This is a genomic window from Bacillus cereus group sp. MYBK14-1, from assembly GCF_051916885.1.
Lineage (GTDB): Bacteria > Bacillota > Bacilli > Bacillales > Bacillaceae_G > Bacillus_A > Bacillus_A cereus.
In genome coordinates, this window is the sequence record NZ_JBQAHM010000001.1 from 632,654 (window position 1) to 747,996 (window position 115,343).

Consider the following 115,343-nt stretch of genomic DNA (forward strand, 5'->3'; position numbering starts at 1 on the left):
CAAAAAAAATAGACCTTAAAAGAAAGAGAGCTATTCCAGGCCTGAATGACTCCCATATACACGTGATTCGTGGTGGTCTGCATTATAATATGGAATTACGTTGGGAAGGCGTGCCATCACTTTTTATTGCTCTAGAAATGCTCAAAGAACAGGCAAGGCGTACACCTGCTCCTCAGTGGGTAAGAGTAGTTGGAGGTTGGTCTGAATTTCAATTTAAAGAGAGACGGATGCCAACATTAGAAGAGATTAATGCTGTTTCTGAAGACACGCCTGTCTTTGTGCTACATCTTTACGATAGAGCACTTGTAAATCGTGCAGGGCTACGTGCACTGGGATACACGAAAGATACCCCAGACCCTCCAGGCTGTTTAATTCAGCGGGATAAAAGAGGTAATCCAACGGGCCTTTTAATTGCTAACCCTAACGCTTCTATTCTTTATTCAAGTTTGGGTAAAGCTCCAGTACTTAATCTTGACGACCAGATTAACTCAACTCGCCATTTTATGCGTGAATTAAATAGATTAGGTATTACAAGTGCCATCGACGCAGGTGGTGGTTTCCAAAATTACCCTGATGACTACAAAGTTGTTGAACATTTAGCCGAGAAGGAACAATTAACTTTGCGTATTGCTTATAATCTATTTACGCAAAATCCTAATCATGAATATGAAGACTTTGCTTCATGGGCAAAAATTGTTTCTCCCGGTCAAGGAAATGATAAGTATAAAATGAATGGTGCCGGAGAAATGTTAGTATTCTCGGCAGCCGATTTTGAAAAATTTCAAATGCCACGGCCCGAACTAGCTACAGTAATGGAAGCCGACTTAAAGAAAGTAATTTCTCTATTGGTGGAAAACCGTTGGCCATTCCGTTTACATGCAACTTATGACGAGTCAATCACACGTTTCTTAAATGTATTTGAGGAAGTTAACAGAGAAATTCCTTTTAATGGGCTACGCTGGTGGTTTGATCATGCAGAAACAATCTCAGATCGTAGTATGGAACGTGTTAAGGCTTTAAATGGCGGTATTGCCATCCAAGACCGCATGGCTTTTCAAGGTGAATACTTTGTTGACTTATACGGAAAGGAAGCTGCAAAGCATACTCCTCCGATTTATCGTATGTTAGACCTTGGTATACCTGTTGGCGCCGGTAGTGATGCAACCAGGGTTTCCAGCTATAACCCTTGGGTTGCTCTTTACTGGATGGTTGCTGGAAAAACCATTGGTGGGCTTTCCATATACGATGAAAAAAATAAACTTGATAGAAAAGTAGCCCTGGAATTATATTCAAAAGGAAGTGCGTGGTTCTCTGGCGATGAAGGTAAAAAAGGAACCCTGGCAGTAGGTCAGTTTGCTGATATTGCTGTATTGTCTGCTGACTACTTTACTGTGCCGGAAGAAGAAATCAAAGACCTTGAATCATTGCTCACCATTATGGGTGGGCAGGTTGTTTATGGAAATAATGAATTTAAAAACTTATCACCTGAATTGCCGCCAGCATCACCTGATTGGTCACCGACGGGCGTTTATGGTTATGGTGGTGCTAACCTAGCCAACACTATACTTTCTCACGATTCCCGTGATAACAAGTTACATAGTTGTAGTAACCCTCTCCATCAACACACTCATACCGTAATAGGAAAAGATGGAACTAAATGGGGTATTGGTTGTACTTGCTTTGCTTTCTAAATCAAAACCACCGGTATAATGCCGGTGGTTTTCTTTCTACAATAAGGATATATAAATTCAAAATAGCAGTGTATATCCCTACATGGAATCTGTTACTATGCGATAAGACCGAAGAATTGATTGATTAACTTAACTTGTTTTTGATAGCCTTCTCTCCTTGCAAAGTCTGTCCTTTTTTCCTTAATTAAAAGTCAATGGTATCCCCTTTTTGATCGACTACACCACACATATAAATCCACTGTCCTTCGACTTTAATATAGATTTTAATTTTTTCAATTGTTACACTAGAATCATTATTATTTCTATTACACTGATACTTTTTGAGAATCATTTAACTTCTGCATAAAGATGCGTGCTGCAAAACTTAAAAATTTATCACCAAAGTGAATAAGATTAATATCTTGACTTGGTGTTGGATCAGTAATACGAACTATGCTCAAAGTATCATTATTAACAAAGTTAACCAGTGAAAGAGGTATTATGGCAACACCATGTCCATTGTATACAAGGCTCAATAGAGAAATAGAAGATTTTGTTTCTATATTTGCTTCAGATAAAGATAACCCTAAACTCTCACAATATATCTTAATAGATTCACGACAACTACATGAAACCATTACTCTACTGAGCCCTACTAATTCTCGAAAAGAAACAAATGATTTTTCATTCAAAGGATGATTTTTGGGAATTACAAGGACGAGCTCTTCACTATACAAAAGGGTGTTTGTTAATGTGTCTGGAATTTGAGCACTACGTGTAATCCCGAAATCAATATTTTTGTCAACGATTTGATTTACAGCAACTTCGGATTCTATAATCTTTACTACAATGTTGGGATAATGTTGTTGAAACTTCATAATATAAGGTGTTAAATAAGTAAGATCCTCTAATAAACCTCCTATAGTAATCACACCTCTTTTTACACCCTTTAATTCAAAAATTTCATTATAAACGTCATCAAATTGTTGCATGATAAATTTTCCTTTATCAAATAGCAGCTTACCCGCTTCTGTCATTTTGATACCTCTTCCAACTCGATGAAACAAGGGTGTATCAAGTTCACCTTCTAAAACTCGTATTTGTTGACTTAAAGTCGGCTGTGAAATACCTAGAACTTCCGCAGCTTTAGTGAAACTATTATTATTACAAACTTGAATAAAATACTCTAAATGACGTAATTCCATTCTTGATACCCACTCTCCGCTTTATGAAAGATTTATAATTTAAAGGACGATATGTATACATTAACATAACAACTTTATTTCATATTATACCGATTGAAATTACACGCTTTATTCATTTTGTATTATAATAAATTTACTACCATTTATTAATTTTTCCTCCTGTTTATTTAAATTATATTTAATTAAGACATTACTAATTCGAGATATATTTCTAAAGATTTATAGTTCTAGTGCATAATACCCTAATTTTTTCAACTTTTCGATTATCATTTTTTTCTCAGTATAGTCCAAACCACCAAATATTTGCTGAATCGCCTCTTTATGCTGAGGAAAAATAATATCCATTAGTTCAATACCTTCTGAAGTAATTGACGCATACGTGACACGGCGGTCTTTAGGACATGGTTTTCGTATTAAGAACCTCTTCTTTTCCAACTTATCCACTACATACGTGATACTACTACTTGCAAGTAATATTTTGTCTCCAATTTTTTGTATAGGCTGATCGCCTTTACTATACAGTAGCTCAAGCACTGCAAATTCAGTTGGATTAAGTCCATAACTTTTTATATCCTCTTCAATACGCTTAGTAATTGACTGTACTGCCCTTGATAATATAACAAATAACTTTAAAGATAAGCTCTCATCGTTAATCACGCTCATAATTACCAATCCTTTACAAGTTATCTTGGATTCGAGATTCATTATATTATCGTCAAAATATTATGTCAATCATTCATTTTAGCTTTATCAATCCATTTATAATTTATTTCTCAACATATGACATATGGAATTAGAAGAAAACAATTGTTACTATATAAGTATCTCAATTACGTTATTTCTTTTAAAGAGAGCTTGTTTTTAATCGCAAGTTCTCTTTTGCCATATTCTAAATTGAATCCGGACAAATTTCAGAGTATATGATATAGTTTTTAAACAAAGATTAGAGCTCTCCTACAGGAAGGAGAGCTCTAATCTTTCATATAAATATTCACCATTTTTATCATTGCGAGGACATCAAAACTTTAACTTGATGGGGATATGGTGCTATCTCAATTAATAAATATTACAAACCATATATCTATCATATTTTTTATAAACAGGATTAATTAGATTTAAAAAAAGATTTCTTTTTCTTTACTCGTAATAAGTCACCTGTCCATCCTTTGAATCGCATATACATATACATACCCGCTGTTGTGAAAATAATAAATAAGAGAGCGATTAAATAGCTATATTTCCATTCTAGTTCAGGCATGTATTTAAAATTCATACCCCATAATGCTCCTAAGGCTGTCAAAGGCGTACTCACAGCAGTTAATACAGTAAGAGCTTTCATAATTTCATTCCCACGATGAGAAGAAACAACTTCTTGTAAATGAATCATCGTGTCTAATTCTTCTTGGTACTCTTTAACAAGTTGTAATCCACGCTCTAATTTTACGTATGTTTGTTTATAACAAAGGGTGTTTGTTAGTTTTTCTAACCAAGCTTCTTTTAGGCCTTGTAACACTTCTTGTATTAAGCGAAACACATGTGTGTTCATAAATAATTCATGACGAATATGATAAATCCTTTCTAAAACTGCTATGTTATTATGATGATAAAAATCCCATAATACATTTCTGAAATTGTTTTCAAAGTAGTCAACCTTTCGCAAATAATGAGATATAAACATTGATAAGATAGCACATAATCCTTCAGCGGAACTATTACAATTTTTTGTACCCATAGGGAAATTATGTATTAATTTTTGGAAATCCTCTTCCTCTTTTTCCTGAACTGTTATCAGTATTCCATGAGCTACGAAATAATGAAGAAATTTTTGAATTTTGGCGTCCTTTTTATCTTGATCATATAAAAACGAACCATATACACAAGTTTGACTTGGTGATAACGTATAAACATATAATCCATTTTCACAAGGAGAACTTATTTTCTTTACAAATTGAGCGAAATAAGATGTTACATCACGAGGGATTATAGAAGAAAGTTTTTCAAGCTCACTAGTTTTCACATGATACCAACTCCATTTCGTCATTTTTATGCATTCCATATTATTCTTCCTTTCTAAATAGTTTTATGTTTGATCGAATCATATCCGTAATACGAAATTTGTATGTAGGTATTCATGTCTTGGAGGAAGAGTTTTTAGATCATCTAAATTACAAAATAAATAACATAGGAGGTCTTATTCTTTTAAAAGGAAGACCCCCTATATATTAGTTATTTTTATTTTCAATTTTAAACATTTCCTCTATACAAGCACTTTTTATCTTTTCTTATAAAGAATTTATTATATGTGGAAAAGAAGCTACATAATTTGGCACGTCTATTCAACGAACTCCATTTCATTCGTTATTATAATTTGGATTCATATGCAGATTGATTGGTGATGTCCTCAAATACTTGACTCCCAATAATGTAGTATCCATGGAGTGCAGCCTCTTTCGAAGCGTCTACCATACGGAAAGAAGAAATTTCACTTTTCATTTTTTCAATTCGTTTTTTGTGGAGATCTACTATTCCTCCTGTCCAAATAATAGTGTTATACTGTTCTAACTTAAATTGTTCTTGTAATACACGCATGACGTCTTGGAAGTGTGCATCCAACTCTTTTTGAATCAAAGTATGAACCTGACTTGCCTCATGATTTTCTTCTCGACATTCATATCCTTTTTCTAATATGTTTGGCATGTCGTTAATATGCAATTGATTACTTTCACCCTCATGATTCTGCACGATATTCTTAATATTTTTCAAAGGCTTGCTACATCCTAGTTCCGCCTCATAATGATTTAAAATGACATTCTGTTTCATATCTGTCATTTCTACTGTACGAAATCCGCCATCAATAATTAAGATGCGATCTCGCTCCTGAATGATTCCCTCTTTTAAGAAATAGGCATGTAAAGCGACCGGTTGCTGAAGAATCAAAGCATTTTCCACCGTAATATGAATAAATTTCCCATCAATTTGTACGGAAGTTTCTTTTTTTAGTGCACGTTGTAATTGCTCATGCTGACTACCAAAACAAGTAACGGGGAGCCCGGTAACAACTAGAGGTAACACGACATTTTCTTTATAATCCTTTGCAATGCAACCAAATATTTGTTGTTTAAATCGTTCGCTTTCATAATAATTTTCTATTTCTTCGTCAAATGGAGGAAGAAACGAAGCGTCAGATTGATGTGCTTCATTTCCCATGTAGTATGCAAAATCTAAGTCTATAAAACTTACCTTTGTTAAATCTTCACTTTCAGCATGATTAGGTACAGGGGCTAGTGTGGAAGCTTCACTCTTGATTGTCATCTCAGAATCTACATCCTGTCGATATGCCCTTTTGGTAAAGCCAATTCCTACATCAATTGCATACAGAGATTTCATACTTTTTTCCTCACTTTCTATTTTTAGAATTAAATCTAGGCACTCTCTTCTTTCCCTTCTTTCACATATTTCTTTTCATTTTTCGTTTTTTCCCCGTCTAAGTTCTTACTATTTTCATTTATTTCGTAATCCTTTTCATCTGTTTTCTTTTTGTTATTTTCGTTTTCTGTTAAGTCTTTAATGGTAGAAATCACAACTGGTGTGGCTGTAAGCAGTTGTGGTAATGTTTGTTTTGCAACATTAGCTGCAGTTACAGAAAATTGTTTACTCGTCTCAGTTACCTTCTCCAATGTTTCCTTTATGTTTCCTTCTTGTAGTTTTTCTTTTACGCTTTTTCCTTTTGTTTGTATAGCTTTCCGATTTTCTTTTTTTAATAGGGAGACTAAGACTCCGGTCGTAATTCCAATCACAGCATATTTAAATATTGTATGTTTCATTTTTCTCATCCTTTTCTATTTTTATTTTCCTCCATGCTACAACCTAAAATAATTACCTTACCTATTTATCAGATGTTGCAATCTATTACAGAGAATGATAGTTTTGCGGCTGCCTAGCATTCGCCATTGGTACTTCAGCTGTTACTAGGAGTAAAATCTTCCCTTGATCTAGTTTTTCTTCATATAAGTTAGCTTCCTCCTTCGACAACCCCATTTCTTCCATTTGATTTCGAAGTTCGTCCCCTTTTTTGGAGAAAAAGTTGATAATACTTGTTCCCAATCCTTGTTCTTTTACTCCAATCGTATTTGTGTTTGTATCATCCGCAATCCTTTTTGTTATATGTTTTTCATGTGCTAAAACATAAATGTCATCGTGGCGAACCCCTTGCAATTCTAGCTCTTTTACTTTCATAACTACTTCCTGTTCATTTTGATATTCATAAACTACCGTTTTTCTTTCATTCGTATGCATCGTATCTTTCCTCCTTTAGATTTTTTATTTTTTTATTTAGTTGTTATGTAATATGTAATACACCTATTTTAAAGATGTTAAACCTAAATTTTCAAAAAATTTCACGCAATAGGTTATTCATGTTTTTAATATCAAAGAAATGTCACAAACACTTTGCTTTGATAAAAGCGCTCCAAATAACGATTTGTTTGGAAGGTAAGCCCATTGTTTTATAGAAATCATAGCAAAATAAAAAAGCACTCCTTTTCAAAGAGTGCTTAAAAAAAACATACAACCTAATCAAAATATTTCTATTTTGATTACGGAAAGAAAGTCCTTATTAAAACATATGGTTGCTAATTTAATTGCGATCTGCCTTGCACCCAAGCAGCAATATCATTTATAACATACTCAGGGATATTAGCAGGACTATAATATTCATCTGGCTTACTTATTTCCCCATCACCCTCTGTAAAGAAATGATTTAACTTTGGATATAGTCGATAATCTACGTTATCTCGTTCTTTTAATTGTTCTTTCCAAAGAGGAATTTCAATTTTTGATTGAACTTGATAGTCTCTTTCTCCTTGAATAATAAGAAGCGGTGTCTTTTGTTCTTTTGACATTTCTGCCGCTTTAATTTTCCGTATAGAATCCCAAAATACTGCTGACCCTAAGTAAAAATCTTTTGGGGGATTCTGACCAGAGAAATTGGGATCATTTAATAATTCAAATTGCGATTTGTAGAATTTATATTGATCCAGGTTCATTGCTCCAATAGAGAAAAGGTACTCAAATTGATCTAAAACAACGTCTTGGATCGTACGAGCTGGCCCTCCCATTACAATTGCTCCAGCAATATTTTTATTTTGGTCTTTTTCAATCATTTTCGGAAGCATCATTCCACCTTGACTATGACCAAGAATATATATTTGATTCTTATTTATTAGAGGCTCATTTTTAAGAAATTGAGTTACAAGAAGAGCATCATCTGTTGTCTCTTTATCAACTGTATAAAAGGGACTGAATTGTGTTTTCAACCCATGTTCATACGTTCTTTTATTATAGCGAAGGACAGCAATTCCCTTCGATGCAAGACCTTCAGCTAAATCGCGAAATGGTTTTAAAGCAAACGCTGTTTCATCCTGATCAGTTGCTCCTGATCCTTGAACAAGAATAACCGCTGGAAAAGGCCCCTTTCCTTTTGGAACCGACAATGTTCCTGGTAATGGAAATGCACCACTTCCAACTACTACTTCTTTATCAACAAATGACTCAGGCTTACTATATGATGGACGCTCTGCAACAGGACTAAACGACATGCTTAGTTGAAAATCGTCTATTTTTCCAGATGGATCTAGTTTAATTAGTAAAGGTACAGTCATTTTTTCAAAAACTAATTGAATCTCCACATTTGTATGAACAGGATTTGTCTCTTTTTGTGTAACCTCTCCAATTTCTATAAAAGAACCTGCTTGTAATTGCACTGGGAGTCCCTCCCAATAGCTTTTCAGCCATTCTTCGGATATTATTTTCTGTAATGACCTTGAGGTTAAATCAAATGCAGATTTATAATCTTCACTATTCATATGGCGAATAAATGAAAGAGTAGTAGATATAATAGGATTTTCATCATCACTATTGTCTACTTTTTTTATAGTTGTGTTTGCTTCCTTTAATTTCGAACTAAATTGGTAGTTAAACGGATAGTTATATGTATCAGGATATAAGCTTGTTTTCAATACTTCCGTATTCCGTCCCTCATACAAACTTGAAGAACTCGTAAAATTTTTAGGTGAAATTACTTCCTCCGCATATGAGACTGAAGGAATTGCTATTGTAAAAATTGCACTGACAAGTAATAGCTTATTACTTATTCTTCTTTTCTTACCCATAATTATTGATTCTCCTTCCAAAATTTAAAATTTCTAATAGAACATGCCAACTATAAGGAAAATAAAAATTATTAAAGAGATTAATAATCTATTTTACGATCCCCCTTAACTAGTTAAAAATCTATCATTAACAAACTTCAATAAAAAATGCCTTCCCCCTCTTTTTTTATCATTGAATTTTTCAGTGACATAGAAGCGCAGCGCTGCATTACATGTAACTGACCCATGGGGTTCTCTATTCTAAAAGAAAGCAGCACCCCACAAGATACTTTCTTTAATTGTTCTCACTCTAATTTATTTAGATAATTCTCTTATTACTGTAAGATACATTTATTCTAAATCCTAAAACTCACTTATTTCTTGATAGGTTCTTAAGAAATATCAAAAAATAAAGAAAAAAGTTATTTGGTTATTCATTCCGCAAGCTTAATGCTCAAGTTAGTTTTTTTCACACGGTTAAACTTTATTAAGAAAACCTTAAGAAATTTCCCTCTATATTTATAAGAATTTTTTTCTATACTGAATCCTGTAAATGAACAAGAGGAGAAATGACCATGAAGAAGTTTGTAATTTGCATATTAGGAATAGGCCTTCCTATATACTTACTACCTTTCATATTACGCGGGGATTTAGACAGATTTAATCCGATTGCTGAAGAAAAAAATGTATATGCCGTTGCGAAAGGATATGGTGTTCCGGATTATCATCAAAAAGGAAAAGCTATGTACTCACTAAAAGCTGTTGATGAATTAAGCAATGAAAAAGAATATAATGTTGGAACGAACACACCTAATGATTTTATAAGAAAAACTTACTTAAAAATTCATGTGAAAGGAAAGTATGTGTATTCTTACGATATTATTTCTAAAGAGGATATTCCGGAGAAAATAAGGGGACAATTGGAGATAGCAAATAAATAAAAGAGCCAATTCATACGATTTGGCTCTTTATTCTCTCTCCCATCTACCGTTTGGATAATTCTTTCGGTAGATTTATTAAATTCGTTATCATTGTTTCAATAACCATTCTTCAATTACTTTCACTGTTTCATCTCGTTGTGCTTTTGCCGTAATTAAACTCGCATTATCACCTTTTTGCTCACCATACATGCCAAAATGAGCATGATTGCCCCCTTTTATCATGTGCATAGTTGTATTCTTTGACATGAACTTTTTATTGTTCTCTATTTTTTCTACAGTTGCTAAAGCATCTACTTCCCCGTAAATTGATAACATCGGAATCGACTTAGTAGAGAAGTCATCTGCAGGATACGAACCTAAGAAAATAATCCCGTCTACCTTGTCTTCATGTTGGAAGGCATACTTAGAAATCATAGCTCCTCCCATTGAATGCCCTGCAACATACCATTTTTGAACTTCCGGATACTGTTCAATTACACTGTCTACCTCATTTATTCCAAATATCGCTAAATTTAATGGCAACTTAGGCATTACTACAAAATGCCCATCTTTTGCAAGAGCTTCTCCTAAGTAACTATAAGCCTCGGCTTCTACTTTAGCTCCTTGATAAAAAATAACTCCTATATTTGCATCTTTCTCTCCAAAAACTATATAATCTTCATCTTTTTTATCATCTACTAAAGACAAAGCCTCTTTCGTTGGTTTATAAGTAAACTGAGACCAAGTTAAAAAAGTAATACTTCCGATCATTAAAATACCTAATACAGAGTACAGAACAATTTTTATCCATTTCTTCACACATATGACCTCCCTAAGATGTGTATATTCTATACTTTAGATTATCATTAATAAACATAAAAACTCGAGCATTTTCATTGTGCTCAAGTTTTCATTTACGTCTTTAATTTATACTATAAATTGTCCAAGATAAATATGTAGCAAATGCAGACCATAAAAAATATGGGATTAGCAACCATGCCGATACTTTAGATAAATTGGAAGAAAACATAATGAGAAGTAACGTAGTAATAGCGACTAGTAAACAATCTACTGTTGCTAAAAACAAATTCTTTTGGCTAAATTGAAAATAGCTGAACGCTTGATTACATATATAATTTAAAAGGAATAAAAACCAAAATGTTTTTGGCTTGAATCCATAGTTGTTGTAAATAATTGCAACTGATAATGCAATAAGTCCAAATAATACAGCCCATATCATTCCGATTGTCATACCAGATGGTGTCCAAGACGGCTTTTCTAACGCATCATACCAAGTACGATCAATAGGGAATAAAACACTAGAAACATAAAACAAACCATATGTTAGTAAAAATACTATAATACTAGATTTTTTCATAAACATTCTCCTTTTTACTAGAAGATTATAGAAACTTTATATGATTAGTATGTCCTTGTAATGGATAAAATTCTAATATTAAAATTCAAAATACATATTGTTTAACCTATTTCATACAAATTCTTTCATACTTTTATATGCACAAAGGGCTCTCTCCCGTGCTGCCTTATGATCAACAATCGGAAAAGGATATGTATCCCCAAGTTTTATATTGGATTTTTGTAAAATATGCTCAGGTGCTTCCCAAGGCTTATGTATATATTTGTTTGGGATATCTCTTAATTCTGGTACCCATCTTCTTATATACTCTCCATTTTTATCAAACTTTTCTCCTTGTGTGATTGGGTTAAAAATACGAAAGTACGGTGATGCATCTGCTCCACTTCCAGCAACCCATTGCCATCCCATTGTATTATTTGCAATATCAGCATCTAGTAGTGTATCCATAAACCATTTTGCTCCTTCTTGCCACGGAATTAACAAATGCTTTACAAGAAAAGAGGCTACAGCCATTCTTGCCCGGTTATGCATAAAACCTGTTTGCCATAGTTCTCGCATTCCCGCATCAATAAACGGATAACCAGTTTCACCCTTCTGCCATACTCTTAATAACTCCTCTTCCTTATCCCACGGGAAATTTTCAAAGCTCTTATTAAGAGGTTTATATACTGTAAATGGATAATGGTATAGTAAATAATAAGAAAACTCTCGCCAAATTAATTGACGTATAAAGCTATTAACTTGTTTTTCAAAAAGACTACATTGTCTTTCGGTACTTTTATTTATTAAGTAATGAAACATTAGCTTTACTGATATTTGACCAAATGAAAGATACGGTGCCAACATCGAATGGACATTTTGACCTGGAAAATCTCTTCCTTCACTATAAGAGACTAATTTACTAGAGAAAAATTTCTTGAATGTTTTATATGCCCCTTCTTCTGTCGGATCCCATATTACTTCCATATGAGATGTCCACGGTATAGTCGGCAACAATTGTAATTCTGAAACAGATAAGCTTGCTGGTAAAGAGTTTCCCCACTTTATACTCTGCACTCTGCTAAAAGGTTTAGGTATTACCTGCTTTTGAAATGCATTGTAAAAAGGCGTAAACACCTTATATTCAGTGTTATCTTTCTTTTTAATAATCCACGGTTCTAATAATAAATGCGAATTAAATTCTTTACAGATAATACCTTTATCCTCTAACATCATTTTCATTTTTTGATTAGATTGTAATCTGTCCGGATCATAACAAATATTCCAATATACAGCCGTTATATCTAATTGCTCTATGAGAGAAAGTATTTCTTCCTCCGTACGTCCTTTACGAATTATTAAAGTAGAGCCCAATGCCTCAAGTTGCTTCTTTACATCTATTACAGCATGGTGCAACCACCACTTTGACGCACTTCCTATTGAAAAAGTTTCCTCTTGTATATATACAGGAAGAACCTCACCAGACTGAACAGCCTCAAATAGAGCTGGGTTATCATATAAACGAAAATCTTTTTGAAACATAACAATAATTTTATTTTGCATGGCTATCCTTTCTTACTCTTAAAACATAATAGATTCTTTATGTGAATACTCATCTCTTTTACTTTTGCATTATTATATTAATATTTTTTTGTAATCATAAACAAACGTTTCCATAGTTATTGGACTTCTATCTAGTAAATTCGATAAATCTGATGTGACTTTTTTAGCTAATCCTAATTTTGCAGTTGTATATATTCCAATCATAACCCAAATAAAGTCACTGTTAAGTCCCTTTTGAATCATTCTTTTTCTAAATTTAAATATACTTGGATTTGTATAAGTAATATCTTTATTTATTATTTTTGAAATAATAGCAGCAACTTCATAGTATGTTAATGCCTCATTTCCCGTTAAAGAATAAGCTTTAAATTCATGTCCCTCTTCGGTTAATATCTTAGCTGCAACTTCTCCAATATCCCGTACATCTATAAAACTTGTTTCCCCTTTACCAGCAGGTACTTCAATTATTTTTTCATTTCTTAATTCATCACCATGTTGTGATAATAAATTTTGCATAAAAAAGCTCGGTCTTAGGAATGTGTAAGGGATCCCAGAAGCCTTTATCATAGCTTCAATTTTAGCATGAGGTACTATCGGATTTTTTTCTACACCTAATAAAGATAAAAATACAATGTGTTTTATACCTATTTCTTTTGCGGCATCTACAACAGGCTGGAAATACTTTTTTGCATCAGCTAGATGTGGCGGTCTTATTAGAAAGACTTTAGTAACACCTTTTAAAGCCGCCTTTACAGATAAGGGGTTTTCAAAATCAAAATACACTCCTTCAGTTTCTCTACTGCGCGTTGTGACTTTGAAAGTAGCATTTCTTTTTATTAGGCATTTTACAACCTCTTTTCCTACATTCCCTGTAGCACCTGTTACTAAAATCATTATAATCACCCTTTATTTTTTTGTAAATTTTGAATCATACCTTGCAAAACTCGAACTGTATTTTCTACTTCCTCTTTAGGAATACTAGCTGTAGCATTTTTTATAACTTCATCGCTTACATTTTCTATCTCCTGTATTAATGCCTTAGTTTCATCTGTTAAAAATATTAAATGTGACCGTTTATCTTTAGGATTATGTTTTATAAGAATCCATTCTTTTTGCAATAATCTTTGTATAATTCCGGTTACTGTTGGACGGTCTGCTAAGAGCCTTTCAGCAATCATAGCCGGAGTGGTTCCATTTGGATAAAGAGATATATCCTTTAACACAGACCATTGCTGAGCTGTTATTTTATATTCTTTTAATTGATTTGATAATTCTGTTTTTGTCATTATACTTACCTTGTGTAATAAATAGCCTAAATTATTCATATGACCTCCAAAATAGTTAGCACACTAATTATATAGTTAGTATACTAACTATAATGTATAATTACAAACTTCAATTAATAGTTTTTATATAAAAGATATATCAAATTCTTATTTTGTACTATTTCATATTATATTTAAAATCTTCTTTAATCCTGTTTTGCATGTATTGTACACTCTATATACAAAGATTATTTCTTGTTGTTACTTTAAATAAGCATTTACAATTGTATCTAGCATAGGTCTTTTTTATTGTCCGATTAGTCATATTTATTCTTAATTCTGCAAAATAAAAAGAAACTGGAGAGAAATATGGGAAAACAATTTGATAAACAGTCAAACTTAAATACATTTATTGATTCAACAATCCTATGGACTTTTCAAAACCAAAATGCCATAAATACACTTTTGAATGAAGGTAAGCTTATAGCCGATCCTATTTTTGTTAGTAAAGAAGATTGCACAGCATATAAATACATTGTAAGACACATGAAACAGAAAGGTATTGACTTTATTATAGATTTACCCATTTGGGCATGGCATTCATGCAATAGTTACCAAAAGAAGCCTACTTTTGAGACTGCAAGGGAATTACTATCAGATATTCAATTAGAGAAAGAAATATACCTCATCGAATTCACATGTCCTAATTTTTTATTCATGTTAACAAACTATAGCGGATGGTGCGACATTTATTTTAAACTTACTGGCAATCCTAAAGCAAGTGTAACAAATGATGAAGAAAAATACTTATTTAATCTTTACCCTACCATTGAGGAAGAATGGGAATATCATCATATCCAAGCAACTCTACCCTACCTAAAAAAAGAATGGATTATACAAATAACAGAACTTAGTAAGATAAATGGATTTAACAAATAATATTGTTTATGAATGCTTTATTTAAGCATTCATAAACATAACAAATAATCACATTTAACTAATACATTTAAAATAGCGTTTTTTATAATGGAACCGTAAATAAACTCTTACTACTATGATTTTGAATTTTATTATTTACACAACGCAATTTCCCCACTAATTTTCAAACATTTTTTAAAAGCTGTAACTCTACATGTATCGTAAGACTATTCCCATGACTTTCAGCCCATACTTTACCCTTATGCAATTCAATTGTGCGCTTTACAATTGCTAAACCAATTCCGGATCCATGTATTTGACTCGACCGTGATTTATCAACACGATAAAACTTCTCAAACATCTTGCTTAATTCTTTTGCTTCAAGATGATCTGTTTTGTTTGTAATACAAATAAATGCCTTATCTTCTTCTTTTTTTAGTTCCACTATTACTGTTGAATTTGAAAAACTATATTTTTCAGTATTAGATAGTAAATTATCAAATACACGTACCAGTTTTTCTATATCTGCCCATACCCAAATATCCTTATTAATGATATTTAGTTCAACAATTAATTGTTGTTTTTCAAAAATCGGGATATACTCTCCTACTAGCTGGCTTAACAAATTTCCCAATTCTACTTTTTCTTTTCTCAACTTAACATCAGGTAAAGATAGTTTTGTGTATTCAAACAATTCATTAATGAGAGTTTTTAATTTTAATGTTAAATTATACGTATTTTGAATATACATTTCTAATTCTTTTTTATTTCGATATTGTTTTTCATTTATTAATGCTAAATATCCAATAATAGATGTTAAAGGGGTGCGCAAATCATGAGAAATATTGGTAATAAATTCACTTTTTCCTTTCTCAATTGCTCTCTCTTTCTCAAAACGCTCCCTTAATTGACTAGCCATCCAATTAATATTATAAGCTAAAGAAGATAATTCATCTTTTCCTTTAACACGTATGGAATGTTTCCAATCTTTTTTTACAATCTTTTGAATACCTCGTTCAATTTCTTTAATATACCTTGTAATAGGAATCATAAATAGCAGAAATAAAAGGATGAAGATCAATATGCTGCTCACCAAAGCAAGTAATAGGTTTTGATTATATTGAGCTGGCGATATTGTTTTATGTACATTTTTAGATTGTACCATTAAATATCCAATTCCATCTTGAAATGAAACTGGTGAAACAAACACTATAAATTTTTTAAACAAAGGATTTTGGTCGTTTAATGTAACATTTAGTTTCTCCTGTAATAAGTCTTTTGGATTATTATTCTGTAATTGAAAATTATGTGACTGATAAATGATTTGCCCTTTATAATCTAATACTAAAAAGTTTATATTACGGTTGTCTTGCTGAATAGATTCAATCTTTGGGATGATTTGTTCTATATTTCCCGAATTCAAATTATCCTTCTGTATATCGTTAGTAATCCTTATTGCTATATTCCTTATCTCAGCTTCCTTTTCAATCTGTTGATTATAAGAAAGTAGATTTGCACTTTTCATTGCTATGAGAAAAAAAGTAACAACTGCAACGATAAAACAGAGCAAAAAAATTAAAATAAGCTTTATATTCAAGCGTGTAGAAAAAAATATATTATCCCTTAATTTCGTACGATTGATCATACCCTATAACCAACTCCCCATACTGTTTTTAAATAAACAGGCTGGCGAGAGTTTTCCTCAATTTTTTCCCGTATTTTAGTAATATGAACCATAACTGTATTATCTGATTTATAAAATAAATCTTCCCAGACCATCTCGTATATTTTTTCTACACTAAAAACCTTTCCTTTATTTCTCACCAATAAAGAAAGTATGTCAAATTCCTTTGGGGTTAACCTTACTTCTTCATTTCTAATGAAAACTTGTCTTGTCTCCTCGTCTACCTTAAGATGGCCTATTTCATGAATAAATTGTTTTACTTCTTCTGTTTGATAAATACGGTATCTTCGTAATTGAGATTTAATTCTTGCCATTAATTCAAGTGGATTAAACGGTTTGGTAATGTAGTCTTCTGCTCCACTCATTAATCCCTGGATCTTATCTATATCCTCATCTTTAGCTGACAGAAAAATTATAGGCATTTGATATTGTTCTCTTATTTTTAAACAAGCCTCTATGCCATCCATTTTCGGTAACATAATATCTAAAATGATTAAATCAATTGTTGTATTTCTTAAAATGTCTAAAGCTTCAATAGCATCCGGTGCATCTATAATTTCATACCCTTCATTTCTTAAATAAATGGATATGATTTTTCTTATCTCTATATCATCATCTACAATCAAAATTTTTTCTTTCTGTATCATATTTTCTTCCTCTCTGACATCCCATTTTATGCTGTAATATTATACATTTAGTTTTACCTTACACGTATAAACGTAAGCTGGAGGTATATTCCAATATACCTTTCCTATTTCAATATTAGAGAAAACAGAACTAAGGAGTTGTTTTTTTAACTTTGTATATTGAAATGTAATAAATGTACCCTCTTCCTCAAGAATATTTTTAGTCTCATATAAAATATTTTTCGACACCCTAAAAGGAAGACTAGTAAAGGGTAATCCCGATACAATATAATCGACTTTCTCAATTTGATATTTTTCTACATAATGAGTGACGTTCTCAGCAGAATCATGAATAATATAAACATTCTCTTTATACCTATATTTTTCACTTAATTTCTTATAAAATGCTTCATTTTGTTCAATTAATAATAAAATAGTCTCTGGGTACTTACGTTGAATTAATTCCTCTGTAAAAATGCCAGTACCTGGACCAAATTCAATAATGCATTTTGCTTTTTTAAAACAAATTGAAGAAACCATCTGTTTTGCAAGTTTCTTTGAGCTTGGTAAAATAGCCCCTACCATCCGAGGCTGCTTCACATACTCTTGCATAAAACGAATAACATTCATAAATTCCCCTCCAATGTTAATGTAGAACATACAATCAATCTACTGAAAAAATCTTAATTTTCATCCTAAAAAAATATTAAGATTTCTTAACATTGAATGGAGAATTTACATATTAAAAATGGACAGTTCCCTAGTATTATTAGACCTGTCCAAATTAATCATTTTAATTTACAAATTAAAATATTATACTTTTCTTTATTTAATAATATTCACCACTATAAACATTGATTTTCTATCTCTCTAAGTACATCATTTCCTATATTATCTATCTTTTCATTTTTTATGTTATTATATAAACTCTGTAAAACCTTTAACTCTGTTCTTAAATGTAAAATAACACTAGATAATATATATAACTTAGCTAAACTCTCTTTGCCACACTTCTCTTCATATACTTTTTGAAGAGTAGTAAGATATAACGTCAGTTGAGAAATTTTAGTTTTTAGCTGTTCCAGAATTAATTGTCCCTCCCCATATTGCGCAAAAAGTAACGCTTCATATATAGGACGATGCATATCCTCTTTCTTTATCATTTGCTCTAATAATAAATGCTCAAATTCTTGTTTACCACTCTTAGTAATACCGTAAATAGTCCGTTCAGGGCGTTGTTCATTACGAATAATATCAACAACTTCTATAAAGCCCTTCTTTTCAAGTTGCTCAAATGTATAATATAAAGAGCCTTTAGTAATTTTTATATAATATTTCATTTCACTATTTTTTAAAAGTTGCTGGACTTCATACGGATGCCTATTTTTCTCCATAAGAAGACCCAGCATAAAAAGCTTTGTATTCATAACTCTCCACTCCTTAATAACCTATACCAATAGTATAAGCTAAAAATAAGCAAAGAATCTTTTTGTTTTATAAAATTTATGACTTCAAATTCACTTTATTATCCTTTGTACCAGCTTTGACATTTCCCATAAATAATATTGCCATAAACGAAACGATAATTGGAATTAAAGCTAATAGAAATACAGTAGTAATTGAAGATGACATAGCAGCTATAATTTTTTCAAGAATAAAAGTAGGTATACTGGACCTTACATCTGAGCGAAATATTGCACTTGGATCACCTAGCTTATTTAACATGTTGGAACTGTGTTCTATTCCCTTAAAAGCATCCTTTAAGTTAGCTGTAAAGGTACTATTTTGAATGAATCCAAAAATCGTTACTCCAATTGTCATACCTAGTGAACGAAAGAATGAATTTGTCGAAGTAGCTGAACCACGGAATCTCGGTTCCATATTATGAATAGAAACTGTGGGAAGCAAAGAGAACGAAAATCCAACCCCAAATCCCGTTATAATCATGTATATTGTTAAAAGTGCACGGCTTGTTTGCAGATCCATCGTTCCTAACAAATACATCCCTACCCCAAAGGATATTACAGATAATAACATCAAGTTGCGGTAACTAATTTTCGTTTGAAATATTCCACCAATTGCACTACCTACTACAGAACCTAACATCATTGGTGTTAAAATTAATCCAGCATTAGTTGCTGTTCCACCATATACAGCCTGAACAAAAATAGGAATAAATACTGTTAAAATAACAAATGTTGCTCCATAGAAAAATGTAATAATTTGAGATATTGCAAACTCCTTACGCTTAAACATCCAAAATGATATTATCGGATCTTTCACTTTTCTTTCTACCAATAGGAAGCCAATAAAAAATACAATAAACGATGCAAATAACCCAATGATTTGTAGCGAATCCCACTTAAATTCTTTTCCTCCTAATTCTAAGGCGAACATTAAGCTAATTACTGCTATTACTAGTGTTATCGCCCCCCACCAATCAATATTTTGCTTAGTAGGTGGATTATTTTCTTTATAAGCTTTTAAAATAAAAATTAATGATATTAAACCAATTGGAATATTGACGTAAAAAATCCAATGCCAACTAATATTTTCTGTTATATACGCGCCTAATAAAGGTCCTAATACACTTGAAGAACCAAATACGGCCCCTAATAATCCAGTCATTTTCCCTCTTTTTTCAATAGGAAAAATATCAAATACAATGGTAAAGGCGATTGGCATAAGTGCACCCCCACCTATACCTTGAATTGCACGATAAATACTTAGCTGAACAATACTTTGCGCAGTGCCACATAATGCAGAACCAATTAAGAAGATTAATAAACCAAAAATATAGAACCTCTTCCTACCATACATATCAGATAATTTCCCAAAAATAGGCATACCAGCCATAACTGCAACCATATAAGCAGAAGTAACCCAGACGAATTTATCCAATCCACCCAAATCTGAAACAATTGTACCAATTGAAGTGGCAACAATTGTATTATCCATTGCAGCCATTAAAATGCCTAGCATTAACCCAGCTATCACTAAGCGTAAGTTGCTCTCTTTTGCAACCATACCTCTTTCCTCCTTTTTCACACTCAAAAAAACAAATAGTCTAATTAAACTATATACTCATTATAGTCTAATTAGACTATTTTTCAATAAATCAATAAAAAATAAATCCCCCCAAAATATATTGGAGAGATTACAATTGTAAAATTGCTTCCTATATAAAATAATTAAAACCGTTAAAACGATCACTTCTTTATACTACCTTGATTTTACATACATGCAGCTTACTGATTTGGTTTTGGTCTAGTTTGTAAATATAAATGCAAATCCGGACTTGAACCGTTAATAATTATATCTCGAACAATTTTAGAAAGTACCATACTATATACTAATCCATTATCTCCATACGCATAGATAAAGTGACAATTTGGAAACTCTTCATACATTCCAATTATAGGTAAACCATCATGAGTACCACCATAAAAAGCACTTAAATAAAATTCAGGTTCAACTGTTATATTGGGAAAGAGCTTATTAAATTCATTCACTAATTTCTCTTTTTTATGGATTAATTTTGAATCTCTTTCTTGAGCAATGTTTGTATCTTCATCTAACCCACCTATAATAATCCTATTATCTGCAGTAGTTCTCATATAAATATATGGTCTCGCAGTTTCCCAAATGAGAGTGCGTTTATACCAAGAAGATAAATCTTCCACAGGATTAGTAACAATTGCATATGAGCTAATCAGTGTAGCGTTCTTTTCCTTTTTAAATTCCAATCCTTCATATCCTGCAGCCACAATTACTTTATTGGCAGTAATAGAATTGCCCTCCTTTGTATAAAAGGTAGCACATTCTTTCTCTAACTTTTTGCCAACAATCTCTGTATCTTCATAAATGTGAACTCCTTTATTAGAGGCTTGTTCTAATAAACTATGTGTAAATTTATAAGGATTTATTTCACCATCATTATACGTATAAATAGCTGCACGTTTTTTAAATGGATATCTCTGTCCAATTTGTTTTTCTGATAACCAAGCCGCTTTAAAATCATGCTTATGTAAATAATACAGTTCCTTTTCTAATTTCTTTATATCCTCTTCATAACTTGCATAATATAAGCTGTCACGTCGTTTAAAGTCAGAGCAATAAGGCAAGTTTTGATCAGCATATTCAATATCATTAATAGCTTGTTCACATAATTTCATATGCTTAACTGCATACTCTTCCCCAAATGTATTTACAAGTTCAAAAAACATCTTATCACCTAAATATTGAATAAGTGCTGTATTTGTAAGGTTACTTCCATGTCCTACCTTTCTTTTATCAACGATAACGATGTTTAAATTTGATTTACTCAAATAGTATGCTGATTGAGCACCCGAACTCCCTGCTCCTATTATTAGTACGTCACATTTTATATCTTCGTCCAAACGAGGATAAGAAGGTGTATTAGAAAAAGTCGTGTTCCAATATAATTTCCCTTTCTGTAAATCCATTTTAATTGCACCGTCCTAAATAAAATAGTTATATCCCCATCGGTATCTCCAAATCATTCTTACTATATACTTCTTATTAAAATTATCTTGCTATCATGAATAAAGGTTTTCATAAACCTAAAAGCCTTGTCTTAAAAATTTTTTCGAAAAAACGTCAAATAATTTTTTATTTTTATTATAAAAAGAGCAAAAGATCTCCATTTATAGAAGATTTCTTTTACTCTTTTTAAAGGAAATAACTCCAAATATTTAACATATTATAGTATCTACCAAATAAAAGTTGCTTATCTATCGATAACTTACACATAAGAATGCATTTGTTTCACTACTTTATTAACAGAAACTTTAACAACCGTTTCTTTTTCCCCTGTTCTATCAATCTTGAAACCATGAACTTTAACATCAGACGGTACTAGTGGATGATGACAAATCATATCTATACTCTTCTCAATATTTTCACTAACATTTTCTTTTCCACTTAGCCATTCATCAAGGCTACCACTTGAAAATTCAGGCATGCAATTTTCAAAGAGATAGTCTAGTTCCCTGTTATTTTTTATGGAATCACGTTGAATTTGTAGATTAACTACCTCAGTTTCTTTATCCTCTATTCCTACAACAAAAATTCCTTCAACATTTTCTTGATAAATAGCAATAATAATAGATCTCATTATATCTCCATAAGGATGTACAATTACAGAATCGTAGCTGTGTATAGTCAACATGTTTTCTTGTTGAATGTTAGTTACTTGTTGGATAATAGGCTCTATTTCATGTTTAATGTCTGTTAACAATAAAACTTTTTTATTCTTTGAATTCATATGGGGCACTCCTTCTTCATTATTGTATTTATGAAACTTTTAAGCTAGTAACAATAGTTGATAATTCATTACATGATTGTTACCAGTTTTTCCAGCGTCCCTTTGGATCAACACTTGCAAGTCTAACCCATCCATTTTGAACTTTTTCTCGAAATGTGAAATCATTATTTAGCAAACGTTCTATATATTGACTAGGCGCTTGAATTACAATTAGTAAACGAAGTGGTGAATGATACGTCTCACTATCTGACTGCATAACGGATTGCCAAGGTAAGCCTGGCAACAAATCACTTGCATTTCCCTGCATAACACCTAGACCCGCGGTTACAGTTTGGGTTGTTTTGTTTCCACTACCATAATAATGAGGAGCTACAGTTGAAGCGTAATATTGTAGATTTATCCACTGAGCTACTGTTCCTGGTCCTGCAATAATGTTAGCTAATATATCGCCACTTTCATCCTGTTTCCAATCATAATTATGAAGGAAAGCCCTACCTTCTAAGTCACAATCCTGAGTTAATTCTCGTTGCCCGATAATAAAAGATGCATTACGAGCTAATCCCCATTCTGGACGTATTTCACTCCAATCTTCTGCAAATCGATGTGCCTCTTTACTCGCATTTTTTATTTTCGTTTTAAAATTTGGTAATTGCGTTAAACGCTCTCTATTTGCATGTTGGCTCACATTTGGCATAATCGATTCGATACAATCAAATGCTTCTTGCGCAGTTTCCGAAAGTTCTGGGACGTAAATCCATTCCAATTCGTCCACTGTTGTTTTATGTTCAGCTGCTGCAAAAATGGTATCCTCAGGAATTTTAATACCTTCCGCAAACAACGCCTCTCTCACTTCTGGGAGATTACATAAAGTAGCAAAAACTCTTGCATTGAATCCTCCCGCTGCTCCGCCACAAGCACCACACTCAAGTGCTGCAGCATAAGGATTGTTCGTACTTTGACTACTATGTCCGCACATTACAACTAAAGGAGCAAATTTTTCTGTCAGTCCCACCATTTTTAAAGCTTGACGCACATAGTTCACTTTTTCTTCTTTCGTAAAACCGATAGGTATCTCGCCCTTTGTGTCATGAACATGATTAAGCGAGAATGTTGTATCAGGTTTTTGTAACATAGTTTTACGAAGGTTACGAATGAAACCACCAACTCCTCTTGGGACAAAGCTTCTTGTCACCATCTGTAGACCAAGTAAAGGACCACTTAACTCAGGTAGCGCCATACTTGTCAGTACGTTCTGTTTCATCGTTTTAAAAGTATAACGTACCGAACTGCCTACCCTCTTACGTTGCTCATAAGATTTAAGTTCATTTTCATTTGTGAGCTCTTTTATTTGATGTTTCGGTTTGAGTATAACTGGCAAAGAAGGATGGTTGTTATTACTACCTAGTTCACTAGTTGCAATTGGTAACCCAAAGAAACCAGCTATTCCAAATGTTTCAAACGGACCTAATTTTTCAAGATGGCGACGAAACGGTTCTGAACGTACATCAATACAGAATGCTAATTGAGCTAATACACGCTTTTTATCATTGGTTGCACGTTGTGTAGAAGCAATCTTCTCCCTTAATTGCTCTGCATGCGTTTGTTCCCAAGCTTCCAGCCAAAGTTTCTTGCGAATATTTTCATCAAAACGATAAGCGAATACTAATAATTCACTTTGTTCAGTAGCAGGCATTTGTAACCATTCCCGTGTTGAAATATTCCCCCAATAGATCCAAGAAGCTATAAGTGGGACGATCGAAACTTTTTTCTCAACCTTTTGATTTTTTAAAGGTAAATAAGGTTTTACAATAGCCAGCTCCATAGAAATTCGAACTGCTAAATATTCTATGAGAAGTTCCTGTTCCTGAATTGATTGTTGTGAGCGCCATCGTATCATTCCTGCCCACCCAGGCAAAGAAAGTAAGTGCCCTTCAAGGTAAGATTGTATGTTAGATTCAGAAATTCCTAGTTCAGATAATGCTCTCGCTAAAGCTACTTCGGCATCTTGTGGCCAATTTTTTAAAACTTTACGCTCATTTTTACTGAGCGCTGGATCAAATTTAATAAGGTGTTGCCATGCACGATAAAAACCTTTCTCTCGATTTGGCATCGTCCAATTTGATCCGGATTCATCAAGATATAATTTACACCATTTAATGATATGATAATTAAGAACATCAGATAGGTTTTCACTATTTTGACTCTCTATAAGCGAACTTATTGGCTGCATAACAGAGGCTTGCATACTTGCTGTATTTATATAATTCATTTCTTCTGCCAATTTATTTACTTCTGGCGATGATAATAGACTAGAAGGTAATTTTTCTAACTTTAAAGCTGCTTGGCAAAATCGCTCTGCTTTCTCTCGCGGAATATGAAAAGATTGTGAATCCAGCCAACGAGACAAACTCATTTGTAAAAATGATTCCTCAATCTCACCTTTCGCTTTTGCCGAATGAATCATGGAGGCACTAGGATAAATATCCACATTACGAGCTTCTTTTAACCAATTTGCGACTTGTTCAAATGATTGCTTTTCAAGTCCCATCCAAGGGTGGTGAGCTGCAAACGTAGAGATAGGCCAAAGTGGCGCAATAACTCGGCTAGCAGATGCAACTAAATCATTTATATTATTTTCTTGCATATCAATGTTTGTATCTTTCTTTAATATTGACGGTATGCTCATCACGAATTACCTCCCTTTGATACATAATGTTTCAGATAGCTTGGGTGACTTTCTACTGACTTTCGTCTCGCCTCACCTACTCGAACTAACCAAAGATAAAGTACAGCGAATAAAGTAGAAGATTGATGACGAGTAACGAAAGTACTAATAACACTACTAAATAGTAAAATACATATAACAAAGATAACGGCTGGAGCTGAAGGTTGAACACTTTGATAAATATCAGTATGCAACCATTTATAAAGAGAATTATGAACGGTAAAGTAAATGAGAGAAAATCCAATCAAAACAATTACGCCAGCAATTCGTCCCATTCTTCCCTCTCCAAAAACAACAAGCTGTTTCCATGAAAAGTATAGTGACCAGCCTAAGATTAACGCACTAACTAGTTGATACCCCTCTCCAGAAGTCATAAACCAGAAAGTAATTGCTATAAATAATCCTAAAACACGCCCAACTATAATCCATAAATTGGACATCTTTTCATTAGACTGATTCACTACCCCAAAACGTTGCACGGAAGAACCAGCTTGTAAAAATAGTGTAGCTTTAAACAAACCATGTAAAATTAAATGAATAATAGCCGCTAAATAGGCGCCTAATGCACATTGAATAAGCATAAATCCCATTTGTGCAATAGTTGAACCTACTAGCTGACGTTTATAATCAACTTGGACTAAACTAATTCCTGTACCTATTAAGATAGAAATACTAGAGAAAATTAGTAAAATTATTTGTGCAATATCATCATGAAAAAGAGGTGAAAATCTAGTTAACATGATACCGCCAGCATTTACTAAACCCGCATGCATAATAGCAGAAACAGGAGTTGGAGCAACAGCAGACTCAATTAACCATCTTTGAAAAGGCCATTGTGCTGCTGGAATCATCACCGCTAATATAATTAATAAGTTAATTCCTGTTCTCTCCAATGTTCCATGTAGCACTACATTTTCATTCGTTAAAACTGATGTTAATTGCCACTGTCCTGTTACTTGAAAAAGCCAAATGATAGCTGATAGTAAGGCAATCCAACTTATTGTAAATAGGTAGCCAGAGATTTTAGTTGCTTCACTAACTACTTTCCACCCTTTATTTAGCCCTATAAGTAGAACCAATCCTATAAGCGTTGCTCCCCAACAAATGAGCATTAAGCGAAGATCATCACTTAACCATGCAACCGAAGATACACCTGTAGTAAATGTAAAAAGTGCAAAGTATTTTCGATATGAGCGATCTCCCATTAAATAACGTACAGAGAAACGCTGAATGATTAAACCAATTGTAAGAACAAAGAAAGCCATTAACCAAGCTAAAGTATCTAGATGCCAAGGCCCCACAACTCTATCTCCATTGTTATTAACAAGTGCGAGTAAAGAAACCAATGAAGGTAAAGCAGCGATACCAATATGGATATGAACAAAACGTAAAGGTATCCTTGCATTTAAAAATAATAATCCACTTAGCCAAGAAGCACTAAGCGCCATAAAAAATAAAGTTAACAGTGTTGATGAACTCAGCGAAATTAACATGTTAAATACTCCCTTCTAAGCGAAAATAACCTATAAAAATTCCTTTTCATTACGATAGTTTTTTTAATTTCAATTTTCATTCACTCTTTTTAGTACATCGTTTTTTCCATAAAAAAAACCGACAACTTCCATAATTCAATGATTTTATATCATCATTGAATTATGGAGATTGTCGGTTTCACTTCAACTAACTTCAATAAAGTTTTTTGAAGAGCTCCCATTTTATAGAGGATAGTAATGTATGTATTACTCCTATTAAAAATAACAGTATATCTCTGATCTCCTGATTATGCAATCAATATATCAATTTATGTTATGCGCTATCTTTCAATTAAGAAACTTTTTCATTTAGTCAATATTATATATTAAAAAAATGCTAAAGCCTTAATTATAGTAAACATTTAAAATAAGCATCTATTAATTTTTTAAAACAATTATAAGATAAAATATATTAAGCAATTTGTCAATTTATTTATCAGTTTTTTGAGCGTTATTCCAATTAAAATTCAGTACACGTAAATAATTTCAAGTTTTTAATTATTATCATGTTAATAAATATAAATAAAGTGCAAAACTTTTAGGTTTCTTAATTATCTCCCACTAACCCTACGATGGTTTTAATTTTTAAAATTTTTCCTCAAGATTATGAAACAATTTAAAAATCATTACTCGTTCACCAGTACGGGAGCTTATATCCGTATGAAAGCTTTTCACTTTTTCTCCAGTTAATTCTAGTATAATCTCTTTCAAATCTTCAATTCCAGATTCAACTAGCTCCGAACGATTTTTCTTTATCGTTAGCATACCGTCTTTTGTTTCGCAAACCGTATATTCAGCCGGCGTTAAAATACCTTGTAAATTTACGATAATCATATCCCGTAATATATCTGTCTTAACGGATATAGACCCGCGTCCTAGGTAGTCCTTTTCCCAGTGAGTAATTGCTTTGCTTATCTCTGATTCAATAGAGCCTTTTGAGTTTTTCATCTTTGTATCCTCCTTCAATAAAATGTAATTACATTTATAATTACAATAACAATATAATAATCTGGATTGATTTTATTTTCAATTATTGAGAAGAATTTATAGGGATTGTAGTCAGGAATTCTTTAATATTATAGTGCAATTTTAATATAGAATTTTTCAATTATCCTCAACACGTTACTCCTACTAAAAAGGCTCTGTTGCACAGATTTCTAAAAAAACATTCTGGAAAAAATAAGAAAGCTCTTGTAACGTAATACATAAACGAAAGAGCCGATTTCTTTATAAAATAGGAAATCGACTTTTGGTTTAGTTATTGATTTAGTAATAAAAACACTTTTTAAAAGAAATAGGCTTATACTATAGACGTTGATCTTTCTGGAAGTTTAGTTGAAAATGATCCGCTTCATTGTATACCCCGAATTCATATCCTTTTTCCTTATAAAATTTAATAATTTCCGGAAGCGCTTGTAATGTCTGTAGTTTTTCATGCATTAGAACTACTTCCACATCTTCTGTTGTTGTACGCTTTACATTTTCTATAATTTGCTGTGGGTTACCTTTTAATTTCCAATCATTTGAATCTATCGTCCAATCCCAAACTTTTATTCCTGCTTCTACAATTTTGTTACGAATGTCCTGCCCCTTTAATCCTGGTGCAGATCCGTATGGGGGACGGACTAGTTTAGGAGTTGTACCTGTAATATTATGAATAAGAGCTAACGTTTCTTTCATCTCCGTTACAAATTGTCCTTTTTTGTATAGCTTATCACTATTATGTGTCATACTATGTGCACCAATATAATGTCCTTCTTTTACTGCTCGTTTTACATTTTCCTGAAAACCGGTATTCTGTAAAGTGCTACCTTGCATAAAAAATGTCGAAGCAACATGTTGCTCTTTTAGTACATCTAAAAATTTGCCAGTTAATTCGCTAGGACCGTCATCAAATGTTAAATAAACAACCTTTCCTACTGGTTTTCCATCAGCTCTTTTCTGTTTTGCCAGCGATGTGTCCTCTTTCTTTCCTTGTTGTTGCGTATTAGCTAGCCTAATATTTTCATTAGCTACCCCTTTCGCTGGGATAGAGTTCCATTTTCCTATTAAAAAGAACGTAAAAAAGGTCGTTGCTAAAACAACTCCTAAAGATAGTATTACCTTATTTACTACACTTGTTTTTTTCTTATTTTGTGATTCTTTCATTATGTTTCGATCCTTTCCCTACTCATTTTCATATTCATTATTTATGTAGCTAAGCATTAACTTCAGCTGTTATTTACAATAAATAGATTAATAGAGGAAGGTGAAGATAAAATGCAGATAATGTCGAAATTAGTTAAAGAATAGCCTATTGCATCCACTCTTTAAAAAAATATTTGTTTCTCTACTACAGTTAAATTTGAAAACTGGATATACATCCAAAATAAAAAATACTACTCTTTCTAAACAATATTTTACATCAAGATAACAGCATGTCGGTATAAAGATAAAATACAGAGATGGCCGTACAATTGAAATTCTATTATAATTTTGTAATTGGAATTCATTTGAACCAAATGAAGAACTAGAAGAAATATTATTATGTGGAGGTGCCCCAATGAACCTTGTAATTAGAGAATTAGAAACAAATGATTTAGATAATCTTCCGGAGATTGATGACAGTTTTATAGTGAATGCTCGGTTAATTCTTTCTCTTTCCAAAGTAAATAGACGCATAGAATATACAGTAGAAGACGTTCCAAGTTATGAAAAAAGTTATTTACAAAATCAAGATGATAATGAAGAACTGGCTTACAATGAATATATAAATAAACCTAATCAAGTCATTTACATAGCTCTGTTACATAACCAAATCATTGGATTAATGGTATTGAAAAAGAATTGGAACCACTATGCTTACATAGAAGATATAACGGTAGATAAAAAATATCGTACACTCGGAGTTGGTAAAAGATTAGTTGATCAAGCAAAGCAGTGGGCAAAAAAAGGCAATATGCCAGGTATCATGCTTGAAACGCAAAATAATAATGTCGCAGCATGTAAGTTCTATGAAAAATGCGGATTTGTAATTGGTGGGTTTGATTTTCTTGTTTATAAAGGTTTGGATAAGACAAGTGATGAAGTTGCAATTTATTGGTATATACATTTCAAATGATAATAGTTTATAACGTAAAAAACTCAAAATAAAACCCCAATTTCTCTATATTAAAATCGAGAAATTGGGGTTAAGTTATTTAAAACAAATAACTAATTAATAATCCTGCTGACAACAAGAAGCCGAAAATCGTATTTGTCATCGCTGTTGATTTCATTGCGATGCGCATATACCCAGGATCCTTTGCCCCTTTTTGGAAACTTTGAATCGCAGAAATTGGCTTTCTCAAACCTAGGAACATAACTAGTGCCCAAGGGCTTATATAACCCATTAATACAATTACGGCAATCCAGAAATACGCAATGAAAAAGGCTACCGCTAGTGTTACCACAGCTTTCTCTCTTCCAAGGAGGATTACTAATGTCTTTCTTCCACCTTTAATATCTTCTTCGATATCTCGGATGTTATTCGACATATTGATTGCACCTACTAAAATTCCAATTGGAATGGAAATCAATACACTTTCAATCGTTACAGTATTCGTTTGAATAAAGAAAGCAATGAGTACAAAACATGTCCCCATTAACAATCCAGAAACTAATTCTCCAAACGGGGTGTACGCAATTGGTAATGGACCGCCTGTATATAAATAGCCAACTGCCATCCCAATTAAACCAATAACCACTAACCACCAACTACTATTCATACAAATATAAATGCCAATAAAAGCTGCTACGACATATAATAAAAGCGCAACTGTTAACACATTTTTTGGCTTCAATCCATGACGGACAATTCCGCCACCGATACCAACAGATTCAGCAGTGTCTAATCCACGTTTGAAATCATAGTACTCATTAAATAAGTTCGTTGCTATTTGCAGCGCTAAACATGCAAGCATCATCGCAATAAATAAAAGCCAATCAATTTTGGCAACATAAAGTGATGCCACTGTCCCTAAAATTACAGGAGAAAACGTCGCCGTTAATGTATGCGGGCGCGTCATCTTCCATATCAATTTAGCGGAACTAATTTCTTTTTCATTCCCCATAACTCTGTTCAATCTCCCTACATTTTAAGTATAAATTACTAGCAGTATCTTTCTATCTATTTCCTGCCACGCATCCATTCATTATATCAATAAATGATTGTCCTTTCTAACAAATCAACTTTTAATAAGATGAAAAATTATAAAATGAAACTTTCATCAGTAGGAGTTTTGTCATCCCCACTGATTATTAGTACATATCCATTGTTTTTTACGGGCAGCCCTCCCTCCCATTCGCTGAATTTTGTGGTGGGAGTCTTACTGTCCGTTAATGCGGGATAAAAAAGAAGTCAAATTACTTCCAAACAACACCTCGCCTCTCATATTCCATTCTGTATTCAACAGCAGCCGCAATTTTAGGACTTGCGAATCTTTCCGTGATCCAAAGTCCCAAATCAACTCCTGAAGTGACTCCTCTTGCAGTGATAACATCGTCTTGATCTACAATTCGGTAATGAAGGAGCTCTGCCCCGTATTCACTCATTTCATCCTGTGCCAAATAGTGCATCGTTGCCTTTCGACCGTTCAATATACCAGAGGCTGCTAACAGCATACCCCCTGTACACACGCCAGCAACGATTGTTCCTGCATTGTACATCTCGCTAATCATTTTAGTCAAAGTTCCAAGCTCTGCTTGCTTTCGTGCCCCATGCTCTGCTTTATGATTCCAGCCACCACCAGGTACAATTAACAAATCTGGACGATTCTCCATTCGTAAAAAATCATGTAGTTTAACTGTAACTCCAAACGAGGTAGTAACTTCCTGCTTTTGTTCACTCGAAACGAATTCAACTATAAATTGAGCCCCTTCTTCTATCGCTCTTTTCAGTACCTCAAACGGTGCGAAAGAGACAAGTTCTCCGAAACCATCAAACAATACTATTTGTATTTTCATTTTCGCACACCTCATATGCTTTCTTTTTTAAATTGTAGATATATATAATGATTGGACAATCTCAAAGTGTAAATTGTAAAGTATACCTAGATTATTCAAATAAAAAATAATATCCCACATAGTTAAATACATTTGTAAACCCTACATTTTCTACAACTGCAACAGAAGGCTTGTTCAATTCCATACAGTCCCAATATGGAATAATATCACTCTCCAAACAATCTTTCACAAAACTATGCGCTATCTTTTGAGCTAATTTTCTCCCTTGGTGACCTTCTATCGTTTCAATATCTATACAGTGTATATTTTCAAAGACAAACCCTGAAAAACAAACACTCACAATTAAATCATCATAAACAATGCAATAGCCAATCCCCTCATTGAAAAAAGAATCCGGTGAAGACCAAAACTCTAAAATTTTTGATTGTAAAAAATCAATGTTCTTAAATGTATTATTATTATTTTCATAGAGAGCTTTACTCATTTTCAGTACAGTATATCTCTGTTCAAATTTAGGCTCATGATGATTTTCATAATCCTCTTTTCCTAGCATATACACTCTTTGATTCCAACTCTTTAATTTACGATGCTGAAATATTCTTTCGATTGTTTTATTCCACTTCGAATGATTCCCGATTCCTTCAAAGCAATCTAGTCCTACTTTCCTCGCCTCAGGTACTATTACATGATTAATAAAACGATTCACTTCTTTATTAAACTCTTCATTTTCAGCATCTCCAATAAAGAAGAAGCCATCATTATTACCTAACCAAATGAGTCCCGAATTAGGAGAAGTCACGTTATCTACAAATATACGACCAGGATTCACTCCTGCAATTACAGCACGTACCTCTAATTGACCTTGTTCATTCACTAAACGATTACACCTATAAAAATCATCCTTGCTTAGTTCACAGATCATACGTTACACCCCCTTTTTTAAACTGTTCTATTCTAACTTTACCATTTTTACATAATATTCTGTATTTTTACTAAGAGTAGTTTTAAAGCGATGCGATAAGTAAATGAAATACATAATAAAAAAGAGCCAATCTCCAACACAATAGAAGATTGACTCTTTCCTTTATTTATTCCCCTGTTTCAGAAAATCGCTTTATACGTTCACCAATTTCATCGCGAACACGTTGAAATTCAGACCATTCTTTTCCTGCCGGGTCATCAAATCCCCAGTGAACACGATTTACGTGCGAAGGTGTCGAAGGACAAACAGAATCCGCATGACTACAAAGTGTAACGACTAAATCAGCATTATTTAAAATGTTTGTATCAATCATATCTGATGTTTGATTTGTTATATCGATATTCACTTCATTCATTGCTTTAATCGCATTGGGATTCACTCCATGTGCTTCGATTCCTGCAGAATATACATTCCACTTACCTCCTAAATATTGTTTACCCCACGCTTCTGCCATTTGGCTTCGGCATGAATTTCCTGTACATAAGAAATAGATTGTTTTTTTGTTTTCCATGTTGTTTTCCACCTTTATTTTTAAATTTAGACTGATTGATCATTAAAATATTTACGTTTAAACCAAAAAGCAACGTTTACAAGTGCAATCATGACAGGTACTTCAACTAAAGGACCGATAACAGCAGCGAATGCTGCGCCCGAATGAATACCAAACACACCAACTGCTACAGCAATTGCTAACTCAAAGTTATTACTACCTGCTGTAAATGCTAATGTTGTTGTTACCGGATAGTTTGCACCAATTTTTCTTCCCATAAAGAAAGAAACAAAAAACATTACAATAAAATAAATGAGTAATGGAATTGCTATTCTTACTACATCTAGTGGTACGCTAACAATCATCTCCCCTTTTAAAGAGAACATAACGATGATCGTAAATAGCAATGCAAGTAATGTAAGTGGACTAATTTTAGGTATAAACACCTTTTCATACCACTGTCTTCCTTTTAACTTAACTAGTACAAAGCGTGTCAACATACCTGCTATAAAAGGAATTCCCAAATAGATAAATACTGATTTTGCTACTTCTATCATTGTAATATCGACAATAGCACCTTCAATCCCTAACCATTCTGGAATTACAGTTACAAATACGTATGCATAAACTGAGAAAAAGAGCATTTGAAATACCGAATTAAAAGCAACTAAACCTGCCGCATACTCTTTATCCCCATCAGCAAGGTCATTCCAAACAATGACCATTGCAATACAACGTGCTAACCCAATCATAATGAGACCAACCATGTATTCTGGTTTATCAGGAAGAAAAATAATTGCTAACACAAACATAAGTACCGGACCAATAATCCAATTTTGTACTAAAGATAGAACTAACACTTTTACATCTTTAAATACTCGGCCCATTTCCTCATAGCGAACTTTCGCTAATGGTGGATACATCATTACAATTAAACCAACAGCAAGTGGAATAGACGTCGTTCCAACCTGTAATGTATTTAGTCCGTCTACTACACTAGGAAACACAAACCCTAAACCAATCCCAACAGCCATCGCTAGAAAAATCCATAGTGTTAAATAGCGGTCTAGAAAAGATAAACGTTTCATTTTATTTTCCATCTCCTATTAACAGCAAGAATTTTTAGCTACCTCATTTGAAGTCGCGCAACAAGATGACTCTTCAATTTTGTGAACATTACTATCTGCTTTTGTATAAAAGAACTCCCACTCATTACCATCGGGATCCGTTAACCAAAACTTATCTTGTACTGCATAGCAACAAGTCGTATCCATCTCATCACGCGCGAAGAAACCTTCTTTTTCTAATCGTTCTTTATGCAATGTAATTTCTTCAGCTGTATCCACTTGGAAACCAAAATGATTTACCTGATTTCCCTTCACCTCATCTCGTACGTTCAGCGTAAAATTAAGTCCTGGCGTCTCTAATAAAAATTTTGCATAATCCGTTTTCACTTTAACTGGTGAAACACCAAATACCTTTTCATAAAATTCAATAGACTTCTCTAAATTCGTAACGTTTATACCGACGTGAACATATCTCATACCTTATTCCTCCTCTTTATATATCATTAATCAATTTTTTTTGATTAATAAATTAAAATTTTAACAGCAGCTACCTTTGCCTGTTTTTCTAAAGATACAGCACAATTCTTCTGATAATAAATTATTCACTTCCGCATCATTTAAATCATAATAACTCCACGTACCTTTTGTTTCTTTTACAATTAAACCTGCATCTAATAAAATCTTTAAATGATATGACAACTTAGATTGCGTCATTTCAAAAACTTCAGTTAAATCACATACACACGTCTGACCTCGCTGGCAAAGTTCATACATGATTTCTAAGCGTTTCTGATCCGCCAACGCTTTAAACTTTTTCTCATAGAGCTGAAAATTTTGTGCCACTGTAGTTCACTTCCCTTCATCAACTTTTTTTGATATTTATAGTATATACGTAGATGAGTTCTATATGCAACTTATTAATCAAGTTTTTTTGATTTATCTAAAAAACTTCCTCGCATCATATCTTTGTTACAATTAAAAAAGACCATAACCTTTTCAAAAATGAAAAACTATGGTTCTTTTTACAACTTAATAGTTACAATATTTCTGAGGAATGGAGTCTCTATAACTGTTTTAAATTTTAATTTGATCATTATAGAGTAGTGCCCCATCACCCTCAATCTAAGAAAAACAAATACCCCAAAATGAGAAAAATCGATATAGCTCTTCGGCAAATAAAGATAACTCTTGTTTTTGGTGCATATTCATAAAAAGCACGTCATCCTTTCTCATTAACATAAGAGAATAGTAACGTGCTTTTAATTTCAAAAATAGTCTAAATCCTTAAGTTGATGGTTGTGGGGCGGGACCCCAATAAGAACGGTATCTAAGGTTGTATGAGAGGTGTTAATTCCATTCCAATGGCCTCAGCCGGCGATTAACTCAAATACCGATTTCGGATGACCCCCATGTGATGAAGTTCGTGTCCCGCGATGCCGTACGCGAGGGCGCGCGCCGTAATGCTTAGGTTGTTGGCTGTCCCCTTGCGGATCCACGCCTCCGCCGGTAGCCCGCGCAGCAATGTGATCGTTGATTGCCGTACGGCCCGGTAGTCTTCGGCCAATTGCGCCGTTGTCCAGCTTCCGAAAGGAGGCAGGAACAATTCCTGATCGAAACCGGTCAGAGGCGTCTGGTCTCCTCTTGCGAACCGGAGCAGGCGGTAGGTCATGACTCGTTCCGCGTCTGCAATGTGGCCCACGACTTCTTTCAGCATCCATTTTCCTTCCGCATACCGATATGTGGCCTGGCTTTCGGTCAACGATGCCAGGAGCTCGGTCATTTGCTTTTCCTGGGCGAGCAGAATGTCGATGATGTTACCGTCCGGCACCAAACGGATATATTCGCCGGAGCTCCCGGCGTATTCTTCTTCTGACGGTCTTTGATTCATGCGTAGTCACCTCTTTATGTAGATATAGAAAATTATAGCGCTCGTCTATGTCTAACAAATTCGCGAAATGATAGAACTTCCCTTCTAATAATTGAGGATAAGCAACTATTTAGTCGGTCGCCACACTATCCGGATTCGTTAGCACAATAAGCAATGCTAATCAATGATGCATAAAAATTATCTGTTATACAATATTTCGAAGTTATTAATATATATTGAGTTATTCCGAAACATATATAAATACATTTTGTCGAAACTATTAAAAAAAGAGAATTTCTCTAACTGAAGAATTAATAATTGTGTTACCAATATGTAAAAATCTCAATTTAAAACTAAAGGAGAATAAAATGGGACAAATAATTGTATCGATGTACCTCTCACTAGATGGTGTCATGGAGGAACCAGCTTGGACTGCTCCATATTTCAATGAAGAAGTAGCAAAGTTTCAATCCGATTTACTGTTTGAAAGTGAAGCTCTTCTACTAGGGCGAGTAACCTATCAAGGTTTTGCAGCTGCCTGGCCTTCTATGACTGATGAAGAAGGTTTTGCTGATAAGATGAACAGCATGCCTAAATTTGTTGCCTCAACAACTTTGGAAAAAACCGAATGGAATGCAAATCTTATCAAGGGTAATATTGTAGAAGAAATATCGAAACTGAAGGAACAGCCCGGTCAGAACCTTTTAATTTATGGTAGTGGTGAGCTTATACAAACATTGATGCAACACAACCTCATTGATGAATATCATTTTATGGTCAATCCTGTTATCGTGGGAAACGGAAAGCATCTCTTTAAAACTGGAAACGATACAAAGGCTTTAAAACTGATTGAAACAAGAACGACCAGTTCAGGTGTCGTTATTCTTTCCTATCAGCCGGAGAAAAAAGAATAATTATTGATAAATTATATAAACAAAAAAACTCATCAGAATAAATCCTGCTGAGTTTTTTTATAAGATAATACATATATTAATTTATAAAAATTAGGGTATTATATTAACCAAAATCAAACAATATATCAATCCTTTTAAAGGGTAAAATAGGGAAAAAGGAGATTCTAAATAATGCCTTTAGAAAACTCTATTTATTACATGGGAGTTGCTATTATTTTAGTAATCATCGGTGCAGTGTTCGGGGGAATTATACGTATAATTCGGCATACTAACAATCGCAAAAAGCAAGATTCAGTTGAACAAAAATTAGATACGGTTATTCAACTATTAGAAGAACAAAACAAAGATTGACTCTTTCGGATCAGGAAAAGTTAAAAATAACTTCCAATAACGAGAATAATGTAAATAAGCTGTCCATGTGGACAGCTTATTGTTTTTTTGCTTAGCGTGCAAAATTCGCTTCTTGCATGTCCATCAACTTAAGAACTTTCTTTAACCCCAAGTTTAAAAATACGCCATCCTTTTCTATGATTCTACAGAAAGAATAGCGTATTTTTTATTTTAGGGACTATTTTGTTTTATTAGCTTAATAACATTGGCTTGCCCCCATAATTCCAAAATCTCCAAAAATTTTTTAGAATAAGTTTTTCGAACCAGAAATATATATTTCTAACTATAAAAACTATGGAAAGATTTATCTGTTTTTCCTTTTTACCTACTTGCTAAATTCAGCAAGTAAAATATTTTTAAAAGGATCAGAAGGACTATAACTAGTTTTATGGCCATTCAAATTGATGGCCAATGTATGCTTGCCTCCAAGTGTGCCTCCAGCAAAAGTAGAAAACCCTGGAGAGGCACCTGCGTGTCCCCATATCGAGACACCGTTTGGAAGTTTAGTTTCATAGATTCCAAGACCATATCTGCCGATTTCAGCAATTCCTGTAGGAACTGTAGTAAGCATTTGTTTTAGTTGCTGTTCCTTCAGTAATTTGCCACTGAGTAAGTAAGAGAAGAATTTGTTTAAATCGTCAGCAGTAGAAATCATATCTCCATCCGAGCTACCTGGGTAAGAATAAGTAACGTCTTTTAGCTCACTTTCTCCGTCATATCTTTCATATCCACGGGCATGTTTGGTACCTGGAATAACAGTTGAATTACCAGGTAGGAATGTATTCGACAATTCGAGCGGTTCAACAATCCGATTTTCAACCTCTTCCGCATAGCTGTTTCCAGTTACTTTTTCAATAAGGATACCCAGTATTACGTATCCTGTGTTTGAATAAGACCAGCCCTTACCTGGAGCAAAGTCTGGTGGAAGAGAAATTCCCATCTTTACTAATTCTTCAGCCGTATATAATTTTTTTGTATCCATAATATCATAGTCTTTTGACTTTAAGTATTCAGCAATCCCACTTGTATGATTCAATATCTGCCGAATCGTAATCTGGTTAGCATCATATCCGTTTCCTTGAATGACGCCAGGCAACCATTTTTCGATGGAGTCATCTAGATTCAAGCGGTTCTCTCCAGCCAATTGAAGTAGAACTGTTGCAATGAATGTCTTCGTCGTACTGCCAATGCGAAAGCGAAAATCTGTTTTCATCGGCTTCTTGGTTCTCAGATCCGCTATCCCGGCGGCATAGCTCCAATTTTTACCACCCTTAGAAATTTGAGCGAGTATTCCAGGGTATCCAAGTTGGAGTGAATCCCGTATTGCTTTCTTAACGGAAGTACGATCGCTTTGATTACTTGTTTGTAACGAACTAGATACATTTTGCGTGGGTTCTGCTTTTACAATTGAGGCTGGTGTTATGTATAACAGGGAACTTCCAGCTATTAAAAGTGATAGACTTGCACATGTAATTTTACTGCATGTTTTCATAAAGCATCCTCTCCTTTATTTAAATTGTAAAGTTAGTTGCTTGCTGTTTCGTATTAATCACACAGCTATCATCTCCAACAATGACAAAAAAGTCAGAATTAAATTCGTAATCATATTCATAATTATTATTTTTACAAAGGCTATTCTGTCTTAACAAACGGTAAATCCCTTTTCTTCCACATGTATGTTAACCCCAGAAATTACTTCTTTTCTTTGAAACACTCTTATTACTAGTTTGTTTTTTCATATATAAGTCATATCTGTTCCGCCTTTCACACCGCCTTATATTTTTATCCTACACAATGAAAATCTCTTTTTTCTTACCTATTCCTTACAAATTACTTACGTTCAAAATAGCTTCTATAATAGGATAGAAGGAGCATCTGTACCCGAAAGTTCAAAGTATTTTCCAATAAATATATTTATCAAAAAGAAAAACAGGTTTTTTTCGCTTCTATGTTTCTTTTTTTCGTTTTGGGGAACAATTAATTCTTAAGTTGATAGCGATGGGGCGGGACCCCAAACAGTACGATTTTATTTCAAAGACACAACGATCTTACTACACACTTTTTATTTATCCCACACTCTCATCTGCTAGTATTACTATTTTTTATTACTAATGTTGCCGTTTCACTCGGATGGCTAAGAGGAAAATGATGGCCATATGGAACAAAATCAACCTTACCAAGATGCGATGGAGCAGAATAGGCTCTGTCATAATCCCCCCAAATAATGTGAAGATTATACTTTGTTACTTCATTGAAATCACCTTGATCGTTTTTCAGGAGTAAACTGTTAAGCTGAACCGTAGTATTTAAAATTCTAGGAGAAGTAAAACTGTTACTTATTTTTTCAATATAATGCTCAGGGATGCTCTCCGTACTTTCAAACAAACCATTACTTAATAAATAACGCTCTATCAAATTAGTAGTTGCCAATTTTAATGTCCATTTGTTCATAAATTGAGGAACATTTAGCGATTTAGCATTTTTTTTAGCAACAGGTGGCTGAAGTAAAGTGATTGAATACTTCTTATCTATGTACTCTTGTACCAATGCTTCCAGAAGAATAAACGCACCGAATGAATGTCCAATTAGATGCGCACCATTCGTAGCTTTCTCCAATAACTTTTTCACTACATTCAAATAGATATCTAGAAGATTTTTCTCTTGTTTAAAAGGAGACCGTCCCAAACCTGGAAGATCCAAGATCCATACAGGTTGACCAGTTTTTTCATGAAGCTCTTGTGCTAAAGGAAATAAATCCTCTCCATCACTCAATAAACCATGTAATAAAATAAACGGTTTACCCGTTCCTTGTAATTGGTAAAGGGTAGTGTTATCGCATAATGTTCGTTTAAATAAATGATTATGCCGGCCATTTTGATACATCATTCGATAATCCAGATCAGCTACTACGGCAGGGAAAAATTTCATTACACTCGTCTTCTTAAACCAATCTCCTCCCATAATTTTTTTCGCTGAAACATTTGAAAATTTTTGTTTTGTAATAAAATTCAGTCCATCAGAAGGAATTTTTGTTATTTTACTTCCTCCACTATTCATAATTGCTTTCATAAATGGCATTGGAACAGAGATTTTTGGTGCCCTCATATTCATACTTTCCGACATAATACTTAATAATTCAGCAATGTTTTGATCGTGCTGTTTGTCTTCAACAAGTGTATATGTTTGAATAGTCGGTTGCTCCAATCTGAAAACCTGCACAATAAACTTCGCAAGCTCATCGTTTGAAATAAGTGGTAACCTATATCCCTTACCTCCAGGAATCACTGGCATGAGCCCTCTTCGCATACTCATCACAAGCAAACCTAATCCTGCTATCTGCTCTGTACTCCCTGTTTTACTACTACCGACTACAGTTGGCGGATTAATTACAGAAAGCGGATAACCTACTGCTGATGCCTGCTGACGGATATAAAGATCTGCTAAAAATTTTGTTCTCTCATATGGATTTTTTATTTTCAAATAATTGTTTCCTTCTTTAAACACATCAATTGCAATCTTGCTATTTTTATCATCAAAAGGACTCATATAACCTACAACATGAATAAATTGTTGCAAACCCTTCAATTGATGAATACTTTTAGCTAATTCACTAATATGTTTGGCGCCATTTAAAAATACGGAAGCTGCCTCTTTACTTGTCGCTTGAATATCCATGGGGCCTCCTGCATGAATAATCACATCCGTTTTCAATACCCTCTCCTTATCTTCAGCACTTAGACCTAAATCTATTTTCGTCAAATCACCTTCAATAAAGTGCATAACTTCCTTTTTTAAGATGCCTCTTTCTTGAAAAAGACGTGTTGCTTTATTTTTCGACCTCACTAAAAGAAGAATTTTAACATCCTCTTTGGCTAATTCTTTTACTAATTGTTTTCCAATAAAGCCTGTTCCACCAGTTAAAAATACTGTTCTCATATAAAATCCCCCTTTTAGTACTGATTAGTACTAATTTGATGTAAAAAAAATGCTTCTTTTATCGAAGCAATTTTAAAAAATGATCTGCTGTTTTCGTGATTACAGTTGCATCCTTCAATGTTTCTGAAATAAATAACGCTCCTTCAAGATTTGTAATAAAAAGTGATGCAACCTCATCAATATTAATCGTATTTCTAAATTCTCCATTCTCTACCCCTTGTTTAAGTAATAGAGAAACTTTCTTTTGTAATCCTGTAAAAAAAAGACCTATTTTTTCTTTTATTTGCGTGGCCTGTGTAGGACTTTGAATATAAAGAGTAATAAATGGACAGCTTCCCTTATACTCTCTCGATTGAACTCCTTGTGATAATTGCTTTAAAAACAGTTGGATACGATCTTCAACTAAAAATTGGTTCTGAGAAAGTACGTCATCAATTGCAGATTGATACATTTCAATCCAATAATCAACGACCCCTTCTAATAATACTTCCTTATTAGAAAAGTGATAATACACATTAGACTTTGAAACTTTGCTTACACGTACTAATTCATCCATACTTGTATAAGCAAACCCTTTTTCTAAAAATAATGTTGCAGCTACTTCAATCACACGTTTTTGATTCATTAATTTTATCTTTGTCATAACTAGAACTATATAGTACTAATTTAAATATTGCAAGTATTTATGTTAATTTTTAAAAAAGTTTGATTAAAAAAGTTCCACTAACATTGATTTTGCTGCAAAAAAATCTTATTTTGAATAAAGTTGAACTGAACCCCGAAATTGTTAATTCACTATCGTCTAATAGAGATCACCATACTACCCATCAACTTAAGAAAAAGAAATGCCCCCAAAACGAAAAAATGAGCGGCTTCTCAGAATAGCTATCTGTAGAAAAAGAATTTTTTAATTTAGGGATATATGAAAGTATTAGCTTGATGGTGATGTGGCGGTACCTCATATAAAGAAATTTTAAACATCTTAATCTGCCTTTCCTTTATGTAAATATGGGAATAACGAAATTACCCCAAGGATAGCTAAACAAGCTCCAATCCATAGAGGAGATACAAAACCATATCCTTTACTGATCCCAAGACCACCTAGTGACGAACCAATAACAATACCTAGCGTAATAAAAGAACTATGAACGGTATTTATCATTATTCCATTACTAGCTGTTTTCATCACCCTCGCAACCATAGCTGGATTCAATGCTACACCAGTTAAACCAATAAAAATCGTAGAAATCACTGCAATGTATTTATTCTCTGCACTTAAAGCAAATAAAGACAACGCTATGATTAATATAATTAATCCACCCATAAGTATTTTCATTGTAAATTTATCAGCGAACTTGCCAATTATTATATTCCCAATTACCGTCGCACTACCATAGAGAGCAAGTAAATATGGAATACTTGCACTTGAAAATCCTGTAACATTTGTAAAGATAGGAGTGAAATAGCTAAATGCTGCAAACGTGCCACCAATAATGAACATACTTGTTACGTACGCTGCCCAAAGATGAATATTCTTAAATCGCAGAAGTTCATCTTTCCAATTTAATTGCTCTTTATTTGAAGATGATGGTAACAACCGTTGAATCATAATCCCTGATACTAGCACAAGAACAGAAACAGCCCCAAAACTAATACGCCAGCCAAAATATTGCGAAATAACGGTCGTTATAGGTAAACCTAATACAGTTGCGAACATTAAACCTGCAAGTACAATTGATGCAGCTTTTCCCCTTGAATCAGAGTGAACCAATGTCGCAGAAAAGGAAATCGCAACTCCAAAAGCTGAAGCTGAAGCAATACCAGTTATAATACGTGAAATCATCATAATATCATAGTTCCAAGCAATAGCTCCGAGCGATTGACCAATTAAAAATATGAACATTAAAAACAATAATGCTTGTTTGCTGCGCATTCGTAAGAGGATTGCAGTTAAAATGGGGCCTCCTATTACCATTGCTCCTGCATAAGCTGAAATTAAATACCCAATAGATGATACAGGAACCTGGAATGCAAGAGCAAGTTCATTCATCATACCTGCAACCATAAATTCTGATGTAGTCATACAAAAGATTGCTAAAGCTAATAAATAAATAATCGATGACATAAAAACACTCCTTATTCATTATTGTAATGATCGGTACAAAAATAGTGCGAAAAAAGAGCGCACTAAGCGCCACAAATAGACTCTACTGTTCCTTTGATAACTTGTTCAGACAACATCCGATTTTGCATCGATACATTAAGAACACGGAATCCGTAATAACTGCTTAAAAGCAGACTAGCTAATTCCTCAGCTGATTGCTTCTTTGAAATTTCACCTGTTTGCAATCCTTCCTCCATCACTGTTTCAATAGCTTGTTTAAGAAGTTCAACATGCTTCGAGAAAATTTCTTGTACCATTAAATCGTTTTTAGCACGTTCTATACTGGCATTAATCAATAAACATCCTTTTTGATCCATATTCTCAAAGTCTTCTTTCAATGCCCATTCAAAAAAATTACTTAATCGTTCTTTAACTGGAATTGGAGTATGTAACAATTTCCTTTGTTCCCTAATCCCAATTTCATGGTAGCGTTCTAATACTTGTTTATACAGTTCATGTTTACTACCGAAAGTATTGTATAAACTTCCTTTTCCAAGTCCTGTATCACTGCATAAATCTTGTGTAGAACACCCTTCATATCCTCTTAACCAAAATGTTTTCATTGCAACATCTACAATTGAGGAATAATCAAACTCTCGAGGTCTGCCGCGTTTATTCAATCGTATCCTCCTCTCATTTTAAAGATAACATGAATAGAATACCCTTTTTTGTACCATGCGGTCAATAATTTTGTTTTATTGTACTGTAAAATAAAATTTGATTATTTTAGATTACGAATAATGAAAAATAGCCCCTTTATTCAAATTTCCTAGCGAAAAAATCACGTTTTAATAGACTTCTTTACCATCCCTACCTTTCTATAGATTACTAGTTATGAAACAAGGATCGTTTCATAACTAGTAATTTACTTGATTAGCTTGATGAGTATGGAGTAGTGCCCCTATAAGCAAAACCCTCCAGAAACATCTAAAATCTGCCCAGTTACCCAGCGGCTATCAGAAGAAGCAAGGAATGCTACTGCATCTGCAATATCTTCAACTTGCCCTATTCGCCCGAACACAGATGAATTCGTAGCAAAACTTCGTATTTCCGGATCATCTAGCAATTTTGCATTAATATCTGTCTTCGTATATCCAGGCATAATTGTATTCACTGTTATACCTCTTTCTCCGAGATGTTTAGCTAGAGGAAGTGTCATCGTATTTAATGCACCTTTACTTAAGCCGTATGCAATTGAGCCTGTAAAACCAAGTCGTACTTCAGCTGATGAAATGTTAATAATACGCCCCTCTGCTCGTAGTAACGGCAATGTTTGCTGAATTAAGAAGAACGGTGCCTTAATATTTACAGACATAATTTCATCAAAAACTTCTTCTGTCGTATTTTCAATCGTTCCTTGTGTACCTATCCCTGCATTGTTTACTAAAATATCAATCTCTGATGTACCAACTTTTATTTGTAATTCATTCTTTAACTGTTTTACTAGCTTTTTGACACCATCAATTGAATTGAGTTCAGCTTCAATTAAGAACGCTTTTCCTCCATTAGATTCAATCTCACTAATCGTTTCATCTGCAGCTGTTTTATTTCGGCCGTAGTGAATCGCAACTAATGCTCCATCTTTCGCCAATCTCATCGCAATCGCACGGCCAATTCCGCGACTCGCTCCTGTTACTAACGCTACTTTCCCATCAAGATTCTTCATTTTTTCCATCCCTCCTAAATTTCCGTTTGATAAAAACCTATACTTATATTTTCATGTAAACACCAATCATTTTAAATATAGATTTATAGGTAATTTAGTCCATTCGCTTATGATATTATAGTTATAATTCGTAATTTACTTTATAAAACAAAAATAAGGAGGCTACACAATGCAAAACGCCGTAAAACTGGATGAAATCGATCATAAAATTATGAACTTGTTGTATGAAAATGCGAGAATTTCTGTTTCAGAAATAGGACGAATTATATCCATGACGCAGCCTGCTGTAAAAGAACGTATTAACAAGCTTGAAGATCAAGGAGTTATAGCGGCTTATCGAACGAAATTTGAGCCTGCAAAAATTAATAAAAACATTCAAGCATTCATCATGTTTAAAACGAGCCAATGTACTGATTTTATTCAATATTGTAATGCCGCTCCTGAAGTAACGGATTTATACCGAATTAGTGGGGAATTTAATTATATGATGAAGGTCATGAGCGATTCGATGGATTCTCTCGCTACATTTTTAGACTCTTTAATGCAATTTGGCTTGTCATCTCCTTTAATTGTTTTAAAGAGTGAGTTTGAGGAGAAATTGTCATTCTAATAAAGGATACGTATTATCCTCCGCTAACAGTAAAAGCTTTTCCTTTATGAGAAAATCCAACAAAATTAATGATTAGTAACAAAAAAGAACATTGATTTTCAATGTTCTTTTTTATATCTCTACTTATTATTTAGATTGCTATTCGAAAAAAGTACCTTAATCCCCTTACCCTTGATTCCTCTGCGCCTCTCTAAACTCCTCCTTCACCTTCTCTAACAACCCTTCTTCCGTAATTAATCGATACGCCGTATTTGCTAATGCTTTTGCCGATGTAATTAATGCTTTATCTCCAAGTTCTGAACGTGCTGCTTCTCTAAATTCATTCGTATGTGCAATTAAATCATCTGGTCCGATTTTAATGTACGGATGAATTGTCGGTACGACTTGACTTACGTTTCCTGCGTCGGTTGAACCGATTCCTACTCTTTCTTTACGATTTACATCTTCACCTAATAGTTCTAGTTCTTCCGCTACGATATCGTTATATGTTTTTGTTACGAGTAATTCATCGATTTCATTTTGGAATTGATGGATTTTTACTTTTGCACCTGTTGCTAACGATGCTCCCTCAGCAATATTTTTTACTTTTTCTGTTACTTCTGCACATCTTTTTCGCGTTGCTGCACGGATGAAGAACCTTGCTGCAGCGTAGTCAGGAATAATGTTAGGTGCTTTTCCTCCTTCTGTAATGACGCCATGAATTCTCACGTCTGACGGAAGTTGTTGGCGAAGTGCATTAATACCGTTATAGAGCTGAATAACCGCATCTAATGCGTTAATCCCTTCTTCTGGCGAAGCTGCAGCGTGAGCTGTTTTTCCGTAAAAATGAAAATCAAGTGGATCGACTGCTAGTGAAGGACTCGTTGTCGCTGTTTTTCCGCTCGGATGAATCATAAGCGCCGCATCAATGTCTTTAAATAAACCTGCCTTTACATAACTTGATTTCGCGCTACCATTTGGCCCGCCTTCTTCTGCTGGCGTACCAAACACGACAACTTCTCCGCCAATTTCTTCAAGTGTTTCTGATAATGCAATTGCTGCTGCAACACTAATTGTGCCGATTAAATTGTGACCACACGCATGACCGAGTCCTGGTAAAGCGTCGTACTCCGCTAAAAATGCAATTGCCGGTCCTTGTTTTCCAGAGCTTTTTCGCGCGATAAATCCCGTTTCATGTCCAGCTATATTGTGCTGCAACTGAAACCCCGCACTACCTAGTAATAAACTTAACGTTCTTGATGCGTAAAACTCTTGGTTTCCAATCTCCGGATTCGCATGAATATCATGACTTGTTTCTATGTACTTTTCCTTATTTCTTTCGATACTCTCTTCAATTGTTTTTCTTTGTGACGCTACTCCTGTCGCTCCCATTTTTCTTCCTCCTTTTATTTTCACGTAAAAAAGCCTCTTTCTAAAAGATAGAAAGAGGCTTCTGTATATACAGTCAAAATGAGCTTCTTTCTTATCTTTCAAGTTACCTTGCTGGAATTGGCACAGTATTCATAACGAATCCGCTGCCGAGGTATCATAGGGCCAGTCCCTCCACCTCTCGTGATAAGAATTTTCATAAAATTATATTAAATTATTTTTTATTCTAAGTTCATTCCAAGTAAAAGTCAAGGAATTCCTATCCGAATTTACCGAATATCTAAAAATCCTTTTAATACACCAATTGTCTCAGGTGCTTGCAGTCTTGCACATACGTACGGAAATTCCGTACTACCTTCAAACATCATTTGAGATGTAAGCGGTGCGCCTGCCCAGAAGATTTCATCATCGATTACTAGGAACGGGAATGCTTTATTTTGTCTTTGTAACTTTACATTTTTCAGTGGAACTGGTCCGTCACTATACACTGTTATTTGCGCATTTGTACGCATTAACGCTTGCCATACTCGCTTATCCACTTGTTTTGTACTTGGAAGTGAAATAATAATTTTTCGTTTTGCTGCTAAAATATCTTTTAATAGCCCTTTCGTTTCCTCAAGATTCATTTCCATAAACCAGCGTAAACGTTTCGATATTTTTCGTTCCCACAATTGTCTTGATGTCGTGCGATCATACACATCTCCGTGACGTTCTATATGAGCTGTTAATTGTGATAACGCTTGTTTTCTCGAAAGGTTTTTACGCATATAATGGCAATCTGATAATTGAATGAACTTCCCTCTCGCCCTTGTCACTGCTACATTGACGAGGCGATGGTTTTTATGGTCAAAGAATAATACGCCAGGTCGTTCTTGCGGATAACTGTCAACCGTATCAAAGATCATCATATCTCTTTCAGAACCTTGGAACTTATGAACTGTCGCCGCTAAAACTGGTATGTTTTGATATTTCGTTCTCTGCAACATTTCTCTAATACACGTCGATAAAAAGCGTGACTGCGCCCTGTAAGGTGTCACAATACCAATTGATTGAACACCGTCTAACAATCCGATTAACATCATTTGCATTGCTACTAAACCAGACATAATGTTAAAACGTGAACCAGAAGCAGCATCTTTTAACGAAAAAGCTCCCATTTGGCTCGTATCAAATAAAACACTCGCTTCATTTGCAAACGGCTGCAATTGCGCAAGTTCTTTACGCTCTGAAACAGACGGATGATCGTATACTCTATTTTTATAAATAAACGAATTCGTAAACTTCGATATATCCGCATGCATACGTCTTTGTTCCTGCAACATAAATAGGTTTGGGTGTGCTTCTGATTTATTAACAGACTCAACAATCCCAGCATGGTAAAACATATCTTCCCCAAGCCATTTGCGAACGAGTTCATGATTTGCCATCGCAATTGGAGGTAACTGTAAAAAGTCACCGCAAACGACGATACGTTTTCCAAGTGAAGCAGCTAATGCAATTTGCGGAACGAACGCCATACTCACCTCATCTACGACAACTAAATCAAATGTACGCTCATAAATTAGCGCATCAATGGCACATTTCGATAAAGTTGCGCCGATTACTTTCGCATTTTCAATATATTCTTTTTCTACTTCTTTAATTTTAGCCTTTTGCTTTCGAAGATCACTTTCAATCTCCTGCATACGCTTCTTATCAGAGGACGTTGCCTTATACGATAAGATTTTTTCACGAAGCTCTTGGCGTGTTTCTTCCAAGTAGAGTCTTTCCTCACCCCATGATCCGTTCGTCGTTTCAACTAACTTAGATGCAAGTAACGTTTCATGATTTCGTATATGTTCATGTTGACTATAACCGTAACGAACAATTTCGCCAGGCGTCCATTTCTTTTTCTTCTCAATTTGCTTCGTTACTTCACTCATTAATACGTCTACTGCCGCGTTACTATGAGCTAACACAAGTACCGATTTTCCTTTTTGATAATGGGCCGAAATAATACGTGATAAATTGTAAGACTTCCCTGTTCCCGGCGGTCCCCATACGTACGTTGTCGGATTATAAAACGCGCGATATGCCAGTTCATTTTTTGGATTTTTCATCTTCTCAATATGTTTCGGACTGCTCGTCCCATCAACAAGACGCTTTATACGATTACGTTTCAGCTTATCTTTACGTGCTTCTTTCAATCGCTCTTGCAGTTGCTCTAAAAGTTGCCACGGTTCACTGTATAAAACCGCTTCTCTTATTTCACCTTGTATATAATCATTTAATTTCAGTTCTATTTCTAATCCATGTACAGATAATACTTCTCCTGTCGCTTCCTCACCATCGAACTCAATTCGAATCGGTGAACCTTCAGGTAAGCTTACTTCCGAAATAAGCTGAAATACGTATACTGTACTTTCATAATCTGTATATAAAAAACGACCATTCATGATAGAAATTTTACTACCACCTATCGTTTTCCAATGTTTAATTTCATATGCTAATGCATAATGCCACTCTTTCATCGTTTCCGATAATGAAGGAGTTTGAGTAGTTGTATTCATCGTATAATCTCCTTCCTTCTCCCCAAACATACTTTCTCACTATACCATATAACACGCTAAAATTTGTAAGGTTTTTATCTTGCTTATTTTCTTAATTTTCAATAATATATTGTATATAATTTTCAGAAAGAAGGAATCTACATGCCAGTTAGAAGAATAGAACACGTTGGACTTATGGTTGCAAACTTAGAAGCATCTATCTCATTTTATGAAGAAGTAGTCGGCTTACAGCTCCTTAAACGTATGGGGCACCCGAACCCAGACTTAAAACTCGCTTTTTTAGGTGTGGAAGAATCGAAAGAAACGATACTCGAACTCATTGAAGGTTATAACTCTTCTCTTCCGGCAGAAGGAAAAGTACATCATATTTGCTTTAAGGTAGATTCATTAGAGGATGAAATTGAAAGAATACAAAAACACGGCGTAACCTTTTTACTAGGAGAAGAAATCGAAACATTACCAGATGGAACACGTTACATATTCTTCGCTGGCCCTGATGGAGAGTGGATTGAGTTTTTTGAGACGGAGAGATAAAGTGAAACTTTAGTCAGCCCACAATAAACGGGATAATAACTTTATGATCCACATAAGGAGTAGAAACTGATGAATACAGTTTTTATTATCGTTTTTTGGGTACTTATACTATTTCCACTTCTTAATATAATCCTAATAAAGAAGTGGAATATAAGTCCCATTGATCTCATGGGGGTATTTGGCAATTTAAAAACGCTGTTTACTTATAGCACTTTTACGAATGCAAAAATAGCCAAAATACGCAAGCAGTTTCGCATAAAAACTTGCATATTTTAGGCTGTTTAATTGTACTCCTTATTTTGTTAAAGTTACCCGTCGGTTCAATTCCAAAGACCTCAGCTGACGATTAACTCAAGTACCGATTTCGGATTACCCTCATGTGATGAAGTTCGTGTTCTGTATCCGCTACACTATCTGTAGCAACAGTTGCTATCTCATTTTCTTCAAAACTTGACATTGCTCGATTTATAGCCTGTTCTAGCTTTACGTTCTTCTTTTTCATAGCTGTTACTAAGCGTTCTATAGTTGCTACATCTTTATGATAAAAAATTCTAGAATTATTATTGCTACATTCTTTCATTTTATTAATTAGTATGATATACCATCACAGCACCAGAAAGACTAATATAAGCTAGTATCATCCATACGTTATCATTTCTAATCTATCCTGTTTAGAAATGATAACGTTTTTTTGTACTTAAAGGTATTAAAATTTTAAGGGTAGCCAACTATATAAAATGTAACACTGACGTTCCAGGGGATTATGTTGAATACAATAATAAGGAGAAATGGTTTATGTCTATATTATTTTCTCTTCCAATTACTATATCTTTTTAGCATACTATTAACTATAAGGAGGGAGTACCGAAATGGAAGAAAAGAAAGTGACGTGGTTAGAACTCTTTTATGATTTGTTATTTGTGGCGGCAGTGACGGCTGCGACTCATGTTTTACTTCATGTTGAAGATGGTCAAATCCATGCAGATCATTTGGTAAAATTTGTCTTAATTTTTATTCCGATCTGGTGGGCTTGGGTAGGGCAAACCATCTTTGTTAACCGGTTTGGAAAAGATTTATTTCATCAAAGAATTTTTTTGATCCTGCAAATGTTTTTTGTCCTAATAATGACATCAAGCTTATCAGCTGATTTTGATCCTTATTATCTTTCTTTTTTAATTGGCTATATTGGCTTAAGGGTCGTGACTGCAATTCAATATCTTGTTGTCCAGCGTATAGAAGAGGGGGCTCGAAAAAAAGCAGCACTCTTTTTAGGAAGATATTTTTGGATTGGAATCGTTATTTCATTATTATCCGTCTTTTTTGATTCTTGGATTCGATATGCTGTGTTATATTTTGGGATTCTTATCGATATTATTGTCCCACTGCTTGGAAGGAAGTGTTTAGAAAAGGTTCCTACAAATACAGCCCACTTGTTAGAGAGATTTGGTCTATTTTCCATTATTCTCTTTGGGGAAGCTCTTGTAAGCACTCTTGTGGTCATTCAACCTAAACAAGGAAATTGGGATTCAATAAGCTTTGCGATCATTTCATTTATCCTCATTATTTCGATGTGGTGGCAATATTTCGATAACATGGAGAAGAAACTCGACAAGTCTAGACAAACTTCTGGTCAAATTATTATTTACGGTCATCTATTTATTTTAATGTCTTTGAGTATGGTTGCAGCATCCATTAGATTATTATTTTTACATGAGGTCTATTATTCTTTTATCTTATATTTTGTTTTTGGTTCTGTATTGCTCTATTTCCTGTCAACTACAATTGTTTTTCATCAATACAGGTTTGAACAACACCGCTTGAACATTTATCATTTGTGCTTGTTTTTAGGAATTTTAGCAGTCTTTTTTGTTATTAATTTAATTATAGTAGTGCCGAATATTGTGATAATAGGACAATTAACCTTATTTTTTATCATCTATGCTAAATTAACAAGCACATAAATAAAAGAATCAAATAAATTAGTATCAAACTATAATACTGGTTTATATATATTGGTAAATTTTATATTTATATTAAATCTTATAATTCACGGTGACTCTGATGCAACTGTACCTTTTGAGTTAAGTGGAAACGCACATATGATTCCATTCCTGATAGTAAACTTGCTCTAATACAAGTTGTCCTCATGGATTAAACGCAACTCCTACAAAAGAATTTAATGAAGTATTATTAACATTTTAAAAGAATAATCTTTGAGGAACTACCAGAGGCGGTTCAACAGCAATATCAAGAATAATAACACGAATTTATCGATTAGGGTTTTCCAAAAAGAGTAGCGCTATGCCTAATCTTTTGGAAAACCTTCTTTACATAGTTTTTTTAGGTCTCTTAGGGGAATCGTCACAGTGCTATCAAGTTAAAAAATACATTCTTCCCATAAACGAAAAAACGAACTGAACTTCTATGGACAACTATGAAAGAATGAAATTTTCGTTTTGGGGATAATTCAAAATCTTAGGTTGATGGCGATGTGGCGGTACCCCAAATCCAACATCTCTAGCTAGATTCTGTAAGGTATTTGGTGATAAAAGACTCTTAATCTCCTGTGCAAATAATTGTAAGTCGTCAGATACAGAATTAGACATAAAAAAACGTCATCCTTTCCTATAATTCTACCGTAAGAATAACGTCTTTATGGCGATATAGTGGTATACCTACTTAATTTAGCTTATTCTCCCTTTTCGGAGATTTGGGCAAAATTACCCCACAAAAAAACAGCGAACCCTTCGAATATGTGGGTTCGCCATTATAAATCATTTATTTCACGTCTAATTTTTCTTTCACCTTCCCAGGAAGCTCGTCTTTCTTCACCTCTTCCCAAGCAGTTACACCTTTTTTATCGGAGTGGAACACGCGTAAGAATGCTTCTTTACGAAGCTCTTTAAATCCATTAAATTTCACTGTTTTTTCATTACCATTTTCGTCAAATCCTTGTAATTCATAATTATACTCTGTGTATTTATTTCCTTCTTTAGATACCCCTGACTTTATTTTCGCATCAGTTGTAATTTGAACATAGTATTCATCTTTTCCCATACGATTCACATCGCAACCAACTAACATTGTAGCAAATACAACTAGAATACTAAAAAGTGTAATATATCTTTTCACGTCATTCACCTCATGTGTTTTTTATTATGCTGTTATCATAACCCCTTTTTATTTGAGAAGAAATTCAAGAACATGACATGAAGATTACACTTTTGTAAGATAATAAAAAGACGACTACAACAGCTGCCTTTTTAATCAACATCATAACAATCACTTGCATTGTAGTCTAACATTTAAATAAACCAACCCATATAACACAAAAAAGAGGAGTCACCCTAAGGTGACTCCTTGCCTAAGATAACTCCCAAAATATAAGTTATACAACATCCTTAAAAAAATAAATAATTTACTCCGGTTGCTATGATAGAGAATCCCATAATAATTGCTATTACAATACTGTGACGTACACGATTCATAACGAAGATTGCAATATACTCTCGAATCATCGCATTTGGGCAATAATAGAAGGCTGTTTTTGAGCCAATTCCTTGGCTATTTAATCCTACTATTTTAGCGTATAATCCGGCGCGAAACACATGGAAGTTGTTTGTAGAAAAAATGCAATTATACTGTGTTCCTTTTAATGATTCCATAATTCTCTTTGAAAAAAGCATATTTTGGTATGTTGTAGTAGAACGGTCCTCTTTTATTGTATTCTCTAGAGGAATCCTATTATTCACAGCATACTCCTGCATAGCTTTCGCTTCAGAAATATTTTCATCTGATCCTTGTCCACCAGAGAAAATAATCTTAGGTGGTGAGGAAACTGCTTCTTGTTTCTTATAAAATTCAATAGCTCTATTAATTCTGCTAGCTAAAAGTGACGTAACCTTAAATATTTAGAAATTTAAAAAGCCCCCTAATATTGTTAAAGGGGCTTTACTCATACGAATGATAATTTTTATAAATAATTGCTAAATAGTGAATTTACATAAATGCTTTTAGAAGCTCTTGAACTAATGGGATTGCTCCACCTATAAATTTTAAAACTGCCATTGCGATTTCCATATTATTTCCTCCTCTTTTGTTAGTACTGGGATGTGATTAAACTTTATACCTTTATTATAGTAAACGCTTACATTTGTAACAATACATTTCTGTATGCAATATTGCATATTTATACATTTTGACAATATTTAACCTCTATTAGTCATTCTTTAATGGTACCATAACGAAGTGAGAGTCTTTAAGGGTTCTCCTTAATAGGAGGAAATATGGAAAAAGTTCAAGGTATTTACAGTAATATAAAATTTAAAAGTTGGTTTAAACAAGTATTAGCTGTAGGAGGAATATTAGGATTCTGCTACTTGGTGTTATATGGTTTTTGTTTTTTAGTTGATATGTAAATATTATACAACGATACTAGTGGAGTCTTGCCTACAGAGGTAAGACTCTTTTATTGTACTTGAGATGAACAAACTACATACAATAGCTTTCAGGTTCTTCAGATTTCTCTGTATGGTTCTTTGTTCCTCTATGTTCTAGACCCACTATTTCCTATCATTGAATATAAATGAACTTCCATTTATATTGAAAATACAATTTTATTGATAAAAAATGTCTTTTTACTAGATACATATTAAAAAGAAAAGTATAAGTTGTATTCCATTTCGGTACAATCTTTTTATCTTTGAAAAGGACTTAAATCTTATTAATAGATTTGAGTCTTTTTTGTATACATCAATCTCTATATAACCATATAAATATAATATATTAAAAATAATTTAAATGCAAGAATACTTGTAGAGGAACCGCCAGCACTTCGAAAAAAACAAGCTAAGCCAAAAAATACAATAAGCTGCCCATACAGCTTATTTACACAATTTTCTTTATGGGAAGTACACTTAAGGTCATTTTTAACTTAATAGGAGTCTAATATCTCAAGTTTCTTAGCTAATACCCAGCTATTTAGGCCTAAAGATGCATAAATATTGTAATAAAAATAATTCCCGTTTCTCAATGTTTCCTATAATTCTTTAGTATCTTCATAGAACATAGGCCAACCTTACATTAAGATATTATATATATATTTCTTACTACAAATATGGACGGTATTATCCTTGTTGCAGTTTTAATTTTAATCAAGTCTATTGTAATTACACAGATTGAAATATCTATTCAATTTTAAAAATAGTAAAGGAAATGTATATAAAAAGATCACTTGTCTTAGAAACAAGTGATCTTTTTATTAGATAAACTGCAACTTGCTAACAGCAGGTAATTGTTATCCTATTCATATGTTCAATAGATATCATAATACATTTTTTAGTTATATAGACGGAATTGTTTCTAATAAAATGAGACCAAAAATATTTCAAAAGGTACCATTAATTATTTAATGCTTTAAAAATGCAATTTTGAACCTTTCGAAGCACTAAATTAGATAGATTTTAATAAACTTCGAACTTTGTCTGCATCAGGATCTCACAATTGAGCCTGAGTAATTAATCCTGTCAACATAGCAAAAGAGTCCTGATTGAAACAAACTCTTTTATGAGTTTTACAAGAGTAAACTTTTAAACATATAATTACATTTCTACTATTTATTTTACCACTTGTACAGATGCTGGTTTCCACCCCTGATTCTCTACCCAATCAATATTAACCTTATATTTTTTATTACTTTGTTTATCTCGTACATTACCGTAGGCTTTATTATTACCATTATTTCCAATAAAATCGAAAATCAATTGGCTCTCTGGAACATCAACAGCATAAGAGATTGCTTTTTTCATCTCACTCCAATCTACTGTTCCTTCTTTAAATTTCATATCAGGTTTTGCTCCTTGCTCTGTACCAATTGGCTTCCATGAAGGATTAGTTTGAGGATCCTTTTCTTGAGATACCGTTTTTTCTTCCTCTTTATTTTCAGTTCCGTTCGTTTTTACCGATTTTTCTACTTTTTGTTTCCCTTCTAACTGTGCTGCTTCTTTATCTTCGCTTTTCTTTTCTTCTATCTTTGCTATTTCTTTATCTTCAGTTTTCTTCTCTTCTATCTTTGCTGTTTCTTTATCTTCAGTTTTCTTCTCTTCTATCTTTGCTGTTTCTTTATCTTCAGTTTTCTTCTCTTCTATCTTTGTTACTTTCTTTTCTTGAGCAATTGCTTTCGTTGATGTATTAGAAGGGGTAAACAATTGGTATGTCACTATACCAACTGTCACTAATACCAAAGTAAATGCAATATTAAAAATTGCCTTTTGACGACGATTCTGTTGTTTTTCCTGAAATCTGCTTACTTGTCCCATTCTTCAAACCTCCGTGTTTACTTTCTCCTCTACTCTTCATGCATTATCCCTATAATTCTTAATATTTTTATTAAATGATAGAAATAAACTACAATTTCCATACAGGATTTTATATCATAATAAAATTTGTTTTTTTCAAGCATCTGACATATGTTATTCAAAATAGTTTAATACATTAAAAATTGATAAGCTTCTGCACTTAAGAAACCTTCAATTTTATTCAAAGGTGATTCCAATTACGTCCACATTAGATCTCCTGTAGAAAGCTTTTTAACAATTAAACCTCTTCTTCCCTTATTAATAATTTTAAAATTAAATTTCCCTCTATAGTATAATAAAGATGTTTCGTTTTCTAATGGGGTATGTCGTAAAATCAAAAGAGATTTTATCTCTTTTACCTTCTTTTCAGAGTAAAGTTCACCACTAGGAAATTCTATTATTCCTAATGTAATCTTTAATTCGCTCTCATCAAAAGCCCACTCTTTATTAAGTTCTCTTATCTTTTGTATAAAGCTTCTTTTAGTTTGTCCTATATAAAGCAATGTTACATTCTTAGCATATACTCTAGAGATTGCAAATATCCCCTTCTTAGAAGCTTCTTCCCTATTATAAAAGTCATTTATACTATACATGCCATACCACTTAATATGTACTGTTTCTATGAATCTCACCTCGTTTTTAGACAATATTATAATTTCTGAATGTTCAAATTATTATGGGTACATATGCTTGATTACTTGAATTATAAATTGTGCTTTTCAATAATACATTTTATTATTACTAATTTCAATAATGAAGAAAAAATACAATATTATAGTTTAATTACAAAGCTGTATAAAAACAAAGTGATGTCGTGCCACATATTTTCTTTTTTTACAATTTCAAACTATCGTGAACAAAATTTTAAAATTTATGGAATAAAAATATAATGTGTATGTACATACATTTCTATTAATTGAAGAAAAAGAGTAGAAATTTAATCTCTCTACGCTGTTAAAATTATTCAACTCCCAAAAAACTGTACATCTTCTAGAGATACTAATTTTCTAGTTTTGATGTTTTTATAGTGCTTGAGCGTGATATTATTCAAGTTTTTTCATTGATAATGCATAAATACAAACAAAACCAGTAATACATCTTTTCTGTGCCGTACTGGTTTTGTTTAGATCATCTTAAATTGTAGCTAGTTCACCGAGATTGCAAATACCGATTTCGGTGCCCCAGCGAATACGATTGTTCCGTTCTTCGGCAGTTTCGCCTTGTTATTGCCACTCACGATGCTAAAGTTGACACAAACTCCCTTCTCATCATACACCGCAAACGAACCCTTTGGTGGCAACGTCACGGTCATTCTTTTCTCTGCTGCCGCTTGCGGAATTGTAAACCATTTCGCATGTCCATTTGCTCCCAGCGTAACTTTGGATGATTGGCCTATATCAATTGGTTTTACATTTGATTCACTTACGTATAACAATCCAGCCATCTCCATATATTCATTGCCGCCTTCTGTATAGAAATGCGTTTCCGTCGTATCACGACCATTCATCACGGGTACTTGGATCTGATGCACCGCGGTGTTCGGACCTGTAATTTTTCTGCCCCCCCAATAACCTGCTGGGCCTTCCTTGCGAGTAATTTGTGTACTAAGAAGTTTCGGTTGAACGAGATATTGAATAGAACTAAATTTCTCGTTTACAAGATAGAACTTGATACCTTCCCTCTTTGCCCATGCAGCAGCGGTTTTCTTTGATAGCACGTTGTCTTCTAGTTTCTCAGCTAAATAGTGGGTCATCACACTTTGCCCTAAACCTGGATGCGATTTATATGCGCTCTCCTTCAAATAAGTTCTTCCATTCTTCTCGGTTACGAAGTTGAGCTTGGAAGTACCCCCCTCATTAATAAAGCTTCCATCAGCAGTATATACATATTTTTCTTCTGGATTAGATGGTAAGAATAGTTCACCGTTCTTCGTAATTTCAATCTTGAAATGAGTTTCGCTATTACCATAAAATCCAGCTTTCTTTGCTACGCCTTGAGGCATTTTGACTTTGACCGGCTTACCAAAGGATTTGTTCGGCTTGATTTCCTTAATAGTACCTTTTTCTTTAAGCGTAGCGAGCAGCAATTCAGTTGCCATTAGCTGATTTGTAGAGCTCCGTCCACCAGATGTCAATACAGCCGCTGCTATTTTCTGTTCCGGAAGCACGACTAATATAGCATGTTGCAATGCCGTATCGCCGCCCTTAGCCAAAGCTTTGATCCCATATTCACTGAATGGGTATAGTTTCACACTATCCCAGCCAAGACCATAGTTAAAAATATTCTCGCCAGCCCCCGGCCACATTCCTTTTTTATATTCCTCTTGCTCCATTGCCTTAACTACCTTATCAGAGAGGATTCCTTTTTCCTGTCCCATAAATAGTTGTGAGAATCGCACCATATCTTCTGCCGTGGAAGATATACCTCCCGTACCAATAACATTCACCGATTCAATTGGAAGTTGCCCTTGGTACGCCGAGTAATATAGTCCAGCCCGATTTTCATCCCTCCATTTGTCCTGCGGCGTTTTCGTATGATTCATTTTTAAAGGCCCTGTAAAGTTTTGATGTAGAAATTCAGTAAAGCTCATACCACTAACTCTTTCCACCAAAATTTCGGCCAGCGTAAAACCATCGTTACAGTATACCGAGAAAGCACCAGGGTCCGCCTTCAAGTTTTGATTTGACAATTGCTGTAACAAGGTATCATGGGCATAGGTATCATTATCGTTAAATAAAAATGCATTACCTAACGTAGAACCTTGCAATCCAGAGGAGTGATTCAATAACATACGCGGTGTAATACGTTTGTATCGACCGTCCTTCATCTTAAAATCAGGAACATAGCGGACAACAGGAGCATCCAAATCGACTTTTCCTTCATCGACCAATTTCATTACAGCCGTTGTTGCATACATTTTACTAACTGAACCAATCCCGTATAAAGTATCTTTGGTTAGCGGCTTTTCCCCTTCCATATCGTTCTTGCCAGCCTGACCAGACAAAATAAGTTTTCCATTATCAATTAGTGCATACTGCACGCTAGCTGCCCCATGGGACTTCGTAAGTAGCTCCGCTTTCTCTGCTGCAATCGTCTTCAGTTCCTGACTAGCTACTTCTTCACCAGTTACAACAGTAGTCTTACTTTCAGAAAATGCTTTCGCTCCTGTTGGTAGAATCATAGTTACCGCTAATGCAGTGGCTAACACACCAGTTAGCTTATTTTTCATCACGGATACCTCCTTAAATAATTGATCGTTTTCATCATTCATTTTTGTAACTATGAAACTATGATAAATTTTACCCGTTTTTACTTTTAGACTACTTGCTAAATTCAGCAAGTAAAATATTTTTAAAAGGATCAGGAGTATCAGCTTTAAGGCTGTTCAAATTGACTGCCAATGTATGCTTGCCTCCAAGTGTGCCTCCAGCAAAAGTTAAAAAGCCAGGAATGGTTCCTCCATGCCCCCATATCGATTCACTGTTTGAAAGCTTCATTTTGAAAATTCCAAGCCCGGAATCACCAAGCTCATCTACTCCTGTAGGGACTGTTGTAAGCATTTGCTTTAGTTGCTGTTCTTTCAATAACTTGCCCCCAAGTAAATAAGAAAAGAATTTGTTTAAATCATCAGCTGTAGAAATCATATCTCCGGCCGAGCTCCCCATACTTGGGTTATAATAAGTAACATCTTTTGTCTCACTTGCTCCGTCTAATTGGATATATCCGCGGGCATGCTTGGTTCCTGGAATGACGCTTGAATTTCCAGGTAAGAATGTATTCGCTAATTCAAGTGGTTCAATAATTCGATTTTCAATCTCTTCCGCATAGCTGTTCCCAGTTACTTTTTCAATAAGAATTCCTAGTAATACATATCCTGTATTTGAATACGACCAGCTCTTTCCTGGAGCAAAATCTGGAGGCATGGATATTCCCATCTTTACTAATCCTTCAGCAGTATAAGATTTTTTTGTATCCATCATATTAAAATCCTTTGACCTTGTGTAATTAGCGATACCACTTGTGTGATTCAATAATTGCCGGATAGTAATCTGTTTATCATCATATCCATTTCCTTGAATGACACCAGGCAACCATTTTTCAATAGAATCGTCTAAATTCAAGCGGTTTTCTCCTGCTAATTGAAGTACAACTGTTGCAGTGAACGTCTTTGTCACGCTGCCAATCCGAAAACGAAAATCTGTTTTCATTGCTTTCTTGTTACTCAGATCAGCTACACCAGCCGCATAACTCCATGTTTTTCCACCCTCAGAAGTTTTAGCAAGTATCCCTGGATATCCTAGTTTCAATGTATCCCGCATTGCCTCTTTGACGGAATTACGGTCTCTTTGAGTGCTTGTTTGTAACGAGTTAGATACATTTTGAATGGACTCCGCTTTTACACTTGAGGTTAGAGGTGTATAAAACAGGGAACCTCCAGTTATTAATAGAGCTAAACCTGAACATGTAATTTGACGATGCTTTTTCATCAAAATAATCCTCTCCCCTATTCATATTGTATAAATGGTTATTTGCTGTTTGGAACTAATCACACAGCTTTCTTCTTAACCCACTGCAAAAGGACGACATTGAATCTGTAATGTCTCTTTTCCTCCAAACAAGTCTTATTAATTGATTTGTTTTTTATAGAAATATATAGTATTTTTCTCCTCTCACTCTTCTTTACATTTTCATCTTACACAATGAAAATCTCTTTTTTCTTACCTCTTCCTTACAAATTCCTTACGTTCAAAATCTCTTTTATAATTGATTATTTTTTATTTTAATAACATTTAGTTGTATTAATTTGATAGGAATTTGACTTCACATAAAAGTTTATTTATTCCGAAAAATGAATTTAAATACAAATTTACTATTTAATATTCAACATCTCACCTATACATGTCCTAACATAAGTTTCTATCATCTATATGTATTATTTATTACAACAGCTTTCACGCTAAAAATAAGATATTTCAAAAAAGAGAAATATAGGTATCTCAACAAGAGATTACCAATATAAACAATGTGAAAATGTAAGAACCCCTGTATTACTGCTGATTTCCCTCTAACTAATACAGTTTCAAACATTAGACACAAATACTACATGTAATGTTGAATTTATTACCTATTCAAAATTCTGTTTGTTCATTTTTTCTTAAAATACAAAAATATTTAACTTATAAATATACAAGCTATAATAGGGACGTCTAGGGATAACCTATTAGCACCTTAGAAAATATCAACTTTCTAAAATTGAACAAGATGAAAAAATCACTCAAAGAAAGGTGTGTAATCAAAAAGAAAATTCATTAAAAATTCTTTAGTAGCAAAAGACATCGTATTAGCTATGCCTTAGCACTGTCTACAATGTTGACGAGGTTATTGAAGCGATATAAAGGGATGGAAGTCAGATGTCTCACGAATTAAAAGCAATAGTTTTAGGGGAATTCTGGACATACTTACAATTTTTTAATCCTTATTCACTTAAATACACTCATCTACAATCAAAAGATTTTGAAAACGTTAACAAACATTGGTTTTTAGATTCAATTAGAGAAGAACACACGATTTGAGGAACTTGTAGGAGATTCATTTTCCAGAACGACTTATATTCCTAAGACTTAAGAATAGGATACAAGGAGGATTTATTATATGAATGGGAATACTGCTAAAAAAATAGAATTGCAATCTGAAAATACTGTGATTACAAACGAGAAATATTTGGATCCTAAAAAGTGGCATAAGCAAGATACTACGTGGGCATTGAGCCTTTTTGGGACAGCAATTGGAGCAGGAGTACTCTTTTTACCAATTAATGCAGGTTCAGGTGGTTTATTATCATTATTACTCATTACATTACTTGCCTATCCAGTTATGTATTACTCACATAGAGCGCTTGCTAAAATGATATATGCTTCCAATTCTGCCGATGAGGGAATTACGGGTACAATAAGAGAGTATTTCGGAAATAAGGCGAGTATTATTTTTAACATCGTATACTTCGTCTCAATTTATACAATTGTCTTGATGTATTCAGTTGCACTTACAAATACTGCAAGTAGTTTTATTGTGAATCAATTACATATGAAAGAGCCCTCAAGAGCCATTTTATCGCTTGTCTTAGTGCTGGGTCTTATCGCTATACTAAATTTTGGTCAAGATATCACTGTAAAAATTATGAGCTTGCTAGTATACCCTTTCATAGCTTCTCTACTATTTATCGCAATATCTCTAATTCCTCAGTGGAACACATCAATGCTTAGTTTTTCAGATGTCTCTACTGCTTCAACCGGAACAGGTTATTTGGGAACGATATGGATGATACTACCTATCATAGTGTTTTCATTTAACCATTCTCCAATGATTTCGTCTTTTGTGATAAAACAAAGATCTACGTATGGCATAGAAGCAACTGATGCTAAATGTGCTCAAATACAAAAGATTTGTTATATCATGACGTTCGTTGTTGTTATGTTCTTCGTTTGGAGCAGCGCACTGAGTTTGACTCCAGATGATTTAAAAGTGGCAAAAGAGCAGAACTTATCAATCCTATCCTATCTCGCTAATGAACTTAATTCGCCAGTAATTACGATTGCAGCTCCTATTATTGCTTTTATGGCTATAACAAAGTCTTTCCTTGGTCATTATATAGGATCATATGAAGTAATGCGTGACATGATTATCAAATTTGGTAAAACACGTGGAAAAGATATAGAAGAAAAAACAGTTAAGACAGTAATTCTTACTTTTGTCGTATTAACATGCTGGTACGTTGCTTATGCAAATCCAAGTATTCTTGGGCTCATTGACGCTCTAAGCGGTCCATTAGTTGCTGCTATCTTATGTCTATTACCAATGTATGCGATCCGTAAAGTACCGGTATTAGCTCAATATAGAGGTAAAATGAGCAATGTATTTGTTATTATTGTAGGAGTACTTACAATCTTAGCAAGTATTAAATCTTTATTCTAACTTACTAGTTAATTATCGTTATTACAAATCAGAATAACAAATTATCAAAACGAAAAGAAGTTGACGAACGATGTGTACAAACATAAAAAATCTATATATATTCAAAACTTAATTTACGTTTGTCTATATTAATATACTAGGATTAACCAAGAAGCATCCAACAAATTATTATTAATCGCTACATTTTCTTTCATAGTATGTCAACGTATAAAAAGGCACTTTCTATAGTGTCTTTTTATACGTTATAAGATGAATACACTAACTACATACTTATAATTGGAGAGCTTTTGTGAATATCTTCTGTGAGTTGCTCTTTTTCTTTCCCCGTTTATTTCTTCTTTTGAAAAGGTACCACTATATGGACTAAATATCATAAAATGTTAATTTTCTTTTACTTGCCTATATATTCAATCGCCATCCAGCCATTTTTGGGTATGTTCGATAAAACGTTTTGTCGCTGGTAATGCGTGTTTAATTGAAGTAAGTGACAACCCAAGCGATCGTTTGGGTTTGTCTTCCAATTCCACAACCGTAACATTTTCGCATTGTCCTTGTAATGCGAGTTCAGACATGACACTGATTCCAAGCCCGTTCTCCACCATCGCGACAATCGCATGATCATCACCGGTTTCAAATTGGATATCGAGATGAACCCTAGCAGCTTCTAATACTTTCCTAACATCGTAACCACATGAAGAAGCAGGCATAATAAAAGGCTCTTTCTTGAGCTGATCGTACTGAATTATAGATTGTTTACTTAATGAGTGATTTTTAGGAAGGACACATAGCATTCGATCTTTTCTTAGTGGAATAGATTCTAGATGGCCCGACGACGGTAGTGACATAAAACCTAAGTCAATCACCCCTTGTTGAATCCACGTTTCAATCATTCCATAATCACCTTCCATTAATTTGATTTCAATTCGAGGGTATTCCAAGTGAAATCGATGAATGATTGCAGGCAACCAGTGAATAGAAACGCTTGTAAAGGTTCCGATGCGCAAGGTTCCTGCCACTATCCCATTAATCTCTGCAACAGTTTGCTTCAATCGCTCATTATGATTTACTACTTCACGAACATGCGTTAAAACACGCTCACCATTTTCTGTTAATCGAACGCCCGTTTTATTCCGGGATAACAGTTGAAAACCATACTCCAATTCAAGACTTCTAATCGCATGGCTGACACCTGACTGAGTCACATTCAGTGCTTCGGCCGCTCTTGATAAGTTCCCCATTTCAACCGTCTTCAGAAAGATTTCTAACTTAGTCAGACTCATCGATTCTCCTACTTTCTCATGTATGAATTTTGTTCAAGTATAACATTACATATATTCGTTTTACTAATACTTGAATCACAATTAAACTAAGTACATAAAAATTTTAAAGGAGAACTAAAAATGAAACCAATAAAGGCTAATCTTATGATCTTACTTGTTACAATGACCTGGGGTACTTCCTACCTTTTTATGAAAATCGGATTGGAAACTGTCCCTTCATTTTCTCTTGTTGCATTACGCTTTGGTATTGCTTTTTTGGTTTGTGCTGCTGTTTTTTTTAAACAATTTCATTCAATTCATTTTGTCACCTTAAAATACGGCTTTATTCTAGGATTTTTACTTTTCTTTGTATCTGCTTCAGTCATCTTAGGTTTAAAAACGACATCAGCTTCAAATGCTGGTTTTCTAGCCAGTTTGACCGTAATCTTTATCCCTTTATTATCTATCGTTCTGTTTAAGGATCGACTGAGCTACAGACTAATCATTAGTTCCCTTGTTGCAATGACTGGAATTGGTTTACTGACTTTGAATAATCAATTAACACTTAATTCTGGAGATTTACTCTGTATACTCGCTGCTCTCTTTTATGCTTTTCATATTATTGTCACCGGAAGGGCGGCTAAAGTGGCCAATACATTGCAGCTTGGAATTCTTCAGTTGGGATTTGCAGGAGGGTTTGGCGTACTCTCTGCCCTGATTTTCGAAGAGCCGCAACTTCCATCCACTAAAGAAAGTTGGATCGCTGTACTGGTATTAAGTATATTCTGCAGTGCTTTTGCCTACATCATTCAGGCGATGGCACAGAAATACACAACACCGACACATACAGGACTCATTTTTTCATTAGAACCTGTATTTTCTGCACTATTTGCATACCTGTTCATGAACGAAGTATTGTCACTCAAAGGGTATATTGGAGCATTACTTATTCTAAGCGGTGTTATACTTGCTGAGATAAAAGTAAAACGAAAATCTACATTATTGCTCTAAACCTAATCGTTCTTAACATAACAGAATCAGCAATTACTGTCTCTGGTTTATATATTATTAGGGCTTTATCAACATTGTTTACTAATATTTGGTCAAGAAGTCTTGTAGATCGTTCAAATAAAAAATGTCTCATGATAGCACTAGGTTTATTTTTTATACGAGCCCCCTCACCATCAATTTAAGAATTAAAAAAGAGGGGATTATCCCCCTCCTTTTTACGCTTGCTCCGACTGTCGGAATTATTTAATAAAACCACGATTCAACTTAGTTAACTTTTCATTGATGTTAAAAATTCTTACTCTAATATCTTTAACACCAGCTGTTTCAAGTCTGTTCTTGTGCATTTCCGCGTATTTTTCAGCATCTTGTTTTTCTTCAAATACATAAATGCCTCCAGCTTCTTTTGTTTCTTCATTCTCAGTCCATATTTTCCAGTGGAATCCTTCTTCTTCGTTAATACTATTTGCTAAATCCCAAAATCCTTTTTCCATTTCTTCACCAAAAGGACCTTCAAACGGAAAATCAACTTGTAATAAATATGCCATTTTCACTCACTCCTATTTTTAATATAAAATTCTTGCCATTCTTTTACTGATTATGATCCGAATGATCGTAATGTCTAAATTCGTATTGCTATTATTATTCAAACACTAATTGGAGAATCCCCCTATTTGTAACATAATCACAAAACGATAGTAACTTGAACGCATAAAGTGAAAGTTTAATAGTTTTCAGTTATGTTTAAAAAATATGATACAAACTTACCCCTAAACTAAGGACAAACAAAACAAGCGCAGGTATTGCTTTCTTAAAAGGATCTCTCGCTAATACAATTAGAGTTAATGCGGCTGCAAGCATCGTACCGCCTAATAACAATCCTGCCCATAAAGCTACTGTTGGAATCCAAATTCCTATCAACATTCCAATCGCTCCTACAATCTCAAAAGCTCCAGTTAAGAAATTAAAAAACGAAGGTAAACCAAATCGTTTGAATTCATCTGCCATTTTCCCCGATATAATTTTCGTTCCTGTCATTAAAAAGAACAGAAACAACACTACTTTTACAATATTGATGAAAATTAAAATAGTAATCACACCTTTCTTATTATTTGATAAAAACTCAGTATTGTTCAGGTAGTAGTCACTACCTTTACCCTATTTCCTGAGATTCCCCGTATGGAAGTCACTTCCATTTACATTACCCTTCTCAATATTAAAGGGCCAAAAATTATATATGCTATAGCATATATAATTTGAAAATTTGACTGGCACTAAGCAAAAAAATGAACCTGAATCAGATATGATACAAAATAAAGTTATCTTCCCATTCGTCCAAACAAAATTACATGCTATAGCACATATAATATCTAAAACAAAGTTTGTTCCTTATGAATAGCATAGCATCAATAAGGAACAAATATTAATAGTGTGTATCATACAATTTGTTTAATAACGATTGTAATACTTTAATTTCTTCCTCGCTCAAATTACTCGTAACAAAATGGTGAGCGTCTTTCACTACAGGCAAGATTGTTTTCTTTAATTCGTCACCTTTTTCAGTTAAAAAAAGGTTATGTGAACGCCTATCTTGGTCATTCAAAGCCTTCTTTACAATCCCTTTTCTCTCCATTGACTGTATCATTCTAACAACAGTAGTTTGATCTTTATCAATAGCTTCCGCCAACTCTTTTTGAGTAGTGCTCCTTTGGCTACAAAGAACACTAATGATCCCCCACTGCTCTGGCGTAACTCCATAAGGCTTTAATTTCTTCGTAAAATAATTGGTCATTTTCACATCAGTACGATGAACAAGATAGCCTATTAAATCATGTAAGTTCATATATCACCTCTATAAATTAAGATATAAAAGGATACAGCATACCAGTCAATCATTCACAATGAATGTATTTGTTTCACCACATATATGCTATGGCACATATATTAAAGTAGATTATTTTAATTGTCAAATGATTTACCTATTATTTTGCAAAAACAAAATCGCCTCCTTAGATTATAGAAGGAATGACTAATTTGACGTATCTCTCTGACGATTTCTCCCTTATCGTTTTATGATATTCTAATAACATTTGATAAAATATGGTATCGATAAATAGTCAAACACCTTTAAAGATACCTCGTCCAGTTCTTGCTGTTACAAGATAAACAGCATATAATCAGTTAACCACCCACATTAGTAACGAAAACATAAAGAAAAGGCATTCCAAATATGAAACACCTTCTTTCGTTTTATAAAACCATCCAACACGCTGAACTTTTCAATTTAATATAATCACTCGTTTAACTAAAGAAATTGATTACGTGCATAACGCTCTTCTCACTTTTCTTGCAAAATTTAGTGGATCATCAACGTCTTCGATATTAACGTAAATCAAATTTGGATCATCACATAACCACTCATTGTGTATAGACGAAACGATTATTCCTTGTTTAATAATTGTCGCCACAAATTCAGTGACTTCTTTTTGTAAGAGTGCTACTCGGCCTAGGCATAATGCCCGTCCAGTTTTATTGTCTCGTGATTCGAATGAAAAAGAAGTGGTTACTCTAAAACGTTTCCCCAAGATTGTTGCTCGTATTTCATCCCTGTTTATTGTTGCCACGCATTTCCCACCGGCGAATCCTTCTTGTCCACCTATGATTCTTGCAAACTGTTGACAAATTAATTCATCATTAAACGCCATACCTTTAATCATCCCCCCTTTTACTGTTAGGTTATGAATGAATACATAGGTCTGAAACGGTAATGAATCTAATCTATTAAAAAAATGATGGCAATCTACCGAGAGCTATTAGCTCAATTATTCTTGATTATTTAAATTAACTCGGCTATATATGTTAAGACATTTTTAAAGAGCATAAAAAAGACACCTTAAGGTGCCATTCTCCGATTTGAGAATCATATCTATGTATGGAGAAATTTAGAAAAGAGAAGATTCTAACTATAATTTATAGAACTCTTATGCCATGAATTACTTACATATTTCCTTATTTACCAGAAGAAGAATCTCAGTTACATTATTTTCTGAACAGTCTCGTTAAAGCCATCCCAAGAAATCCAATGCCCATTCCTATTAGCCATCCAGTTTGGGCATTACCTAACATAGATCCCACTCCTCCACCAAGAAACATACAGCCAACGAATACTAATCCTCCAATTCCCCAATTTGGCCGTTCCATAATTCAATCACATCCTTTCAATAAAACATATGCGATTAGCTCCCTCAACTTTCTTCTATAGGATAGTTCATTATTTTGCTTAGGTTTAGCGCTTCAAGGAATTCATAAGATGTGAAGCTTGAGCCATTTATATAGATTGTAGAAGTATGAAGATTTTCCACATTTTAAAATAGTAAAGTATAAACATGAAAAAACTCCAAACAAATTTTGTTCGGAGTTTTTTCAAATACGCGATATTTATTTAATCTTCATTATTGAGTTCTATTGTACCTGTTCTAGCACTAACTTTTAAAATATTTAACAGATTATCAGGTGTCTTGATTTCCACTTCATATTCAAATTTTGATTGTGCTAAGTTGTCATCTTCTAATTCGAATTCTTTTTTCACATTAATAATTTCTCCATTTGTATGAGCTAAAGAAATTTCACGAACTTGTTTCTCTGTGTAGTTTTCATTCTTTTTTGCATAATTGTAACCCATGCCATAATATCCACTAATAATAGCAATACCACTTACTAAAATAGCAATTACACTTATCATTATTTTCTTTTTATGTTTTAACATTTCCATCCACTCCTTAATGATTAATCCTCTATTCCAAATCTTGCTTCAAGTGCATTTTCTGCTTGTTCTAATTGATCTTCCAGTATATCGTGTTCTCTTTCTTGCGTTTGATATTGTTCAACAGTTATCGTTCCAGCGTGATAATCTGCTTCTAGCTGATTATCAGATAGATCTATCTTGTCATCCAGTTGGTCAATTTCTTTTTTTACTGCTAAGTACGTATTTAAGTTTTCTTCTTTTGCTCCAACTGGTTTCGTGTTATTTGCCTTTTCTACAATAGATGTGACTTCGTTTTTGAAATCTTGTATTTGCTTCGTATCATTCGTAGCAGGCCCTATTTTACTTGGTTCTTGTTGTAATTGAGCAACTTCTTTTTGTAATTTATCATTTTCCACTTTCAGTTGTTGTACTTGTGTATTGTTATCAGCTTGAGTAGAACAAGCTGTTAACAATACACAAGACATTGCTCCAATCAGCATCCATTTTCCCATTCTGTTTTCCTCCCTTTACATGTGCACCTTATCCTTGCCTTTATATTACTCAACAAACATTAAAGGAAGATTAATGTACAAAAAATAAAGTGAAGGCTTTTACAGGCAGTTAATCCCTACCTACCTCGCATTCACCGAATTTTGAGGGAGTAGTCTTACTGCCCGTTAATGTGGGATAAAATGATATAATTAACTAGTTTCTAATCTTTCTTTAATGTTTTTGAATTATAGTGATACATACTAATAAGAAGAAAAGGAGAATGTTAATGCGAGTTCTTATCGTCGAAGATGAACAAGACTTACAAAATATATTGGTGAAACGATTAAATGCAGAACATTATAGTGTCGATGCATGTGGGAATGGAGAAGATGCCCTGGATTATATAAACATGGCTACCTACGATTTGATTGTACTTGACATTATGATTCCAGGAATAGATGGTTTACAAGTATTACAAAGATTACGCGCGGACAATAATGCAACTCCTGTCTTGCTTCTTACAGCTAAAGATACAATTGATGATCGTGTAACAGGACTCGACTTAGGTGCAGATGATTATTTAGTAAAGCCGTTTGCTTTTGATGAACTGTTAGCAAGAATTCGAGTGTTAATGCGAAGAAAAACAGGAAATACATCTAATGTATTTGAAATCGCTGATCTAGTGGTAGATTGCAATATGCATAAAGTAACAAGAGGAGACCAAGTTATCACTCTTTCCAGTAAAGAATTTGCTATTTTAGAATATATGATTCGTAATAAAGAAGTTGTGTTGACACGAGATAAAATTGAGCAACATGTGTGGAATTACGATTATGAAGGTGGCTCGAATATTATTGATGTTTACGTCCGCTATCTTCGCAAAAAAATTGATAGCCAGTTTAAAACGAAGTTAATTCATACAGTACGAGGAACTGGTTACGTATTGCGAGTAGAATCATGAAAAGACTATCAATAAAAATGAGAGTAACTCTGTGGTATACGGGGCTAATTGTAATTATTATGGCACTCGTGTTAGCTTTTATTTTAACTTCTTCAGATAAAGTTTTGCTTTTTAATATGAAAGATCAATTGAAGAACACAGTAAAAGAAAGCATGGAAGATATCGAATATAAGCATGGACAATTAAAGATGGACGATGATTTTGAAGCCTTAGAAGATGGAGTAAATATTAGTATTTATAGTAAACAAGGTGAGCTGCTAGCAGGAAATAGTCCAACAAGCTTTAATAAACAGATATCGCTTAAATCTGATGAAATACAAACTATTAAAGACGGTAATAAAGAATGGATAGTATATGATTTTCTCCATAATACAGGCGGTGATCAGCAAGTCTGGGTTCGTGGAATAATGACTATGAACCAATTATCCTCAACGATGAATACGCTTATTGTGGTAACAATCATCTCATTCCCATTACTTATTCTCATTGCGGCAGTCGGAGGATATTTTATTACGCAAAGAGCGTTTCGACCTGTGCAACAAATGAGTGATTCAGCTAGTAAAATTGGTGATGGTAAAGACCTTTCGAAGAGAATTAATTTACAAGGTTCACCGAAAGACGAAATGTATCATTTAGCACAAACCTTTGACAAAATGTTTGAGCGATTGGAGACATCATTCGAAAGTGAAAAACAATTTACATCTGACGCATCTCATGAATTAAGAACACCAACATCTGTTATTATTTCGCAATGCGAATACGCTTTATCGCAGAGAAATAATCCGAAAGAAATGGAAGAATCGTTAGAAGTAATTTTAAAACAATCACGTAAAATGTCCGCTCTAATCTCACAACTCTTATTATTAGCACGAGCTGACCAAGGAAACCATAATACTTTCCAATTTGAATGTATCAATATGAGTGAATTAACGGAAATCGTTGTAGAAGAGCTTTCATTAATGCTTCAAGAAGCTTCGGTTGAAATAACAACTAATATAGAGGAAGACCTATTTATTAAAGCAGATCAAACATTGATGATGCGTTTATTAATGAATTTACTAACGAATGCGATTGCTTATAGTAAAGCGAGCGGAACTGTGCATATGCAACTATTCCGTGATGAAACCAACATAATAGGTAAAGTCTCCGATAATGGCATCGGCATCAGCGAGCAACATATTACTAAAATATGGGACCGCTTCTATCGAGTTGACGCAGCACGAACATCTTCAAACATCGGAAACACAGGTTTAGGATTGTCGATGGTAAAATGGATTGTCGAACTACATGGAGGAGAAATTACGGTTGAAAGTAAATTAGGAGAAGGCAGTACTTTTACATTTAAACTACCAATTGAAAAAAGAGCATAATTTATACGTGTCTGTCGCTTCAGAATAAAGATTGATTCAAAGGCTCTCTACAATCCTTATGTAAAAATAACTGAAGCATTTTAAACATCATCGATTTTATCATTTTGGACAACCTATTCTGTTAAATTAATATACATGCGAAAAAACTATCAAAATAAAACCCCAGAAATCCAATGGTCTCTGGGGCTTCATTATATATTTAGCTCTTTTTGCTTTTTGTTTTGTTTATGTCTATAGAGCAATTTACGACTTATTAGAGAAATCACTAATAAGGTCAGAATTAATAAGATAAGTTGCATAAATGATAAATCAAAATATTTAGCACCTGTAACGATTAAAAGTGTAGAAATCGTGCCTTTTACAACGAAAAAAATAATAACCCATAACCCGCCTTTTTTCCAGTTCATTTTATATTACCCTTTCCTACGTTTAAATTCTTAAAATATTTAATGATAGTTCGTAAATATGACAACTTAATAGAAATCTATTATATTAACAAAAAATTCATGTCTAATTAAATGCGACGATTCTATATTAAGTGAAAATGATATTCATTGTCAATTTTATTGATTATTTGAATACTTATTCTTAATCTCTTTCTACTTTGTTTCTTATTAACAATACACTTTTGTATTCAAACAAAAACACCTCCATTACATTTGCACACTTAGTATGCGAATGCAAGAGGTGTTTTTTCATATACCATCAGGTAAGATTTCCTGTTTTGTTTATTTCTTGATACGTAGCTATTTTTTAGTACACGATAACTGGATCATACGTGTTCAAACTATCATAGACAGTTTTTGCAACATTAGGAAGAAGGTTCACACACCCACCTGATCCTCCTGTTAAATAAGCATTATTTCCCCAGTCTTTTCGCCAGCCGGCATCGTGGAATCCTTGACCGCTATTTGTGAATGGAACCCAGTAATCTACTTTAACTGCATAATCAGCTTTTCCTACTGCGTTACCTCTTAGCGTATATGGTGTTCGTTTATATAGGACGTACCACACACCTGGTGATGTATCTTCACCAGTACTATGTTTACCAGTTACTACATTTGTTGTAACAACTAATTTTCCATCTTTGTAAATCCAAATTTGTTGCTCTGCAATTGAAACTTCCGCATACGTGTCTCCGATGCCATTATTCGATGTTGTTTTATAACCGATACCTTCCTTCTCCCAACCATTTCCGTGAATATTAGAAGCAGAAAGCGATTTTTCGCCTTTCTCAAAGGCTTGTTGAACTTGTTTAGTTTCTTTTTCAACATCTAGTGCCCAGCCGTAGCCTTGCCCTTTTACTGATATGACTGAACCAGAATGCGTTTTAAATGAGAAATCCTTATTTAATGTTGATTTGGCATTATTAATTTCAGTAATTTTCTTCTTAATGTCACTCGCGTCAATTGTAACTTTCATATCCTTTGACATAGAGGCATTTTGAATTAAATCTTTCGCTTTTAAAGGATAAACTTCATTCTGCACTTTATACTCAACAGACTGCCCAAGAAGATTCTGTAGTGCTTTCTCCTCTTTTTTGACAATCGGATCGTCTTCTTTAATAGGTTTTATGTATGCAGACTTCAGATGAATTTCGCTTTTATATTTTTGCTTATCGTAATCTTTCAGTAGACTAGTAACGTCATACTGTTTTCCTTCAACACTTTTCGAAATAACAATTTTCCCTTGTTCTAGCTTCGCCATAGCATCTTGAGGCGCTTTTAATTTCTCATTCATAGAGATGAGCTTTTCTTCTACAAGTTTTTTCATCGTTTCACTACGATACTGATCTGCCTTCTCTGGTAGCAATGAATAATTTTCTCCCTTTGAGGAAGGGAAAAATGTCCACTGACTTTTTAATAGTTTCTTAACTTGAGGCAAATCTTTTTCCGTAAGTTCCGTTTTTGTATCTTTTTCATCTAAAATTTGTTGTTGATCAACATAGACTTTGTTTGCTAGTCCAGATGTCTTTAATTTCTGTATTGCCTGATCAGCGCTCAGACCACCAACTTTTGTGTCATTAATTGTAACATTCGAATTGAAGTGAGTTGCCTGATAATAACTCATTCCCCCAATAAGAAGTGCAATTACACCAATACCCGCTGCGATAAACTTCCAATTTGTATAACGTTTGTTTGATCTTACTCGTTTTTGATCAATTTCTTCAACTGATTCATTTGTTGTATTGTTGTTCATCAATCTTTCCCCCGTATGCATTAACGTCAAACGATTTTCAACTAAAATCATAGACTAGTGTACCTTATTTTTCCTAAAATTTCATTATTTCCGACCACATTTTATCGCAATTTAATGATTTAATTTAGATTTTTTAATAGTACGATGCATTGAACAGTCACTTACAAGTAATAAATCATTCAAAAGTGTTGCTTCCTTATATCTATCAATCTAACAGAATAAGTTCCTCCCAAAACGCTGCAAACGAACTAAATTCTCATGAATAACAGTTTGTATTCATATTTGGATACTTCAACATATTTAATTGATAAACATGAAAATTCCCCTTTAAGAAAAATATAAAAAATCAGGCAGTATACTTGAATTGCTCTCCGCAAGAGAATATACTAATAAAGCAGGCTATGACGTTCCTTCCTTCTAACTTCTTTGGCGAAATAGGGATGTTACTTTCCTGCTAAACACATAGGCTATGACAATTCTTCCTTCTTTGTAGAATTTTCAAATTGTTTTAGAGTTGTCAATTTCCTATGAAAATAATTAGACTATAAAACCTCTTTCTTCTTTGGGATTGAATAAACTTTAGTTTATCAACCATTGATGTAGAGGTTTTCTTTTCTTAATTAACAAATTACCACTTAACAACTAAATGTTATACCCCTAATTTTTCACTAAAAAATAGCTTTATACCCTCAGTGCATTTCTCTACAATTAGTGTGTTTATGCATGTAAAAATAAAAATCTACCACTGAAAGGAGGACAGTCGGACTATTCCCCCTCTTTTATAAGGAGTGAATAATCGGCGTTCTCATGAAAAATTCTATTTATATAAGAAGAAGTTTGAAAGTAATTATAAAAAGAGAAGAAAATAAACTACCGAACATGTATTTAGCCACTGCTTTAAAAAACTTGGAAAGTTTAGGATTTACTTTTTCTGAGCCTTTAATAGAAGAGTTGCAAACACTTTCGGTTGGTGCATTCACATCGTTTTACAAAGAGTTGGTAAAACATTTAAAAGAAATGGTTGGTGCACATATTCAGTTTACTCCTATGTATCCAAACTTTCCGCAACAAATGATGGATTTAAGTGACGCTGATTTATACATCAATGCCGTTATTCATTATGTGACGTTGCGCCTACCTGTATCAAAAGTAGAAGAACGACTTCCTCTTTTAGATAGCGTTGATTTGAAAGTTATTGACTTAGGAAGTGAAGAAGATTTCAATCAAATGATTTCTCAATTGATTCGTGCAAACAGCTCTATTTCCTCAACTGATAAGACAGATGTAGAATGGGCTATTACACACACTGAAGATGTTTCCTGTTTTCTACCTAATGTAATTCCTCATAAGGAAAATATGTCTTTTATAATTGGGGTTTTATTAATAAACAGAAAAATATCAGCCGATGCTGCTGCAAAGTATTTTAAAACAGCAACTGATGTTCTTCGCCTTGCAGTTGCTTTATCTGAAGGCGATGTGAGTTTAGCATCCTCCGTTCGATTCAAGAAGTTTAACCGAGCAGAAAGACGCTTCCTTTTAGGATTGTTAGAGCAATGCGGAAACATTACCGAAGATATGCTTCGATACAAAAAACGTTGGATTCGTTTAGGTGAAATTCTTCATCCAGCAGAATATCATACTCGTTTCCCAAAAACCCACCGAGCATTTGAGATTCTTCGCAACAACATTAAAGTTGAAACATTTAATGGAAAAATAGAAGCAGCTTTGTTGAATCGTGATATCATGACAGCGAAAAATCTTTTAAAAACTCGCCCGGGGGAATTTGCCAGACGCTTGGATCATTTAATCCGTTTATGTAGTGATACATCAACAGATGTTTTCAATATTCTCGAAGAGTTTCTAAGTATAATAGGAGACGTTTCTACTCCTGTATTACTTCAACTCACGGCTCATTTTAAGCATCGAAATGATAAAAATGAATTTCGCACCTTTTTTCCAAAGGGAAATGTAGCAAAAGCTATAGGTATTGAAAATACACTTCCATTTATCTCAGAGGATATTTGTTTAATGATTGTAAAAATGTGTGAAGATACTTTAAAAAATCGCTTCGCAGAACTTCCAAGTCTCGGAAAAGTATTTTTGGATGAACAGTTAAAAAATCACTTAGTTCCCTTCTCTCAACGTTCAGCCAGCAAAGCGCTTCGCACATTATCTCGAGGAAGTAAAGTAGATTTGCCAGAAGGAGATACGATTCGTTTTTTCCTATGGTGGAAAGAAGGCTATGTGAATGGACAACATACAGGACGTGTTGACATTGATTTGTCTGCTGCAATGTACGACGAAGATTGGCAATACAAAGAACATGTATCCTTCACGAACTTACGTTCAAAAAATTTCAAAGCCTACCATAGCGGAGATATTACTTCTGCACCAAAGGGAGCATCTGAATTCATTGATTTCGATATTCCGTCTGTGCTGAAATATGGTGGACGCTATGTAGTTATGACTTTGCTTTCTTACACAGACCAACCATATAAAGATTTACCAGAATGCTTTACTGGTTGGATGGTTCGTCAATATCCTGGTTCAGGTGAAATATTTGAACCTTCTACTGTTCAAGATAAAGTGGATATTACTGCCGACACCCAAATCTCTATTCCAGTTATTTTAGACTTAAAGGAACGAAAATTGATTTGGACAGATTTGTCTCTTACAAGAGATCTAACTTATGATAATACCATCGAGGCTAATCAAAAAGGTATGATACTAGTTGGAAAGGCTTTAACTAATTTAGTTAAACCGAATTTATATGACTTGTTCCGATTACATATTGAAGCTAGAGGTGAACTCGTTCAAGAAATCGAAGAAGCAGAAAGCATTTTTTCTTTGGATAAAGGGATTACTCCTTTCGATATCGAAAAAATAATATCTGATTTTATTGCTGACCCACAAGACTAACTACATTACAAACATTGATAATGTGTGGAAAATATCCATGTATAATGTCTATGTGAAACAGGACCTGATAGATAAATATCAGGTCCTGTTTTTTATTTAGTAGATACTAAATAGTCCGGTTAATCACTATTCATCTAAATACACTATACTAATAAAGTGAAATTTATTCGAAAGAAATTCATTAGTTAATACGTAACTAATTAAGAAACATTCATATACCAGCCCAAACATCTTTTCCATATCGCCCTTCATCTTGCACACGATCCAACCAATTTCTTGCTTCTTGTTCACTGACTTCATGAATTTCTTGATATGCTTGACAAAGGGTATCTTCTACATCCGGAGCCATTTTACTTCCATCACCACATATATAAAGATGAGCTCCATTATCTAATAACGAAATTAAATTGATTCTATCTTGTTTTATTAAATGCTGTACATATGTTTTTGGATGTCCCTCTAGACGAGAAAAAGCTGTGTGTAAAGAGATTAATCCATCTCTTTCATCATTTTCTAATTCTGTACGATAGAGATAATCTTTTTCAGGATGACGACAACCAAAATATAGATGCGCTTGTCCTAAGTTCATACCTTTTTGCTTTTGAACACGACGCGCTTGCAAGAATCCACGGAATGGTGCAATTCCAGTACCTGGCCCAACCATAATAATTGGTGTTTCTGGATCTTTAGGTAATTCAAAGTTTGATTGTGGCGTTCGAATGAAACAGATAATCTCATCTTTATTATGACGCTGAGCTAAGTAATTAGAAGCGACTCCTTCATATGTCCCTTCCCCACTCCATGCAGGCGCATTAACAACACCGACCGTAATGCTCAGACGATTCTGTGCAACGAGTGGAGAGCTTGAAATAGAATAGTAACGCGGTTTGAGTGCAGGAAGAAGTTCTAAAAAGCGTTCAAATCGGATTTCACAAGCCTCATACTTTTCAAGAAGGTCCAACATTGAAATCCGTTTCTTTAATATTTGTTCATGGTAAACTCCTTCTTCTAATAATGCTTCCAATTCTTTTTTATGAGGAGGACATGCTGTGAATGTTACCATTTCTCGTATTTGTGCTCGAGTGGCAGCTTCTTGAACTTCAACACTATAACTAAGAAGGTCCAATAAACTAACAGGACTGTCTAAAGGTATGTGATTTATACTTCGTCCACTTGCACTCAGTATAACTTGATCCTTCCCATTTAATCCAAAACGTTTTAAAATTCGGTTGATATTTTTCTCGCTATTAACTGGCAACACTCCAAGGTGGTCTCCTTCTTTATATGTAGCGCCTTCTGGCAAAGATACCTCGATATGTCGTGTACTTCTATCACTGCTGGATGATTGGAGTTCACGATTTTCTAGTATAGATGCATAAACTGCTTCATATGTTCGTGCAAGAGGAGATCCTCCAAGACGACTAACAAATTGTAGACTCAAAGTACTGCGCTCTTTTTCCATATTTTTGTTGAGCTCCAATCCAAATGCCTTCATCGCATCAGACCACATGTTTTGTTTCCATTGCTCAAGCTGTTCCTCGAAATCACCACTTGCATCTGCTTCTCCGCGTTTAGAAAATCTTGTTGCTCCTTTTTGAGCCATCTGCTCATCAATGTATCTTGGAATCCGTTGATAGGTACTAGCCCAATTATGATCTCCACAACCAAAAACTGCGTATTGAACACCTTTTAGCTCATCTGGTTTTAGTTCCTCCAACCATTGCACAAACTGCCCTGCATTACTTGGCGGTTTTCCATTATAAGAAGAAGTCACAATAAGTACCGCTCCTTCTTTTGGCAAACTTCCAATTCGATCGTTAAGAGCTACCACTTCCGTTTGAACCCCTTCTAAACTAGCTGTATCTGCTAATTCTCTTGCAATACCTTCTGCTACACCTGTATCCGAGCCGTACAGAACAAGAAGTGAAAGATTATCGGCCCCAATAATAGAAGGTGGCTTCTGAACGTGCTGCTTAATTTCATCGTTTTTAAGCTTGTCCTCTGTAGTTGTAAGAACAGTAGGATGACTAATAGTTTGTTTTCGGGGTAGAATCCTAATCTTAAAATCACCGGGCTTTAGCGTTAATGTTTGTTTTACGTCCAGCTGATAGTTTTGATAATCGATTAATTCAAAATGTTGAAGAAGCATTCCCATTACAAGAGTGGCTTCATGAAGTGCAAATTGCATACCGATACATGCTCTCTGGCCATTTCCAAATGGCTTATAAGCATGATGAGGAACCTTATCATGCTCTTCAAATCGTTCAGGTTGGAATTCTTCCACATTGTCTCCCCATGCATCTTTATCCCTATGTAGCTGTGGAATAAGAACAGAAATACGATCTTTTCCTTTCTTAATTGGGTATTTCCCGCCAATCACTGTATCTTCTTTTGCATAGAGACTGAATGCTGGAGCGGTAGGCCATAGACGTAGCGATTCATTTAAAATCATCCGTATATACTTCAGTTTCATAACTTGTTCGTATGTTGGAGTAGGATCTGTCAAAACACGGTCTACTTCTTCATAGGCTTTTTTCAACTTATCCGGATTCTTTAATAAAAAATAAATTGCAAAAGATAACAATCCACTTGTTGTCTCATGTCCAGCTATTAAAAAGGTAATAATTTGGAAACGAATATTTTCATCATCTAATTTTTCACCAGTTTCCGGATCTGGCACATTTAACATACGGGAAAGTAAATCATTTTCTTCCTGATCTCCACTACTTTTACGTTCAGCAATAATATTATCTACTAAAGAAAACATAGATTGAATATCATGCTGAAATTGACGTTTCGTTCTCCACATGAGTTTATCTTCTATATCCAGCCTCTGTAATTGGTGCATCGCTTCATCTAGAGCACGGATCATGCTAGTAATAAAAGGATGAGGGGTCTCACGATAAAAGCTATTGAATCGGTAATTAAAACCACATAGACCAATTGTATCTAACGTAAGACGAGTCATATCCTCCGGAACATCTACGTTTTCATTCGGATTAAGCCGTGCCCATTTTTGAACGAGTTGTACAGCAATATCGACCATCATGGCATGGTAATCTTTCATTGCCCGTTGGCTAAATGTAGGCATCAAAATATTATGAGCTTTTTTCCAGTTAGGCTCGTGAGTCTCGCTAGTAAATAATCCGTCCCCAGCAAAGGCACGAACTTTTGCTAAAGCACCCTCTATACTTTTATCGAACCGTGTTTCGTCACAAACTTCTGCTACCAATTCATGTCCAGAAACGACAATGATGGTATCACTTAAAGTTTGAATTTGAAAAATGGGACCATACTCTTCCGCTATCTTGATAAAGGATAGGGTCGGTTTATCTTTATCGATTAATGGGAGATTACCCAGCGGTCCATATGTTTTCGGCTGAGGAATGGCAGATACTTTTTTTTCCATTAAAAACACCCTTTCAAAAAAGCATGAAATAAAGATATGTAATTGATTACCTTATTTTATCTTTTCCCTAACTATTCATGATTATGATATTGCGTATAAGCTTGGCAATTAGATTTATAACTTGTAGAAAAATACTAAATTAAAATGAAGCGAATAAATATAGTTGGAGCCTTTTAATGTTGGTATTAAAAGATAATCTAAACTTGTAATGTTTATGAGAAATTGCAAACGGATCTCATCTCTTGTATTTGTTCATAAAAATGATTATTTTGATTCATTTTCTTCTAAAACACCCCAAAATAGAGAAGTTGACGAGCTTAAGATTGTAGTATTTGAAAAATCAGTGGTTTAGTTAAACCAATACAATAAGCAATATACCGTGTTACTAATGAAAGAGGACCTGATATGAACATCAGGTCCTCTTCCACTATATAATTATGTCACTGCTTCTTTCAGTTCTTTTCCCATTTTAAATACCGGCGCCTTAGTAGCAAAAATTTGTATTTCTTTATAGTTTATCTAATCAGCAAACAACTTGTAGGAATCATTATCTAACGTTTTATTCTTCTCTACCGATTTAACTTCTCGACGGCTTCCGCACTTGTATCTACACGTTTAACGAAAAAAACTAATAGTAGTGCAACAACATTCATGCCAAGCGCTACATAGAATGAATATTGAATTCCGGATAATAAAGCCTTCTGAGTTACTATTGCCTTCGTAGTTTCTGTGAAGGTTGTTGGATCTATATGAGACATTAAACTTTCAGCTTTTGTTTTTGTTACAGAGTTCATAATCGTAACAAGAATAGCAGTACCAATCGAACCGGACACTTGTTGAGCCGTATTATTAACAGCTGTACCGTGCGGATTTAAGCGAGTTGGCAATTGATTAAGACCATTTGTCATAAGTGGCATCATAACCATCGCCATCCCAAACATCCGCAGTGTGTAGATAAGAATAATATGTGTGTGACTAGAGTCAATTTGCAGACTTGCCAACATATAAGTTGAAACAGCTGTAATGGAAAGCCCCACTATGCCAAGAATCCGAGGACCATATTTATCAAATAGTTTACCTGTAATTGGTGACATAATCCCCATTATAACCGCACCTGGAAGCATCATCAGCCCAGAGCTCAGCGGCGAAATACCACGGACGTTTTGTACATAAGCTGGTGTTAAAATCATACCCGAAAACATGGCCACCGCGTTAACAATTGCAATTACAGACGCAAGTGCAAACATTGGGTACTTGTAAACACGTAAATCCAATAACGGCTCATCCATTTTTAATTGACGAATAATGAAAGCAATTAGGGCAATAGCGCCTATGATTAAGGTTGTTAAGACAAATTTATTTGTCCAACCATCGGAGCTTGCAGAACTGAATCCATATAACAAACCGCCAAAACCGACAGAAGATAATAGTAATGAGAGATAATCAAGTTTTGCATTTTTGTTTTGTTTCATGACATTCTCAGATTTCCAAATCCCTAACAGTAAGCTAATGATTGCTAACGGTAAAATCATTTCAAACAGCAAACGCCAGTCATAATACTCTACAATATAACCTGATAGTGTCGGCCCAATTGCTGGAGCTGTAATCATAACTAGTCCAAAAATCCCCATTGCTGTTCCCCTTTTTTCTCTCGGAAAGCTTACTAGCATAATATTCATTAACAAAGGTCCCATAACTGAAGAGCCTGCCGCTTGAACCATCCGACCAGTAAGTAATAAACCAAAATTCGGTGCTACAGCCGCTAAGGCAGTACCAAGAATAAAAATCACCATAGATGTAATAAATAGGCTCCTATTTGAAAAACGCGTTATTAAAAATGCTGAGGCCGGAATTAATATACCACTTACAAGCATATACCCTGTAGAAAGCCACTGGATCGTTGAATAATCTTGAATGTTTAAATCTTTCATTATTGATGGCAAGGCTACATTTAAAAGGGAGTTATTTAGAAATGAAACAAATGCCCCAATAAAAAGGATTACAAGCATTACATATGGTGGTTTTCTTTTATGTAATGTTTCACTCATATATTTAATTGCCCCTTCATTATAAATTTCATTGATTCGTTTAAATCGTTTACATATTTGCACAAGAAAACATTACCCTTGCAGTATTTTGCCAAACTCTTCGAATGGATATTCTCTTTTTAGCAATTCCACTTGCTCAACATACCATTTTAAAATCTTTTTGTTGATGAAACCTTTATAAAAACGTTTGTTAACGGAATTTAAATTAGGCTGAAATACAAAAAGAAGCAACTGAAAATACCCTTCTAAAATAAATTGAAACTTTAAATCAATGGGAATTTTACAGGCAGTGAGAAAAATCAACAAGACCACGCACCCATTCCTTTAAATACAGGCTTGTAGATCTAGTTATGTAACCATCCCAAAAAAGGAATATTACATAGGCTAAGTCTAACATTACATTTTTAAAGTGAGGGGAATTAGCGTATGCACCAATATTGGTATTTGAAGTCACAGGGAAACGGGGAACAATATAATAACCAAATTTCATTATATTTACAGCCCGAAATAACTAAATCTGAGGTAATGAATGATTTGAAGCTTCCTGAGAATTGGAGTTACCGAGTCTATCCAGTTAGTTGGGATTCATCAGCCAATTATACGGGGTTCAATCCCCAACCTCCTCCCTTCTCTTTGGGGCAGCAGCCAATTAATTATGCAGGGATAATACCACAAGGTCACCCTGCTAATTGGACTCCATTACCAGGTCATGCAGGTTTTAATTTTCAAAAACCTCCCTTCCCCTGGGCGCAACCATTCAATCATACAGGGATGTTCGCACAAGGTCATCTTGCAGCTTTACTATCGCCGCCAGCCAAGCCTTTTCATTTCAATACCAATAACTCGGGTGTTTTTGGAAACCCTCCAGGATGGGGTGGTCCGTGGGCCCCAATAGGATGGGGAAATAACGGAGGTAACGGTCAGCTAGGACTGCTTGGAAACTTACTTACAGCAGGAAAAGGCACCATGAGTGGAATAGGAATGATCAGTAGTTTAATCGGGATGGGGAAGTTCTTCTTTTAGTTAATTAGAACAGGAGAATGTGGCTGTAGCTTTAATCAGCCACATTTAAGGACAGTAATCTCCCACTTAACTTCCTAGCATAGCATTCGCGGAAATTTTAGGTGGATATGTATTGTTACAAGTTACTGTTTTACTTTGAGTACTCCTTTACTTTCTTATCAAGTGCCTTACTATAAGCATCTTTGTTTTCCTGTGATAACTCATAAACTGCTTTTTTCCAATGCTCTCCGTCTACACCTGATAAAAATTCAGTACCTTTCATTGCAGCTTCTTGAATCTTCTGTTTATCTTCTTTACCAGCATCCTTAATTAACTTCGTTGCTTTTCTTGCCTCTGTTACCCCTTCTTGTATGGATTTGTGAATGTCTTTGTATGTATCAGGTACTTTTATGTGTTCCATATTATCTAAAATTTTATCTATCTCGTTTGATGTTTTTAAAACAGCTTTTGCTTTTTCTTTATCCTTTAAGGATTCTCCTAAGTTTAGTAATAGTTCATCCTTCTTAAATTGGAACTCTACCACTTGCTCACATATGTAGTACGGATACTGTTGTTCGGAAAGTATTGTTATTGCTTTACTAGTTTGCTCAGTCTTATGAGTAGAATCTTTATCTCCTACCTCGCATCCGACTAACAGCATAAATGGAACTGCTAACGTTACTAGTTTCTTTGCTCTCATTATGTATTCTCCTTGTGGAAAGTATTGTAAGTAATTAACATATCAAACTATAACATACATTACATTATGGTTCACTTCCATTACGCTTTTAAAATGTAAAATAAGAATACACCCCATAAGCCACAAATAAGATTAATAGAATAGAAATGCCGAGTACCGTATATATAATCCATTTTAAATTTGAATTCATATCATCCTCCTACCTCTCAATAATTCCAGTATATAACAAAAAAGCATTGGATACCCAATGCTTTTTACACTTACGCAAATAAAGAAGTATTCGCATATAAAGCTGGTGAACCACCTGAATGTACGAATAAAATATTGTCTTCCTTATTAAAATTACCTTTTCTAATTAAGTCGATTAATCCCGCTACTGCCTTACCTGTATACACTGGATCAAGTAAAATACCTTCTGTTTTCGCAAGTAACTGAACTGCCTCTACCATTTCCGGCGTTGGTAACGCATAGCCTGGTCCTACATATTCATCAAAGCACGTAACAGCGTCGCGCGAGATAAAGTTTGGAATACCAACATGTGCTGAAGTTTCATCTACAAGTTTTGCTACTTTCTCTTCTTGCTCAGCTTTTCCTCTACTTACATTAATCCCGATTACAGGAATATGGCTTTGTGTTCCAGAAAAACCAGTAATTAAACCAGCATGCATACCGCCGCTACCACTTACACAAACAACTGAACTGAAATCAATTCCTTGCTCAAATGATTGCGCCATAATTTCTTGCGCACAAGCAACGTATCCCATAGCGCCTGTAGGGTTTGATCCACCAACTGGAATTACATATGGTGTATTTCCTTTTTCACTTACTTCTTTTGCTACTTTATGCATTTCTTCCATCAGGTCTGCTCCGTTCGGTACAACAATGACGTTTTCAGCACCTAATAAGTGATATAAGAAGTAGTTTCCGTTAAAGTCTCTCTTCTCTTCTGGCTCAAGCCCTTCCTCTAATACAAGAATACATTTCATTTTTTCTTTTACCGCAGCAGCAAGTGTCAGGCGGCAATGATTTGACTGAATACCACCAGCTGTAATTAACGTATCTGCACCCTTTTCCTGTGCATCTGCAACTAGAAATTCTAACTTTCTCGTCTTATTGCCACCGGCTGTTAAACCAAGTAAATCATCTCGTTTAAAATAAATAGTCGGACCACCAAGTGCTTCAGAAAAATTGTTTAACTTTTCAATTGGTGTATATGATTCTGTATATTTTTTTCTCGGGAATTTAGCTAAATTCATTGTAACGCTCCTTTTGTACTTCTTTCACAATATATGTAACGTTACTATTATTACATGTAAAAATGGTGAAGTCATCTTTCTCGGTTAAAAATGTATTAGAATTTCATTTTGATAAGTAAAACCGTACTAATGATTTTAACTTAATTACGGTACATGAAATTTATATCAACGATTTTTTAAATATATCGTTCATTACTTACAATATATCAACGATTTTTCAAATATATCGATCGTAACTTGCAGTATATCAACGATTTTCTTAATATATCGATCTATCGACAAAAAACGACAGACAGGCAACCCCTTTCTCATCAACAAAAAAAGAGCCCACACATTCAAATGCAGACTCCCTCCAATCACTTATTTACCGAAAAACGAAGTAACTGCGTTAATCCCGGCTCTAAATTCATTTCACCTTTATGGCGTACGTATACGACTTTATCTCCATCAAATTTCGGAGGGTTTGCTTTACTATACGTATGCCACTCATTCGTTCCTTCTATAGTGTACTCCATATATTCAGTTGCACCGACAATTATATTTTTACTATCATCTGCCGTTACATTTGGTGCCATCTGCGCAATTTTTGAATCACTAATTAATAACTTCTTTATATCCTTATCACGTTTGTAATCGTAAGCTGTCACAATTACATCGTTACCATATGCTTTCACTTGTAACCCTTGTTTAAATGAATAGCCATCTGGAGCAGTTTTCTCTCCTCCATTTGGTCCTGCTGACATCCAGCCTGTTTCAATCCCGCCCGTATTTACAACAGTGAAACCTTTTTCATCTCCGCCTTTAATTTTCTTTTTACCAGCCCAGTCAGGTAAGTTTAAATCCCAATGCGTATGACTCGTGAAGAAAACAACTTGCGGATAGTCTTTTAATATATCGTACAATTTATCGACGTTTAAATAATCTTGTAAGTACGGCGATTGCCTTGATCCAGATACTGTATCAGGTAAAACGTGATGAGAGAAAATGAAGATTGGCTTATTTTTATCTTTTTGACTGTACTCTTCTAAATTTTGTTTTAACCAACCTAATTGCTCATCACTCATATATACTTCGTCCCACATTTTTGAATCGTGGTATTTCATATATTTTTCCGTTCCTAAAAATAGAAGCGGATAACCGTCTAATTCTTTTTTATGATATACCTTTTCTTGTCCACTAAATTGTAAGTAGCGACCAAATAGTGTTTCTTCCGTTACACCATTTGGCCATGTACTTTGAGAAAGTTTCCCATCCGCTGTCCATTTACCAGCATAAAACTCATGATTCCCAACAGTAGACCATACATTTTCTGGATGCTTATTTTTATTTAACACACGCTTTACATCATCATATTGTGACTGTTGTCCAGTCGGCGTTATATCCCCATTCATAATAAGCGCTCTAGAAAGTGGCGTCACTTTGTTCATATCTTTTAGCACATGATCAAAATCCCCTAAATCCCCTTGAATATCACTAATAACATTAAAAGTTGTAGCTGATTTTCGGGCTTGCTCTTTCCCTTCCGCATGCACTGAAAACGTCGGTAATAATGCCGCCATAACTGCTAACGAAGCAACTGTCTTTTTCATACAAATTCTCCCCCTAATAATAGAATGTACAAACTGACATGTTCTGCTTTCTCTTAGGTGCTTGTCCAATTCACATTATAGGGGGTGATTGTAAAGATTAATGGAATAAAAAATTAAGTGTTTTTTAAGAGATTTTGTCTTTTTTACATACTCCATAGCGCTACCTTTTCAAGTATCCTATTAATATTAAATGAATGTAAAGTTACACGATAAATCTCTTGGTTTGGTATGTTGTATTTTAATCTATTTTACACTCTCTCAATAAAGCGCTTTACCCCTTCAAATTTTCTTCATTTAATCTGAATAACTCTTGTAAAATAAAATGTCCATTTTTTCTTATCAGTACATCATCAAACCAAATTTCACCACCTCCATACCCTGGTTTTTGAATGTTTACTAAATCCCAATGTATCGATATTCCCGTTGTCTGCATCATATAATAAATCTCGCATATTATTCATGGATGTAGTATATAAGGATTAAAAACTAGAGCATACTCTACAACTAGATAGATTTATTAAATGAAATAATTTTCCTACAGGGCGAAAAAATATTTTACACTGAATTTTCTGTTTATTTACCCCTTTAAGTTATATAATTAAGTAGTAATATACTTCACAAAAAAAGGATGGTGCCATGTATATGCAAAAGGAAGAATGGGTTCAAAGATTAAAAGAGGGTCGATATTATGTAACTTCTTATGAAAGTATCATGAAAAAGATACACAAACGTCCTAGCCGTATACCTGGGATATTAATTGCATTCGTATTATTGATGATCTTACCAGGAGGATTATTTAGTTATAATGATACAAGTAGTATGTTTATTATGTGGGTTTTTTTAATTGTATTTGTTGCTGCGTGGCCATCTATAATACACGTGTTTAGAAAATTTACTGCTTCTAAATATGACCCTCAAATTCAAGAATATGATCAAAAATTTCAAAGTAGTATACCAATCCCAATTAAGTATTTTTCAGTCAAAAAAATTGATGCATGTATAGTAGCGCTAGAAAGCGGAGCAGCAGATGATTTAAAAGAAGCTTTAGCAATCTGGCAAGTTACTGAAACAAGTACAGTGCAGCATACTTTGTTAGAAGAACAAAATACTCTTTTGAAACAGCAAATACGTACAACAAAACAGGCTGCAAATGCGGCAAGGGATGCGGCAGATGCTGTAGATCAACTCCGCCGTTAGTAATAGAAAACATAAAAAAAGATTCCTTCTGACAGTAGCACTCTACCATACTTTCTAACTCAGGACTTTTCACGTTGGTTAAAAGTCCTGAATCCGGTTATATCATTAGAAAAAAGACACAGAGATTCCTCTCCATGCCCACAAATCATCTACCTCTTCACCGCATGCACATAATGTACCGTCTCGAAAGCTTTCAAATAATCATTTCTTCCGGCAAAATATAATGTATTTATATCCTCTGGTGATAAATGCTCATAAATGAGTAAGCCCGCCTTCTCTAACAGTGCTTCCATTTCAGCATAAGAATAACATGACTTCATCGGTTCTCCGCCTACCGCAGCCATTTTCACCATATTTTCAACTCGATTGGACAGTCCCTTTTCCGTAAACAAATTTTCGTCGGGATAATCAAAAACGATAGAACTACCTGCCGGAACCATCTCGAATAAACATCCTAATAAACTAGCAAGTTCCTCTTTCGTTAAATAGTACGTAACACCTAAAAGGCTAAAGAAAGTCTTTTTATGTTCAAATCCTTCATTGCGTAACTGTTCATAGGAAAATCCTTTCGTAAAATCCATTGAAACAAAATGAAGGTTATTTGGAACTTCAAGTTCTACTTCTTTTATTCTTTCCTTCTTAAACGCCTGTGTAGAAGGATGATCCACTTCAAATATTTCTATTTTATTTTCTAATTCTCGGTGTCTAAAACTGAACGTATCTAAGCCTGCACCGAGTATGACGTATTGTTTCGCTCCTAATGTAATTTCATGTAGTAATACTCTTTCACAATATGCAGCACGTGCTAAAGGTGTTGGTGATAACTGAACTTGCGTAATCCAATTTAATATTTCTTTTGGATTGTCTTGAAACTGCTCTGCAATGTCTGTATTGAAAAAGTGAATCCCTTGAACCATGTTCGTTTCAATATTGTTACGTTCTTTTTGTGAAATGAACTCTTTAGCTACATAATCATCAAAGATTTTCGGATTATCAAATTCACTATGATATGCCCTGCTGAAAGCTGATACTAACGACGTTACACTTGCTTCACCTTGTTTCACGCACATACACTCTCCTTCATTTTCACAACAAAAATAGGGTTCCCCTGGCCAGGAGAACCCTATTATACACCTTATTTTCGTATTGGTAAATTATAGCATAAATAAGTTTTTTTGTCAAGTTTCCAGCCTGCTACGCTCCAACAATTTTTGTAATCTCTAGCAGGATGACTTCGATCTACACCGAATATTCCAGTTTATAACAACACAAATGGAGGGCGTCATGAAAAGATTAGTTATCATTACAGTTGGAAAAACTACATTTGCTAAAGAGTACTCCCCTACCCCAAATAAGAGATTATAAAAATTACATAATCATAGATTATTATGCAAATACTTCCTCTAGACGGCGCAGATGGTATATAATGATGGAAGAATCTACTTCTATATGCTCAATTTTACACAAAACAGCTCATGCATATGAAAGAAAAGAGGTACAAAAATATGAAAACAAAACAAACAATCGCTGCGTCTACACTAGCTTTAGCAATGATTGCTGGCGCGAACTCTGCTCATGCGGAAGTAAATGATGCTACTCCTCAGCAAAGTACGGGAGATCGATTAGCTGAAATTAAGCAACATAAACAAGAGTTAGATGCGAAATTGCAGCAACACAAAGAAAACGTGGATCAAACATTGAATGAACTTAACAAAGTTAAGGAAAATGTTGATACGAAGGTGAATGAACTACATGAACGTAAACAAGTTGCTGATGAAAAAATTAACGAGATTAAACAACATAAACAAGAGTTAGATGCAAAACTTCAGCAAGACAAACAAATCGCCGAAGATAAAATCGCTGAAATTAAAGAGCATAAAAAACAAGTAGAAGATAAAGTTGCTGAAGTAAAAGAGCATAAGCAAAATATCGATAACAAAGTGAATGAGATTAAAGAACATAAACAAACTGTCGATGAAAAAGTGAATGAAATGAAGCAACATAAAGAGAACATTGATCAAAAGGTTAATGAACTTAAGGAAGTTAAAAAACAAGTAGATGAAAAATTAGCTGAGTTAAAGAAAGCGAAACAAACTGCTGAAGACAAACTCGCTGAACTAAAAGAAAACAAGCCGAATACTGGTAACACGTTAGAAGAACTTAAGAAAATTAAAGGCAATTTAGACAGTCTTTCCGCTAACTTAGAACTAGCTAAACAAGATGTAAAAAACAAACTAGCTGAATTACAAAAGGCTAGAGAAGATTTACTAAATAAAATTAACGAAATTAAACAATCGAAACAAACTGTTTCAGACGATTTAACAAAGAAAAAACAAGACTTAGATATTAAAATCAACGACTTTAAGCATACTGAGAAAAAAATTGACGACAAATTAGCTGAGTTACATACAACGAAGCAAAATGTTGATAACAAGATTAATGAAGTATCACAGTCCAAACAAACGCAAGCAGATAATGGTACTAAAAACAATAACGCTAAAGAACTTCCTAACGCTGGTAGCGAGCAATCAAACAATATGGCTCTAGGAATGCTATCTGTATTAGGCGGTGTTTTATTACTTACTCGTAATAAAATTAAAACGTTATTCTCTAAATAAATCCATTAAAAAAAGGAAAACCGCACATACATGTACGGTTTTCCTTTTTTTATATTAACTGTCCATCTCGAAGCGTCAATATACGATCACATACATCAAGCATTCTTTCATCATGTGTAATCATAATTGCTGCTTTTTGGCTCTCTTTCACTTCACGTTTCATCATTTCTACAACTTCACGTGCGCGTTTTGAGTCTAAGCTTGCCGTTGGCTCATCCGCTAATATTAAATCTGGGTTGTTCATGAACGCACGAGCGATTGCTACCCTTTGTTTTTCCCCGCCAGATAGTTGATTTGGATAATGATTCTTTCTTTCTCCTAATCCAAATGCCGCTAATAAATGATCTGCACGCTTTTCGGATTCTTGTTTATTTTCTTTTTTTAGCTTTGCAATATAAAGCAATTGTTCTTTCACATTTAAATATGGAACAAGGTTTGCAAACTGGAAAATGAAGCCGATTTTTTTCAAACGAATATCTGTCATTTCCTTTTCTGATAACTGTGTAATATTTTGCTCACGAATGTAAATATCCCCTTTTGACGGTGATAATAATGCACCCGCGATTGATAATAACGTACTTTTCCCTGATCCAGAAGGACCGACGATTCCGATAAACTCTCCAGCTTTCACATCAAGCGACATCGGATGAAGGGCTGTTACTTCCGTATTCCCTTCTCCGTACACTTTACTTACTTTGTCTAATTTCAATAATGAAGTCATTACATCCCGCCTCCAATTGCTTCTAATGCATCAACTTTTAATACTTGGTATAACGAAATAAGTGTTCCTAAAATACTAATTACGATAAAGATTGCTGCGTATTGTGCAATCATCGGTGTTGTTAATAAGAACGGCATACCCGCTGGTAAAATTTGTTTTAATCCTTGTACAAGAACGATACTAATTACCATCGCAACGACTGATAAGAATAACGCCTGTACGACTAAACTATTTGCTAAATACGAGTTCTTCGTACCAATTGCTTTTAACACACCTAATTGCTGTGTTTTTTGTAGTGTAATAACATAGAAGAATACACCGATTAATAACGCAGCGATCACAAGTAAGAACGCAATGATCATCGTTAATGTTCCTTGCTCTTCTTTAAATCCTGGAATACTTTGCAGTACTTCTTTTTTATCGATAACGTGAGCATTTTTAATTTCTTTATCTGTGTTAAGTGCAATTGCACTATAATCTTTTTGGTTTGGTTGTGAAATAGATCCCCATACGTCTTCATTTACATAAACGACTGGTGTATGGCTAAACATTTGATCTTTCGTAAATCCGACGATTGTAAATTCTTTCTTTGAAACAGGATCGATAATTGTATCTCCAATATCGATTCCCTTCTCTTTAATCGATTCATCAGCAACCATCTCGTTGTTTGCTGTACCTAATTTCTCACCTTTTACAATGTTCGGTTCTAAAAATGAATCTCGTTCGCTTGAGAAAATAGCGATATCAACCTTTTTCGAACTATCTTTCTTTTCATATGTTGAAACTTTCACACGAAACGGAACTGCCTCTTTCTCACCTACTTGACTTACTACGTTATCTACATCGTCTTTCTTAATTTGTGAACGAAGTAATTTATTTTCCGCATCATCTGCTAAAACGAACTTATTTGCCTCCATATTTTGAATCGATGAAGCATTATCATATGATAATCCATTTGCTAATCCTGAAATAACAAGGACTAAAAATGATAATAACACCATAATCAATCCGATTAATCCGTATCTTAATTTTGATTGTTTTAATTCACGCAGAGCTAAAAACATTTCGCTCGCTCCTTCCTCTTTCTTTCTATGCACTTATCATAAAAAAGAAATATGAACGGAATATGAACAGAAGATTACAGAGGGGAAATTAAATTACAGCGGATACTTTTTGAGCGCGGGAAAGGTGCGGCTTTATAGCGGAAATGGGAGTACGTGAAATTTATATCAGCGATTTTTCAAATATATCAGCGCAACTGGAATTATATCGGCGGTTTTCACAATATATCGGCGCAACTCAAATTATATCAGCGATTTTCCGATTATATCGACTTACCGACAAAAAACGACAAAAAGAAGAGGCCGTTCCGAAACAGCCTCTTTCATCTATTTAGGAAGTTCAACCCGAACAGTCGTCCCTTCCCCTTTCGTGCTATATACCGAAACGGTCCCTTTATGCAGTTCAACAATCTTCTGCACGATTGATAATCCTAAACCGCTACCTTCTACGTTTCTTGCCCTTGCTGTATCTACTTTGTAAAAACGGTCAAAAATACGATCCATTTCTTCTTTTTCCATACCGATTCCGTTGTCTGATATAGAAATTATAACGCTAGACTCTAACTCTTCCACGAAAAACTCAATCGTTCCACCATCGTTTGAAAACTTAATGCTATTCGTGAAAATGTTACTCCATACTTGATGAAGTAAGTTTTCATCACCTTGTATTGTAATGTCTGGTACATCAAATTCAACGGCGATATCTTTCTCACGCCATTTCCATTCGAGCATAAAAATAACGTCTTTAATTTGCTTCTGCAAATTGAATTCTTTTATTTGTAGAACTTTCTCCTCCTTATCTAATGAAGCGAGCGTAAGTAACTGTTTACATAAACTAGACATTCGCTTACTTTCGCCCTCAATAATTTGTAAGTAATGATTTCTTTCTTCCTCACTCATCTTTTCTGTTTGCAACGTTTTTGAAAAACCTTGTATGGAAGAAAGCGGCGACTGGAATTCATGTGAAACGTTCGAAACAAATTCTTGTCTCATTTCATCTAATTCTTTAATACTTTTCGTCATCTTTTGGAAGCTTGTAGATAACGTTCCTATTTCATCTTTTCGTTTTACGTCTAATTCAATTTTATATTCCCCACTCGCAATTTTTTGCGTAGCCTTCGTAAATTTACGGATTGGGCGAACGATATAACCTGCTGCAATCGCTATAAAGATAATGCTTAATAGTACGATAAACCCAAGTAATACCGCTAAGAAAATTCGCATTTCGCCAAATTGGTTCTGAATGTCGGGGCGAATAAATAACGCGTACTGTTTATCACCGTGCTTTACCGGTACACCGACACTATTTATTAATTCATTATCGAAAAAACCGGTAATAAATAGGCGAGTCGGATATGTAGAAACACCATTAAATGTTTCACCTTGCAATACTTTATGGACTGTATCATCACTTATCGTCGTCTTACGAAACGCATTGCCGATACGCTTTCCATTCTTTTGATCATCGACAATATAAATTTCATACCCTAACTTTGCAATAGAATGCAAATACGTCTCTTGATTTTCTTCACTTTGCTTTTCATATAACGATTTAACTTCTTCCGCATACTTTAAAATCTTTTCACTATTATACGGTTTTAACTTCACTTGATAATATACGTTCGTTAATAAAAAGCCGATAATACTACTAAGTAGCATAATGCCGACCGTCATAAATACAAATCTAGAATATAGTGATTTCATCTTATTTCAACTCCAACTTATACCCGAGGCCGCGCACCGTTGTAATTTGAAAATCATCCGTTCGTTTTGAGAAACGATCTCGTAGTCGCTTCACATGAACATCAACTGTTCGTTCATCTCCTTCAAAATCCATTCCCCATACTAATTCAATTAATTCTTCTCTTGAAAATGTTCTCCCAGGATAACTAGCTAGTTGTGATAATAATTCAAATTCCTTTAAAGGAAGTAAAATCGTCTGGCCGTTACACTTTACTTCAACACCTTTACGATCAATTGTCGTTCCATGGAGTGTAATTATGTCAGCGCTCAGCATTTGATAACGGCGTAATAAAGCTTTCATACGGAAAATGACTTCAGCTGGTTCAAATGGTTTTACAATATAATCGTCCGTACCAGAAATGAATCCTTTCTCTTTATCGACTAACTGATCTTTCGCCGTTAATAAAATAACAGGTATATCATGATACTTCCGTATTTCTTCACATAACGTATAACCATCAACGAAAGGCATCATAATGTCTACGATCGCAAGATGAATATTTTCCTTCTCTAATACTTCTTGCGCTACCTTTCCATCTTCCGCCTCAAAAACTTTAAATCCCTCTTTTTGTAAATGATAATGCAATAACTCTCTAATATGTTTATCGTCATCAGCTAATAAAATATGTATCATCTTCATTAAACCCTCTCTCGTTCATCCTTCTACATCACTACATTAAGAAACAATTAGATTTTTTGCAAGAAAAAGAAAAGGATTCCTTAGAAGATACTCTTGTTATCATTGTGGTCAGCTGCTTTATTACTCTTATAACTTGGTGATGTTGTACTCTGGTGTACGAATAAGTGATCTATTACTTTTTTAGTAAGTGGCATAAAGAAATTCAGTAATAGCCCACCTAAACAAACAGTTAATATAGTCCCAACACCAATTGGTCCATGTAAAATCGTTGCCATTATTAAGAATATAAGGTAAATACATGTTCGTGCTATAAAGATATTCGTTCTAGTTAATTCTTGTATGATTAAAGTTAATCGGTCAATTGGAATGGGAGCAAAATTTGTTTGTAAATATATTGCAGTTCCTAATCCTGTAATAACTAATCCGATTCCAAAATAAATCATTTTACTGTACCATATTTCAGGTGTAATTAAATTGCGTAATAAAAATAGCCACACATCAATACCAATACCCGTTATGAATGCTGTTAACAACCCTAGTACCTCTGGTTTTTTTCTTTTTAATATCGAATTACAATATATTAATAATAAAGCTATTATTATTTCCCAGCTTCCCACAGTAAGCCCCACATTTAAAGAAAGTCCTACTAAAAGTGCATCAAAAGGTGAAGTGCCAAAATCTGATTGTATTGTGAAAGAAATACCAAGGGTTAATATTAAAATTCCTAATACATAAAAAACATACTTCATTTTAATCAACCTCTTCATCGTTATTTTTGTTGCATTTACAATAAAAATATTTTATATTAAATGTAATTTCAAATTGTTGCATTTGCAATAAAAATAAAAGATAAGGAGTTCATTATGAAAGAAATTCTTCGTGAAATTGGCATGATTGCAAGGGCATTAGATTCTATTAGTAATATAGAATTTAAAGAATATGAGCTTACAAAAGGTCAGTATTTGTACCTTGTGCGAATATGTGAAAACCCAGGAATCATTCAAGAAAAGCTATCTGAGATGATAAAAGTAGATCGTACAACCGCAGCCCGTGCTATCAAAAAGCTTGAACTCAATGGATTTATCGAAAAGAAAGAAGATGAATCTAACAAGAAAATCAAAAAACTTTTCCCAACAGAAAAAGGGAAAAACGTCTATCCTTTTATTAAAAGAGAAAACGATTATTCAAATACTGTTGCATTAGAGGGATTTTCGGAAACAGAAGCGGAAACTATTTCTAACCTTCTTCAAAGAGTAAGAAAAAATATAGAAAAAGATTGGGAATTTGTAAAAAAGGGAAATAAGAGAAATTATTGATTATATAAAGGAGCGAACTATTCAAATGACTACACATACAGAAAAGTGCACCCTTAAAGATATACACAGACTTCAAGAAATTAGTTATGAAACATTTAATGAGACTTTTAAACATCAGAATTCACCCGAAAATATGCATCATTATTTGGAAAAGGCATTTAACTTAAAGCAATTAGAAAAAGAATTATCCAATATCTCTTCTCAATTCTTTTTTGTCTACTTTAACGATGAAATTGCTGGATATTTAAAGGTCAATATTGATGATGCTCAGTCTGAAGAAATGGGCAATGAATCACTTGAAGTAGAGAGAATTTATATAAAGAGCTCCTTTCAAAAACATGGTCTTGGTAAATATCTACTAAATAATGCTATTGAAATTGCAATAGAACATAATAAAAAGAATATTTGGCTAGGCGTATGGGAGAAAAATGAAAATGCTATTGCTTTTTATAAGAACTTAGGTTTTGTACAAGCTGGCTCTCATTCCTTTTACATGGGCGATGACGAACAAGTTGACCTTATAATGATCAAAACACTCATATAACTTTTTTTGAAAGGTGGGCTATTATGTATATTCCAAAGTATTTTAAAGTCACAAATCTTGATGAAATTTGGGATTTTGTTCAAAAAAACTCTTTTGGAACAATCGTCACAACAAAAAAAGAAAAACCAATCGCAACTCATTTGCCCTTTGAATTAACTAAACAAGGTGATGACTATTTTATTACTGGACATATGGCTTATGGGAATCCTCAGTGGAGAACATTTGAAACTTGTGAAGACGTTCTTGTAATATTTCAAGGACCACACTCTTACATCTCTTCTTCTTGGTATGAACATGAAGAAGTTCCAACATGGAATTATCAAGCTGTCCATATATATGGTAAAGCAAGTATTTTAGATAAAGAGGAATTAATAGATGAATTAACAACAATGCTGAAAAAATATGAAGAGCATCGTGAAAATCCAGTATTATGGGATAAACTTTCCCCTACTCTCTTAGAAAATGAACTGAAAAGTATAGTTGGATTTAAGGTTAAGGTGGGAGACATCCAGGCTGCATATAAATTAAGTCAAAATCGAAATGAGACGGATTATATTAACATTATTGAGAAATTGTACGATGAAGAAAATCCAGATGCAAAACAAATGGCGGAACTCATGGGGAGTAGATTAAAAAATCGCATATAACCCATTGTTATTCAACTCTCACATTTTAAAATTAAAGAACAGACTGGAGCGCTTTATCGGCGGTTTTCTTTAGAACGTAAAAGATTGAACTGAAAGTGACTGGCGTTTAATTAAAAAAGAATCTATTTTGAAAACAGATGATTCAAAATAGATTCTCACGTTTTAGTATTAAGATTATTTTAATCAAAAACAATTTTTAAGCCTTCGAAATATCAACAAATCCTTCTCCGAATACGTCACGAACATCGTGTATAGCGATGAAGGCAGCCGGATCTGTAGTTTGAACAATCCGCTTTAGCTTCACTACTTCTTGCTTATTAATAACAACATAAAGAATTTCCTTCGGCGTTTTCGTGTAATAGCCATGCCCTGAATATACAGTAACCCCTCTGCCCATTAAAGTAGTCACCTTCCCGGCAATTTCATCTGGTTTATCAGAAATAATCGTAATGGCCTTTTTCGGATTTAAACCTTCAATTACAAATTCCATTACTTTCGTTCCTACATATAACATAATAATTGTCAGCATCAGTTTTTCTGCACCAATGATGAAATAAGATGAAAACGCAACGATTAAATCGAAGAACAGTAGACCATAGCTAATACTCCAGCCTAAGTATTTATGTGTCATCCTCGCTAAAATCGTAGTACCTGCAGTTGTTCCACCAACGCGAATGATGAGACCAATACCACACCCGATAAATATTCCACCGAAAATGGCATTTACGAGCATTTCATCAGAAGCAATTGTCCATCCTTCTGTTAAATGAAGAAATAGTGAGTTCGTAACTACAGCGATAATCGTATAAATTGTTGTAATCTTATTTAAAAATTTATAACCGACTATTAACAAAATCGCATTTAAAATTAAGTTCACTAAACCTGGTGACCACTCAAATAAATAGTACGTAATAATCGTGATACCTGTTACCCCGCCCTCACCAAACTCATTCGGAATAACAAATAAATTGACACCTAACGCAAAAAGAAATGCACCGATAATAATAAAAATAATGTCTGTCGTTCTTTTTTTCATACAGTACCTCACTTCTTATGTAAATATTTATTCTGCCATAAACTCTCACTATTATATCGTGGAATATTCAAATCGAACAGTGGTTTGTTTTTATTTTAATATAAGATAAAAAATCAACATTATTTATTATGTACTGCAAATAAAGTTTTGATTTCACCCGTAATTTACTCTTAAAAAGAAATGCTAAACATTGACTTGCACAAATTTCAAATAAAAAAGTACCCATCTCATTGTCATACGCAATGAGATGGGTACTGCATGATACATTTAGTTTTCACATGTATTGTTTGGAGAAAATTGCAAATAACGACCTATACTCGCCTTATTAAGACCAAATCCATACATCATCATTATTTTCAGCGTTCGTCTTTGCTTCATGAACTTTTTCAATATGATCAACTGTGTTCCAGTTAATAGAAATACCACCCCAGCCCACATACTCCATATCAATTTTCACTTTCTCACCCACATTAAATACTTGTCCCTTTGTTAAGAAAACATCAATAATATCTTTCTTCCCATTTAGCGATGGATACTCAACTACAACATATTTAGTAGCACCGTCTCCCTCATCTTCCATCGTTCCTACTTTTGATACTTCTCCAATTACATAATTAGGTGAGCCATCTTCTTTCATGTGCATACCTAACTTGTTTGTTGTATTTTCAACTGCAGTTGCAACCATATATTCTGTAAAATTACGCATCATAGATCCAGTAGCTTTTACTTCATCTCCTACTTTCACGTTTGAAAGTGAATCAATATACACACTAACAGGTTCCTCATATTGCTTAGATTTTACAACAATTACACCGTTATCTACTTCTACTACTAGTCCTTCTAACGTCGAGAAGTTCGATTCAATAGAAGCTGCACTTGCTTTTGTTAGTTCTAATCCTGGTACATTTGTTCCTGATAATGCTGCGATCCCTAAAGCACCTGCTAAAATTATTTTTTTCATACCCATATGTAACATCTCCATTCATGATGATTTTATTTTTTTGATTGGTATCGACCAACCTGTAATCATTATAGTTACAGGTTGTGAAAATAACAACCGTTTTCCTCATGCAATGATGCATACTGTGATTTTCAAATATAAATTTTAACAAAAAATGTTTGTAGATTATTCCTATATTCAGCACTAATACTAAATTCTCAAATTACAGCAGGTGAACTTATTGGAGGCGGAGAAACTAATGTCATGTACAATGTTCTTCAACTCTACGGTTTGTATAGCCGTAGTTCATTACATTATGTAGGAGCGGGATTCATATGTTAATAAAACCAAAGAGGTTACAAGCAGGAGATATCGCGGCGACAGTAAGTCCTTCATGGGGAGGCGCAGGTGATTCTGAAATAAGATGGCGATATGAGCAAGGAGTTAAAAGATTAGAAGAAGTTTTCAGTCTTACTGTTATTCCAATGCCAAATAGTTTAAAAGGTAGCGAATTCATTTATAACAACCCACAGGCTCGTGCAGAAGACTTAATGACAGCATTTCAAGATACACGCGTGAAAGCAATTATCGCGAATGTTGGCGGTGAAGATAGCATCCGGTTACTTCCCTATATAGATTTTAATGTGATACGCAAAAATCCGAAAATTTTTATGGGTTACTCTGACGTTACTATTTCACATTTATTTTGTCATAAAGCAGGCCTTTCCTCTTTATATGGTCCAGCAATTTTGACCGATTTTGCCGAAAATGTAGAGATGGATCCATACACAATTGAAATGGTAAATCGTACTCTCTTTTCAAATGAAACGATTGGCGAGATTCAACCAGCTCATGAATGGACAAGTGAGCATTTAGAATGGATTACAATAAATAAAGATACAAGACGTACGATGCAGCAAAACAATGGATATGAGCTACTTCAAGGCTCTACCACTGTACAGGGGCGCTTAATTGGTGGATGTATTGAAGTATTGGAATTTGCAAAAGGAACGGAACTTTGGCCTGAGAAAAAACATTGGGAGAATAGTATTCTCTTCTTTGAAACTTCTGAAGATCATCCAGAACCAAGTTATATAAAATATTGGTTACGAAATTATGCAGCACAAGGCATTCTACAAAAAGCAAAAGGAATCATTTTTGGTAAACCGAAAGACGAAAAGTATTATGAAGAATATAAACACGAAATACTGAAAGCTATGAAGGAACATAATTTAGAAGCTTTGCCGATTCTTTATAATTTAAATTTTGGCCATACTGAACCGAAGTTTATTTTACCTTACGGTGCAATGGCAGAAATTGATTGTGAGAATGGATCTTTCTCTATTTTGGAGAGTGGTGTGGAATAAAGTGAAACTTTAATCAGTGAGTGTTCCATTCACATTGCTATCAAGCTAACATTTTGAAGTTCTCCCAGAACGAAAATTTATTCTTTTCATAGGTATTCAAGGATGTAAAACAAATTTTGTTTTTTGCATATCTTCTACAGTTTCTTTTTGTAGTATTTGGTTATTTTTAAATTTACCATCATTCAATTGAGCAATCATGAAATTGGCTACATCAATCCCTGTAGAAAACATACTCCCTTGTGGCATATCGGTTGGTCTAGTTTGATAAAATGGAATGGCATTACCTTTAGCATCATATCCTGTTGCAAGTTTTTCTTTAATAAAATTAGTCATAACAAAACTGCTATTATGCATTTCTAAAGGGTAAAAAAACATTTTTGGCCATAAACCTCAGCATAGTCATCAACAAAAACTGGTTTGCTTTCTTTTTCCTTAACATTTGTTTTGATTTTAGTTCGAACGGTATCCTCTCTAAAATCACTCTCAAATAAAAACCATAGTAAATCTATTAGATGAATTCCCAAATCTCCCAAGGCTCCACTAGTTCTATTACTTTGAAAATCATCTCGCCAAGTAAACGAAGTTCTCCTAAAAGCGCTATTTTTTTCAAAATGCAATCTTATTACTACCATTTCCCCTAATTCTTCATTTTGAATTAATTGCTTTAAAGCCTTAACATAGGATAAGTAGCGCTAGTTAACCCCCATTGAAGCGACTAGATTAGTATTTTTTGCTATTGTCATCATGTACTTTGCTTCCTCACAAGAAATCACCATAGGCTTTTCACATAAAACATGGTTGTTTTTTAATAATGCTTGAACAGCTTGAGATTTATGACAAAAATTCGGAGAAGATATTATTACCTCATCAACTACTTCTAGTAACTCTTCATAGCTATTAAAAACCTTCCCACCAAAATCCCCTACCAATTTATCGGCATTCTCAGAATTAACATCATACACTCCAACTAATTTACAATTATCAATAGTTGATAATGCTCTAGAATGAGCTCTTGCAATACTTCCTGCACCTATAATCCAAATATTCATTATATGAACATCCCCTTTTAATTAATAATGTGCTTTAAAGTATTTAAAATTCCAATCGAGTATTCACCTTGAGCTAGCATTGAGTGTGTTTTTTTGGCCTCTTCTGTTGCATTTTCTACTAAATAGCCATGCCTTACAGCTTGTAGCATCCTTAAATCATTCCCACTATCTCCAAAAGCAATTGCTTTTGTTTTATCTAGTTCGTACTTGTCTAAAATAAATTTCACTATCTCATCTTTACCTGTTCCAAGTGGAATAAAATCTACATCATAGCAATTTTCTGGATCACCAGCTAATGGATTACATTTGTTAATATTAACTCCAACTTGGAATATCTCTCCGATTTCTCCTATCTTTTCTAAATTCTTTGCATCAATAAATTCATTTTGCTCTTCATAATAAAAATTAAATTTGTACTTAGAACTTCCTAATTGTGTCTGAGGTCTTAAAAAAATTTCATATTTTGATTCTAGCAATTTAATAATTCTTTCAATCTTCGAAGAATCAAAACCACCCTCTATAATTCTCTCTTCCCAAATTTGATCATCTATAGTAGTCCCGTTGCTATCAAAGTACGTTATTTCTGTACCTAATCCACTCGCCACAAAATGAGGAAAATACTGTATACCACCCTTTTTCATTTTTTCAACAATTGATTCTAAACTACTTCCCGTTACCCAACCAATTACTAAATCCCCTTTACTTCCTTGTTCATACAAATACTTTTCTAACAATTTCATATTGCTTCTTTTAGAATCATCCATGTTATGAGGATAATAAGTTTCATCAAAATCACAGAACACTACATATTTAGGCTTTTTAACCAGTGGTAGTCTTTCAAAATTTAAAGACTTTAAAACTTCATTATTTATTGACATTGAATAATCCCTCCAAAACGAAATTTTGCTCTTCTAACATCATATTTGGATGTAAAGGTAGATGTAATATTTCTTTATGAACTTGCTCTATATTTAACAGATTATTTCCCTTTACCCACTTGGTATTTTGCATATGAGATAATACTGGATAATAAATATCTGTTTCAATGTTATACAATTGGTACAATTTATTTTTCAACTCGTCTCTTCTTCCATTTTCAATTCTAATCGGAAAAAGGTGCCAGACATTATCTTCTGTCATCATAGGTAGCTTTATTAATTCTCTATCCTCTAAATCCTTCAACTCACGAATATATCGTTGAGCTAAATACGCTCTTTTTAAATTGTTGCATGATAAATACTTAATCCTTTCCAAACCAATAGCTGCTTGCAAATTATCAATTTTAGAATTGAATCCAAAGTCTAATACCTTTTTATTTTTTTATCAATTTCAAATCCATGATAACTATATTGATTACAACGTATTGCAAGATTTTCATTATTAGTAACTATTGCACCAGCTTTACCACATACACCAAAATTCTTGTATGGATTAAAACTAAGGACAATAATATCTCCATATTCTCCAAGATTTGAAGAACCAATAGCTTGACATGCTTCTTCAATAACTCTTAATTGATATATATCCGCGATTTCACAAATTTTTTTCATTTCACACTGCTTACCATACAAATGCACAGGTAAAATGCATTTAGTTTTTTTGGTGATAGCTTCTTCTATTTTAGATGGATCAATACAATAACTCTTCTGATCTATATCTGCAAATATAGGTTTTGCTCCGACCGCTAACACAACATTTTCAGTAGTAGCAAAACTATTAGCTGGCATAATTACTTCATCTCCCGGCTGAATACCAATAGATAACAATGACACCATAAGGGCATCTGTACCACTGCTTGTTGCAATTACAGACTTTTTATTTAAATAACTTCCGATTACTTCTTCTAGTTTTTTTGAAAATGGTCCACTTGTGAATTGACCTGTCGGTAAAATATTTTTTAAAACTGCTATAATTTTTTCAACCTCATCTTGAGAAATCAACCGATTAACTGGCATAAATTATATTTTCTGTATATTTTTCTGCTATAATTGAACATATCTTTTTCTATATCAATATCCATTTTCAATTTGTTTTCCCTAAATAATTTCTCTTTCATCTTGTGATTCGGTAATATATTACTAATTTCAAATTCTTTTTCTTTTGTCCCCCCCCTGTAAGCACTTTAATAAAGCTAAATTGGCTTTACTATGTCAAGAAATTATAGTAAGAGTTTTCACGTTAAATTACCTCTAAGAAATTATTTTGAAAATCATGAGTAGACTATATTTTATGTTATCGATTACATGTCAACATATTTTTTACGGAGGGTTTCTCTATGGTAACAATTAATGAAATAGCTAAATTATGTAATGTATCAAATGCTACTGTTTCAAGAGTTCTAAATAATCATCCTTATGTAAATTCAGAAAAACGTGAGAAAATAATAAAAGTAATGAAAGAATTCAACTATACTCCTAGTTCTTTAGCTAGGAATCTTAGGGTAAATAAGACACAAACCATTGCTCTATCAATTCCAAATATAGATCATCCCTTTTTCGGGAAATTAGCTAGAGAAATTTCTAAAGAATTATTAAAACACAATTACAAATTGCTAATTTATCAGACTTTTTATGAGAAAAAAATAGAGCTTGAATTACTTTCATTACTAAAGAATAAAGCTGTAGATGGTGTAATTCTCGCATCTCTAGAAAATAGTTGGGAAAATATAGAGCATTATTTAGCTTATGGGCCTATAATACTTTGTAATGAGTATGAGGAAAATGCACCTATTCCGATAATTTGTTACGATGAATTTGAAGCGGGATACAAAGCTGTTAAACATTTAATAAGCAAAGGTTATAAAAAAATTGGCTTTTGTTTTGACTCTCTTAATAGTCAAGCACAATTAAAACGCCAACAAGGTTATCTGCATGCCTTAAAAGAAAAACAATTACCATTCAATAAAAATTGGCTATTTGGAGATGCAATTACTATTAATGATGGATTTAAAATTTTTGAGAAGCTAGATAAATTTAAAGATAAACCTACTGCATTATTTACTGGAAATGATCAAGTTGCTGCTGGAGTCATTAAAGGAGCTACTATTAGGGGGTATTCTATCCCAACTGACTTAGCTGTTTGTGGTTATGATAATCAATTAATTTGTACAGTTACAACCCCAACAATTAGTACTATTGATATTCCAATTGTTGAACTGAGTAAACGTACCGTTAACGAGATACTACTATATATAAATACAGATGAATCTATTAAACGTAAAATTATTGAATACCCTACAAACTTAATTATTCGTGAATCTACATAATTAAATTAAAGTTTTTGCTTAAACTGATGTGATTAATAAAAAGAGGTCGTAAATAATAATGCGTCCTCTTTTTATCATTTTAGGTATTAAATTCTACGTACATTCGACATAAATTGATTAGTTTTTATGAATTTTATTGAAAAAATTGTAAAACGCCTCCATTTCCCCTTCTATTTTGCTATGATAGTTACAATTAAATAGGATTAAGATATTTCTATAGGATGGGGGAGTATATAGTGAGTGTTTCAGTAAAGGGAAATGAGCAATTAACCTCTCTATTGAACGACTGGTATCGATCTATGCTATCTCAACAAGTTGTAAAAGCTACTAATCTAAAAAAGAAAATTGATGAAAAAATTACTAAGTTAAGCATTGAGTCAAATCAAGAACGTCAGGATCAAAATTTGTTACTATATTACTCACTACTTGAATTTCGTTACACAGTCTTAACAGATAGCCTCGGTATTCAACAAAATAGTTTTGATGCTATTAGTGATTATGATATGCCTACAGACCATTTTCTACGCTTCTACTATCACTTTTTCAAATCCATTCATTCCACTTTTATATCAAGTTTTACTGAGGCAGAGGAACATTATAAACTGGCAGAAAAGATACTAGTAAACATTCCAGATGAGATTGAACATGCTGAATTCTACTATAGAATTGCTACTTTTTATCATCATACCTATAACATGCTCACTGCTATCGAATACGCAAATAAATCGAGAGCAATCTTTTCGAAGTATGAAGGTTATGAAGTAAAAACAGCCTTTTGTAATAGTTTGTTAGGGGGTTGCTGTATCTATTTAAAGCAGTACGAACAGGCAGAAGAATATCTACATTGTGCAATTGAATTACTACAGAAGAATAAGGAAGAAGATTCCTTGTTATACGTAAAAAGTACTATGGGGTGGCTGTATTCTGATCAAAGTATGTCTACGTTAGCTATTCGTCACCTTTCAGAAGTAACAGAAAAAATCCCTACACACTTCAAAGCTATCTTCCTACAGGCTAAGGAACATTATAAATTAGGAGAACAATTAGCAGCTAGCAAACTCATTGATAGGGGATTACAGATCTGCAGAGGAATTCATAACGAAGAATACTCACACCACTTCTCTATTTTAAAAAGATTAAATGAAAATATTCCACTGGAAGAATTAGAAAAAATCATTCAAGAAGGAATCTTATACTTTGAACAAGAAGAATTATGGGAATATGTTGTCGAATACGCCGAATTATTTGCCACAAAATGTAGACAATTAGAGAACCACCAAAAGGTAAGTGATTATTTCCATATTTGTTATCAAGCAAGACGAAAATCAATTGAAAAAGGAGTGTTAAAATAATGAAAAAAATCAGCCTATTATTATCGGGTATTGCTTTTATTGGGATTCTAACGGTGGGAATTTCTCCACTTTCTAAAGCGGATCAGTTTGCTACTCATGGACATTACCCTGTTCCTACATATAGTGTTGGCGATCATGGTGGTGCACCACAACAAACTTAATATTTTGATATGTATTGTTCTTTTTGGCTACGCCAAATCAAAATTCTTCTCTCGCCTATCACCCTGCACTCTCTTAAGGCAGGATCATTCTTTCGGAAAATCCGTTAAATAATAGAAATAGACTAACTATTATATCTATCAACTCTTTATATGCAATATTACATGCGAAGTGCCTTAAATATTTTGTTATACTATGTATGTGGATTTTTCATCCAAAAATCCTCTCAAACGCATATTTATGTATATGCCACCCTAATTGATGAAAGTGAGAAGAATGTTTATCATTTTTCTCACTTTTTTTTATTTAAATTATGTGCTTGTACTTATTCTTTAGTTATTTTAAATAATAAAAGCTCAAAAAGAGAATTCACTTTTCAAATCCAACCTATCGAATCAATTATTGTCTAATAATACCACACCATCTTTATCAACTCATTTTAGAATATTTGAACAATAATTTTATATATAAGCTCTGCATAAATTATTCATTTTCCTTTATATAAGGCCTGCATTTTTACTTCTGATAAATTATCAAATATTGAATTATTATACACAAATCAAAAAACACAAGGTATTTTGTAGAATTTTGTCTATCAATATGTATGTACACCCTTATGTAGTGGATATAGACTGTGAGGTGTAAGGAGGTACCTTACAAAATAATGAAAAGGAGATTATAAAATGATTAGATTAACAAAAGTCTCAAAGTTAGTATTTACAACATTAATTGTGGGAAGTAGTTTAAGCTTCTTTGTGTCGTCACACAGTGTACAGGCTGACACCTTAGATCATAATTACCAAGACACTCAAAAATTCATACCACCTTCTAGTGCTAGGCAAACATTGGAACAAAAAAACAATATTGTTCCAGAATCAAAAGTTATTAAAAACCATTATGTAAAATATTCTAAAGCACATTTCCAAACTAAAGAAAGTATACCAAAAGAGATTTATTATTCTTCAGAAGGCTTTAAAGGCTATATACAAGCAAGTACCGTTTGGGATATGGGAGATCATTTCGCAACACTATATTCCGGAACCGTTATTCGATGTTAGACTTTTAATCCCTTCTCTCCTAATGCTTATAATGATCAATAGCTCACTACCAATACTGTAATAGCTATTGTTCAAAAAATAAACCACAAAATCTTTTGATTTCATGGTTTATCAAATATAAAGATAATGCTAAATATATACTCTAACATTACCTTCCCCAAAGTTAATTATAGAGTATTTTCTCAAAAAAGACACTCTTGTAGTGTCTTTTTTATATTATTTTGATTTATTCCCATCTTACTTTTGTTAAACTCATATATGTAATAATGCATATTTTTTTGATTGCATATTATGATATGCTCTTATTGTGAGCTGATACATAATTTCTTTAGATTGGAAAACTAAAACCTCGTTTACCCAATTTTCGGGCGCCTTATGGCGTCTTTTTTTTGCTATTGAAGTAAAAAAATAGGACCGTAATATCATTGTTAAAAAAATTGTATACTTCAACAAGAATTCCACCTACTAACCCTTATTTTTTGCGGTTATTTATTTGTTTCAACATAATAATTTTTCATCTCGTATATGCAATAGACAATGATAGCTAAACTCCAACTGACACCATAGTAATCATGTGTGTAGAAGTCATAGCCTGCCTTAATACCTTTTTCCATTACAACTAACGTAAATCCTAACGCCACCCACTTGTTAATTTTCATCTTAATATACGTTATCGCTATAATTATTAAAAATAAAATATTTGTAAGGTAGTTTATCATTAGCTCATATTTTTGAATGTATACTGCCATTATACAAGCAACGATATTACTCGCAATGCCCAAGGCAACCACGGTTCTCCAAATCCTGTCCGAAATTCCCACTCCTGATTCAGTCCCTTCCTTAATCACATTCTTTTCCTTAATTCGTTCCTACACCCTATTCAAGGTATGCTGTATTATTCTTGTCTGATGAATATCTCATTATCTTTTCATATAGAGCAAACAAAATTTCCACTCATAATTTTTTCTTTCTTAGGCAAACTAGTTTTAAGCCGTTTGAACTAGCGGCTTCACTCTTCTGGTAATGGGGTAGTAAATTTATAGTAATTGACTAACTCATTCAGTCCATTGGCACTGGCAGGCGACAAAATTGTTGTCTGCCATTTTCATGTATACTTTTTCTTATTCCATTCCAAACCATATGTTTGCTGTACTGCTTTTGAAAAGAACGGTATTTGATTTTTGAATAAGTAAAAAAGATACAGCTCAGCCCACTTTTGGAATAGGACTTTTTCTTTTTACATATACTATTTTTGAGCCTTTTTACCAATACGTGTCCTATTGGTGTCTTGAATTCCTCCTAAAGGGGCGGCAGATACGACTGCATGCCCTTTTTATTTATACTGCTTTTCTATACCAATAAAACAGTTAAAAAATAAAAATGCACTATCACATATTTTTTCCAGTTCAGATTATGTTAAAATTTCTTAAGTTGTTTATTTCATAGTTGAATTATGATTTCATATCTAATTCAGCAATATGTGAGCTGTATCCCAAAAGAAAAGACACTCAAAAGGTGTCTTTTCTTCTTTTAATTTAAAAAACATTTTTCTTTTTTAAAGATTTTCTGTCTTGTTCTTAATTTTGTCAAAATCCTCATATAGCTATCAAAAACATATATGCTATTATGTTTTTAAGAAACTATATGTTCCCTTAACCCTGTATCCGACCCTGTATTTTTACAGGGTCTTTGTTTATTTTATTTACTTTCATTAGTTTATAAGAGTTAATACACATCCCATTTCAATTAAAATCGTTTAAATGTTAGTTAGTATTTGAAATGATAAATCTATTAGCTTTTTTGACAATGGTAATCTAATACTAGATTCCTAAATGTATACTACACTAAACATCAGTTAATACTATACATATAGTGTTAACTATCTTAATTGAATATTAGTAATAGTAAGTATAAATATTATCAATTTACTATATATTACATTTATGTAAAAATAGATGTATGTTAAGCTTTTTCAAAATCTTTCCCCTAATAAAGATTTGAAGTAGCATTTCATGATTCTCCTTACTGTTAATATGCCTTGAAAAAGAACCCAATAGGGTTCTTTTTCTTCTCATTACATCCTCAATAATTACTTATTTAAAATACAAAAAGAACTGACAATTTGAACTGTCCCCCAAATCATGGACACTTAAAAAAGCCCCATGATTCGGGATTTTTGTGTATTTTTATCAAAAAGGTTCTTTATCCAAACATGTAGAATTAGCACATATACAGTTTTTTATAAATGAAGAGGTGATTGTGTTGAAGTATTTAACAAAATCAAAAAACTCATCAGCAGGTCTGAGAGGGTATTTTGAATCCTATCCGTTAACTTCATTTTTCGTGATGGCATATTTATTCTCATGGGTTGTATTAATTCCATTTATCTTATCCCAATGGGGTATTTTCCCTAAAACAAAAGCATTTCATATTTTCTTTTTTGCCAATGCATTTGCAGGCCCTATGTTAGCAGCATATATCATGTTTCGAACTCTTGAAGGCAAAGAGTCATGGAAAAAAGTTAGAAAAAGCATTCTAACTACTAAGATCGGTTTGAAGTGGTACTTGTTTACTCTCATCGTTATCCCAACTACAATGTTTCTGGGGATGGTTATAGTAAATGGAGAGATACCAACTTTCCGTGACCTTAATTTTGAATTTTTTATAACCTATCTCTTCTCTTTTGTAGCAATTTTCTTTCTCGGTGGGCCTTTACCCGAGGAAATCGGATGGCGTGGTTTCGCTCTGCCTCGATTACAATTGAAATTTGGACCGTTAAAAGCTACATTACTACTTAGTGTTTTGTGGACTTTTTGGCATCTTCCACATTTCTTAACAGCTGCACAAAGGGGTGGCCCGGGTTCTGACCTTTCTCTCCTATATATTCATTTGCCAATTTTTATTTTACTATGTTTGCCAATCTCAATCATTCTTACTTGGGTCTATAACTGCAACCACGGTAACTTATTTATAATCATGCTAATTCATGCGAGTGTAAATACGTTTAGTTTAGCACAAACTCATTCCACCAACCCTGTTTTAAAAAATACGGATATATTTGTAGTGATAGGATTGGGATTTGTCGCTTTACTTATTCTTATTTTCACACGAGGTAATCTGGGGTATAAACAAACTTTTAATGAAGTAGAGTTCAGTAACAATAAAAATATAAGTAAATAGAAACAAAAATCATAGAATAATAGGTTGATGACAATAGTGTACCGCCACACTGCTAACAAGTTAACAATCATTTTCTTCTTCAAAAAACGCGCTTCTTTTTTCAACCTGAAATACAATTGTTTGCAAAGAGATTCTCCGGATATTTGGTATCATATACCTTGGATAAATTAGATAGAAAAATAGGGTCTTTTCAACAGGAAAATAATTTATAGTGGAAAGAATATATTTATATTGATTATAATAATGTGTTTTGAATTGTACATTTAAGGAGGCGTTGTCGATGAGAAAATATTTCTATTTGATTGGGCAAAAAAACAAGAGGATAATGTATCACTAGCACATAAACTACGTGCTTCCTCTTCAATATTGGAAGGAGAGTATCAGATTGAATAAGATTTATTTAAAGGCTATTGACAAAAATAATTGGGAAGAAGCAATTAAACTTTCGGTTAAAGAAGAACAACAAACATTTATAGCATCCAACCTTTATTCTATCGCAGAAGTTCAATTTCTAGATAATTTCTATACAAAAGGTATTTACCTTGAAGAAAAAATGATTGGATTTACTATGTTTGGGATAGATCCTGAGGATAATAATTATTGGATTTATAGACTTATGATTGATGAAAATTTTCAAGGAAAAGGTATAGGTAAACAAGCTATATATCTGGTAATTGATGAGATAAGAAGAAATAATAACGCAAACATTTCTAGAATAATGATTGGATATGCCCCTGAAAACCTTACAGCTAAATTTGCATATAAAAAAGCAGGATTTACTGAAACTGAATTATCATCTTGGGGTGAACAGTTAGCTAAGTATTCCTTATAAGCAATTGAATTCTGTACATTCACTTTTAGACTAATTAAAGAAAAGAGTTTGATAGTATAGTAATATAGATAGGAAATGATTAAACTTTTTTATAAAAGAATAAACCAACTGAGAATATTAAGAGCGTGTTTTGATTTACCTTTTTCAAAACACACTCTTTTATTCCGAGATATCATATTAAAAGAAAAGAACAAATATCGGGAATTATATACTCCCTCCTGAGGCTAATTCGGTTTTATTAGCTTGATAATGTTGTAGCTATACCCCTTGAACTGACAAATTATGAGTGAATGTCATTTTTCATCTTCTATTCTAACTAACAAGTCGTGAAATTCGTTTCTTCTTCCATGAAAGTTTATAATATCCATATTGCAAAAGTAAACTTACAATAAATGCAGCTGGATATCCAATCCATATTCCTTTTATACCAAGATTTGTATGATAAGAAAGGTAATAAGCAACTGGGACTTCTACAAGCCATATTGATACGACACCAATTATAGTGGGCCATAATACAGTTCCACTTGCTCGCATTGTCGCACCAATAATTTGAGCATGACCGAAAATTAAGTAACTCCAAAGCGTAATCATTACCAAACTATGTGCAATTTCGATTGTATTCGGACTCGTTAAGAATAACGATAAGATTTCTCTTGAAAACAAGTAAATAAAAGCGATTAATATACCACCAATTATATAGTTCATAACGATTCCAGCACGAATAACTTCCTGTAATCGATTAAATTGCTTTGCACCAATGGATTGCGCAGCGAAAATGGATACTGTAATTCCGAGACTGACTGCAGGCATCTGAACATAACTTGCAACCTGGTTTACAACCCCATATGCAGCAGTCGCATCCGAACCGAAACGATTCACAAATGCGATTACCGCAATCTCAGATAATGAAACAAGAATCATATTAATACTGGCTGGAATTCCAAGGCGTAATAATAGTTTTAACAAACCCCAATCCATACGAAGATATTTCCGTACTGTCTCATCTAATTGCAATGGATGATTCTTCTTCTTTAAATAAATAATCATAACAATAAATGTTATAATGGTTGAGATAACAGAAGCATAAGCAGCTCCGTACACACCAATTTTTGGTATTCCTAGCCAACCAAAAATTAGAATAGGTAATAGCATTATATTTAAGACTGTACTAACAATTAAGAAATAAAACGGTGTCTTAGAATCTCCTGTACCCCTAATAAACGTTGTATAGGAGAAATATAGAAATAAAACTGGCATAGAAATAAATAAAATACGTGCATAATGCACACTCATATCAATTATATTTTCTGGCGTACCCATAAGACGCATAATGTTCAGAGCAAATACATTTCCCACTATTGCCAAAATAACTCCTATTATAAAGGTAAATGTCAACGTCGTACCAACAATGGCTTTTAAACGTTCTTCATTACGGGCACCAAATGCCTGACCAATTAAAATCGAACTACCTGACCCAATTCCAATTACAAACGAAACCAGTAAGAAGAATAATGGAAAAAATGCTGAAATGGCAGCTAATTCATTCACACCAATCCATCGCCCTACTACCACCATACCAAATAATTGTCCAACTGATTGTAATATGTTACTTAAAAGCAAGGGAACTAGAAACATAGACATTGATTTCCATGTTGCTTTCTCTTCCTTTTGTTGATTTTTTAATCTTTTACTTTCTTGAATACTATCTATCGATGATTTCATATTTGATTTCCCCTTTTATTTGGAGGATTTATATCATTTTGAGAATAATACGTTAAAAGTGAAAAAAATTTCAAGTTAACGTTATAATCTTATCTACATATTTCCCCCCTACGTAATAATGATTTTTGAGAATTTGTTTTTCATTCTTTTTTCTACACTTCTCCCTTTTGATTTACTCTTCAACATGTGCAACAGTTGGATTAATTTTCCTTGACCCGTTTATTTTAATAAAATTATTTATATTATTAAATGTAATAAACAATTAATAAATAAAATTGGTATAAAAAATGATTTTTGTAATTAACAAAGGTCATTTTTTATTTTTAAATATTGTAATTACTTAATAGTAGTTTATTTAAGAGTTACAAAATAAATATTCTTCCCTTGATTTGGTCTTCGTTATAGCGGTTAACATAGATTATTGCTCTTTTATATTATATATTTTTTAATAATTTGTCTAAAATATAACTAACCGGTTTTAGAACAAATTGGTTACCGAGTAGTTAGCTTTTGCTAACTGCTTTTTATTAATTAAGTATGTTCCAAAATGATGAATTCCTAACTATTAGGTTAGCTCGTGCTATCTACAAAAGGAGTTTGACGTTTTACTTAAATACTACAAAGATACTCTACTCATATATTTTTCAATAAAAAAAGAGAGATATATAATCTCCCCTTCTAATCCATAAACTATATAATTAGCGAGTGAATCCTCCACCAAATTGTTGTTCAGCCATTGCCACTAGACGTTTTGTGATTTCACCACCAACAGATCGGTTTGAACGAACTATTGCGTCTGCACCAAGTTGTACACCAAACTCTTGTGCGATTTTTCATATTTCATTTGATTGATTGCACTTTCAGCACCACGAACTAATAATTCGTTACGGCTTCCACTATTATTGTTTGCCATCATTACGTATACTCGTTAATTTTCATGTCTATACTGTTTAGAGAAGGTATTCCATGCCATTCGGATTGCCCTCCAGCACATGATAAGTTTATAACCGTTCCTATAATTAGGAACGGTCTTATTTCATTCAACTATCCTTTTTAGTTACAGTAACTGTTTTTTTAATAAGCATTACTACACAGTTTCTTCTGTTCAAGATAAATTTTCACTAAAATCATTCAAATTCTCTTCACTATTTAATACATATGTTTCATATAATAGTCTTTAATATTCATTC

Annotated in this window: 99 protein-coding genes, 9 pseudogenes and 1 riboswitch (1 of these 109 cut by a window edge); of the genes and pseudogenes, 29 read left to right on the forward strand and 79 right to left on the reverse strand. The window is 33.7% G+C overall.

The genetic code is table 11. The features are described from left to right. Positions 1–1,691, forward strand: the 3' portion of a protein-coding gene (locus tag ACTFR3_RS03250) for an amidohydrolase (RefSeq protein WP_440041534.1). 145 nt of this gene lie to the left of the window's left edge; 1,691 of the gene's 1,836 nt are visible here — the last part of the coding sequence; the start codon falls outside the window, past its left edge; the stop codon is at positions 1,689–1,691. A 305-nt stretch (positions 1,692–1,996) separates the two neighbouring features. On the opposite strand, the gene ACTFR3_RS03255 is transcribed toward ACTFR3_RS03250, so the two are convergent. From ACTFR3_RS03255 to ACTFR3_RS03285, 7 genes are all read right to left on the reverse strand, one after another. After that, on the reverse strand, positions 1,997–2,875 hold the full coding sequence (locus ACTFR3_RS03255) for a LysR family transcriptional regulator (RefSeq protein WP_440041532.1): 879 nt from the start codon (positions 2,873–2,875) through the stop codon (positions 1,997–1,999). A 219-nt stretch (positions 2,876–3,094) separates the two neighbouring features. After that, on the reverse strand, positions 3,095–3,538 hold the full coding sequence (locus ACTFR3_RS03260; protein WP_000111425.1) for a MarR family winged helix-turn-helix transcriptional regulator: 444 nt from the start codon (positions 3,536–3,538) through the stop codon (positions 3,095–3,097). 442 nt (positions 3,539–3,980) lie between these two features. Beyond that, complete coding sequence (locus ACTFR3_RS03265) at positions 3,981–4,931, reverse strand: magnesium transporter CorA family protein (protein ID WP_440044154.1); 951 nt, start codon at positions 4,929–4,931, stop codon at positions 3,981–3,983. Positions 4,932–5,236: 305 nt separating this feature from the next. Continuing rightward, positions 5,237–6,262 (reverse strand): ParM/StbA family protein, encoded by a 1,026-nt coding sequence (locus ACTFR3_RS03270; protein WP_061457418.1) that lies wholly within the window; start codon positions 6,260–6,262, stop codon positions 5,237–5,239. Between the two features lie 35 nt (positions 6,263–6,297). Next, positions 6,298–6,699 carry a peptidase U61 gene (locus ACTFR3_RS03275; protein ID WP_440041530.1) on the reverse strand — a complete coding sequence of 134 codons (402 nt, stop codon included), beginning with the start codon at positions 6,697–6,699 and terminating at the stop codon, positions 6,298–6,300. Positions 6,700–6,784: 85 nt separating this feature from the next. Further along, positions 6,785–7,171: a general stress protein gene (locus ACTFR3_RS03280; RefSeq protein WP_000557320.1), complete on the reverse strand. Its 387-nt coding sequence runs from the start codon at positions 7,169–7,171 to the stop codon at positions 6,785–6,787. Between the two features lie 335 nt (positions 7,172–7,506). Further along, on the reverse strand, positions 7,507–9,045 hold the full coding sequence (locus ACTFR3_RS03285) for an alpha/beta hydrolase (RefSeq protein WP_440041528.1): 1,539 nt from the start codon (positions 9,043–9,045) through the stop codon (positions 7,507–7,509). Positions 9,046–9,599: 554 nt separating this feature from the next. Here ACTFR3_RS03285 and ACTFR3_RS03290 point away from each other — a divergent pair. Then, positions 9,600–9,965, forward strand: a complete 366-nt coding sequence (locus tag ACTFR3_RS03290; RefSeq protein WP_065382364.1) for a YxeA family protein — start codon at positions 9,600–9,602, stop codon at positions 9,963–9,965. An 87-nt stretch (positions 9,966–10,052) separates the two neighbouring features. On the opposite strand, the gene ACTFR3_RS03295 is transcribed toward ACTFR3_RS03290, so the two are convergent. The 5 genes from ACTFR3_RS03295 to ACTFR3_RS03315 form a co-directional block, all read right to left on the reverse strand. Then, positions 10,053–10,763 (reverse strand): alpha/beta hydrolase, encoded by a 711-nt coding sequence (locus ACTFR3_RS03295; protein ID WP_000758852.1) that lies wholly within the window; start codon positions 10,761–10,763, stop codon positions 10,053–10,055. Between the two features lie 103 nt (positions 10,764–10,866). Continuing rightward, positions 10,867–11,322, reverse strand: coding sequence for a TspO/MBR family protein (locus tag ACTFR3_RS03300; RefSeq protein ID WP_048657114.1), 456 nt, complete (start codon positions 11,320–11,322; stop codon positions 10,867–10,869). Positions 11,323–11,433: 111 nt separating this feature from the next. Beyond that, positions 11,434–12,864 carry a cryptochrome/photolyase family protein gene (locus ACTFR3_RS03305; protein WP_440044155.1) on the reverse strand — a complete coding sequence of 477 codons (1,431 nt, stop codon included), beginning with the start codon at positions 12,862–12,864 and terminating at the stop codon, positions 11,434–11,436. Between the two features lie 72 nt (positions 12,865–12,936). After that, positions 12,937–13,758, reverse strand: a complete 822-nt coding sequence (locus ACTFR3_RS03310; RefSeq protein WP_440041527.1) for an SDR family oxidoreductase — start codon at positions 13,756–13,758, stop codon at positions 12,937–12,939. A gap of 5 nt (positions 13,759–13,763) precedes the next feature. Then, positions 13,764–14,189 carry a MarR family winged helix-turn-helix transcriptional regulator gene (locus ACTFR3_RS03315; RefSeq protein WP_071731965.1) on the reverse strand — a complete coding sequence of 142 codons (426 nt, stop codon included), beginning with the start codon at positions 14,187–14,189 and terminating at the stop codon, positions 13,764–13,766. A gap of 309 nt (positions 14,190–14,498) precedes the next feature. Between ACTFR3_RS03315 and ACTFR3_RS03320 the strand changes: the two genes are divergently transcribed. Then, the gene (locus tag ACTFR3_RS03320) at positions 14,499–15,068 is read left to right on the forward strand and encodes a DUF3841 domain-containing protein (RefSeq protein ID WP_440041526.1); all 570 of its coding nucleotides are present in this window, start codon (positions 14,499–14,501) and stop codon (positions 15,066–15,068) included. 163 nt (positions 15,069–15,231) lie between these two features. Here the strand turns inward: ACTFR3_RS03320 and ACTFR3_RS03325 are convergent, their stop codons facing one another. From ACTFR3_RS03325 to ACTFR3_RS03375, 11 genes are all read right to left on the reverse strand, one after another. Further along, entirely contained in the window at positions 15,232–16,470 is a 1,239-nt protein-coding gene (locus ACTFR3_RS03325; RefSeq protein ID WP_440044156.1) for a sensor histidine kinase, read from the reverse strand. A gap of 218 nt (positions 16,471–16,688) precedes the next feature. Further along, on the reverse strand, positions 16,689–17,378 hold the full coding sequence (locus ACTFR3_RS03330) for a response regulator transcription factor (protein ID WP_440044157.1): 690 nt from the start codon (positions 17,376–17,378) through the stop codon (positions 16,689–16,691). Positions 17,379–17,417: 39 nt separating this feature from the next. Beyond that, positions 17,418–17,987, reverse strand: a complete 570-nt coding sequence (locus ACTFR3_RS03335; RefSeq protein WP_440041521.1) for a class I SAM-dependent methyltransferase — start codon at positions 17,985–17,987, stop codon at positions 17,418–17,420. A gap of 215 nt (positions 17,988–18,202) precedes the next feature. After that, positions 18,203–18,784, reverse strand: coding sequence for a PadR family transcriptional regulator (locus ACTFR3_RS03340; RefSeq protein ID WP_440044158.1), 582 nt, complete (start codon positions 18,782–18,784; stop codon positions 18,203–18,205). Positions 18,785–18,860: 76 nt separating this feature from the next. Continuing rightward, entirely contained in the window at positions 18,861–20,384 is a 1,524-nt protein-coding gene (locus tag ACTFR3_RS03345) for an MDR family MFS transporter (protein WP_440044159.1), read from the reverse strand. A 221-nt stretch (positions 20,385–20,605) separates the two neighbouring features. Next, entirely contained in the window at positions 20,606–21,823 is a 1,218-nt protein-coding gene (locus ACTFR3_RS03350; RefSeq protein WP_440041518.1) for an NAD(P)/FAD-dependent oxidoreductase, read from the reverse strand. 299 nt (positions 21,824–22,122) lie between these two features. Continuing rightward, positions 22,123–22,644 (reverse strand): carbonic anhydrase, encoded by a 522-nt coding sequence (locus tag ACTFR3_RS03355; RefSeq protein ID WP_440044161.1) that lies wholly within the window; start codon positions 22,642–22,644, stop codon positions 22,123–22,125. 79 nt (positions 22,645–22,723) lie between these two features. Beyond that, positions 22,724–25,330: a DUF2309 domain-containing protein gene (locus ACTFR3_RS03360; RefSeq protein WP_088338857.1), complete on the reverse strand. Its 2,607-nt coding sequence runs from the start codon at positions 25,328–25,330 to the stop codon at positions 22,724–22,726. Next, the gene (locus tag ACTFR3_RS03365; protein WP_000908940.1) at positions 25,330–26,862 is read right to left on the reverse strand and encodes an NADH dehydrogenase subunit 5; all 1,533 of its coding nucleotides are present in this window, start codon (positions 26,860–26,862) and stop codon (positions 25,330–25,332) included. Before ACTFR3_RS03365 ends, ACTFR3_RS03360 begins: the two co-directional genes overlap by 1 nt. A gap of 624 nt (positions 26,863–27,486) precedes the next feature. Then, positions 27,487–27,849, reverse strand: coding sequence for a DUF2294 domain-containing protein (locus tag ACTFR3_RS03370; RefSeq protein WP_000798162.1), 363 nt, complete (start codon positions 27,847–27,849; stop codon positions 27,487–27,489). 357 nt (positions 27,850–28,206) lie between these two features. Next, positions 28,207–29,049, reverse strand: coding sequence for a polysaccharide deacetylase family protein (locus ACTFR3_RS03375; RefSeq protein ID WP_088339080.1), 843 nt, complete (start codon positions 29,047–29,049; stop codon positions 28,207–28,209). A gap of 394 nt (positions 29,050–29,443) precedes the next feature. Here ACTFR3_RS03375 and satA point away from each other — a divergent pair, with 394 nt between their 5' ends. Next, on the forward strand, positions 29,444–30,001 hold the full coding sequence (satA, locus tag ACTFR3_RS03380) for a streptothricin N-acetyltransferase SatA (protein WP_088339079.1): 558 nt from the start codon (positions 29,444–29,446) through the stop codon (positions 29,999–30,001). 79 nt (positions 30,002–30,080) lie between these two features. Here the strand turns inward: satA and menA are convergent, their stop codons facing one another. The 8 genes from menA to ACTFR3_RS03420 form a co-directional block, all read right to left on the reverse strand. After that, on the reverse strand, positions 30,081–30,992 hold the full coding sequence (menA, locus tag ACTFR3_RS03385; protein WP_078421389.1) for a 1,4-dihydroxy-2-naphthoate polyprenyltransferase: 912 nt from the start codon (positions 30,990–30,992) through the stop codon (positions 30,081–30,083). 292 nt (positions 30,993–31,284) lie between these two features. Then, entirely contained in the window at positions 31,285–31,884 is a 600-nt protein-coding gene (locus ACTFR3_RS03390; protein ID WP_017673637.1) for a DJ-1/PfpI family protein, read from the reverse strand. 91 nt (positions 31,885–31,975) lie between these two features. Further along, positions 31,976–32,806 carry a GNAT family N-acetyltransferase gene (locus ACTFR3_RS03395; protein WP_088339078.1) on the reverse strand — a complete coding sequence of 277 codons (831 nt, stop codon included), beginning with the start codon at positions 32,804–32,806 and terminating at the stop codon, positions 31,976–31,978. Positions 32,807–32,972: 166 nt separating this feature from the next. Continuing rightward, a complete protein-coding gene (gene arsC, locus ACTFR3_RS03400) occupies positions 32,973–33,377 on the reverse strand; it encodes an arsenate reductase (thioredoxin) (protein ID WP_000428364.1) in 405 nt (134 codons plus the stop codon). A 26-nt stretch (positions 33,378–33,403) separates the two neighbouring features. Then, positions 33,404–34,444, reverse strand: a complete 1,041-nt coding sequence (gene arsB / locus ACTFR3_RS03405) for an ACR3 family arsenite efflux transporter (RefSeq protein WP_048555279.1) — start codon at positions 34,442–34,444, stop codon at positions 33,404–33,406. Between the two features lie 18 nt (positions 34,445–34,462). Next, positions 34,463–34,900: an ArsI/CadI family heavy metal resistance metalloenzyme gene (locus tag ACTFR3_RS03410; protein WP_088339077.1), complete on the reverse strand. Its 438-nt coding sequence runs from the start codon at positions 34,898–34,900 to the stop codon at positions 34,463–34,465. A gap of 60 nt (positions 34,901–34,960) precedes the next feature. Continuing rightward, positions 34,961–35,266 (reverse strand): arsenical resistance operon transcriptional regulator ArsR, encoded by a 306-nt coding sequence (arsR, locus tag ACTFR3_RS03415; RefSeq protein WP_002026021.1) that lies wholly within the window; start codon positions 35,264–35,266, stop codon positions 34,961–34,963. Positions 35,267–35,801: 535 nt separating this feature from the next. Then, a complete protein-coding gene (locus tag ACTFR3_RS03420) occupies positions 35,802–36,311 on the reverse strand; it encodes a DinB family protein (RefSeq protein WP_078421393.1) in 510 nt (169 codons plus the stop codon). A 347-nt stretch (positions 36,312–36,658) separates the two neighbouring features. Here ACTFR3_RS03420 and ACTFR3_RS03425 point away from each other — a divergent pair, with 347 nt between their 5' ends. Both ACTFR3_RS03425 and ACTFR3_RS03430 read left to right on the forward strand, forming a co-directional pair. Further along, complete coding sequence (locus ACTFR3_RS03425) at positions 36,659–37,204, forward strand: dihydrofolate reductase family protein (protein WP_088339076.1); 546 nt, start codon at positions 36,659–36,661, stop codon at positions 37,202–37,204. Positions 37,205–37,375: 171 nt separating this feature from the next. Then, positions 37,376–37,555: a DUF4083 family protein gene (locus tag ACTFR3_RS03430; RefSeq protein ID WP_001127750.1), complete on the forward strand. Its 180-nt coding sequence runs from the start codon at positions 37,376–37,378 to the stop codon at positions 37,553–37,555. Between the two features lie 364 nt (positions 37,556–37,919). Here ACTFR3_RS03430 and ACTFR3_RS03435 read toward each other — a convergent pair whose 3' ends face one another. The 6 genes from ACTFR3_RS03435 to ACTFR3_RS03460 all read right to left on the reverse strand — a co-directional run bounded on the left by ACTFR3_RS03435 (position 37,920) and on the right by ACTFR3_RS03460 (position 45,360). Then, positions 37,920–39,086, reverse strand: a complete 1,167-nt coding sequence (locus tag ACTFR3_RS03435; RefSeq protein WP_000845172.1) for a serine hydrolase domain-containing protein — start codon at positions 39,084–39,086, stop codon at positions 37,920–37,922. A gap of 587 nt (positions 39,087–39,673) precedes the next feature. Further along, entirely contained in the window at positions 39,674–41,530 is a 1,857-nt protein-coding gene (locus tag ACTFR3_RS03440; RefSeq protein WP_322356858.1) for an alpha/beta fold hydrolase, read from the reverse strand. A gap of 58 nt (positions 41,531–41,588) precedes the next feature. Further along, positions 41,589–42,155, reverse strand: coding sequence for a TetR/AcrR family transcriptional regulator (locus ACTFR3_RS03445; protein ID WP_001072324.1), 567 nt, complete (start codon positions 42,153–42,155; stop codon positions 41,589–41,591). Between the two features lie 357 nt (positions 42,156–42,512). Continuing rightward, positions 42,513–43,655, reverse strand: coding sequence for an MFS transporter (locus ACTFR3_RS03450; RefSeq protein WP_006918182.1), 1,143 nt, complete (start codon positions 43,653–43,655; stop codon positions 42,513–42,515). Between the two features lie 62 nt (positions 43,656–43,717). Next, on the reverse strand, positions 43,718–44,314 hold the full coding sequence (locus ACTFR3_RS03455) for a TetR/AcrR family transcriptional regulator (RefSeq protein WP_001042194.1): 597 nt from the start codon (positions 44,312–44,314) through the stop codon (positions 43,718–43,720). A 281-nt stretch (positions 44,315–44,595) separates the two neighbouring features. Then, positions 44,596–45,360, reverse strand: a complete 765-nt coding sequence (locus ACTFR3_RS03460) for an SDR family oxidoreductase (protein WP_135277768.1) — start codon at positions 45,358–45,360, stop codon at positions 44,596–44,598. Between the two features lie 169 nt (positions 45,361–45,529). Here ACTFR3_RS03460 and ACTFR3_RS03465 point away from each other — a divergent pair, with 169 nt between their 5' ends. Continuing rightward, complete coding sequence (locus ACTFR3_RS03465; protein ID WP_006918188.1) at positions 45,530–45,970, forward strand: Lrp/AsnC family transcriptional regulator; 441 nt, start codon at positions 45,530–45,532, stop codon at positions 45,968–45,970. A gap of 165 nt (positions 45,971–46,135) precedes the next feature. On the opposite strand, the gene ACTFR3_RS03470 is transcribed toward ACTFR3_RS03465, so the two are convergent. Continuing rightward, positions 46,136–47,341: a M20 family metallopeptidase gene (locus ACTFR3_RS03470; protein WP_088339074.1), complete on the reverse strand. Its 1,206-nt coding sequence runs from the start codon at positions 47,339–47,341 to the stop codon at positions 46,136–46,138. Positions 47,342–47,429: 88 nt separating this feature from the next. After that, positions 47,430–47,531: riboswitch (SAM riboswitch) on the reverse strand. Positions 47,532–47,607: 76 nt separating this feature from the next. Beyond that, positions 47,608–49,917: an AAA domain-containing protein gene (locus ACTFR3_RS03475; protein WP_002041447.1), complete on the reverse strand. Its 2,310-nt coding sequence runs from the start codon at positions 49,915–49,917 to the stop codon at positions 47,608–47,610. Positions 49,918–50,028: 111 nt separating this feature from the next. Here ACTFR3_RS03475 and ACTFR3_RS03480 point away from each other — a divergent pair, with 111 nt between their 5' ends. Then, positions 50,029–50,421, forward strand: coding sequence for a VOC family protein (locus ACTFR3_RS03480; protein WP_001145268.1), 393 nt, complete (start codon positions 50,029–50,031; stop codon positions 50,419–50,421). A gap of 391 nt (positions 50,422–50,812) precedes the next feature. On the opposite strand, the pseudogene ACTFR3_RS03485 reads toward ACTFR3_RS03480, so the two are convergent. Further along, positions 50,813–50,995, reverse strand: a pseudogene (locus ACTFR3_RS03485) (hypothetical protein); the annotation flags it as partial. Positions 50,996–51,290: 295 nt separating this feature from the next. On the opposite strand from ACTFR3_RS03485, the gene ACTFR3_RS03490 reads away from it, so the two are divergent. Next, positions 51,291–52,382, forward strand: a complete 1,092-nt coding sequence (locus ACTFR3_RS03490) for a low temperature requirement protein A (RefSeq protein ID WP_440044163.1) — start codon at positions 51,291–51,293, stop codon at positions 52,380–52,382. Between the two features lie 817 nt (positions 52,383–53,199). Here the strand turns inward: ACTFR3_RS03490 and ACTFR3_RS03495 are convergent. From ACTFR3_RS03495 to ACTFR3_RS03505, 3 genes and pseudogenes are all read right to left on the reverse strand, one after another. Further along, positions 53,200–53,553, reverse strand: a complete 354-nt coding sequence (locus tag ACTFR3_RS03495) for a YxeA family protein (RefSeq protein ID WP_000833211.1) — start codon at positions 53,551–53,553, stop codon at positions 53,200–53,202. 269 nt (positions 53,554–53,822) lie between these two features. After that, positions 53,823–54,326, reverse strand: a pseudogene (locus ACTFR3_RS03500) (YdcF family protein); the annotation flags it as partial. Positions 54,327–54,420: 94 nt separating this feature from the next. Continuing rightward, positions 54,421–54,608: pseudogene (locus ACTFR3_RS03505) on the reverse strand (hypothetical protein). A gap of 99 nt (positions 54,609–54,707) precedes the next feature. Between ACTFR3_RS03505 and ACTFR3_RS03510 the strand changes: the two are divergent. Beyond that, on the forward strand, positions 54,708–54,839 hold the full coding sequence (locus tag ACTFR3_RS03510) for a hypothetical protein (protein ID WP_000416933.1): 132 nt from the start codon (positions 54,708–54,710) through the stop codon (positions 54,837–54,839). A 1,197-nt stretch (positions 54,840–56,036) separates the two neighbouring features. On the opposite strand, the gene ACTFR3_RS03515 is transcribed toward ACTFR3_RS03510, so the two are convergent. From ACTFR3_RS03515 to ACTFR3_RS03530, 4 genes are all read right to left on the reverse strand, one after another. Further along, positions 56,037–56,738, reverse strand: coding sequence for a YrrS family protein (locus ACTFR3_RS03515; RefSeq protein ID WP_404508276.1), 702 nt, complete (start codon positions 56,736–56,738; stop codon positions 56,037–56,039). Between the two features lie 236 nt (positions 56,739–56,974). After that, positions 56,975–57,409, reverse strand: a complete 435-nt coding sequence (locus tag ACTFR3_RS03520) for a hypothetical protein (RefSeq protein WP_002164503.1) — start codon at positions 57,407–57,409, stop codon at positions 56,975–56,977. Between the two features lie 512 nt (positions 57,410–57,921). Continuing rightward, complete coding sequence (locus ACTFR3_RS03525; RefSeq protein WP_440044164.1) at positions 57,922–60,006, reverse strand: serine hydrolase domain-containing protein; 2,085 nt, start codon at positions 60,004–60,006, stop codon at positions 57,922–57,924. 91 nt (positions 60,007–60,097) lie between these two features. Beyond that, a complete protein-coding gene (locus tag ACTFR3_RS03530; protein WP_088339066.1) occupies positions 60,098–61,264 on the reverse strand; it encodes a serine hydrolase domain-containing protein in 1,167 nt (388 codons plus the stop codon). Between the two features lie 1,165 nt (positions 61,265–62,429). Here ACTFR3_RS03530 and ACTFR3_RS03535 point away from each other — a divergent pair. Further along, on the forward strand, positions 62,430–63,749 hold the full coding sequence (locus ACTFR3_RS03535; RefSeq protein WP_063547880.1) for an aromatic amino acid transport family protein: 1,320 nt from the start codon (positions 62,430–62,432) through the stop codon (positions 63,747–63,749). Positions 63,750–64,156: 407 nt separating this feature from the next. On the opposite strand, the gene ACTFR3_RS03540 is transcribed toward ACTFR3_RS03535, so the two are convergent. Next, complete coding sequence (locus ACTFR3_RS03540) at positions 64,157–65,029, reverse strand: LysR family transcriptional regulator (protein ID WP_265939562.1); 873 nt, start codon at positions 65,027–65,029, stop codon at positions 64,157–64,159. A 120-nt stretch (positions 65,030–65,149) separates the two neighbouring features. Here ACTFR3_RS03540 and ACTFR3_RS03545 point away from each other — a divergent pair, with 120 nt between their 5' ends. Together ACTFR3_RS03545 and ACTFR3_RS03550 are read left to right on the forward strand one after the other, a co-directional pair. Beyond that, complete coding sequence (locus ACTFR3_RS03545) at positions 65,150–66,019, forward strand: DMT family transporter (RefSeq protein ID WP_098276699.1); 870 nt, start codon at positions 65,150–65,152, stop codon at positions 66,017–66,019. Then, positions 66,001–66,171, forward strand: a pseudogene (locus ACTFR3_RS03550) (MFS transporter); the annotation flags it as partial. The gene ACTFR3_RS03545 and the pseudogene ACTFR3_RS03550, both read left to right, overlap by 19 nt. A gap of 87 nt (positions 66,172–66,258) precedes the next feature. On the opposite strand, the gene ACTFR3_RS03555 reads toward ACTFR3_RS03550, so the two are convergent. The 7 genes from ACTFR3_RS03555 to ACTFR3_RS03585 form a co-directional block, all read right to left on the reverse strand. Continuing rightward, a complete protein-coding gene (locus tag ACTFR3_RS03555) occupies positions 66,259–66,564 on the reverse strand; it encodes a monooxygenase (protein ID WP_098772155.1) in 306 nt (101 codons plus the stop codon). A gap of 196 nt (positions 66,565–66,760) precedes the next feature. Further along, a complete protein-coding gene (locus ACTFR3_RS03560; protein WP_098772156.1) occupies positions 66,761–67,111 on the reverse strand; it encodes a DoxX family protein in 351 nt (116 codons plus the stop codon). Positions 67,112–67,439: 328 nt separating this feature from the next. Beyond that, on the reverse strand, positions 67,440–67,859 hold the full coding sequence (locus ACTFR3_RS03565) for a MarR family winged helix-turn-helix transcriptional regulator (protein ID WP_001048563.1): 420 nt from the start codon (positions 67,857–67,859) through the stop codon (positions 67,440–67,442). Positions 67,860–68,334: 475 nt separating this feature from the next. Next, the gene (locus ACTFR3_RS03570) at positions 68,335–68,733 is read right to left on the reverse strand and encodes a DUF1259 domain-containing protein (RefSeq protein WP_000589730.1); all 399 of its coding nucleotides are present in this window, start codon (positions 68,731–68,733) and stop codon (positions 68,335–68,337) included. 322 nt (positions 68,734–69,055) lie between these two features. Beyond that, the gene (locus tag ACTFR3_RS03575; protein ID WP_000441009.1) at positions 69,056–69,217 is read right to left on the reverse strand and encodes a hypothetical protein; all 162 of its coding nucleotides are present in this window, start codon (positions 69,215–69,217) and stop codon (positions 69,056–69,058) included. Positions 69,218–69,458: 241 nt separating this feature from the next. Further along, the gene (locus ACTFR3_RS03580; RefSeq protein ID WP_440041510.1) at positions 69,459–69,782 is read right to left on the reverse strand and encodes a PepSY domain-containing protein; all 324 of its coding nucleotides are present in this window, start codon (positions 69,780–69,782) and stop codon (positions 69,459–69,461) included. 20 nt (positions 69,783–69,802) lie between these two features. After that, positions 69,803–70,273 carry a hypothetical protein gene (locus tag ACTFR3_RS03585; RefSeq protein ID WP_119683658.1) on the reverse strand — a complete coding sequence of 157 codons (471 nt, stop codon included), beginning with the start codon at positions 70,271–70,273 and terminating at the stop codon, positions 69,803–69,805. 266 nt (positions 70,274–70,539) lie between these two features. Between ACTFR3_RS03585 and ACTFR3_RS03590 the strand changes: the two genes are divergently transcribed. Both ACTFR3_RS03590 and ACTFR3_RS03595 read left to right on the forward strand, forming a co-directional pair. After that, entirely contained in the window at positions 70,540–71,214 is a 675-nt protein-coding gene (locus tag ACTFR3_RS03590) for a response regulator transcription factor (RefSeq protein WP_440044166.1), read from the forward strand. Continuing rightward, the gene (locus ACTFR3_RS03595; RefSeq protein ID WP_440044167.1) at positions 71,211–72,584 is read left to right on the forward strand and encodes a sensor histidine kinase; all 1,374 of its coding nucleotides are present in this window, start codon (positions 71,211–71,213) and stop codon (positions 72,582–72,584) included. Before ACTFR3_RS03590 ends, ACTFR3_RS03595 begins: the two co-directional genes overlap by 4 nt. 191 nt (positions 72,585–72,775) lie before the next feature. Here ACTFR3_RS03595 and ACTFR3_RS03600 read toward each other — a convergent pair whose 3' ends face one another. Together ACTFR3_RS03600 and ACTFR3_RS03605 are read right to left on the reverse strand one after the other, a co-directional pair. Beyond that, entirely contained in the window at positions 72,776–72,991 is a 216-nt protein-coding gene (locus tag ACTFR3_RS03600) for a hypothetical protein (RefSeq protein ID WP_001104104.1), read from the reverse strand. Positions 72,992–73,337: 346 nt separating this feature from the next. Further along, positions 73,338–74,783, reverse strand: a complete 1,446-nt coding sequence (locus ACTFR3_RS03605; RefSeq protein ID WP_440044168.1) for a L,D-transpeptidase family protein — start codon at positions 74,781–74,783, stop codon at positions 73,338–73,340. Between the two features lie 807 nt (positions 74,784–75,590). On the opposite strand from ACTFR3_RS03605, the gene ACTFR3_RS03610 reads away from it, so the two are divergent. Further along, positions 75,591–77,702 carry a TerD family protein gene (locus tag ACTFR3_RS03610; RefSeq protein ID WP_135277239.1) on the forward strand — a complete coding sequence of 704 codons (2,112 nt, stop codon included), beginning with the start codon at positions 75,591–75,593 and terminating at the stop codon, positions 77,700–77,702. A 211-nt stretch (positions 77,703–77,913) separates the two neighbouring features. Here the strand turns inward: ACTFR3_RS03610 and cypD are convergent, their stop codons facing one another. From cypD to ACTFR3_RS03625, 3 genes are all read right to left on the reverse strand, one after another. Then, positions 77,914–81,111, reverse strand: coding sequence for a bifunctional P-450/NADPH--P450 reductase (gene cypD, locus ACTFR3_RS03615; RefSeq protein ID WP_440044169.1), 3,198 nt, complete (start codon positions 81,109–81,111; stop codon positions 77,914–77,916). A 569-nt stretch (positions 81,112–81,680) separates the two neighbouring features. Next, positions 81,681–83,159: a DHA2 family efflux MFS transporter permease subunit gene (locus ACTFR3_RS03620; RefSeq protein WP_135277235.1), complete on the reverse strand. Its 1,479-nt coding sequence runs from the start codon at positions 83,157–83,159 to the stop codon at positions 81,681–81,683. A 72-nt stretch (positions 83,160–83,231) separates the two neighbouring features. Further along, complete coding sequence (locus ACTFR3_RS03625) at positions 83,232–83,471, reverse strand: hypothetical protein (protein WP_000243463.1); 240 nt, start codon at positions 83,469–83,471, stop codon at positions 83,232–83,234. Between the two features lie 114 nt (positions 83,472–83,585). On the opposite strand from ACTFR3_RS03625, the gene ACTFR3_RS03630 reads away from it, so the two are divergent. Beyond that, positions 83,586–84,182, forward strand: coding sequence for a hypothetical protein (locus ACTFR3_RS03630; protein ID WP_440041508.1), 597 nt, complete (start codon positions 83,586–83,588; stop codon positions 84,180–84,182). Between the two features lie 130 nt (positions 84,183–84,312). On the opposite strand, the gene ACTFR3_RS03635 is transcribed toward ACTFR3_RS03630, so the two are convergent. From ACTFR3_RS03635 to ACTFR3_RS03650, 4 genes and pseudogenes are all read right to left on the reverse strand, one after another. Then, a complete protein-coding gene (locus ACTFR3_RS03635; RefSeq protein ID WP_001201796.1) occupies positions 84,313–84,861 on the reverse strand; it encodes a hypothetical protein in 549 nt (182 codons plus the stop codon). Between the two features lie 260 nt (positions 84,862–85,121). Continuing rightward, the gene (locus ACTFR3_RS03640) at positions 85,122–86,117 is read right to left on the reverse strand and encodes a D-cysteine desulfhydrase (protein ID WP_044307402.1); all 996 of its coding nucleotides are present in this window, start codon (positions 86,115–86,117) and stop codon (positions 85,122–85,124) included. Between the two features lie 356 nt (positions 86,118–86,473). Continuing rightward, complete coding sequence (locus ACTFR3_RS03645) at positions 86,474–87,706, reverse strand: DUF4073 domain-containing protein (RefSeq protein ID WP_135277231.1); 1,233 nt, start codon at positions 87,704–87,706, stop codon at positions 86,474–86,476. Between the two features lie 271 nt (positions 87,707–87,977). Next, positions 87,978–88,205: pseudogene (locus tag ACTFR3_RS03650) on the reverse strand (aminopeptidase); the annotation flags it as partial. A gap of 137 nt (positions 88,206–88,342) precedes the next feature. Here ACTFR3_RS03650 and ACTFR3_RS03655 point away from each other — a divergent pair. After that, complete coding sequence (locus ACTFR3_RS03655) at positions 88,343–88,903, forward strand: hypothetical protein (protein WP_049108434.1); 561 nt, start codon at positions 88,343–88,345, stop codon at positions 88,901–88,903. A gap of 149 nt (positions 88,904–89,052) precedes the next feature. Here the strand turns inward: ACTFR3_RS03655 and ACTFR3_RS03660 are convergent, their stop codons facing one another. Next, complete coding sequence (locus ACTFR3_RS03660) at positions 89,053–89,973, reverse strand: class I SAM-dependent methyltransferase (protein ID WP_119683670.1); 921 nt, start codon at positions 89,971–89,973, stop codon at positions 89,053–89,055. A gap of 435 nt (positions 89,974–90,408) precedes the next feature. On the opposite strand from ACTFR3_RS03660, the gene ACTFR3_RS03665 reads away from it, so the two are divergent. Then, positions 90,409–91,521, forward strand: coding sequence for an LPXTG cell wall anchor domain-containing protein (locus tag ACTFR3_RS03665; protein WP_061457448.1), 1,113 nt, complete (start codon positions 90,409–90,411; stop codon positions 91,519–91,521). Between the two features lie 49 nt (positions 91,522–91,570). Here the strand turns inward: ACTFR3_RS03665 and ACTFR3_RS03670 are convergent, their stop codons facing one another. The 5 genes from ACTFR3_RS03670 to ACTFR3_RS03690 form a co-directional block, all read right to left on the reverse strand. Then, the gene (locus ACTFR3_RS03670; RefSeq protein WP_053564001.1) at positions 91,571–92,242 is read right to left on the reverse strand and encodes an ABC transporter ATP-binding protein; all 672 of its coding nucleotides are present in this window, start codon (positions 92,240–92,242) and stop codon (positions 91,571–91,573) included. After that, positions 92,242–93,306, reverse strand: coding sequence for an ABC transporter permease (locus tag ACTFR3_RS03675; RefSeq protein ID WP_440041501.1), 1,065 nt, complete (start codon positions 93,304–93,306; stop codon positions 92,242–92,244). Before ACTFR3_RS03675 ends, ACTFR3_RS03670 begins: the two co-directional genes overlap by 1 nt. 324 nt (positions 93,307–93,630) lie before the next feature. After that, entirely contained in the window at positions 93,631–95,007 is a 1,377-nt protein-coding gene (locus tag ACTFR3_RS03680) for a sensor histidine kinase (protein WP_438882621.1), read from the reverse strand. Position 95,008: 1 nt separating this feature from the next. After that, positions 95,009–95,686: a response regulator transcription factor gene (locus ACTFR3_RS03685; protein WP_000781966.1), complete on the reverse strand. Its 678-nt coding sequence runs from the start codon at positions 95,684–95,686 to the stop codon at positions 95,009–95,011. Between the two features lie 80 nt (positions 95,687–95,766). Next, the gene (locus tag ACTFR3_RS03690; protein ID WP_086396818.1) at positions 95,767–96,435 is read right to left on the reverse strand and encodes a YczE/YyaS/YitT family protein; all 669 of its coding nucleotides are present in this window, start codon (positions 96,433–96,435) and stop codon (positions 95,767–95,769) included. A 114-nt stretch (positions 96,436–96,549) separates the two neighbouring features. Here ACTFR3_RS03690 and ACTFR3_RS03695 point away from each other — a divergent pair, with 114 nt between their 5' ends. Genes ACTFR3_RS03695 through paiB form a run of 3 tightly spaced genes read left to right on the forward strand, consistent with a single transcriptional unit; the run spans position 96,550 to position 98,193 of the window. After that, positions 96,550–97,002, forward strand: coding sequence for a MarR family winged helix-turn-helix transcriptional regulator (locus tag ACTFR3_RS03695; RefSeq protein ID WP_326263613.1), 453 nt, complete (start codon positions 96,550–96,552; stop codon positions 97,000–97,002). Between the two features lie 25 nt (positions 97,003–97,027). Beyond that, positions 97,028–97,546, forward strand: a complete 519-nt coding sequence (locus ACTFR3_RS03700) for a GNAT family N-acetyltransferase (protein ID WP_153581400.1) — start codon at positions 97,028–97,030, stop codon at positions 97,544–97,546. Positions 97,547–97,569: 23 nt separating this feature from the next. Then, complete coding sequence (paiB, locus tag ACTFR3_RS03705; RefSeq protein ID WP_440044170.1) at positions 97,570–98,193, forward strand: protease synthase/sporulation negative transcriptional regulator PaiB; 624 nt, start codon at positions 97,570–97,572, stop codon at positions 98,191–98,193. Between the two features lie 196 nt (positions 98,194–98,389). On the opposite strand, the gene ACTFR3_RS03710 is transcribed toward paiB, so the two are convergent. Together ACTFR3_RS03710 and ACTFR3_RS03715 are read right to left on the reverse strand one after the other, a co-directional pair. Further along, positions 98,390–99,229 (reverse strand): YitT family protein, encoded by an 840-nt coding sequence (locus tag ACTFR3_RS03710; protein WP_000747497.1) that lies wholly within the window; start codon positions 99,227–99,229, stop codon positions 98,390–98,392. Between the two features lie 325 nt (positions 99,230–99,554). Then, on the reverse strand, positions 99,555–100,196 hold the full coding sequence (locus tag ACTFR3_RS03715; RefSeq protein WP_440044171.1) for a hypothetical protein: 642 nt from the start codon (positions 100,194–100,196) through the stop codon (positions 99,555–99,557). Positions 100,197–100,504: 308 nt separating this feature from the next. On the opposite strand from ACTFR3_RS03715, the gene ACTFR3_RS03720 reads away from it, so the two are divergent. Further along, entirely contained in the window at positions 100,505–101,536 is a 1,032-nt protein-coding gene (locus tag ACTFR3_RS03720) for a S66 family peptidase (protein WP_440044172.1), read from the forward strand. 99 nt (positions 101,537–101,635) lie between these two features. Here the strand turns inward: ACTFR3_RS03720 and ACTFR3_RS03725 are convergent. The 4 genes and pseudogenes from ACTFR3_RS03725 to ACTFR3_RS03740 form a co-directional block, all read right to left on the reverse strand. Further along, positions 101,636–101,927 (reverse strand): annotated as a pseudogene (locus ACTFR3_RS03725) (serine hydrolase); the annotation flags it as partial. Continuing rightward, positions 101,914–102,585: pseudogene (locus tag ACTFR3_RS03730) on the reverse strand (Gfo/Idh/MocA family protein); the annotation flags it as partial. The pseudogenes ACTFR3_RS03730 and ACTFR3_RS03725, both read right to left, overlap by 14 nt. Positions 102,586–102,602: 17 nt before the next feature. Continuing rightward, complete coding sequence (locus ACTFR3_RS03735; RefSeq protein WP_061457455.1) at positions 102,603–103,463, reverse strand: HAD-IIB family hydrolase; 861 nt, start codon at positions 103,461–103,463, stop codon at positions 102,603–102,605. Next, positions 103,450–104,762, reverse strand: a pseudogene (locus tag ACTFR3_RS03740) (DegT/DnrJ/EryC1/StrS aminotransferase family protein). The gene ACTFR3_RS03735 and the pseudogene ACTFR3_RS03740 overlap by 14 nt, the downstream one beginning before the upstream one ends. 98 nt (positions 104,763–104,860) lie before the next feature. Between ACTFR3_RS03740 and ACTFR3_RS03745 the strand changes: the two are divergent. From ACTFR3_RS03745 to ACTFR3_RS03760, 4 genes are all read left to right on the forward strand, one after another. After that, positions 104,861–105,850 (forward strand): LacI family DNA-binding transcriptional regulator, encoded by a 990-nt coding sequence (locus ACTFR3_RS03745; RefSeq protein ID WP_000256370.1) that lies wholly within the window; start codon positions 104,861–104,863, stop codon positions 105,848–105,850. A 236-nt stretch (positions 105,851–106,086) separates the two neighbouring features. Next, on the forward strand, positions 106,087–107,202 hold the full coding sequence (locus ACTFR3_RS03750) for a tetratricopeptide repeat protein (RefSeq protein ID WP_061457457.1): 1,116 nt from the start codon (positions 106,087–106,089) through the stop codon (positions 107,200–107,202). Next, positions 107,202–107,363 carry a hypothetical protein gene (locus tag ACTFR3_RS03755; RefSeq protein WP_000724102.1) on the forward strand — a complete coding sequence of 54 codons (162 nt, stop codon included), beginning with the start codon at positions 107,202–107,204 and terminating at the stop codon, positions 107,361–107,363. Before ACTFR3_RS03750 ends, ACTFR3_RS03755 begins: the two co-directional genes overlap by 1 nt. A 681-nt stretch (positions 107,364–108,044) precedes the next feature. Further along, positions 108,045–108,419: a hypothetical protein gene (locus ACTFR3_RS03760; protein WP_000620456.1), complete on the forward strand. Its 375-nt coding sequence runs from the start codon at positions 108,045–108,047 to the stop codon at positions 108,417–108,419. A gap of 485 nt (positions 108,420–108,904) precedes the next feature. On the opposite strand, the gene ACTFR3_RS03765 is transcribed toward ACTFR3_RS03760, so the two are convergent. Next, on the reverse strand, positions 108,905–109,240 hold the full coding sequence (locus tag ACTFR3_RS03765; RefSeq protein WP_031312250.1) for a hypothetical protein: 336 nt from the start codon (positions 109,238–109,240) through the stop codon (positions 108,905–108,907). 1,441 nt (positions 109,241–110,681) lie between these two features. Here ACTFR3_RS03765 and ACTFR3_RS03770 point away from each other — a divergent pair. Further along, the gene (locus ACTFR3_RS03770; protein ID WP_061457460.1) at positions 110,682–111,599 is read left to right on the forward strand and encodes a CPBP family intramembrane glutamic endopeptidase; all 918 of its coding nucleotides are present in this window, start codon (positions 110,682–110,684) and stop codon (positions 111,597–111,599) included. Positions 111,600–111,984: 385 nt separating this feature from the next. Beyond that, positions 111,985–112,431 carry a GNAT family N-acetyltransferase gene (locus tag ACTFR3_RS03775; protein WP_001034039.1) on the forward strand — a complete coding sequence of 149 codons (447 nt, stop codon included), beginning with the start codon at positions 111,985–111,987 and terminating at the stop codon, positions 112,429–112,431. Positions 112,432–112,743: 312 nt separating this feature from the next. On the opposite strand, the gene ACTFR3_RS03780 is transcribed toward ACTFR3_RS03775, so the two are convergent. Both ACTFR3_RS03780 and ACTFR3_RS03785 read right to left on the reverse strand, forming a co-directional pair. Beyond that, the gene (locus ACTFR3_RS03780) at positions 112,744–114,072 is read right to left on the reverse strand and encodes an MATE family efflux transporter (RefSeq protein ID WP_400154827.1); all 1,329 of its coding nucleotides are present in this window, start codon (positions 114,070–114,072) and stop codon (positions 112,744–112,746) included. Positions 114,073–114,851: 779 nt separating this feature from the next. Further along, a pseudogene (locus ACTFR3_RS03785) lies at positions 114,852–115,066 on the reverse strand (small, acid-soluble spore protein, alpha/beta type). Positions 115,067–115,343 lie beyond the last annotated feature (277 nt).

Coding starts and splice junctions, on each gene's coding strand:
- ACTFR3_RS03255 (WP_440041532.1), bottom strand. CDS start 2,875: ATGGAATTACGTCATTTAGAGTATTTTATTCAAGTTTGTAATAATAAT.
- ACTFR3_RS03260 (WP_000111425.1), bottom strand. CDS start 3,538: ATGAGCGTGATTAACGATGAGAGCTTATCTTTAAAGTTATTTGTTATA.
- ACTFR3_RS03265 (WP_440044154.1), bottom strand. CDS start 4,931: ATGGAATGCATAAAAATGACGAAATGGAGTTGGTATCATGTGAAAACT.
- ACTFR3_RS03270 (WP_061457418.1), bottom strand. CDS start 6,262: ATGAAATCTCTGTATGCAATTGATGTAGGAATTGGCTTTACCAAAAGG.
- ACTFR3_RS03275 (WP_440041530.1), bottom strand. CDS start 6,699: ATGAAACATACAATATTTAAATATGCTGTGATTGGAATTACGACCGGA.
- ACTFR3_RS03280 (WP_000557320.1), bottom strand. CDS start 7,171: ATGCATACGAATGAAAGAAAAACGGTAGTTTATGAATATCAAAATGAA.
- ACTFR3_RS03285 (WP_440041528.1), bottom strand. CDS start 9,045: ATGGGTAAGAAAAGAAGAATAAGTAATAAGCTATTACTTGTCAGTGCA.
- ACTFR3_RS03290 (WP_065382364.1), top strand. CDS start 9,600: ATGAAGAAGTTTGTAATTTGCATATTAGGAATAGGCCTTCCTATATAC.
- ACTFR3_RS03300 (WP_048657114.1), bottom strand. CDS start 11,322: ATGAAAAAATCTAGTATTATAGTATTTTTACTAACATATGGTTTGTTT.
- ACTFR3_RS03305 (WP_440044155.1), bottom strand. CDS start 12,864: ATGCAAAATAAAATTATTGTTATGTTTCAAAAAGATTTTCGTTTATAT.
- ACTFR3_RS03310 (WP_440041527.1), bottom strand. CDS start 13,758: ATGATTTTAGTAACAGGTGCTACAGGGAATGTAGGAAAAGAGGTTGTA.
- ACTFR3_RS03315 (WP_071731965.1), bottom strand. CDS start 14,189: ATGAATAATTTAGGCTATTTATTACACAAGGTAAGTATAATGACAAAA.
- ACTFR3_RS03320 (WP_440041526.1), top strand. CDS start 14,499: ATGGGAAAACAATTTGATAAACAGTCAAACTTAAATACATTTATTGAT.
- ACTFR3_RS03330 (WP_440044157.1), bottom strand. CDS start 17,378: ATGATACAGAAAGAAAAAATTTTGATTGTAGATGATGATATAGAGATA.
- ACTFR3_RS03335 (WP_440041521.1), bottom strand. CDS start 17,987: ATGAATGTTATTCGTTTTATGCAAGAGTATGTGAAGCAGCCTCGGATG.
- ACTFR3_RS03340 (WP_440044158.1), bottom strand. CDS start 18,784: ATGAATACAAAGCTTTTTATGCTGGGTCTTCTTATGGAGAAAAATAGG.
- ACTFR3_RS03345 (WP_440044159.1), bottom strand. CDS start 20,384: ATGGTTGCAAAAGAGAGCAACTTACGCTTAGTGATAGCTGGGTTAATG.
- ACTFR3_RS03350 (WP_440041518.1), bottom strand. CDS start 21,823: ATGGATTTACAGAAAGGGAAATTATATTGGAACACGACTTTTTCTAAT.
- ACTFR3_RS03355 (WP_440044161.1), bottom strand. CDS start 22,644: ATGAATTCAAAGAATAAAAAAGTTTTATTGTTAACAGACATTAAACAT.
- ACTFR3_RS03360 (WP_088338857.1), bottom strand. CDS start 25,330: ATGAGCATACCGTCAATATTAAAGAAAGATACAAACATTGATATGCAA.
- ACTFR3_RS03365 (WP_000908940.1), bottom strand. CDS start 26,862: ATGTTAATTTCGCTGAGTTCATCAACACTGTTAACTTTATTTTTTATG.
- ACTFR3_RS03370 (WP_000798162.1), bottom strand. CDS start 27,849: ATGAAAAACTCAAAAGGCTCTATTGAATCAGAGATAAGCAAAGCAATT.
- ACTFR3_RS03375 (WP_088339080.1), bottom strand. CDS start 29,049: ATGAAAGAATCACAAAATAAGAAAAAAACAAGTGTAGTAAATAAGGTA.
- satA (WP_088339079.1), top strand. CDS start 29,444: ATGAACCTTGTAATTAGAGAATTAGAAACAAATGATTTAGATAATCTT.
- menA (WP_078421389.1), bottom strand. CDS start 30,992: ATGGGGAATGAAAAAGAAATTAGTTCCGCTAAATTGATATGGAAGATG.
- ACTFR3_RS03390 (WP_017673637.1), bottom strand. CDS start 31,884: ATGAAAATACAAATAGTATTGTTTGATGGTTTCGGAGAACTTGTCTCT.
- ACTFR3_RS03395 (WP_088339078.1), bottom strand. CDS start 32,806: ATGATCTGTGAACTAAGCAAGGATGATTTTTATAGGTGTAATCGTTTA.
- arsC (WP_000428364.1), bottom strand. CDS start 33,377: ATGGAAAACAAAAAAACAATCTATTTCTTATGTACAGGAAATTCATGC.
- arsB (WP_048555279.1), bottom strand. CDS start 34,444: ATGAAACGTTTATCTTTTCTAGACCGCTATTTAACACTATGGATTTTT.
- ACTFR3_RS03410 (WP_088339077.1), bottom strand. CDS start 34,900: ATGAGATATGTTCACGTCGGTATAAACGTTACGAATTTAGAGAAGTCT.
- ACTFR3_RS03420 (WP_078421393.1), bottom strand. CDS start 36,311: ATGAATCAAAGACCGTCAGAAGAAGAATACGCCGGGAGCTCCGGCGAA.
- ACTFR3_RS03425 (WP_088339076.1), top strand. CDS start 36,659: ATGGGACAAATAATTGTATCGATGTACCTCTCACTAGATGGTGTCATG.
- ACTFR3_RS03430 (WP_001127750.1), top strand. CDS start 37,376: ATGCCTTTAGAAAACTCTATTTATTACATGGGAGTTGCTATTATTTTA.
- ACTFR3_RS03435 (WP_000845172.1), bottom strand. CDS start 39,086: ATGAAAACATGCAGTAAAATTACATGTGCAAGTCTATCACTTTTAATA.
- ACTFR3_RS03440 (WP_322356858.1), bottom strand. CDS start 41,530: ATGAGAACAGTATTTTTAACTGGTGGAACAGGCTTTATTGGAAAACAA.
- ACTFR3_RS03445 (WP_001072324.1), bottom strand. CDS start 42,155: ATGAATCAAAAACGTGTGATTGAAGTAGCTGCAACATTATTTTTAGAA.
- ACTFR3_RS03450 (WP_006918182.1), bottom strand. CDS start 43,655: ATGTCATCGATTATTTATTTATTAGCTTTAGCAATCTTTTGTATGACT.
- ACTFR3_RS03460 (WP_135277768.1), bottom strand. CDS start 45,360: ATGAAGAATCTTGATGGGAAAGTAGCGTTAGTAACAGGAGCGAGTCGC.
- ACTFR3_RS03465 (WP_006918188.1), top strand. CDS start 45,530: ATGCAAAACGCCGTAAAACTGGATGAAATCGATCATAAAATTATGAAC.
- ACTFR3_RS03470 (WP_088339074.1), bottom strand. CDS start 47,341: ATGGGAGCGACAGGAGTAGCGTCACAAAGAAAAACAATTGAAGAGAGT.
- ACTFR3_RS03475 (WP_002041447.1), bottom strand. CDS start 49,917: ATGTTTGGGGAGAAGGAAGGAGATTATACGATGAATACAACTACTCAA.
- ACTFR3_RS03480 (WP_001145268.1), top strand. CDS start 50,029: ATGCCAGTTAGAAGAATAGAACACGTTGGACTTATGGTTGCAAACTTA.
- ACTFR3_RS03490 (WP_440044163.1), top strand. CDS start 51,291: ATGGAAGAAAAGAAAGTGACGTGGTTAGAACTCTTTTATGATTTGTTA.
- ACTFR3_RS03510 (WP_000416933.1), top strand. CDS start 54,708: ATGGAAAAAGTTCAAGGTATTTACAGTAATATAAAATTTAAAAGTTGG.
- ACTFR3_RS03515 (WP_404508276.1), bottom strand. CDS start 56,738: ATGGGACAAGTAAGCAGATTTCAGGAAAAACAACAGAATCGTCGTCAA.
- ACTFR3_RS03525 (WP_440044164.1), bottom strand. CDS start 60,006: ATGAAAAATAAGCTAACTGGTGTGTTAGCCACTGCATTAGCGGTAACT.
- ACTFR3_RS03530 (WP_088339066.1), bottom strand. CDS start 61,264: ATGAAAAAGCATCGTCAAATTACATGTTCAGGTTTAGCTCTATTAATA.
- ACTFR3_RS03535 (WP_063547880.1), top strand. CDS start 62,430: ATGAATGGGAATACTGCTAAAAAAATAGAATTGCAATCTGAAAATACT.
- ACTFR3_RS03540 (WP_265939562.1), bottom strand. CDS start 65,029: ATGAGTCTGACTAAGTTAGAAATCTTTCTGAAGACGGTTGAAATGGGG.
- ACTFR3_RS03545 (WP_098276699.1), top strand. CDS start 65,150: ATGAAACCAATAAAGGCTAATCTTATGATCTTACTTGTTACAATGACC.
- ACTFR3_RS03555 (WP_098772155.1), bottom strand. CDS start 66,564: ATGGCATATTTATTACAAGTTGATTTTCCGTTTGAAGGTCCTTTTGGT.
- ACTFR3_RS03565 (WP_001048563.1), bottom strand. CDS start 67,859: ATGAACTTACATGATTTAATAGGCTATCTTGTTCATCGTACTGATGTG.
- ACTFR3_RS03570 (WP_000589730.1), bottom strand. CDS start 68,733: ATGATTAAAGGTATGGCGTTTAATGATGAATTAATTTGTCAACAGTTT.
- ACTFR3_RS03575 (WP_000441009.1), bottom strand. CDS start 69,217: ATGGAACGGCCAAATTGGGGAATTGGAGGATTAGTATTCGTTGGCTGT.
- ACTFR3_RS03580 (WP_440041510.1), bottom strand. CDS start 69,782: ATGTTAAAACATAAAAAGAAAATAATGATAAGTGTAATTGCTATTTTA.
- ACTFR3_RS03585 (WP_119683658.1), bottom strand. CDS start 70,273: ATGGGAAAATGGATGCTGATTGGAGCAATGTCTTGTGTATTGTTAACA.
- ACTFR3_RS03590 (WP_440044166.1), top strand. CDS start 70,540: ATGCGAGTTCTTATCGTCGAAGATGAACAAGACTTACAAAATATATTG.
- ACTFR3_RS03595 (WP_440044167.1), top strand. CDS start 71,211: ATGAAAAGACTATCAATAAAAATGAGAGTAACTCTGTGGTATACGGGG.
- ACTFR3_RS03600 (WP_001104104.1), bottom strand. CDS start 72,991: ATGAACTGGAAAAAAGGCGGGTTATGGGTTATTATTTTTTTCGTTGTA.
- ACTFR3_RS03605 (WP_440044168.1), bottom strand. CDS start 74,783: ATGAACAACAATACAACAAATGAATCAGTTGAAGAAATTGATCAAAAA.
- ACTFR3_RS03610 (WP_135277239.1), top strand. CDS start 75,591: ATGAAAAATTCTATTTATATAAGAAGAAGTTTGAAAGTAATTATAAAA.
- cypD (WP_440044169.1), bottom strand. CDS start 81,111: ATGGAAAAAAAAGTATCTGCCATTCCTCAGCCGAAAACATATGGACCG.
- ACTFR3_RS03620 (WP_135277235.1), bottom strand. CDS start 83,159: ATGAGTGAAACATTACATAAAAGAAAACCACCATATGTAATGCTTGTA.
- ACTFR3_RS03630 (WP_440041508.1), top strand. CDS start 83,586: ATGCACCAATATTGGTATTTGAAGTCACAGGGAAACGGGGAACAATAT.
- ACTFR3_RS03635 (WP_001201796.1), bottom strand. CDS start 84,861: ATGAGAGCAAAGAAACTAGTAACGTTAGCAGTTCCATTTATGCTGTTA.
- ACTFR3_RS03640 (WP_044307402.1), bottom strand. CDS start 86,117: ATGAATTTAGCTAAATTCCCGAGAAAAAAATATACAGAATCATATACA.
- ACTFR3_RS03645 (WP_135277231.1), bottom strand. CDS start 87,706: ATGAAAAAGACAGTTGCTTCGTTAGCAGTTATGGCGGCATTATTACCG.
- ACTFR3_RS03655 (WP_049108434.1), top strand. CDS start 88,343: ATGTATATGCAAAAGGAAGAATGGGTTCAAAGATTAAAAGAGGGTCGA.
- ACTFR3_RS03660 (WP_119683670.1), bottom strand. CDS start 89,973: ATGTGCGTGAAACAAGGTGAAGCAAGTGTAACGTCGTTAGTATCAGCT.
- ACTFR3_RS03665 (WP_061457448.1), top strand. CDS start 90,409: ATGAAAACAAAACAAACAATCGCTGCGTCTACACTAGCTTTAGCAATG.
- ACTFR3_RS03670 (WP_053564001.1), bottom strand. CDS start 92,242: ATGACTTCATTATTGAAATTAGACAAAGTAAGTAAAGTGTACGGAGAA.
- ACTFR3_RS03675 (WP_440041501.1), bottom strand. CDS start 93,306: ATGTTTTTAGCTCTGCGTGAATTAAAACAATCAAAATTAAGATACGGA.
- ACTFR3_RS03680 (WP_438882621.1), bottom strand. CDS start 95,007: ATGAAATCACTATATTCTAGATTTGTATTTATGACGGTCGGCATTATG.
- ACTFR3_RS03685 (WP_000781966.1), bottom strand. CDS start 95,686: ATGAAGATGATACATATTTTATTAGCTGATGACGATAAACATATTAGA.
- ACTFR3_RS03690 (WP_086396818.1), bottom strand. CDS start 96,435: ATGAAGTATGTTTTTTATGTATTAGGAATTTTAATATTAACCCTTGGT.
- ACTFR3_RS03695 (WP_326263613.1), top strand. CDS start 96,550: ATGAAAGAAATTCTTCGTGAAATTGGCATGATTGCAAGGGCATTAGAT.
- ACTFR3_RS03700 (WP_153581400.1), top strand. CDS start 97,028: ATGACTACACATACAGAAAAGTGCACCCTTAAAGATATACACAGACTT.
- paiB (WP_440044170.1), top strand. CDS start 97,570: ATGTATATTCCAAAGTATTTTAAAGTCACAAATCTTGATGAAATTTGG.
- ACTFR3_RS03710 (WP_000747497.1), bottom strand. CDS start 99,229: ATGAAAAAAAGAACGACAGACATTATTTTTATTATTATCGGTGCATTT.
- ACTFR3_RS03715 (WP_440044171.1), bottom strand. CDS start 100,196: ATGGGTATGAAAAAAATAATTTTAGCAGGTGCTTTAGGGATCGCAGCA.
- ACTFR3_RS03720 (WP_440044172.1), top strand. CDS start 100,505: ATGTTAATAAAACCAAAGAGGTTACAAGCAGGAGATATCGCGGCGACA.
- ACTFR3_RS03735 (WP_061457455.1), bottom strand. CDS start 103,463: ATGTCAATAAATAATGAAGTTTTAAAGTCTTTAAATTTTGAAAGACTA.
- ACTFR3_RS03745 (WP_000256370.1), top strand. CDS start 104,861: ATGGTAACAATTAATGAAATAGCTAAATTATGTAATGTATCAAATGCT.
- ACTFR3_RS03755 (WP_000724102.1), top strand. CDS start 107,202: ATGAAAAAAATCAGCCTATTATTATCGGGTATTGCTTTTATTGGGATT.
- ACTFR3_RS03760 (WP_000620456.1), top strand. CDS start 108,045: ATGATTAGATTAACAAAAGTCTCAAAGTTAGTATTTACAACATTAATT.
- ACTFR3_RS03780 (WP_400154827.1), bottom strand. CDS start 114,072: ATGTCTATGTTTCTAGTTCCCTTGCTTTTAAGTAACATATTACAATCA.